The 113,209-nt window shown below is 72.9% G+C and carries 95 protein-coding genes and 3 pseudogenes; 63 read left to right on the plus strand and 35 right to left on the minus strand.

The window, feature by feature from the left end; all coding sequences use genetic code 11:
- Positions 1 to 237: 237 nt before the first annotated feature.
- The 10 genes and pseudogenes from AB0K80_RS28225 to AB0K80_RS28270 form a co-directional block, all read left to right on the plus strand.
- A pseudogene (locus AB0K80_RS28225) lies at positions 238 to 360 on the plus strand (Ku protein); the annotation flags it as partial.
- Between the two features lie 313 nt (positions 361 to 673).
- Positions 674 to 1,309 (plus strand): DUF998 domain-containing protein, encoded by a 636-nt coding sequence (locus AB0K80_RS28230; RefSeq protein ID WP_365674399.1) that lies wholly within the window; start codon positions 674 to 676, stop codon positions 1,307 to 1,309.
- 120 nt (positions 1,310 to 1,429) lie between these two features.
- Positions 1,430 to 2,335, plus strand: coding sequence for a Ku protein (locus AB0K80_RS28235; protein ID WP_365674402.1), 906 nt, complete (start codon positions 1,430 to 1,432; stop codon positions 2,333 to 2,335).
- Positions 2,336 to 2,472: 137 nt separating this feature from the next.
- Positions 2,473 to 2,940 carry a hypothetical protein gene (locus tag AB0K80_RS28240; protein ID WP_365674404.1) on the plus strand — a complete coding sequence of 156 codons (468 nt, stop codon included), beginning with the start codon at positions 2,473 to 2,475 and terminating at the stop codon, positions 2,938 to 2,940.
- Between the two features lie 270 nt (positions 2,941 to 3,210).
- Entirely contained in the window at positions 3,211 to 4,380 is a 1,170-nt protein-coding gene (locus tag AB0K80_RS28245; RefSeq protein ID WP_365674405.1) for an ROK family transcriptional regulator, read from the plus strand.
- A 206-nt stretch (positions 4,381 to 4,586) separates the two neighbouring features.
- Positions 4,587 to 5,882: a 4-carboxymuconolactone decarboxylase gene (pcaC, locus tag AB0K80_RS28250; protein WP_365674407.1), complete on the plus strand. Its 1,296-nt coding sequence runs from the start codon at positions 4,587 to 4,589 to the stop codon at positions 5,880 to 5,882.
- A 33-nt stretch (positions 5,883 to 5,915) separates the two neighbouring features.
- Positions 5,916 to 6,551: an MBL fold metallo-hydrolase gene (locus tag AB0K80_RS28255; RefSeq protein ID WP_365674409.1), complete on the plus strand. Its 636-nt coding sequence runs from the start codon at positions 5,916 to 5,918 to the stop codon at positions 6,549 to 6,551.
- 53 nt (positions 6,552 to 6,604) lie between these two features.
- A complete protein-coding gene (locus AB0K80_RS28260) occupies positions 6,605 to 7,384 on the plus strand; it encodes an exodeoxyribonuclease III (protein WP_365674411.1) in 780 nt (259 codons plus the stop codon).
- A gap of 91 nt (positions 7,385 to 7,475) precedes the next feature.
- On the plus strand, positions 7,476 to 7,883 hold the full coding sequence (locus AB0K80_RS28265; RefSeq protein ID WP_365674413.1) for a DUF6278 family protein: 408 nt from the start codon (positions 7,476 to 7,478) through the stop codon (positions 7,881 to 7,883).
- A 141-nt stretch (positions 7,884 to 8,024) separates the two neighbouring features.
- The gene (locus AB0K80_RS28270; protein WP_365674416.1) at positions 8,025 to 8,768 is read left to right on the plus strand and encodes an amino acid ABC transporter ATP-binding protein; all 744 of its coding nucleotides are present in this window, start codon (positions 8,025 to 8,027) and stop codon (positions 8,766 to 8,768) included.
- A gap of 154 nt (positions 8,769 to 8,922) precedes the next feature.
- Here AB0K80_RS28270 and AB0K80_RS28275 read toward each other — a convergent pair whose 3' ends face one another.
- Entirely contained in the window at positions 8,923 to 10,491 is a 1,569-nt protein-coding gene (locus AB0K80_RS28275; protein WP_365674419.1) for an alpha/beta fold hydrolase, read from the minus strand.
- Between the two features lie 116 nt (positions 10,492 to 10,607).
- Positions 10,608 to 11,363: a hypothetical protein gene (locus AB0K80_RS28280; protein WP_365674421.1), complete on the minus strand. Its 756-nt coding sequence runs from the start codon at positions 11,361 to 11,363 to the stop codon at positions 10,608 to 10,610.
- A 104-nt stretch (positions 11,364 to 11,467) separates the two neighbouring features.
- On the opposite strand from AB0K80_RS28280, the gene ggt reads away from it, so the two are divergent.
- The gene (gene ggt, locus AB0K80_RS28285) at positions 11,468 to 13,270 is read left to right on the plus strand and encodes a gamma-glutamyltransferase (protein WP_365674423.1); all 1,803 of its coding nucleotides are present in this window, start codon (positions 11,468 to 11,470) and stop codon (positions 13,268 to 13,270) included.
- A gap of 318 nt (positions 13,271 to 13,588) precedes the next feature.
- On the opposite strand, the gene AB0K80_RS28290 is transcribed toward ggt, so the two are convergent.
- On the minus strand, positions 13,589 to 16,120 hold the full coding sequence (locus AB0K80_RS28290) for an ATP-dependent Clp protease ATP-binding subunit (protein ID WP_365674425.1): 2,532 nt from the start codon (positions 16,118 to 16,120) through the stop codon (positions 13,589 to 13,591).
- 268 nt (positions 16,121 to 16,388) lie between these two features.
- Positions 16,389 to 17,165, minus strand: coding sequence for a type I methionyl aminopeptidase (gene map / locus AB0K80_RS28295; protein WP_365674427.1), 777 nt, complete (start codon positions 17,163 to 17,165; stop codon positions 16,389 to 16,391).
- A gap of 33 nt (positions 17,166 to 17,198) precedes the next feature.
- Here map and AB0K80_RS28300 point away from each other — a divergent pair, with 33 nt between their 5' ends.
- The 9 genes from AB0K80_RS28300 (at position 17,199) to AB0K80_RS28340 (ending at position 28,804) form a co-directional block, all read left to right on the plus strand.
- Positions 17,199 to 17,450: a helix-turn-helix transcriptional regulator gene (locus tag AB0K80_RS28300; protein ID WP_365674429.1), complete on the plus strand. Its 252-nt coding sequence runs from the start codon at positions 17,199 to 17,201 to the stop codon at positions 17,448 to 17,450.
- Positions 17,451 to 17,581: 131 nt separating this feature from the next.
- Positions 17,582 to 19,672, plus strand: coding sequence for a hypothetical protein (locus AB0K80_RS28305; protein WP_365674431.1), 2,091 nt, complete (start codon positions 17,582 to 17,584; stop codon positions 19,670 to 19,672).
- 206 nt (positions 19,673 to 19,878) lie between these two features.
- Positions 19,879 to 20,721, plus strand: a complete 843-nt coding sequence (locus tag AB0K80_RS28310; RefSeq protein WP_365674433.1) for a nitrilase-related carbon-nitrogen hydrolase — start codon at positions 19,879 to 19,881, stop codon at positions 20,719 to 20,721.
- The gene (locus AB0K80_RS28315) at positions 20,718 to 22,004 is read left to right on the plus strand and encodes an aspartate aminotransferase family protein (protein WP_365674435.1); all 1,287 of its coding nucleotides are present in this window, start codon (positions 20,718 to 20,720) and stop codon (positions 22,002 to 22,004) included. The genes AB0K80_RS28310 and AB0K80_RS28315 overlap by 4 nt, the downstream gene beginning before the upstream one ends.
- A 30-nt stretch (positions 22,005 to 22,034) precedes the next feature.
- Positions 22,035 to 23,600 (plus strand): PucR family transcriptional regulator ligand-binding domain-containing protein, encoded by a 1,566-nt coding sequence (locus tag AB0K80_RS28320; protein WP_365674437.1) that lies wholly within the window; start codon positions 22,035 to 22,037, stop codon positions 23,598 to 23,600.
- A 181-nt stretch (positions 23,601 to 23,781) separates the two neighbouring features.
- Positions 23,782 to 24,624 carry a nitrilase-related carbon-nitrogen hydrolase gene (locus AB0K80_RS28325; protein ID WP_365674440.1) on the plus strand — a complete coding sequence of 281 codons (843 nt, stop codon included), beginning with the start codon at positions 23,782 to 23,784 and terminating at the stop codon, positions 24,622 to 24,624.
- A gap of 76 nt (positions 24,625 to 24,700) precedes the next feature.
- Complete coding sequence (hydA, locus tag AB0K80_RS28330) at positions 24,701 to 26,104, plus strand: dihydropyrimidinase (protein WP_365674442.1); 1,404 nt, start codon at positions 24,701 to 24,703, stop codon at positions 26,102 to 26,104.
- A gap of 11 nt (positions 26,105 to 26,115) precedes the next feature.
- Complete coding sequence (locus AB0K80_RS28335) at positions 26,116 to 27,138, plus strand: TIGR03842 family LLM class F420-dependent oxidoreductase (protein WP_365674444.1); 1,023 nt, start codon at positions 26,116 to 26,118, stop codon at positions 27,136 to 27,138.
- Between the two features lie 139 nt (positions 27,139 to 27,277).
- A complete protein-coding gene (locus AB0K80_RS28340; RefSeq protein WP_365674446.1) occupies positions 27,278 to 28,804 on the plus strand; it encodes an NCS1 family nucleobase:cation symporter-1 in 1,527 nt (508 codons plus the stop codon).
- Between the two features lie 19 nt (positions 28,805 to 28,823).
- On the opposite strand, the gene AB0K80_RS28345 is transcribed toward AB0K80_RS28340, so the two are convergent.
- Positions 28,824 to 29,492 (minus strand): hypothetical protein, encoded by a 669-nt coding sequence (locus AB0K80_RS28345; RefSeq protein WP_365674448.1) that lies wholly within the window; start codon positions 29,490 to 29,492, stop codon positions 28,824 to 28,826.
- 249 nt (positions 29,493 to 29,741) lie between these two features.
- Here AB0K80_RS28345 and AB0K80_RS28350 point away from each other — a divergent pair, with 249 nt between their 5' ends.
- The 5 genes from AB0K80_RS28350 to AB0K80_RS28370 all read left to right on the plus strand — a co-directional run bounded on the left by AB0K80_RS28350 (position 29,742) and on the right by AB0K80_RS28370 (position 38,809).
- The gene (locus tag AB0K80_RS28350) at positions 29,742 to 31,553 is read left to right on the plus strand and encodes a gamma-glutamyltransferase (protein ID WP_365674450.1); all 1,812 of its coding nucleotides are present in this window, start codon (positions 29,742 to 29,744) and stop codon (positions 31,551 to 31,553) included.
- Positions 31,554 to 31,649: 96 nt separating this feature from the next.
- Positions 31,650 to 32,507 (plus strand): inositol monophosphatase family protein, encoded by an 858-nt coding sequence (locus AB0K80_RS28355; RefSeq protein ID WP_365674452.1) that lies wholly within the window; start codon positions 31,650 to 31,652, stop codon positions 32,505 to 32,507.
- Positions 32,508 to 32,632: 125 nt separating this feature from the next.
- Positions 32,633 to 34,042 (plus strand): NAD(P)/FAD-dependent oxidoreductase, encoded by a 1,410-nt coding sequence (locus AB0K80_RS28360; RefSeq protein WP_365674454.1) that lies wholly within the window; start codon positions 32,633 to 32,635, stop codon positions 34,040 to 34,042.
- A complete protein-coding gene (locus tag AB0K80_RS28365) occupies positions 34,039 to 34,554 on the plus strand; it encodes an O-acetyl-ADP-ribose deacetylase (RefSeq protein ID WP_365674456.1) in 516 nt (171 codons plus the stop codon). The genes AB0K80_RS28360 and AB0K80_RS28365 overlap by 4 nt, the downstream gene beginning before the upstream one ends.
- 328 nt (positions 34,555 to 34,882) lie before the next feature.
- Positions 34,883 to 38,809 carry a glycoside hydrolase family 2 TIM barrel-domain containing protein gene (locus tag AB0K80_RS28370; protein WP_365674458.1) on the plus strand — a complete coding sequence of 1,309 codons (3,927 nt, stop codon included), beginning with the start codon at positions 34,883 to 34,885 and terminating at the stop codon, positions 38,807 to 38,809.
- A gap of 50 nt (positions 38,810 to 38,859) precedes the next feature.
- Here the strand turns inward: AB0K80_RS28370 and AB0K80_RS28375 are convergent.
- Both AB0K80_RS28375 and AB0K80_RS28380 read right to left on the minus strand, forming a co-directional pair.
- Positions 38,860 to 40,007: pseudogene (locus AB0K80_RS28375) on the minus strand (MFS transporter).
- Between the two features lie 22 nt (positions 40,008 to 40,029).
- Positions 40,030 to 40,389: a metalloregulator ArsR/SmtB family transcription factor gene (locus tag AB0K80_RS28380; RefSeq protein ID WP_365674460.1), complete on the minus strand. Its 360-nt coding sequence runs from the start codon at positions 40,387 to 40,389 to the stop codon at positions 40,030 to 40,032.
- A gap of 56 nt (positions 40,390 to 40,445) precedes the next feature.
- On the opposite strand from AB0K80_RS28380, the gene AB0K80_RS28385 reads away from it, so the two are divergent.
- From AB0K80_RS28385 to AB0K80_RS28395, 3 genes and pseudogenes are all read left to right on the plus strand, one after another.
- Entirely contained in the window at positions 40,446 to 42,377 is a 1,932-nt protein-coding gene (locus AB0K80_RS28385; protein ID WP_365674592.1) for a heavy metal translocating P-type ATPase, read from the plus strand.
- Between the two features lie 67 nt (positions 42,378 to 42,444).
- A pseudogene (locus AB0K80_RS28390) lies at positions 42,445 to 43,915 on the plus strand (AlkA N-terminal domain-containing protein).
- 10 nt (positions 43,916 to 43,925) lie between these two features.
- Complete coding sequence (locus AB0K80_RS28395; protein WP_365674461.1) at positions 43,926 to 44,426, plus strand: methylated-DNA--[protein]-cysteine S-methyltransferase; 501 nt, start codon at positions 43,926 to 43,928, stop codon at positions 44,424 to 44,426.
- Positions 44,427 to 44,432: 6 nt separating this feature from the next.
- Here AB0K80_RS28395 and AB0K80_RS28400 read toward each other — a convergent pair whose 3' ends face one another.
- On the minus strand, positions 44,433 to 45,167 hold the full coding sequence (locus AB0K80_RS28400) for an NAD-dependent deacylase (RefSeq protein ID WP_365674462.1): 735 nt from the start codon (positions 45,165 to 45,167) through the stop codon (positions 44,433 to 44,435).
- 76 nt (positions 45,168 to 45,243) lie between these two features.
- On the opposite strand from AB0K80_RS28400, the gene AB0K80_RS28405 reads away from it, so the two are divergent.
- The gene (locus AB0K80_RS28405) at positions 45,244 to 45,444 is read left to right on the plus strand and encodes a type II toxin-antitoxin system VapB family antitoxin (protein ID WP_365674464.1); all 201 of its coding nucleotides are present in this window, start codon (positions 45,244 to 45,246) and stop codon (positions 45,442 to 45,444) included.
- A gap of 7 nt (positions 45,445 to 45,451) precedes the next feature.
- Here the strand turns inward: AB0K80_RS28405 and AB0K80_RS28410 are convergent, their stop codons facing one another.
- The 3 genes from AB0K80_RS28410 to AB0K80_RS28420 form a co-directional block, all read right to left on the minus strand.
- Positions 45,452 to 45,946 (minus strand): NUDIX hydrolase, encoded by a 495-nt coding sequence (locus AB0K80_RS28410; RefSeq protein WP_365674466.1) that lies wholly within the window; start codon positions 45,944 to 45,946, stop codon positions 45,452 to 45,454.
- A gap of 34 nt (positions 45,947 to 45,980) precedes the next feature.
- Positions 45,981 to 46,739 (minus strand): hypothetical protein, encoded by a 759-nt coding sequence (locus tag AB0K80_RS28415; protein WP_365674468.1) that lies wholly within the window; start codon positions 46,737 to 46,739, stop codon positions 45,981 to 45,983.
- Between the two features lie 73 nt (positions 46,740 to 46,812).
- A complete protein-coding gene (locus AB0K80_RS28420) occupies positions 46,813 to 47,886 on the minus strand; it encodes an ADP-ribosylglycohydrolase family protein (RefSeq protein WP_365674469.1) in 1,074 nt (357 codons plus the stop codon).
- Between the two features lie 174 nt (positions 47,887 to 48,060).
- On the opposite strand from AB0K80_RS28420, the gene AB0K80_RS28425 reads away from it, so the two are divergent.
- A complete protein-coding gene (locus AB0K80_RS28425; RefSeq protein ID WP_365674594.1) occupies positions 48,061 to 49,179 on the plus strand; it encodes a glycerate kinase in 1,119 nt (372 codons plus the stop codon).
- Positions 49,180 to 49,242: 63 nt separating this feature from the next.
- Here AB0K80_RS28425 and pssA read toward each other — a convergent pair whose 3' ends face one another.
- From pssA to AB0K80_RS28470, 9 genes are all read right to left on the minus strand, one after another.
- Positions 49,243 to 50,043, minus strand: coding sequence for a CDP-diacylglycerol--serine O-phosphatidyltransferase (pssA, locus tag AB0K80_RS28430; RefSeq protein WP_365674596.1), 801 nt, complete (start codon positions 50,041 to 50,043; stop codon positions 49,243 to 49,245).
- Positions 50,044 to 50,083: 40 nt separating this feature from the next.
- Entirely contained in the window at positions 50,084 to 50,740 is a 657-nt protein-coding gene (locus AB0K80_RS28435) for a phosphatidylserine decarboxylase (RefSeq protein WP_365674471.1), read from the minus strand.
- 170 nt (positions 50,741 to 50,910) lie between these two features.
- Positions 50,911 to 52,116 carry an acyl-CoA dehydrogenase family protein gene (locus AB0K80_RS28440; RefSeq protein ID WP_365674473.1) on the minus strand — a complete coding sequence of 402 codons (1,206 nt, stop codon included), beginning with the start codon at positions 52,114 to 52,116 and terminating at the stop codon, positions 50,911 to 50,913.
- Entirely contained in the window at positions 52,116 to 52,628 is a 513-nt protein-coding gene (locus AB0K80_RS28445; protein WP_365674475.1) for a MaoC family dehydratase, read from the minus strand. Before AB0K80_RS28445 ends, AB0K80_RS28440 begins: the two co-directional genes overlap by 1 nt.
- A gap of 5 nt (positions 52,629 to 52,633) precedes the next feature.
- Complete coding sequence (locus AB0K80_RS28450; RefSeq protein ID WP_365674476.1) at positions 52,634 to 53,596, minus strand: CoA ester lyase; 963 nt, start codon at positions 53,594 to 53,596, stop codon at positions 52,634 to 52,636.
- Positions 53,593 to 55,620: a protein meaA gene (locus AB0K80_RS28455; protein ID WP_365674479.1), complete on the minus strand. Its 2,028-nt coding sequence runs from the start codon at positions 55,618 to 55,620 to the stop codon at positions 53,593 to 53,595. Before AB0K80_RS28455 ends, AB0K80_RS28450 begins: the two co-directional genes overlap by 4 nt.
- An 11-nt stretch (positions 55,621 to 55,631) precedes the next feature.
- Entirely contained in the window at positions 55,632 to 56,969 is a 1,338-nt protein-coding gene (ccrA, locus tag AB0K80_RS28460) for a crotonyl-CoA carboxylase/reductase (protein WP_365674598.1), read from the minus strand.
- 401 nt (positions 56,970 to 57,370) lie between these two features.
- On the minus strand, positions 57,371 to 58,180 hold the full coding sequence (locus AB0K80_RS28465) for a TetR family transcriptional regulator (protein WP_365674481.1): 810 nt from the start codon (positions 58,178 to 58,180) through the stop codon (positions 57,371 to 57,373).
- 136 nt (positions 58,181 to 58,316) lie between these two features.
- Positions 58,317 to 60,122 (minus strand): 3-hydroxyacyl-CoA dehydrogenase family protein, encoded by a 1,806-nt coding sequence (locus AB0K80_RS28470; RefSeq protein WP_365674484.1) that lies wholly within the window; start codon positions 60,120 to 60,122, stop codon positions 58,317 to 58,319.
- Positions 60,123 to 60,551: 429 nt separating this feature from the next.
- Here AB0K80_RS28470 and AB0K80_RS28475 point away from each other — a divergent pair, with 429 nt between their 5' ends.
- A complete protein-coding gene (locus AB0K80_RS28475; protein WP_365674486.1) occupies positions 60,552 to 61,157 on the plus strand; it encodes an adenylosuccinate lyase in 606 nt (201 codons plus the stop codon).
- On the opposite strand, the gene AB0K80_RS28480 is transcribed toward AB0K80_RS28475, so the two are convergent.
- The 3 genes from AB0K80_RS28480 to AB0K80_RS28490 all read right to left on the minus strand — a co-directional run bounded on the left by AB0K80_RS28480 (position 61,133) and on the right by AB0K80_RS28490 (position 63,166).
- A complete protein-coding gene (locus tag AB0K80_RS28480; RefSeq protein WP_365674488.1) occupies positions 61,133 to 61,657 on the minus strand; it encodes a GNAT family N-acetyltransferase in 525 nt (174 codons plus the stop codon). The genes AB0K80_RS28475 and AB0K80_RS28480 overlap by 25 nt on opposite strands.
- Positions 61,654 to 62,052, minus strand: coding sequence for a RidA family protein (locus AB0K80_RS28485; RefSeq protein ID WP_365674490.1), 399 nt, complete (start codon positions 62,050 to 62,052; stop codon positions 61,654 to 61,656). Before AB0K80_RS28485 ends, AB0K80_RS28480 begins: the two co-directional genes overlap by 4 nt.
- A 76-nt stretch (positions 62,053 to 62,128) precedes the next feature.
- Positions 62,129 to 63,166, minus strand: coding sequence for an Rv2578c family radical SAM protein (locus AB0K80_RS28490; protein ID WP_365674491.1), 1,038 nt, complete (start codon positions 63,164 to 63,166; stop codon positions 62,129 to 62,131).
- Between the two features lie 157 nt (positions 63,167 to 63,323).
- Here AB0K80_RS28490 and AB0K80_RS28495 point away from each other — a divergent pair, with 157 nt between their 5' ends.
- The 8 genes from AB0K80_RS28495 (at position 63,324) to AB0K80_RS28530 (ending at position 74,946) form a co-directional block, all read left to right on the plus strand.
- Positions 63,324 to 63,767 (plus strand): SRPBCC family protein, encoded by a 444-nt coding sequence (locus AB0K80_RS28495; protein WP_365674599.1) that lies wholly within the window; start codon positions 63,324 to 63,326, stop codon positions 63,765 to 63,767.
- A gap of 155 nt (positions 63,768 to 63,922) precedes the next feature.
- Positions 63,923 to 66,307: an MFS transporter gene (locus AB0K80_RS28500; protein WP_365674494.1), complete on the plus strand. Its 2,385-nt coding sequence runs from the start codon at positions 63,923 to 63,925 to the stop codon at positions 66,305 to 66,307.
- Positions 66,308 to 66,445: 138 nt separating this feature from the next.
- Positions 66,446 to 68,881 carry a SpoIIE family protein phosphatase gene (locus AB0K80_RS28505; protein ID WP_365674497.1) on the plus strand — a complete coding sequence of 812 codons (2,436 nt, stop codon included), beginning with the start codon at positions 66,446 to 66,448 and terminating at the stop codon, positions 68,879 to 68,881.
- A gap of 95 nt (positions 68,882 to 68,976) precedes the next feature.
- Positions 68,977 to 69,810, plus strand: a complete 834-nt coding sequence (locus AB0K80_RS28510; protein ID WP_365674500.1) for a M55 family metallopeptidase — start codon at positions 68,977 to 68,979, stop codon at positions 69,808 to 69,810.
- Positions 69,803 to 71,116, plus strand: coding sequence for a M20/M25/M40 family metallo-hydrolase (locus AB0K80_RS28515; protein WP_365674502.1), 1,314 nt, complete (start codon positions 69,803 to 69,805; stop codon positions 71,114 to 71,116). The genes AB0K80_RS28510 and AB0K80_RS28515 overlap by 8 nt, the downstream gene beginning before the upstream one ends.
- A gap of 12 nt (positions 71,117 to 71,128) precedes the next feature.
- Positions 71,129 to 73,081 (plus strand): prolyl oligopeptidase family serine peptidase, encoded by a 1,953-nt coding sequence (locus AB0K80_RS28520; protein WP_365674505.1) that lies wholly within the window; start codon positions 71,129 to 71,131, stop codon positions 73,079 to 73,081.
- The gene (locus tag AB0K80_RS28525; RefSeq protein ID WP_365674507.1) at positions 73,078 to 74,010 is read left to right on the plus strand and encodes an LD-carboxypeptidase; all 933 of its coding nucleotides are present in this window, start codon (positions 73,078 to 73,080) and stop codon (positions 74,008 to 74,010) included. Before AB0K80_RS28520 ends, AB0K80_RS28525 begins: the two co-directional genes overlap by 4 nt.
- A gap of 357 nt (positions 74,011 to 74,367) precedes the next feature.
- Positions 74,368 to 74,946: a GNAT family protein gene (locus AB0K80_RS28530; RefSeq protein ID WP_365674509.1), complete on the plus strand. Its 579-nt coding sequence runs from the start codon at positions 74,368 to 74,370 to the stop codon at positions 74,944 to 74,946.
- A 1-nt stretch (position 74,947) separates the two neighbouring features.
- On the opposite strand, the gene AB0K80_RS28535 is transcribed toward AB0K80_RS28530, so the two are convergent.
- Positions 74,948 to 75,295 carry a VOC family protein gene (locus AB0K80_RS28535; RefSeq protein WP_365674512.1) on the minus strand — a complete coding sequence of 116 codons (348 nt, stop codon included), beginning with the start codon at positions 75,293 to 75,295 and terminating at the stop codon, positions 74,948 to 74,950.
- Positions 75,296 to 75,438: 143 nt separating this feature from the next.
- Between AB0K80_RS28535 and AB0K80_RS28540 the strand changes: the two genes are divergently transcribed.
- The gene (locus AB0K80_RS28540) at positions 75,439 to 75,915 is read left to right on the plus strand and encodes a phage holin family protein (protein ID WP_365674514.1); all 477 of its coding nucleotides are present in this window, start codon (positions 75,439 to 75,441) and stop codon (positions 75,913 to 75,915) included.
- Positions 75,916 to 75,926: 11 nt separating this feature from the next.
- Positions 75,927 to 76,958 (plus strand): SDR family oxidoreductase, encoded by a 1,032-nt coding sequence (locus AB0K80_RS28545; RefSeq protein ID WP_365674515.1) that lies wholly within the window; start codon positions 75,927 to 75,929, stop codon positions 76,956 to 76,958.
- Positions 76,959 to 77,039: 81 nt separating this feature from the next.
- On the opposite strand, the gene AB0K80_RS28550 is transcribed toward AB0K80_RS28545, so the two are convergent.
- The 3 genes from AB0K80_RS28550 to shiA all read right to left on the minus strand — a co-directional run bounded on the left by AB0K80_RS28550 (position 77,040) and on the right by shiA (position 81,309).
- A complete protein-coding gene (locus tag AB0K80_RS28550) occupies positions 77,040 to 78,806 on the minus strand; it encodes a TIM barrel protein (protein ID WP_365674518.1) in 1,767 nt (588 codons plus the stop codon).
- Positions 78,799 to 79,776 carry an alcohol dehydrogenase catalytic domain-containing protein gene (locus tag AB0K80_RS28555; protein ID WP_365674519.1) on the minus strand — a complete coding sequence of 326 codons (978 nt, stop codon included), beginning with the start codon at positions 79,774 to 79,776 and terminating at the stop codon, positions 78,799 to 78,801. The genes AB0K80_RS28550 and AB0K80_RS28555 overlap by 8 nt, the downstream gene beginning before the upstream one ends.
- A gap of 186 nt (positions 79,777 to 79,962) precedes the next feature.
- Positions 79,963 to 81,309: a shikimate transporter gene (gene shiA / locus AB0K80_RS28560; RefSeq protein ID WP_365674520.1), complete on the minus strand. Its 1,347-nt coding sequence runs from the start codon at positions 81,307 to 81,309 to the stop codon at positions 79,963 to 79,965.
- 361 nt (positions 81,310 to 81,670) lie between these two features.
- On the opposite strand from shiA, the gene AB0K80_RS28565 reads away from it, so the two are divergent.
- Complete coding sequence (locus AB0K80_RS28565; protein WP_365674522.1) at positions 81,671 to 82,483, plus strand: IclR family transcriptional regulator; 813 nt, start codon at positions 81,671 to 81,673, stop codon at positions 82,481 to 82,483.
- A gap of 97 nt (positions 82,484 to 82,580) precedes the next feature.
- Here AB0K80_RS28565 and AB0K80_RS28570 read toward each other — a convergent pair whose 3' ends face one another.
- Positions 82,581 to 83,543, minus strand: a complete 963-nt coding sequence (locus AB0K80_RS28570) for an LLM class F420-dependent oxidoreductase (protein WP_365674523.1) — start codon at positions 83,541 to 83,543, stop codon at positions 82,581 to 82,583.
- A gap of 158 nt (positions 83,544 to 83,701) precedes the next feature.
- On the opposite strand from AB0K80_RS28570, the gene AB0K80_RS28575 reads away from it, so the two are divergent.
- The 13 genes from AB0K80_RS28575 to AB0K80_RS28635 all read left to right on the plus strand — a co-directional run bounded on the left by AB0K80_RS28575 (position 83,702) and on the right by AB0K80_RS28635 (position 93,605).
- Complete coding sequence (locus tag AB0K80_RS28575; protein WP_365674526.1) at positions 83,702 to 85,243, plus strand: NAD(P)/FAD-dependent oxidoreductase; 1,542 nt, start codon at positions 83,702 to 83,704, stop codon at positions 85,241 to 85,243.
- 78 nt (positions 85,244 to 85,321) lie between these two features.
- Positions 85,322 to 87,169: a transketolase gene (locus AB0K80_RS28580; protein ID WP_365674528.1), complete on the plus strand. Its 1,848-nt coding sequence runs from the start codon at positions 85,322 to 85,324 to the stop codon at positions 87,167 to 87,169.
- Positions 87,166 to 88,092 (plus strand): non-homologous end-joining DNA ligase, encoded by a 927-nt coding sequence (ligD, locus tag AB0K80_RS28585; protein WP_365674530.1) that lies wholly within the window; start codon positions 87,166 to 87,168, stop codon positions 88,090 to 88,092. The genes AB0K80_RS28580 and ligD overlap by 4 nt, the downstream gene beginning before the upstream one ends.
- A 93-nt stretch (positions 88,093 to 88,185) precedes the next feature.
- Positions 88,186 to 88,545, plus strand: a complete 360-nt coding sequence (locus AB0K80_RS28590) for a gas vesicle protein (RefSeq protein WP_365674531.1) — start codon at positions 88,186 to 88,188, stop codon at positions 88,543 to 88,545.
- A gap of 47 nt (positions 88,546 to 88,592) precedes the next feature.
- Positions 88,593 to 89,024, plus strand: coding sequence for a gas vesicle structural protein GvpA (locus AB0K80_RS28595; RefSeq protein ID WP_365674533.1), 432 nt, complete (start codon positions 88,593 to 88,595; stop codon positions 89,022 to 89,024).
- A complete protein-coding gene (locus AB0K80_RS28600) occupies positions 89,021 to 89,797 on the plus strand; it encodes a GvpL/GvpF family gas vesicle protein (protein WP_365674535.1) in 777 nt (258 codons plus the stop codon). Before AB0K80_RS28595 ends, AB0K80_RS28600 begins: the two co-directional genes overlap by 4 nt.
- A 4-nt stretch (positions 89,798 to 89,801) precedes the next feature.
- Complete coding sequence (locus AB0K80_RS28605; protein ID WP_365674537.1) at positions 89,802 to 90,065, plus strand: gas vesicle protein GvpG; 264 nt, start codon at positions 89,802 to 89,804, stop codon at positions 90,063 to 90,065.
- The gene (locus AB0K80_RS28610; protein ID WP_365674538.1) at positions 90,062 to 90,739 is read left to right on the plus strand and encodes a DNA primase; all 678 of its coding nucleotides are present in this window, start codon (positions 90,062 to 90,064) and stop codon (positions 90,737 to 90,739) included. Before AB0K80_RS28605 ends, AB0K80_RS28610 begins: the two co-directional genes overlap by 4 nt.
- Positions 90,736 to 91,989, plus strand: a complete 1,254-nt coding sequence (locus AB0K80_RS28615) for an SRPBCC family protein (protein ID WP_365674540.1) — start codon at positions 90,736 to 90,738, stop codon at positions 91,987 to 91,989. The genes AB0K80_RS28610 and AB0K80_RS28615 overlap by 4 nt, the downstream gene beginning before the upstream one ends.
- Positions 91,986 to 92,324 (plus strand): gas vesicle protein, encoded by a 339-nt coding sequence (locus AB0K80_RS28620; protein ID WP_365674541.1) that lies wholly within the window; start codon positions 91,986 to 91,988, stop codon positions 92,322 to 92,324. The genes AB0K80_RS28615 and AB0K80_RS28620 overlap by 4 nt, the downstream gene beginning before the upstream one ends.
- Positions 92,321 to 93,139 carry a GvpL/GvpF family gas vesicle protein gene (locus AB0K80_RS28625; protein ID WP_365674543.1) on the plus strand — a complete coding sequence of 273 codons (819 nt, stop codon included), beginning with the start codon at positions 92,321 to 92,323 and terminating at the stop codon, positions 93,137 to 93,139. The genes AB0K80_RS28620 and AB0K80_RS28625 overlap by 4 nt, the downstream gene beginning before the upstream one ends.
- Complete coding sequence (locus AB0K80_RS28630) at positions 93,136 to 93,324, plus strand: gas vesicle protein (protein WP_365674545.1); 189 nt, start codon at positions 93,136 to 93,138, stop codon at positions 93,322 to 93,324. The genes AB0K80_RS28625 and AB0K80_RS28630 overlap by 4 nt, the downstream gene beginning before the upstream one ends.
- A complete protein-coding gene (locus AB0K80_RS28635) occupies positions 93,321 to 93,605 on the plus strand; it encodes a gas vesicle protein K (RefSeq protein WP_365674547.1) in 285 nt (94 codons plus the stop codon). The genes AB0K80_RS28630 and AB0K80_RS28635 overlap by 4 nt, the downstream gene beginning before the upstream one ends.
- 24 nt (positions 93,606 to 93,629) lie before the next feature.
- Here AB0K80_RS28635 and AB0K80_RS28640 read toward each other — a convergent pair whose 3' ends face one another.
- Both AB0K80_RS28640 and AB0K80_RS28645 read right to left on the minus strand, forming a co-directional pair.
- On the minus strand, positions 93,630 to 94,451 hold the full coding sequence (locus AB0K80_RS28640; RefSeq protein ID WP_365674549.1) for a methyltransferase domain-containing protein: 822 nt from the start codon (positions 94,449 to 94,451) through the stop codon (positions 93,630 to 93,632).
- 101 nt (positions 94,452 to 94,552) lie between these two features.
- Entirely contained in the window at positions 94,553 to 96,049 is a 1,497-nt protein-coding gene (locus AB0K80_RS28645) for a phosphatase PAP2 family protein (RefSeq protein WP_365674551.1), read from the minus strand.
- Positions 96,050 to 96,167: 118 nt separating this feature from the next.
- Between AB0K80_RS28645 and AB0K80_RS28650 the strand changes: the two genes are divergently transcribed.
- Complete coding sequence (locus AB0K80_RS28650) at positions 96,168 to 97,787, plus strand: ATP-binding cassette domain-containing protein (protein WP_365674553.1); 1,620 nt, start codon at positions 96,168 to 96,170, stop codon at positions 97,785 to 97,787.
- A 59-nt stretch (positions 97,788 to 97,846) separates the two neighbouring features.
- Here AB0K80_RS28650 and AB0K80_RS28655 read toward each other — a convergent pair whose 3' ends face one another.
- Positions 97,847 to 98,962, minus strand: coding sequence for a Vms1/Ankzf1 family peptidyl-tRNA hydrolase (locus AB0K80_RS28655; protein WP_365674555.1), 1,116 nt, complete (start codon positions 98,960 to 98,962; stop codon positions 97,847 to 97,849).
- Between the two features lie 64 nt (positions 98,963 to 99,026).
- Between AB0K80_RS28655 and AB0K80_RS28660 the strand changes: the two genes are divergently transcribed.
- Entirely contained in the window at positions 99,027 to 99,314 is a 288-nt protein-coding gene (locus tag AB0K80_RS28660) for a DUF6158 family protein (protein ID WP_365674557.1), read from the plus strand.
- A gap of 93 nt (positions 99,315 to 99,407) precedes the next feature.
- Here AB0K80_RS28660 and AB0K80_RS28665 read toward each other — a convergent pair whose 3' ends face one another.
- The 3 genes from AB0K80_RS28665 to AB0K80_RS28675 form a co-directional block, all read right to left on the minus strand.
- Positions 99,408 to 99,956, minus strand: a complete 549-nt coding sequence (locus AB0K80_RS28665; RefSeq protein ID WP_365674559.1) for a type 1 glutamine amidotransferase domain-containing protein — start codon at positions 99,954 to 99,956, stop codon at positions 99,408 to 99,410.
- Positions 99,957 to 100,021: 65 nt separating this feature from the next.
- On the minus strand, positions 100,022 to 100,453 hold the full coding sequence (locus AB0K80_RS28670) for a CBS domain-containing protein (RefSeq protein ID WP_365674561.1): 432 nt from the start codon (positions 100,451 to 100,453) through the stop codon (positions 100,022 to 100,024).
- 93 nt (positions 100,454 to 100,546) lie between these two features.
- A complete protein-coding gene (locus AB0K80_RS28675; protein ID WP_365674563.1) occupies positions 100,547 to 100,990 on the minus strand; it encodes a DUF2795 domain-containing protein in 444 nt (147 codons plus the stop codon).
- 167 nt (positions 100,991 to 101,157) lie between these two features.
- Between AB0K80_RS28675 and AB0K80_RS28680 the strand changes: the two genes are divergently transcribed.
- Together AB0K80_RS28680 and AB0K80_RS28685 are read left to right on the plus strand one after the other, a co-directional pair.
- Positions 101,158 to 102,039 (plus strand): hypothetical protein, encoded by an 882-nt coding sequence (locus AB0K80_RS28680; RefSeq protein ID WP_365674565.1) that lies wholly within the window; start codon positions 101,158 to 101,160, stop codon positions 102,037 to 102,039.
- 7 nt (positions 102,040 to 102,046) lie between these two features.
- Positions 102,047 to 106,462, plus strand: a complete 4,416-nt coding sequence (locus AB0K80_RS28685; protein ID WP_365674567.1) for a WD40 repeat domain-containing protein — start codon at positions 102,047 to 102,049, stop codon at positions 106,460 to 106,462.
- Between the two features lie 68 nt (positions 106,463 to 106,530).
- Here AB0K80_RS28685 and AB0K80_RS28690 read toward each other — a convergent pair whose 3' ends face one another.
- Entirely contained in the window at positions 106,531 to 108,324 is a 1,794-nt protein-coding gene (locus AB0K80_RS28690) for a thiamine pyrophosphate-requiring protein (protein ID WP_365674569.1), read from the minus strand.
- 236 nt (positions 108,325 to 108,560) lie between these two features.
- Between AB0K80_RS28690 and AB0K80_RS28695 the strand changes: the two genes are divergently transcribed.
- The 4 genes from AB0K80_RS28695 (at position 108,561) to AB0K80_RS28710 (ending at position 113,061) form a co-directional block, all read left to right on the plus strand.
- Positions 108,561 to 109,352, plus strand: coding sequence for an RNA polymerase sigma factor SigF (locus AB0K80_RS28695; RefSeq protein WP_365674571.1), 792 nt, complete (start codon positions 108,561 to 108,563; stop codon positions 109,350 to 109,352).
- Positions 109,353 to 109,675: 323 nt separating this feature from the next.
- Positions 109,676 to 110,554: a hypothetical protein gene (locus AB0K80_RS28700; protein ID WP_365674573.1), complete on the plus strand. Its 879-nt coding sequence runs from the start codon at positions 109,676 to 109,678 to the stop codon at positions 110,552 to 110,554.
- 204 nt (positions 110,555 to 110,758) lie between these two features.
- Positions 110,759 to 112,009 (plus strand): aminotransferase class I/II-fold pyridoxal phosphate-dependent enzyme, encoded by a 1,251-nt coding sequence (locus AB0K80_RS28705; protein ID WP_365674575.1) that lies wholly within the window; start codon positions 110,759 to 110,761, stop codon positions 112,007 to 112,009.
- Positions 112,006 to 113,061, plus strand: a complete 1,056-nt coding sequence (locus AB0K80_RS28710; RefSeq protein ID WP_365674577.1) for an MBL fold metallo-hydrolase — start codon at positions 112,006 to 112,008, stop codon at positions 113,059 to 113,061. The genes AB0K80_RS28705 and AB0K80_RS28710 overlap by 4 nt, the downstream gene beginning before the upstream one ends.
- Positions 113,062 to 113,209: the final 148 nt, after the last annotated feature.

The following is a 113,209-nucleotide window of genomic DNA, read 5'->3' on the forward strand; positions in this document are numbered from 1 at the left end:
TCCTCCAGGCCGGCGTGCTGCAAGAACACGGTCAGGTCTTGCAGCGAATAGGCGGTGCCCAGGATCTCGCCGCCGACGCGCACCCGCCGGCCGCCACCCTCGCTGGGTGGGTAGACGACGACGTGGACTGCCATGCCTCCAGGGTGCCCGCGCGGTCAAGGGCGCGCACGGTGTGGGTGCGCCAGCCGTATGCCGCTCGTAGGCTGGTGCTGCTCGGGGCACCACACGGAGGTCATCATGCCCCGAGCGATCTGGTCCGGCGCGATCTCGTTCGGCCTGGTCACGGTCCCGATTCAGGTGGCGTCCGCCACGGAGGACCACTCGATCCGGTTCCACCAGTACCACCTCGAGGACATGGGTTCTCGGGGGGTAACCGTGTGGCTCGAGGCGAGTGGAGACCACTTTGTGCAGCTCAGCGACGGTGCAGATGCCACTGTCGCGTGCAACACCTGTGGCGCTACTTGTGACGGGACTCGTTTGGTTAGAGTCCTGAGTTTCGTTCCGAGAACTCCTGTGCCCCGGCCGGGGTGGGGCCTTCCCCACCCCGTTCCTGGGGGCTGGTCGGAGTGCCTGAGTCCGGCGTCGCATGATCGGCTGTCCGCACGGGATTCGCGTGACGGAAGGTGGACAGGTGAGGGTCCGGATCGGGTATTCGGCTTGGATCGTGGGCGTAGTGCAGTTCTTCGTCATCCACGGGATTGCCGAGTCGGCTTGGGCGAGACCATATAGCTGGGCACGGAACAACATCAGCGACTTAGGAAACGCTCACTGCGCTCTGCAGTCAGAGCCTGAGCCGCGGTATATCTGCTCCCCCGAGCACAGCCTGATGAACGCCTCGTTCATCACTCTGGGAGCGCTGCTCGTTGTTGGCGCCGCCCTGACTGGTGGTGTCCTGTGGCGCAGAAGCCCGGCCGCTGCCGTAGCTCGTCTGCTGCTCGCCGGCGCCGGCGTGGGATTCGTGTTGGCCGGGCTGGCTCCCGCGGACGTCAACGAGAACCAGCACGTCTTGGGCGCCCTTCTCATCATGGCGATGGGCAACATCGGTCTTTTCCTGGCAGGGTTCGGCCTGGCAGAACACGTTCCTGCCCCGCTGCGGTGGGGCACCAGCGTGCTGGGCGTCACCGCGATCACAACTTTCGGGCTGTTCCTTTCCCACCACTACCTCGGTCTCGGCATGGGAGGCATGGAGCGAGTCGCCGCCCTTCCCCTCCTGTTCTGGGCGCTTGCTGTTGGCGTTCGTGGCCTCATCCGCCGGGCAGGTCTTGTGCAGGAGGCGGTGCTGGGAGAACGTCTCAGCCGCGCTGGTTGAGAGCTCTGGTCAGGTCCCGGTTGGCCTCCCTCGCGGCATCGAGATCGGACCGGGCCTCCGTGCGCACCCGCCGTGGCAGTCGTAGGCTGAAGGTGCTCGGGGCTCACACGGAGGTCTCTCGTGCCCCGAGCGATCTGGTCCGGCGCGATCTCGTTCGGCCTGGTCACGGTCCCGATTCAGGTGGCGTCCGCCACGGAGGACCACTCGATCCGGTTCCACCAGTACCACCTCGAGGACATGGGCCGCGTCCGGGTACGGAAGGTGTGCGAGCTCGAGGACCGGGAGGTTGCCCAGTCCGAGATCGGCAAGGGCTACCAGCTCACCAAGGAGCAGGTCATCCCCATCAGCGACGAGGAGCTCAGCAACCTGCCGCTCCCCACTGCGAAGGCCATCGAGATCGAAGCGTTCGTACCGCTGGAGAGCATCGACGCCATCCGGATCGGCGAGGGCTACTACCTCCAGCCCGCCCAGCCCGTCGCGGCCAAGCCCTACAAGCTGCTCGTCCAGGCGCTCGGCCGCTCGTCGAAGGTGGCCGTCGTGAAGTACGCCTGGTCCGGCCGCGAGCGCCTCGGCCTGCTGCGAGTCCGCGGCGACGTCCTCGTGCTGCACGCGATGCACTGGCCGGACGAGATCCGCGACCCCACCGAGCTGCTCCCGCCGCCGGTCAAGGTGAGCGACGAGGAGATCGACAGCGCGCTCGCCCTGATGGACACCATGACCGTCGACGACCTTGCAGAGCTCGGGGTGCGCGACGAGTACACCGAGGCCATGGCGCAGATCATCCAGGCCAAGCGGGAAGATCGGGAGCTGCCCGAGGCACCGGAGCCGGAGCAGCCCGCGAAGGTCGTCGACCTGATGGCTGCCCTGCAGGAGTCCGTGCAGAAGGCTCGGGCTGCCCGCGGCGAGGACGCCGAGGTGCACGAGATGCCGCAGCCGAAGAAGGCCGCGGAGAAGCAGCCGGCCAGAAAGACCGCCGCCAAGGAGACCACCAAGAAGACGACGGGACGCCGACCGCGCAGCGCCTAGACCGCAGGCTCACGTAGTGGTAGACCCAGACTGGCAGCACGTCCCAGAGCCCACACAGGCACCCCCTCCGCCGCCCGCAGGTGCCCCGCCCCCACCGCCCGCTCCCCTGACTGTGGTTCCTCGGTCAGGATTCGGCCATGGACCAGCCCGCCACCATCGCCTGGAAGTACGCGGTCAGCCTCATCCCCGTGGAAGACCTGCCCATGGTGGCGGCCCACCTACTGGCTGCCGGCCACGACTCTCCCTCACTGCGTGACCTGGCCGGCCGTTCCCGGCATGAGCACCCAGCAGAGATCCGCCAGCTCTTCGGGCACACCATGCAGGAGCTGGGGATCCAGATCCCAGACGACGAGACCGCTGAACGTTGCCTCCTGCATCACATGGCGACACAGTTGTCCGCCGGTGCCATGTCATCGAAGGAGGCCGCAGCTCGAGTCTGGCAGGGGATCGAGGCGGTGACAGATCCTGAGCGGAAGTTCGTGGCGGCCGTGGGCCTGGAGTACCACCTCGACTACATGTCACCCGAAGAGGTCCGGGCCTGGGAGAACGCTGTACGCCTCGCCGCAAAGACTCTGTCTGGAACAGCCTTCCCGCATACGCAGTGACCCCAGCGAAGGCCAATCCACCACTCCCTGGCAGCCAGCCCTCACTCGCCCCATAAGAAACGGCGTCTTAGGCTCCGGCCTGCGCGGCAAGGGGCACCGTCCACCGGTCCGGACCCTGGGGAGCGGTGTCGAGCCAGTAGGGGAACCTCATGTCGCTGCTCTCTTCCAGTTCCGACCTGAAACTCCCTCCTCCCCGCCCCGAAGCCCAGGACCATCACGCCCAAGCCACTCCCGGCCCGATCGGAGAGCCGGGCTCGCTATGGTCATCCCGTGACCACCAACCCGACCTCTCGCGACTACAACAAGGCGTCGGTCCTCGACGTCCTCCTCTCCCACGCGCCCCTGACACGCAACAAGCTCATCGAGCTGACGGGCCTGAGCAAGGCCACGGTGTCCCGGGCAGTGGAGGAGCTCCGAGCCGACGGCTTCGTCGTCGACGGCGGGGTCGACGAGGTCAGCGGCCGCGGCCGCCGGTCCACGTATCTCGACCTGCCCGGCACGACCGGGCACGTCGTCGGGATCAGCTTCGGCCTCCAGACGACCGGTGTCCTCGTGACCGACCTCAGGGGCCGCGAGATCGAGCACGTCACGGTTCCCACCGTCGACCATGAGGACGTCGGGGCCGCGGCCCGGTGGCTCGTCGATCTGGTCGAGCAGACCGCGGTGTCCGCGCAGGGCCCCCTGCGTCAACTGGTCGCCGCCGTGCCCGGCCGGGTCCGCGACGGCAGAGAGATCTTCGGCCCCGCGGAGTCGATGAGGATCTTCGCGGGCTCCGAACTCCACCGGGCCATCCAGGACCTGGTCGACGCCCCCGTGCTGCTCGACAGCGATGCCAACGCGTCCCTGCTCGGGATCCTCACCAACGACCCCAGCGTCACCAATGCCGCGCTCTTCAGCGTCAGCACCATACTCAACTTCGCCAGCTGCACCGATCACGAGCTCGCCCGCGGAAGCACGCCCACCTTCGGCGATATCGGAATGCTCTCCTCGGGGACCGGCGACGGCATCCTCGACGAGCTGCTCAGCACCAGAGGTCTCCTCCGCTTCGCCCGTAAGCAGGGACTCGACCTGGAGCGCATCGAGGATCTCTGGCAGGGGACGCACGACGAGGCAGCGCGCGCCCAGGTGCTCGAGGCGTTCACCACGGCGATCGTGACCGCCGTCAGCGTCGTCGCCGTGACGCTGGATCCGGAGTCCGTCTACTTCGTGGGCCGTCTGCGGCCGCTCGTCGAGGAGGTGCTGCCCGAGGCGCGCAGGCGACTGGACCGGACTCTTCCGGCGGTCCCCGAGATCAGGACGGTGCCGCACCTGATCGGCCTGTCGGCGGCACAAGGCGCGGTGTACGCGTGTCTCACGATGGCTCATGAACGGTTGCGCGACGCCGTAATCGGAGCACGGCGCCAGAGCCAGGCCACCGGGCAGTCCGCACCGGCCTTCTGAGCCGGCTGCCGGCAGGCGCAGGCCTGGCGGGCTCTCCGCCGGGCAGGCCCAGGGGCGGCCCTCACCAGGCCCTGGTGAGCGGGGACACCGCCCGCACTCCCGGTCCCGGCCGGAGCCGTCGCCGGACGTGCCGTGCCGCAAGGGTCAACCGCCGCCGGCTTCCCCCGGCCGTGAGGGACCGCGCGACCCGTGAGAGGGTCTGACCCGTGAGTCAGACACCGTCGAACACCCTGCAATACCGCTTTGACGGGCCGGAAGAGGCTCCCGTCCTGATCCTCGGTCCCTCACTGGGCACCACCTGGCACATGTGGGACCGCCAGGTCCCCGAGCTCGCCAAGCAGTGGCGGGTCTTCCGGTTCGATCTGCCGGGGCACGGCGGCGCCCCGGCGTACCCGGCGGGCTCGGTCGGTGACCTCACCGCACGGCTGCTCACCACCCTCGACGCGCTCGGCGTGCACCGCTTCGGCTACGCGGGCTGCGCGCTCGGCGGGGCCGTCGGCATCCAGCTGGCCCTGCGCCACCCCGAGCGGCTCGCCTCCCTCGCGCTGATCGCCGCCTCACCCCGGTTCGGCACGGCCGACGAGTTCCGGCAGAGAGGGGTGATCGTCCGGACGAACGGCCTCGACCCCATCGCCCGTACCGCCCCCGACCGCTGGTTCACCGGCGGGTTCGCCGCCGCGCAGCCCGCCATCACCGAGTGGGCCGTGCAGATGGTGCGCACCACCGACCCCGGCTGCTACATCGCCGCCTGCGAGGCACTGGCCTCCTTCGACGTCCGGGCCGAGCTGGCCCGTGTCGGCGTGCCCACGCTGGTGCTGGTCGGTTCGGACGACCAGGTCACCGGCCCCGCCGAGGCCCGCACCCTGGTCGCCGGGATACCCGACGCCCGCCTCGCCGTCGTCCCCGGCGCCTCCCACCTGGTGCCGGTCGAACAGCCCGCCGCGGTCACCGACCTGCTGGTCCGCCACTTCTCCACCGCCTGGCAGCCCGCCGCCGAGTACTCCACCGGCCAGACGGCCCTGCCCGCGGCCGCCGCCCCCGTCCCGGCCGTGGCGCCCCCGCCGCCCGGGCCGGTCGCCGAGATCGCCCCGGCCGCCGTACCGCCACAGGCGCAGGGGCGGCCCGACCCGTACGAGACCGGGATCAAGGTCCGCCGCGAAGTGCTCGGCGACGCGCACGTCGACCGGGCCCTGGCGCAGGCCGACGAGTTCTCCGGGGACTTCCAGCAGTTCATCACCCGCTACGCCTGGGGCGAGATCTGGGACCGGCCGGGTCTGGACCGGCGCACCCGCAGCTGCGTCACCCTCACCGCCCTGGTCGCCGGCGGCCACCTGGAGGAGCTCGCCTTCCACACCCGGGCCGCCCTGCGCAACGGCCTCACCCCGGGCGAGATCAAGGAAGTACTGCTCCAGACCGCCGTCTACTGCGGCGTACCGGCCGCGAACAGCGCGTTCAAGGTGGCCCAGCAGGTCATCCGTGAGGAGACCACCCCCCAGGAGTGAGCTCCACAGGGAGCCCGGAGGCAGGATGGAATCATGAAGCTCACGAAGAAGTCGCACGCCTGTGTCCGCCTCGAGAAGGACGGGCAGACGCTCGTCCTCGACCCCGGAGGCTTCAGCGAGGAGGACGCCGCGCTCGGCGCGGACGCGATCCTCGTCACCCACGAGCACCCCGACCACTTCGACGAGTTCCGGCTGCGCGCCGCGATGGAGAACAACCCCGCCGCGCGGATCTGGACCCTGAAGGCCGTCGCGGAGAAGATCTCGGCGGCGTTCCCGGGCCGGGTGCACACCGTCGGCCACGGCGACACCTTCACCGCCGCCGGCTTCGACGTCCAGGTGCACGGCGAGCTCCACGCGGTGATCCACCCGGACATCCCGCGCATCACCAACGTCGGCTACCTGATCGACGGCGGCACGGTCTTCCACCCCGGCGACGCCCTCACTGTCCCCGACCACCCGGTGCAGACGCTGATGCTGCCGGTGATGGCCCCCTGGAACAAGATCTCCGAGGTCATCGACTACGTCCGCGAGGTCCGGCCGCAGCGGGCGTACGACATCCACGACGCCCTCCTGACCGACCTCGCCCGGCCCATCTACGACCGTCAGATCGGGCAGCTCGGCGGCTCGGAGCACCTGCGTCTGACGCCGGGGGAGTCGGCGGAGGTCTGAGCCGGGGCGGCCGGGCGGGGGCGTTGTCACACCCGCCTTGTAGGTTGTGGGACATGCGCATCGCGACCTGGAACGTCAACTCGATCACCGCCCGTCTGCCGAGGCTGCTGGCCTGGCTGGAGAGCAGCGGCACGGACGTGCTGTGCCTCCAGGAGGCCAAGGTCGCCGAGGAGCAGTTCCCGTTCGCCGAGCTGCGCGAGCTCGGTTACGAGGCGGCCGTGCACGCCGACGGCCGGTGGAACGGCGTCGCGGTGCTCTCCCGCGTCGGCATCGAGGACGTCGTCAAGGGCCTGCCCGGCGACCCCGGCTTCGACGGCGTCGTGGAGCCCCGGGCCATCTCGGCGACCTGCGGCCCGGTCCGCGTCTGGTCGGTGTACGTGCCGAACGGGCGAGAGGTGGGCCACCCCCACTACGCGTATAAGCTCCAGTGGTTCGAGGCCCTCAAGGCGGCCGTCGCCGGTGACGCGGCCGGCAGCCGCCCCTTCGCGGTCCTGGGCGACTACAACGTGGCGCCGACCGACGACGACGTCTTCGACCCCGCCGCCTTCGAGGGCTCCACCCACGTCACCCCCGCCGAGCGCGCCGCCCTGGCGTCCCTGCGCGAGGCGGGCCTGAGCGACGTCGTCCCGCGCCCCCTGAAGTACGAGCACCCCTTCACGTACTGGGACTACCGCCAGCTCTGCTTCCCCAAGAACCGCGGCATGCGCATCGACCTGGTGTACGCCAACGAGCCGTTCACCCAGGCCGTCAAGGACGCCTACGTCGACCGTGAGGAACGCAAGGGCAAGGGCGCCTCCGACCACGCGCCGGTGGTGGTGGACCTGGACGTCTAGGGAGAACACGGACCGCGTGCAAGGCCGGTGGCGACCAACCGGCCGCGCGCGCCTGTGGTGCGTACGGCGGTACGAATGACACGCTGGACGTATGAACATCCCCTTCCTGGGCAACCGGCGCCAGAAGCTCGGGCTCCCCGACCCCGAGGGTCTCGCGGATCTCCTCGCCGAGTGTGAACTGCTGCGCTCCCAGGCGTCCCAGGCGGGCGTCCGGCTGGACGACTCCGCCGCCTCGCTGGAGGCGCTCGACCAGCTGCTGCCGCGCTGGCGGGACGACGAGGAGATGCTGCCCTGGCTCGGCAACGACGCCGGGCTGTACCTGGGCACCGTGATCGTGAAGACCGTACCGGGTGCCGCCTGGGAGATCTGGCCCGACGGCCAGCCCGTGGTGCGGCTGGCCTCCGGCCGGGAGTTCGACGTCGTCGCCTCCGGACTGGAGTGGGCCACCAACGGCGTCCCCGAGCTGTCCCAGCTGTACGCGGAGGTCGCCGAGTCCTGACACCCCCTGGGCCCACGCTCGCCTGTTCGATAAGCTCGCCGTAAATACGGCTTTTGCCCGGAAGGTGCGTGTCGCCGGTGTTGCGTGATCTTGCGTGGATACGTTGCGGCCACCACCACACAGCTGAGAGTAGGGCTGACCATGGCCGTCGATCCGCTGATCGAGCTGCGTGACGTCAACAAGTACTTCGGGGAGCTGCATGTCCTCAAGGACATCGATCTCAGCATCGGCCGCGGCGAGGTCGTCGTGGTCATCGGCCCCTCGGGGTCGGGCAAGTCGACCCTGTGCCGGGTGATCAACCGGCTCGAGACCATCCAGTCCGGCACGATCGTCGTCGACGGGCAGCCGTTGCCCGCCGAGGGCAAGGCCCTCGCGCGGCTCCGCGCGGACGTCGGCATGGTCTTCCAGTCCTTCAACCTCTTCGCCCACAAGACCGTCCTGGAGAACGTCTCACTGGGGCAGGTCAAGGTCCGCGGCCGCGGCAGGCAGGAGGCCGACCAGCGCTCCCGTGAACTGCTGGAGCGCGTCGGCGTCGCCGACCAGGCGGGCAAGTACCCGGCGCAGCTCTCCGGCGGCCAGCAGCAGCGGGTGGCCATCGCCCGCGCCCTGGCCATGGATCCGAAGGTCATGCTCTTCGACGAGCCGACCTCGGCCCTCGACCCGGAGATGATCAACGAGGTGCTGGAGGTCATGCGGCAGCTCGCCGGCGAGGGCATGACGATGATCGTGGTCACCCACGAGATGGGCTTCGCCCGGTCGGCAGCCAACCGCGTCGTCTTCATGGCCGACGGCCGCGTCGTCGAGGACCGCACGCCACACGAGTTCTTCACGGACCCGCACAGCGACCGGGCCAGGGACTTCCTCTCCAAGATCCTCCAGCACTGAAACGGGGCGCTGCCCGGGCGGCGCGGCCGCACCGGGCCTCGACTACCATGTGCCCTTCATCCCGTCGGCGGTGGTGACTTCGCCGCTCGGCCGGGAGGTGCGTACCGCTCGCCCGGTGCGCCATCGGCCAGGCCCGTCCGGCGGCAGCCGCCGATCACTGCTCGCGCAGCGGAACCGACACGTACGACGGGTCGTCCGCCGGCGAGGAGAAGGTCAGCTGCGCGCCGGACGGGTTGTGCTCGATGTAGAGCGGGTCGACGGTGTCGACGACCAGGGCGAGACGGTGCCCGGCCGGGACGTCGTACGCCGTGGAGTACAACTCCAGGTCCACGCCGAACGGTTGCCCGGGCGTGCGCCCGTGGAAGGTGTACGGCGCGGTGCTGACCAGCTTGCCGAGGCCGAGCGGCCCGACGTCGTAGAGGTAGGCGACGAGGGTGCCGCTGTCCTTCGTGGGCGTGAGGGTGGTGTGCAACCGCGCGGTGCCGCGCACGTGTTGGGCCGTCGCGTACTTCTCCGACTGCCACACGGCGGCCCAGCGGCGGGGGAGCAGGGGGATCGAGGCCATCGGGGGCAGGTGGGCCACCTGGTCGAGGACGCTGGAGAGGAAGACGATCCCGCCGTCCGCCCCGGAGTTGACGTTGGCCCGGATGGTGGTGGTGCCGGCCAGCGCGATCTTCCGGTGCGTCGCGCCGACCGACTTCCAGTCGGGGTAGGTCTCGTAGCCGCCCGACGAGCGGGACGCGAGCCACACGGCCGGCTCGCGGTCGACGCCGTTGGCCTCGCCCCTGAGGTAGTGGTCGAACCAGCGCGCGGTGTCCGTCCACACGTCGTTGGGCAGGCCGAACAGGCCCGTCAGTTCCGGGGTGGCGTGGTCGCCCGGGCGCAGTGCGAGTCTCTTGGGGCCGGTGAGCTTCTCGAAGAAGTCCGCGTACTGGTTGGGCGGGAAGACCGTGTCCCCCCAGGCGTTGGCGAGCAGCACCGCCGGGGCGTTCTCGTTGAGCTGGTCGACGTACGTCACAGCGGAACGTTTCTTCCCCCAGGCGAGCAGCTCCGGCTCTTTCGTCAGATCGGAGGCGTAGAAGTCGTCGAAGATCTGCCGGAGTTCGGCGCCCTGACGGCCCGTGACCACGCTCGCGCCGTCCAGTACGGCGGCTGCCTGCACGTGCTGGGTGCGGCCGGAGTAGATCGAGCCGGTGAGGTCCGCCCAGCCGCTGAGCGCGGCGACCGCGCGGATCCGCCGGTCGTGCGCGGCCGCGAGGAGACTGATGCCGGCCCCGTACGACACGCCCGCCATGCCGATGTGCCGTGCGTCGGAGGGGGTGTGGGCGAGCGCCCAGTCGATGACCTTCGAGGCGTCGGCGACGTCGGGCGGCCCGGCGACCTCGATCTCGCCGCCCGACTGCCAGAAGCCGCGCACGTTGTACGTCACCACGACGTACCCGGAGTCGGCGAGCCGCTGGGCCTGGGCGAGGTACTCCGCCTGGGGCAGGCCCCAGCTGGTGGGCAGGACGAGCAAGGGGTGGCGGCGGGTGGTGCCGGCGTCCTGCGGGGTGACGACGTTGGCTTTCAGGACGGTGCCGCCGTCGCCGGTGATGTCGACGAAGCGGACCGGGTGGGGCGACGCCTGGGCGGTGGGGGCGAGTCCGAGGGCGCTGCCGGCGACCAGGGTCGCCGAGACGGCGGCTACGGCAGTGGTGCGCAGGGCCTGAGGGTGGGGTCCCACGGGGCACTCCTCACTCGTGTCAATGAAAAGTGACCCGACGGTAACCGCAGTGCTGTACCACTGGTAACCCGTCGGTAAGTTACGTACCGGTAAAGGTTGTTGGCGTGTGCAGGAGTTCAGGAGGTCCCGTGCGGGCTCCGGGGAGCCGGATCCGGCAGCGGACTGCGCGCCGCCTGAGTCACGTCCGCGACGAGCTCCACCACATCCGGGCCGTAGGCCTGCGAGTTGATCACCTTCAGCAGCAGCACGAAGGGCTTGGTGCCGTACGTACGGGCCAGCCGCTCGTGGTTGCGGGCGAGGTAGCGCGTGGCGGCCTGGTTGGTGATGCCGCGCTGCCCGCAGAAGAGGAACACCGGCCGCTCGTCCCGCCGGCGGCCCGCGGTGAGCCGGGCGAGGAGGACGTACTCCTCCTTGCCCCGGTCCAGGCGGTAACGCTCACCGCCGATCAGGAAGGAGCCGCGGTCCGGCCCGGGTTCGGTGTCCACGTCGACCCGGACACCCGGCAGCAGGGACTCAAGATGCGCCGCCATACGGACGTTGGAGTACGGCCCGCCCACGCAGAACTCGGTGCGCTCCCCGAAGCCCTGGCGGGCCGTGTCGTGGCCGACGATCTGCGCGTTGGCGTGGCAGTCCTTGATGAGGGCGGACAGTTCGAGCAGGGCGAACACATCGTGCCGGGTCACCGAGTTCTCGCCGGCGCCCGCCTGACGGTTCACCACCAGCAGTGCCTCGGAGTGGTCCGGCAGTCCGAAGAAGGCCTGCTGGCGGCGGAGTCTGCGCCGCCACAGGTAGGTCCGGGCCACCCAGCCGAGCGCGGCGCTGATGCCGGTGGCCAGCACGCCGAGCACGATGTTGCGCACGTCGTCGTTCATGGGCGCGCATGGTAGCGGCCGCGACACGCACCCGTGTTCGAGATGCCTGACGGGGTCATGGCATTGGGCTAGGCTGCCCGGACGGTCCCTGACTGGAGGTGCGGATGCGTCGTCCCGTCGCACGCAAACTGTCGGTCCTGGCGGTCTCGGCCGCCGTGGTGTCGGTGGGGGCGACAGCGCCACCACCCGCCGCTCCCAGCACACCCCGGGCGAAGGTTCCCGTGGCCGTCGGGTACGGCGGCGCCGTCGCGAGCGTCGACGCGGACGCCTCCGCCGCCGGCATCGAGGTCCTGAAGAAGGGCGGCAACGCCGTCGACGCGGCCGTCGCCACCGCCGCCGCGCTCGGCGTCACCGAGCCCTACTCGGCCGGCATCGGCGGAGGCGGCTACTTCGTCTACTACGACGCCAAGTCCCGTACCGTGCACACCATCGACGGCCGCGAGACCGCGCCGCTCACCGCCGACCGCAACCTCTTCGTCGAGAACGGCAAGCCCCTGCCGTTCGCCGACGCCGTCAGCAGCGGGCTGAGCGTCGGCACCCCCGGCACGCCCGCCACCTGGCAGACGGCGCTGGACAAGTGGGGCACCCGCAGGCTCGGCCCGCTGCTCAAGCCCGCCGAGCGCCTGGCCCGCGACGGTTTCACCGTGGACTCCACCTTCCGCGCGCAGACCGCCGCCAACGAGACCCGGTTCCGCTACTTCCCCGACACCGCCGAGCTGTTCCTGCCCGGCGGGCAGCTCCCCGCCGTCGGCTCCACCTTCAAGAACCCCGACCTGGCCCGCACCTACGCGGAGCTGGGCAGGAAGGGCGTCGGCGCCCTGTACCGGGGTCAGCTCGGGCGGGACGTCGTCACCACCGTGAACAAGCCCCCGGTGGACCCGGACTCCGGCTGGAACGCCCGCCCCGGCGACCTGTCCGAGCAGGACCTGGCGGCCTACCGCGCCAAGGTCCAGGCCCCGACGAAGACCACCTACCGGGGTCTCGGCGTCTACTCCATCGCCCCGTCGTCCTCCGGCGGCACCACGGTCGGGGAGGCCCTGAACATCCTGGAGCGGACCGACCTGTCCAAGGCGAGCGAGATGCGGTACCTGCACCGCTTCATCGAGGCCAGCCGGATCGCCTTCGCGGACCGGGGCCGCTGGGTCGGCGACCCGGCCTTCGAGGACGTACCGGCCAGGGAACTGCTCTCCCAGCGGTACGCCGACTCGCGCGCGTGCCTCATCAAGGACGACGCGGTGCTCACCAGCCCGGTCCCGCCCGGCGACCCGCGCCACCCGGCGCCCTGCGCGGCGGGCGGCACGGCGGCCCCGACGACGTACGAGGGCGACAGCACCACGCACCTGACGGTCGCCGACCGGTGGGGCAACGTCGTCGCCTACACGCTCACCATCGAGCAGACCGGCGGCAGCGGCATCACCGTGCCCGGCCGCGGCTTCCTCCTCAACAACGAGCTGACCGACTTCTCCTTCGCCCCGGCCAACCCGGCCGTGCACGACCCGAACCTGCCCGGCCCCGGCAAGCGGCCGCGCTCGTCGATCGCGCCGACGATCGTGCTCGACCGGCACGCCCGGCCCGTCGTGGCGCTCGGCTCGCCCGGCGGCGCGACCATCATCACCACCGTGCTGCAGACCCTCACCGGGTTCCTCGACCGCGGCCTGCCGCTCGTCGACGCGATCGCCGCGCCGCGCGCCAGCCAGCGCAACGCCGCCCAGACGGAGCTGGAACCGGGCCTGTACGACAGTGACCTGAGGCAGCGGCTCGAAGCACTCGGGCACTCGTTCAAACCCAACCCGGAGATCGGCGCCGCCACCGCCGTCCAGCGCCTGCCGGGCGGCAAGTGGCTCGCCGCCGCCGAGAAGGTCCGGCGGGGCGGCGGCTCGGCGATGGTGGTGACGCCGGCTTCGTAGCGGTCCCTGGGCGGCGAGCAGCACCTGACCGGCCGTACGCCGCGGCGCGTAGGGCCGATTCGGGTGGCGCCCGCGCGGCGGTACCGACCGCCTGGGCGCCAAGGTCTCGCGCCATGCGCGACGGCCGGCGTGCGCCTCGGTGCCGGTGTCACGCCCCGTCCCGCGCGCTACGCGCCACAGCCGTGCGCCGCGGGCCGGGCCGGGCGCCCTCGCGCACCGCGCGCGTGATGGCCTCGGGCCGCGCACCCCAGCGAGGCGCCGTGCGCCACGGCCGGGCGGCGTGGCGTGTTCCGCCGTGGTGCAGTCGGCTGTGGTGTTTCACAGTTCCGGGGCCGGGGTCTCCTGCGTGCGGAAGGTCAGGCGTCCGTCCGTGACGTCCACCGTCACCCGGCCGCCCTCCTTGATCCGGCCGTCCAGCAGCAGCCGGGACAGCTCGTTTTCGACCTCCCGCTGGATGGTGCGGCGCAGCGGCCGGGCGCCGTACTCCGGCTCGTAGCCGCGCCGCGCCAGCCAGTCCACCGCACCGTCGGTGAAGTCGACCGTGATGCCCTGGGCCTGCGTCAGACGACGGGTGCGGCCCAGCAGCAGGTCGGTGATCTGCCGCAGCTGGTCCTCCGTCAGTTGGCGGAACACCACGATCTCGTCGATGCGGTTGAGGAACTCGGGCCGGAAGTGCTCCCGCAGCGGCCGCAGGATCTGCTCGCGCCGCGCCTCCTCGTCCGCGTCCGACCCGCCCGCCGCGAAACCGAGCGCGCCACCGCGCCGGGTGATGACGTCGGAACCGAGGTTGCTGGTCATCACGATGACGGTGTTGGTGAAGTCCACGGTCCGGCCCTGCGCGTCGGTGAGCCGGCCGTCGTCGAGGACCTGGAGCAGGATGTTGAAGACGTCCGGGTGCGCCTTCTCCACCTCGTCGAGCAGGAGCAGGGAGTACGGGTGCCGCCGGACGACCTCGGTGAGCTGCCCGGCCTCCTCGTGGCCGACGTAACCGGGCGGGGCGCCGACCAGCCGGGAGACGGTGTGCCGCTCCTGGTACTCGCTCATGTCGAGCCGGACCATCCGGTCCTCGCTGCCGAACAGCGCCTCGGCCAGCGCCCGGGCCAGCTCCGTCTTGCCGACACCCGTCGGCCCCAGGAACAGGAAGCTGCCGATCGGCCGGTCCGGGCTCGCCAGCCCGGCGCGCGAGCGCAGCACCGCGTCCGCGACCACGCGCACCGCCTCCTCCTGGCCGACCACCCGCTGGCGCAGGTGCGCCTCCAGGCCGAGCAGCCGGTCCTTCTCCTCCTCGGTCAGGCGGCTGACGGGAACGCCGGTCTGCCGGGACACCACCTCGGCGATCGCCTCGGCGTCGACCACCAGGTCCTGTCCCTCGTCGACCTCGCCGTCCCCGCCGGCCTGGGTGATGCGCCGCTTCAGCTCGACGATCCGGTCCCGCAGCTGGGTGGCCTGCTCGTACTGCTCGTCCGCGACCGCCTGGTCCTTGTCCCGGGTCAGCTGCTCCAGCTCGCGCTCCATGGACCGTACGTCCGAGCCCTTCGTGCGGGCCCGCAGCCGCACCCGGGCACCGGCCTGGTCGATGAGGTCGATCGCCTTGTCGGGCAGGCGGCGGTCGGTGAGGTAGCGGTCGGACAGCTCCACGGCCGCCACCAGCGCCTCGTCGGTGTAGCGGACCTGGTGGTGAGCCTCGTACCGGTCCTGCAGGCCGCGCAGGATCTCGATCGCGTCGGAGGGCGTGGGCTCCGGCACCATGATCGGCTGGAAGCGGCGGGCCAGAGCCGCGTCCTTCTCGATCCGGCGGTACTCCTCCATTGTGGTGGCGCCGACGATGTGCAGTTCGCCGCGGGCCAGCGCCGGTTTGAGGATGTTCCCGGCGTCCATGGATCCGCCGTCACCGCCGCCGCCCCCGGCACCCACGACGGTGTGCAGTTCGTCGATGAAGACGATCAGCTGGTCGGAGTGGCTGCGGATCTCCTCGACGATGTTGTTCATCCGCTCCTCGAAGTCGCCCCGGTAGCGGGTGCCGGCGACGACCCCCGTCAGGTCCAGGGCGACCACGCGCCGGCCGGTGAGCACGTCCGGCACGTCCCCGTCGGCGATGCGCTGCGCCAGCCCCTCGACGACGGCCGTCTTGCCGACACCCGCGTCACCGATCAGCACGGGGTTGTTCTTGCCGCGCCGGGAGAGCACCTCGACGGTCTGCTCGATCTCCTGCTCCCGCCCGATCACCGGGTCGATGCGGCCCTGCCGGGCCAGGTCGGTGAGGTCGCGGCCGTACTTGTCGAGGGTCGGCGTGTTCGTCGGCCGGGGCCGCTCGGCGTGCGGCGGCGCCGCCTCGGGGGTCTCCTGGGGCAGGTTCGCGGGTCCGAAACGGGCCGCGTTCAGGATGTGCCCGGCGGCCGAGTCCGGGTTGGCGGCCAGCGCGCTGAGCACATGCTCGGGGCCGATGTACCCGTACCCGCGGGCCCTGGCCAGCTCGTGCGCGTCCAGCAGGGCGCGCTTGGCGGCCGGGGTCAGCGACAGCGAGGTCGGCGGCGGCGTGGCGTCGGGGGCGTGCTGCGCCGGGCCCGACCGCTCGTCGATCGCCGAGGCCAGCGAGTCGGGGTCGGCGCCGGCCTTGCTGAGCAGGCTGCGGGTCGGCTCGGTGGACAGGGCGGCCCGCAGCAGATGCTGGGTGTCGAGGTCCCGGCTGCCGTGTTCGGCGGCGTACTGGGCGGCTCCGCGTACCAGCTCACGGGCCGGCTGGCTGAGCAGCCGGCCGATGTCCACCTGGCGGGGCCTGGGGCCGCCGAAGAAGCGGGCGAGGAAATCTGCGAAGGGGTCGCCCTCCGGGCCGATGAAACCGCTCGTCATCGTCATCCGTTCCTTCGCTGGGTCGACGTGCCCGGGGCGGGTAACCCGGTATCGGCTCGCTCATGCCACGATGACATGTTCTGCCGTTAGGGGCATGTGCGGACATGTCCGGCGCGGGCGGCGCCGCTGCCCTGGTGCTTCGTGAGGAAGCGAGTGCCGCTTCAGGAGGAAGCGAGTGCCCCGCGCGCGGCGCGATCCCGCGGGAGGAGCGGCCGGGGTGCACCGCAGGCCGCCGGCGCGCATCATCCGCCGTGGCGGGGCGCCGGGTTCACAGGCCGTCCCGCGCCGTGAGCACCCGCGGTCCGGCTTCGGTGATCGCCACCGTGTGCTCCACATGGGCCGCCCGGGAACCGTCGTCCGTACACAGGGTCCAGCCGTCGGGAGCCGCGTGGAAGCCGTCCGTGCCGCCGGCGATGAGCATGGGCTCGATCGCCAGGACCAGGCCGGGGCGCAGGGGCAGGCCGCGGCCCGGGCGGCCCTCGTTGGGCACGGACGGGTCCTCGTGCATGCGGCGGCCGATGCCGTGGCCGCCGAAGCCGTCCGGGATGCCGTAGCCCGCCGCGCGGCACACCGAGCCGATCGCGTGGGCGATGTCGCCGATGCGGTTGCCGACGACGGCGGCCTCGATGCCGGCCGCGAGGGCGCGCTCGGCGGTCTCGATCAACCGCACGTCGGCCGGGCGCGGGCGGCCCACGACGAAGCTGATCGCCGAGTCGCCGGCCCAGCCGCCCAGGTGGGCGCCGCAGTCGATGGAGACCAGGTCGCCGTCGCGCAGCCGGTACCCCGTGGGGATGCCGTGCACGATCGCGTCGTTGACGGAGGCGCAGATCACCGCCGGGAAGGGTGTGGGTGCGAAGGACGGCCGGTAGCCGAGGAACGGGGAGGCCGCGCCCGCCTCGCGCAGCACATCACGCGCCAGTTCGTCCAGTTCCCGCAGGGAGACGCCCACGTCCGCGGCCTTCCGTACGGCCGTCAGGGCGCGGGCCACCACCTGGCCCGCCTCGTGCATCGCGTCGATCGATGTGTTCGTCTTCAGCTCCACCATGCCAATTACTATACCGGTATTAGAATGGGCGGCATGGTGCGCACCCCCCTCACTCCGGAAGAGCGTGAACGCGGCGAGCGGCTCGGGCGGCTGCTGCGCGAGGCGCGCGGCGATCGCAGCATGACGGAGGTCGCTGCGAGCGCCGGGATCTCCGCCGAGACGCTGCGGAAGATCGAGACCGGGCGGGCGCCGACCCCGGCCTTCTTCACCGTCGCCGCGCTGGCCCGCGCTCTGGGACTGTCGATGGACGAGCTGGCCGGACAGTGCGTCTTTGCGCGCGCTTGAAAGTCGCCCGCCGCAGCGGCCCGGCCGGGCGGAGGCTCCTGCGTCCACTTCGAAAACTGGCCGTAGCCGCGTTGTAACACGCCTGGTGTTGCCTACGGACCGGAGTGATCCGGTCGGGCGGGAGCTGGGCGATGGCGGTGGAACAACTCCCGGCGAGACTCCGGGAGTTCACGGAGTACCTGAACGGCCTGCTGGCACGCCTCGATCCAGGCGGCGGCTGGTGCGCGGTGTTCTGGCAGCGTGACCCCGACGGGATGCGGGCCTGCCTCGACGGCCGCGAGGTGCCGCCCTGGGACGTGGTCGAGGCACTGCTGCAGGACCTCGCCGCCGCGCACGGACCCGGGGCCGCCGGGCCGGAGACGGAACGGGCCCGTGCCCTGCACACGGCCGCGCTCGCCGCGTACGACGCCCGGCCGGGCGGCCGGGACGCCCTCCGGCACCGGCTCGAGGCGATGCTGCGCGAGCAGAGGTACGCGGCCGAACGGCAGATCGAACTGGCCCGGCTGCTCGCCGGTGCCGCCGGACGGGAAGAAGCCGACGCCCTCCGGGTCGACCTGGCCTGGGCCCACGACGACCACGAACGCGCGACCGCGCGCTGCGCGGAGCTGCGGTCTCGCATCGCCGAGCTGGACCGGCGCGCCGAACGGGTCGCGGCGATGCGCCGCGAGCACGCCGGCCTGCGGGCCGACGGCTGGTTCCGCGCGGAGGGGTCCGCCGGGTCCGCCGGACCGGAGCAGCTGGGCGCAAGCGCGGAGCACGCACCGCAGAACGGTGCGGGTGCCGGTGCCGGTGCCGGGGCGGGTGTCGGTGCGGGTGCGGGTGCGGGTGCGGGTGCGGGTGCCGGTTCCGGTTCCGGTTCCGGTTCCGGTTCCGGGGACGGTGGCCCGGCCCGGTACGGCATGCGGGCGGACGGCATGCGGGCGGACGGCATCGGGGCGGACGGCATCCGCCGGGCGGACGGCACGCGGACCGACGGCATCTGGGCGGACGACGCGCGGACGGACGGCATCGGGGCGGACGGCATCCGCCGGGCGGACGACGCGCGGACGGACGGCATCGGGGCGGACAGCATCCGCCGGGCGGACGGCACGCGGACCGACGGCATCTGGGCGGACGGCACGCGGACCGACGGCATCGGGGCGGACGGCATCCGCCGGGCGGACGGCATCCAGACGGACGGCACGCGGGCGGACGGCATCTGGGCGGACGGCACGCGGACCGACGGCATCTGGGCGGACGGCACGCGGACTGACGGCGTACCGGCGGACGCGGACGGAGGCGGCGGTGCCACGCGCGGGGCCGGTGCCCGGTGGGTCACAGACCGCAGCGCCGCGCAGCCGGGGCACCCGGCTGCCGTGGCGTCCCCGTCCCTGTCCCCCCAACCCCCCGACATCCCCGCGCAGGCCACCGGCCCCCGGCCCGCCGCCCCTCACCCGGTTCAGGCGGAGCCCCCCTCCGCCGATTCCCGGCCGGGCCCCGCCCCCAAGCCGCGCAAGCGCCGTCGTGGCAGTGCCTGGTTCGCCGGGGCGGTCGAGGAGGAGGCCGTACCCGTCGTCGTACCTCCGGCCCCCGTGGTGAGCCCGCCCGCGCCCGCCACCCGGCGCATCCTGCGCGGTGCGCGGTTCGCCGGGGCGGCCGACCCCGGGGAACGCGGGGAGCGGCCGGCCGCGCCGTCCACCGGGACGGACGCCCCCGACGACCGGCGCGAGGTCACCCGCACCGTGGAGACGCTCGCCCGGCTGCGCGGCGAGGGACGCAGCGGGGAGGCACACGCCCTGCTGGTGGAGGTGGCGTACTGGCCCGCCGACCGGTTCCCGCTGCTCGCCACCGAGATGCGGCGCGCCGGGCTGGGCGCCGACTGGGCGACCCTGCTGTGGGAGGCCGCCTCACTGCCGGCCGACCGGCTGGTCGCGGCGGCCGACGCGCTCGCCGACGCGGGGCACGCCGAGGACGGGCAGCAGATCCTGCGGCAGGGCGTGCTGCGGCCCGCGCACGAGATAGGGCAGGCCGTCCTCGCCCTGGCCGCCGAGGGGCGCCGCCGTGAGGTGCGCGCGCTGCTCGACGCGTACGTCCGGGTCCGCACCCCGCAGGAGGCGGCCCGCAGCGCCGGGCCCGGTCCGCGGCAGCTCGTGCCGTTACTGCTGGAGGCGGCACGGGGTGTGTCGGACGAGCGGTACTGGGACCTGCTGCACGCGCTGCGAGTCGCCGGGTTCCCCGCCTGACCGGGCCGGCGGCCGGCCCGGTCCCGCCCGCCGGGAAGAACTCGTCCCACCCGCCGGAAAAGAACACGCACGCTTGGTTTCCGCGGCGCCCCGAAACGCGATTCACTCGAACGGAGAGGCGGGCAATCTTCCCGGCGGCGACTTTGCCCTCTACCGTCGGCGTACACGCGCGTAGACGCGCTGACGTCGCGTCGAAGGAGCAGCTCATGCCCAACGTCGTACGTGCCGCTCTGGTCCAGGCCACCTGGACCGGCGACACCGAGTCCATGGTGGCGAAACACGAGGAGCACGCCCGCGAGGCGGCCCGCCAGGGCGCGCGGATCATCGGGTTCCAGGAGGTCTTCAACAGCCCCTACTTCTGCCAGGTCGAGGAGCCGGAGCACTACCGCTGGGCCGAGCCGGTGCCCGACGGGCCCACCGTGCGCCGGATGCGGGAGGTCGCACGCGAGACCGGCCTGGTGATCGTCGCGCCGGTGTTCGAGGTGGACCAGCCGGGGTTCTACTACAACACCGCCGCCGTGATCGACGCCGACGGCACCTACCTCGGCAAGTACCGCAAGCACCACATCCCGCAGCTCAAGGGCTTCCGCGAGAAGTACTACTTCAAGCCCGGCAACCTCGGCTGGCCCGTCTTCGACACCGCAGCCGGCCGGGTCGGCGTCTACATCTGCTACGACCGCCACTTCCCGGAGGGCTGGCGCCAGCTCGGCCTGAACGGCGCCCAGCTCGTGTACAACCCCTCCGCCACCCACCGCAGCCTGTCGTCCCACCTGTGGCGGCTGGAGCAGCCCGCGGCGGCCGTCGCCAACGCGTACTACATCGCCGCGATCAACCGGGTGGGGCAGGAGGAGTACGGCGACAACGACTTCTACGGCACGAGCTACTTCGTCGACCCGCGCGGGCAGTTCGTGGGCGACGTCGCCAGCGACAGCAAGGAGGAACTCGTCGTCCGCGACCTCGACCTCGACCTCATCGAAGAAGTGCGGCAGCAGTGGGCCTTCTACCGCGACCGCCGCCCCGACGCCTACGAAGGACTGGTGCAGCCGTGACCAACGACCTGCTGGGCCGCCACCGTGCCGTGCTCCCCGACTGGCTCGCCCTCTACTACGAGGAGCCCATCGAGATCACCCACGGCGAAGGCCGCCACGTCTGGGACTTTGAGGGCAACCGGTACCTCGACTTCTTCGGCGGCATCCTCACCACCATGACCGCGCACGCCCTGCCCGAGGTCACCAAGGCGGTCAGCGAGCAGGCCGGGCGGATCATCCACTCCTCGACCCTCTACCTCAACCGGCCGATGGTCGAACTCGCCGAGCGCATCGCCCAGTTGAGCGGCATCCCGGACGCCCGGGTGTTCTTCACCACCTCCGGCACCGAAGCCAACGACACCGCCCTGCTGCTGGCGACCACCTACCGGCGCAGCAACACGGTCCTGGCGATGCGCAACAGCTACCACGGCCGCTCCTTCAGCTCGGTCGGCATCACCGGCAACCGCGGCTGGTCGCCGACCTCGCTGTCCCCGCTGCAGACGCTGTACGTGCACGGCGGCGTGCGCAGCCGGGGCCCCTACGCACAGCTGGACGACGCCGCCTTCATCGCGGCCTGCGTCGAGGACCTGAGGGACCTGCTCGGGCACACCCGGCCGCCCGCCGCGCTGATCGCCGAGCCGATCCAGGGCGTCGGCGGCTTCACCTCCCCGCCGGACGGCCTGTACGCGGCCTTCCGTGAGGTGCTGCACGAGCACGGCATCCTGTGGATCGCCGACGAGGTGCAGACCGGCTGGGGCCGCACCGGCGAGCACTTCTGGGGCTGGCAGGCGCACGGCCGCAACGGGCCGCCGGACATCATGACCTTCGCCAAGGGCATCGGCAACGGCATGTCCATCGGCGGGGTCGTGGCCCGCGCCGAGATCATGAACTGCCTCGACGCCAACAGCATCTCCACCTTCGGCGGCACCCAGATCACCATGGCCGCCGGACTCGCCAACCTCACCTACCTGCTGGAACACGATCTGCAGGGCAACGCCCGGCGGGTCGGCGGCATGCTCATCGAGCGGATCAGGTCCGCCGCCGCGCACGTCCCGCACGTACGGGAGGTCCGCGGGCGCGGGCTGATGATCGGCATCGAGCTGACCCGGCCGGGCACCGGCGAGGCCGACTGGCAGGCGGCGTCCGCCGTGCTGGAGGCGGCCCGCGCGGGCGGCCTGCTGATCGGCAAGGGCGGCGGCCACAACACCAGCGCCCTGCGCATCGCCCCGCCGCTGTCGCTCACCGTCGCGGAGGCCGAGGAAGGCGCCGAGATCCTCGAGAGCGCTCTGAGGAGCATCCAGTAGCAGCCGCCGTGTGAAGTAAGGGAAGCCGCCATGACCACCACCTCGGACGCATCGGAGCCCACCCTGTCGGTCCGGCAGGTCCTCACCCTGGAACGCGTGCTCGCCGGGGAGCCCGAGGTGGTGGCCGGGGCCGGTCACCTCGACCGGCCGGTGCGCTGGGTGCACGTCGCCGAGGCCGCCGACGTCGGGGTGATGCTCAGCGGCGGCGAGATGGTCCTCACCACCGGCGTGCTGCTCGCCGGGGACGAGGACAGACAGGCCGAGTACATCCGCTCCCTGCACCGCGCCGAGGCGGCGGCCGTCGTGCTCGGGCTCGGCCGGGCCTTCACCGATCCGCCCGACGCGATGCGGCGCATGGCCGAGCGGTGCGGGCTGCCCATGGTGGTGCTGCACCGGCCCTTCCCCTTCGCCCAGCTCACCGAGGAGGTGCAGTCGCGGCTGGTGCGGCGCAAGTTCGCCGCCGTCAGCCTCTCCGAGGCCGTCCGCACCGAGCTCACCGCCCTCATCACCGCCGGCGCCCCGCTGCAACGCCTCCTCGACGAGGTCGCCCGGCACAGCGGCTGCCCGGTCGTCGTGACCAACCTCGCCCACCGCGTCCTCGGCACGGCGGGGGAGCGGCCCGCCGTGGACGACGTGCTGCGCGACTGGGAACGCATCGCCCGGCAGGCCGGCGGCACCGAGGGCGACGGCTGGATCCGCGCCGAGCTCGGCGGGCGCGGGGAACGGTGGGGCCGGATCGTGCTGTGCGGCTACCGCGGCGACCGGGCGACCGGCCGGCTGCTCGCCGACCGCGCCGCCGAGGCCCTGGTCCTGCACCGCATGCTCGGCGGCAACGCCGCCTGCTCCTGGGAGGAGCAGTCCGCGCAGAGCCTGCTGACCGACCTGGTCAGCGGAGTCGTACCGGCCCGGCAGCTGCTGCCCCGGGCACGGGCGGCCGGGCTGCCGGTGGGCCGGCGCACCTTCGTGCCGCTGGTTGTCCGCGGCCGGGCCGGTGACCGGCTGGAGCGGGCGCTGCGCCTGCTGGGGCTGCCGGGGATCGTCGCGGAGCTCGCCGACGCGGCCGTCGCCGTGCTGCTCAGCCTCGCCCGCGACCAGGACGCCGAGGCGCTCACCGCCCACTTCGCGGCCCGGCTCCGGTCGGAGCCGGGGGCCGGCCGGACCGTGGTGGCCGCGGCCGACGCCCGTACCGCCTGGGAGGACGTGCCCGCCGGGCTGCGCGAGGCCCAGCACGTGGCGGACGCCGTGGCCGACTCCCCGGCCGCCCTCGACCTCCCGGCCGTGGTACGCCTGAAGGACGTCCACCTGCGCGGCCTGATCCGGCTGCTGCGGGACGACCCGCACGTGCAGTCGTTCGCGGAACGCGAGCTGGACGGGCTGCTGTGCGCGGCCGACGAGGATCTGCTGGCGGTGCTGCGGACGTATCTCGCCACCGGCCGCAACAAGTCCCGCACCGCCCAGCTCCACCACGTCTCGCGGCCCGCGCTCTACCGGCGCCTGGAGGCGATACAGGCCCGGCTCGGGGTGGACCTCGACGACTTCGAGCAGGCCGCCTCGGTGCACATCGCCCTCCTCGCGCACGACGCGCAGCAGGGCTGAGACGACACAGCGCGCAACAGCCGGGAAACACGTAACCACCTGGGGAAACGGCGGTGAAACATGAGCCCACGGCAGGGTGACACGGTGACACGCCACACGCCCGCAGACGTGACACAGTGCACCTCAAAGGGAACATCCGGACTTCCTAGGCTCGGCGCACACCGAGCGACCGGAGGTCCCGATGAGCCGAGTGATCCGTGCCGCCGTCTTCCAGACCGCCTGGACCGGCGACAAGGAATCGATGATCCAGGTACACGAGCAGGCGGTCCGCGACGCGGCCGCGCAGGGCGCCCAGGTCCTGTGCTTCCAGGAGCTGTTCTACGGACCGTACTTCTGCCAGGTCCAGGACCCCGCCTTCTACGAGTACGCCGAGAAGATCCCGGACGGCCCGACCGTCCGCCGCTTCCAGGCCCTCGCCCGGGAGCACGGCATCGTCCTGGTGCTGCCGATGTACGAGGAGGAGCAGCCCGGCGTCCTCTACAACACCGCCGCCGTGCTCGACGCGGACGGCTCCTACCTGGGCAAGTACCGCAAGACGCACATCCCGCAGGTGAAGGGGTTCTGGGAGAAGTTCTACTTCCGCCCGGGCAACTCCGGCTGGCCCGTCTTCGACACCGCGGTCGGCAGGATCGGCGTCTACATCTGCTACGACCGCCACTTCCCGGAGGGCTGGCGGGCCCTCGGCCTCGCGGGCGCCGAACTGGTCTTCAACCCCTCGGCGACCCACCGCGGGCTCTCCTCCTACCTGTGGCAGCTGGAGCAGCCGGCGGCGGCCGTCGCCAACGAGTACTTCGTCGGCGCGATCAACCGGGTCGGCGTGGAGGAGCTGGGCGACAACGACTTCTACGGCACCTCGTACTTCGTGGACCCCGAGGCCCAGTTCGTCGGCGAGGTGGCGAGCGACAAGGAGCCCGAACTGGTCGTGCGCGACCTGGACATGGCCAAGCTGCGCGAGGTCCGCGACCGCTGGCAGTTCTACCGGGACCGGGCCCCGGGCACGTACGGGCCCCTGACGGCACCGTAACGCCCGAGGGGCGCGGGGAACTGCGCGAGCAACCACCGACCACCGGCACCCTCCAGACCGTGAGGAGCGACCCAGCATGAGCAGCCGAACGGCAATCCGCGGTGGCCTCGTCATCACCGCGTCCGACGAGATCCACGCCGACGTCCTGATAGAGGACGGCCGCATCGCCGCCCTCGCCGCCACCGGCACCCCGGCCGCCGAGGCCTTCACCGCCGACCGGGTCATCGACGCCACCGGCAAGTACGTCATCCCGGGCGGCGTCGATGCCCACACCCACATGGAACTGCCCTTCGGCGGCACCTTCGCCTCCGACACCTTCGAGACCGGCACCCGCGCCGCCGCCTGGGGCGGCACCACCACGATCATCGACTTCGCGGTGCAGAGCGTCGGGCACGGCCTGCGCGAGGGCCTGGACGCCTGGCACGCCAAGGCCGAGGGCAACTGCGCCATCGACTACGGCTTCCACATGATCGTCTCCGATGTGAACGAGGAGACGCTCAAGGAGATGGACCTGCTGGTCGAGGAGGGCGTGACCTCGTTCAAGCAGTTCATGGCCTACCCCGGCGTCTTCTACTCCGACGACGGCCAGATCCTGCGCGCCATGCAGCGCTCCGCCGAGAACGGCGGACTGATCATGATGCACGCCGAGAACGGCATCGCGATCGACGTCCTGGTGGAGCAGGCCCTCGCCCGGGGCGAGACCGATCCGCGCTACCACGGGGAGGTCCGCAAGGCCCTGCTGGAGGCCGAGGCCACCCACCGCGCCATCCGGCTCGCGCAGGTCGCGGGGGCGCCCCTGTACGTCGTGCACGTCTCGGCGGCGGAGGCGGTCGCCGAGCTGGCCCGGGCCCGCGACGAGGGACTGAACGTCTTCGGCGAGACCTGCCCGCAGTACCTGTTCCTGTCCACCGACAACCTCGCCGAACCCGGATTCGAGGGCGCCAAGTACGTCTGCTCGACGCCCCTGCGCCCCAGGGAGCACCAGGCCCAGCTGTGGAAGGGGCTGCGCACCAACGACCTCCAGGTCGTCTCCACCGACCACTGCCCCTTCTGCTTCAAGGGGCAGAAGGAACTCGGCCGCGGCGACTTCTCCAAGATCCCCAACGGCCTGCCGGGCGTCGAGAACCGGATGGACCTGCTCCACCAGGCCGTCGTCGACGGGCACATCTCCCGCCGCCGCTGGATCGAGATCGCCTGCGCCACCCCGGCCCGGATGTTCGGCCTGTACCCGAAGAAGGGCACCATCGCCCCGGGCGCCGACGCCGACATCGTCCTCTACGACCCGCACGCCGAGCAGGTCCTGTCCGCCGAGACGCACCACATGAACGTCGACTACTCGGCGTACGAGGGCAAGCGCGTCACCGGCCGCGTCGAGACGGTGCTCTCGCGCGGCGAACTCGTGATCACCGAGCGGGAGTACACCGGACACAAGGGTCACGGCGTCTACACCCCGCGCTCCACCTGTCAGTACCTGAACTAGGAGTGGCGCCCATGGACTTCGGACTCGTCCTGCAGACCGACCCGCCGGCCTCGCGGGTGATCAGCCTCATGCAACGCGCCGAACACAACGGCTTCACCCACGGCTGGACCTTCGACTCCGCGGTGCTGTGGCAGGAGCCGTTCGTGATCTACAGCCAGATCCTGGCCGCCACCACGACCCTGAAGGTCGGGCCCATGGTGACCAATCCGGGCACCCGCACCTGGGAGGTCACCGCCTCCACCTTCGCCACCCTCAACGACATGTTCGGCAACCGCACCGTCTGCGGCATCGGACGCGGCGACTCCGCGATGCGGGTGGCCGGCCGCAAGCCCAACACCCTGGCCCGGATCAGCGAGGCCATGAAGGTCATCCGGGCCCTGGGCAGCGGACTGGAGGCCGACCTCGGCGGCGGCACGGTCGTCCGGTTCCCCTGGATCAAGCCGGACGCCCGCCTGCCCGTGTGGATGGCGGCGTACGGTCCCAAGGCCCTGAAGATGACCGGCGAGGAGGCCGACGGGTTCATCCTCCAGCTCGCCGACCCGTACCTGACCGAGTACATGGTCAGGGCCGTCAGGGACGCGGCCGCCGCGGCCGGCCGGGACCCCGGTGAGGTGACCGTGTGCGTCGCCGCCCCGGCCTATGTCACCGCCGACGACTCGCCCGAGGCGCTCGCCCACGCCCGCGACCAGTGCCGCTGGTTCGGCGGGATGGTCGGCAACCACGTCGCCGACCTGGTCGCCAAGTACGGCGCCGACGGCAGTGTCGTCCCGCACGAACTCACCGACTACATCAAGGCCCGGCAGGGCTACGACTACTCCCACCACGGGCGCAGCGGAAACCCGGACACGCGGTTCGTGCCGGACGAGATCGTCGACCGGTTCTGCGTCATCGGCCCGGTCGGGAAACACATCGAGAAGATGCGCGCGCTGCGCGCGCTCGGCGTGGACCAGTTCGCGGTCTACGACATGCACGACGCGCAGGAAGCCGTGATCGACGCGTACGGGGCCCAGGTGATCCCGGCCGTCAACGGTTGACATTTGCAGCCGGAAACCGCAGTTTATGGACTCCCCTTCCCGCCTGTCCCGGGAAGGGGCCCAGGACGCTCCCCACAGCGCACCCCCCTGGCCCACCCGCATGGCCTTTCCCGTCCCACCTCCCCTGATGGGCCTGCTCATGACCGACACCGCTCCCACGGCCATAGCGCCGACCACCCAAGTCACCCTCGCCGACGGCCGGGTGGAGATCGCCCCGGGCACCCCCGCGCCCAGCGGTCCCTACGCCAACGAGGACCTGCTGCCGGTCCCGGCCGCCAAGCGCACCTGGACCACGTACAACTTCTGCGCGCTGTGGGTCGGCATGGCCCACAACACCGCCTCCTGGACCCTGGCCTCCGGTCTGATCGCCGTCGGCATGGACTGGAGGCAGGCGGTGTTCACCATCGCCCTGGCCAACGTCATCGTGCTGATCCCGATGCTGCTGACCGGGCACGCGGGACCCCGCTACGGCATCCCCTTCCCGGTCTTCGCCCGCGCCTCCTTCGGTGTCCGCGGCGCCAACCTCCCGGCCGTCGTGCGGGCCCTGGTGGCGTGCGGCTGGTTCGGCATCCAGACCTGGATCGGCGGCGAGGCCATCTACTTCCTCGCCGGGAAACTCATCGGCGACAGCTGGTCGAACGCGGCGACGTTCGGCGGGTACGCCTGGACGATGTGGCTGTCCTTCGCGCTCTTCTGGGCGCTGCAGGTCGCGATCATCTACCGAGGGATGGAGACCCTGCGCCGGTTCGAGAACTGGGCGGCGCCCTTCGTGCTCGTCGGCGCGTTCGTGATGCTGTGGTGGATGAGCGTCAAGGCCGGCGGGTTCGGGCCGCTGTTCGACCAGCCGTCCAAGCTCGGCTGGGGCGCGGACTTCTGGAAGCTGTTCGCCCCGGCCCTCATGGGCATGATCGGCTTCTGGTCGACCCTGTCGCTGAACATCCCCGACTTCACCCGCTACGGCAGGAGCCAGAAGGCGCAGACCTGGGGCCAGGCGCTCGGCCTGCCCACCACCATGACCCTGTTCGCCTTCCTGTCGGTGATGGTCACCTCGGGCTCACAGGCGGTGTACGGCAAGGCCATCTGGGACCCGGTCCAGCTCGCCGCCAAGACGGACAGCACGGTCGGACTGCTGTACGCCCTGGTCACCGTCCTGGTCGCCACGCTGTCCGTCAACGTCGCCGCCAACCTGGTCTCCCCGGCGTTCGACTTCTCCAACATCGCGCCCCGGAAGATCAGTTTCCGGGCGGGCGCGCTGGCCACCTGCGTACTGGGTGTCCTCATCTTCCCGTGGAAGCTCTACTCCGACCCGCAGGGCTACATCTTCACCTGGCTCGGCCTGGTCGGCGGCCTGCTCGGCACCGTCGCCGGCATCCTCATCGCCGACTACTGGATCCTGCGCCGCACCCGCCTCGACCTGGTCGACCTGTACCGCACGGGCGGCCGCTACTGGTACGAGGGCGGCTGGAACTGGCGGGCCGTCGTCGCCTTCGCGGCCGGCGGTGTCCTCGCCGTCGGAGGCGCCAGCTTCAAACCGCTGATCGACGGCCGCCCGATCCCGGCGCTCGCGGGACTGGCCGACTACGGCTGGGCGGTGGGCCTGGGCACGTCGATGGTGGTGTACCTGGTGCTGATGGCGGCGCGCGGCCGGGACCGGGCCCCCGTGTGACGCCCGCGGGGGAGGGCGGTCACCCCTTCCGGCCGCCCTCCAGTGCCGCCACCGCCTCCTTGGCGGCCCGGATGGCGCCCTTGTTGATCTCGTCCGTGCCCGGCGCCTTCTTCGTCTCGAAGTCGCTGCCGTTGTAGGTGACCACCACCAGCGCGTTGGACACCCGGGCGAACACCACGCCCTCGCGGGTCTGCTGCTTGTCCTCGGTGGTGAGGTTCACGACGGAGTAGCCCGCGTCGCCGAGCCCCGGGACCGCGCCTCCGCCGCTGTTCTTCCCGGTGCGCTCCTGGTACGACTTCTGTGCCTCCTCGTCCGAGTCCAGGACCTCGAAGGACACGTCGAGCCAGCGGTAGTCGTAGCCCTTGAGCGCGTTCCAGGAGCAGGTGCGGCGCAGCCGGGAGTCCGTCGAGGGGATCTCCTTCCCGGCCGTCTTCGCACCCGGGACCAGCGAGGCGACGGTCTTCGCGGCCAGGGCGGCGCAGGGCGCGGGAGCCGCGGTGTACGTCCTGGACACCGCCTCGGTCGAGGGGGCGGACGCGGACCGGGTCCCGGTCTGCGCGGCCGGCTTGTGCTCGGCGGCCTGCGGCGCGGCGGGCGGACCGGACGACAGTGCCCAGCCCGCCGCGGCCAGCACGGCCACCGGGGACAGACGCGCGGTCAGAGCGAGCGGCAGGGGAAGATCACGCACGGCGCACTTCTCGTGGGGGACGGACGGTGCGGAAGAGGGTCCGCACTGCGGACGGGACGCCAGTGTCACATGAGTCCTTGTGGGGCGGAAGGGCGAACTCGCTCCGTGCAGGGGCGGTCACGGTGCCGTACCGGCGGCCCTTCCGGTTTGTGGCGCGGGGGTGTCGATCAAGACGGTGTCGCGCCTGAGCCGCGCGTACGCGCGCCCGCAGAGGCGTACCGCACGGGCACGCAGGGAACGACAGGCCGTATGTTCACCACCCGCCCCACCCTCCAGGGCACCTTCGGCATGGTCTCCTCCACCCACTGGCTCGCCTCCCAGTCGGCGATGGCCGTGCTGGAGGACGGCGGCAACGCCTACGACGCCGCCGTGGCGGGCGCCTTCGTGCTGCACGTCGTCGAACCGCACCTCAACGGCCCGGCCGGCGAGGTGCCGATCCTGCTCGCCCCGGCCGGTGGGGCGGTACGGGTGCTGTGCGGGCAGGGCGTGGCACCGGCCGGGGCGACGGTGGCCCACTACCGGAGCCTGGGGCTGGACCTCGTCCCCGGCACCGGGCCGCTCGCCGCGGCCGTCCCCGGCGCGTTCGACGCCTGGATGCTCCTGCTGCGCGATCACGGCACCAAGTCGCTCGACGACGTCCTGAAGTACGCCATCGGATACGCCGAACACGGGCACGCGCCCGTGGAGCGCGTCGGCGAGACCGTCGAGACCGTGCGCGAGCTGTTCGAGACGGAGTGGACCTCCTCGGCGCAGGTCTACCTGCCGGGCGGGAGGGCCCCGCGCCCGGGCACCCTCTTGCGCAACCCCGCGCTCGCCGCCACCTGGAAACGCCTGCTCGCCGAGACCGCCGGGGCCGGGGACCGGCAGGCGCGGATCGAGGCGGCGCGGGAGGTGTGGCGCGGCGGCTTCATCGCGGAGGCCCTGGTGCGGCAGGCCCGGCGCCCGACCCTGGACACCAGCGGACGGCACCACACCGGCACCCTGACCGCCGCCGACCTCGCCGCCTGGTCCGCGACGTACGACTGGAACGGCTGGACCGTGTGCAAGGCCGGCCCCTGGAGCCAGGGCCCCGTCTTCCTCCAGCAACTCGCGTTGCTGCCGCCCGAGTTGCCGCCGTACGGCTCAGCCGACTACGTCCACCTGCTGATCGAGGGCTGCAAGCTCGCCATGGCCGACCGGGAGGCCTGGTACGGCGACGCGGCCGAGGTGCCGGTCGGTGACCTGCTGTCGCCGGAGTACAACACGGCCCGCCGCGCCCTGGTCGGGGACAAGGCCTCCCACGAGCTGCGGCCCGGCAGTCCCGGGGGACGCTCCCCGGTGCTGCCCGCGCACGCGCGCGTGGCGGCCACCGCCGCCGGCCAGGACGCCGACGCGCTGGGCGTCGGCGAGCCGACCGTCGCCAGGAGCCCGGCCTCCCCGGTGCCCGGCGAACCCGAGGTCGCCGGTGACGGCACCACCCGGGGCGACACCTGCCACCTCGACGTCGTCGACCGCTGGGGCAACATGATCGCCGCCACCCCCAGCGGCGGCTGGCTGCAGTCCAACCCCGTCGTGCCCGAACTGGGCTTCCCGCTCGGCACCCGGCTGCAGATGACCTGGCTGGAGGACGGCCTGCCCAACTCCCTCACGCCGGGCCGCCGTCCCCGCACCACCCTCACACCCTCCCTCGCGCTGCGCGACGGACAGCCCGTGCTGGCCTTCGGCACGCCCGGCGGTGACCAGCAGGACCAGTGGCAGCTGCACTTCTTCCTGGCCCTCGCGCTGCGCGGCCAGGTCCGCGGCGGGCTCGACCTCCAGGGCGCCATCGACGCCCCGAACTGGCACAACGACAGCTTCCCGGGCTCGTTCTACCCCCGTGGCATGCGCCCGGGGAGCGTCACCGTCGAGTCGCGTACGGATCCGGCGGTCGTCGAGGAGCTGCGGCGCCGCGGCCACGACGTGACCGTCGGCGGCCCGTGGTCCGAGGGGCGGCTGTGCGCGGTCGCGCGGGATCCGCGGACGGGCGTCCTGTCGGCGGCGGCCAACCCGCGCGGCATGCAGGGCTACGCGGTGGGACGCTGACACCCCGCCCGGATCGGGGTGGCCGGGCGTGCCGGCTCCCGTCCGGGGTGCACGGGCCGGGTGGGGATTGTCAGTGGCGCGTGCTCTCATGGAGGCATGATCGAAGACAGCGGAACGATCGACGAGTTCCTCGCCCGGCACGCCTTCGACGTGGAGGAAGCCGTCCGTACGGCTGCCGCCCGGGAGATCATGCCGCGCTGGCGCCGGCTCGCCGCGCACCAGGTCGACCAGAAGGCCGGCCCGCACGACCTGGTGACCGACGCCGACCGCAAGGCGGAGCTGTACCTCACCGGCGCCCTCAGCGCCCTGCTGCCCGGCTCGGTCGTCGTCGGCGAGGAGGCGGTGCACGACAACCCGGCGTCGTACGAGGCGATACGGGGCGAGGCGCCGGTCTGGATCGTCGATCCCGTGGACGGGACACGGCCGTTCGTCCGCGGCGAGAGCGGGTTCTGCACGCTCGTCGCCCTGGCGCGAGGCGGTGTCCTGCTCGCCTCCTGGACGTTCGCACCGGCTCACGACCGGCTCGCCACGGCCGTCCGGGGCCGGGGCGCGTTCCTGGACGGGGAACGGCTGCACGCGGGCGCGCCGGAGCCCGGCCGGGACCTGCGCGTGGCCACCTCCCACCCGGACTACACGACGGACGAGCAAAAGCGCGCCCTGCTGGGCCTGCGCACCGAGGGCGTGGCGCCCCGCTTCTGCGGCTCGGCCGGCCTGGAGTACCTCGCCATCGCCCGCGGCGAACTCGACGCCACCGCGTTCTCCTGGGAAGCCGCCTGGGATCACGCGGCGGGCCTGCTCCTCGTCGAGGAGGCCGGCGGCGCCCACCTGACCCGCGACGGCGAGCCGTTTAGCATCACCGGCGGCAACGCCCTGCCGTTCACCGCGGCTCGTGACGCGGCCACGGCCCGCCGGGTGGCAGGACTGCTGGCGGCTTCGGCCCGGCCCGGCGACTGACCGGCCACGCCCGGCCAGTCCGCCGGCCCGCCACCGGGAACCCCCGTGACCTGAGGGTGTCAGCCCCCCGGCATATCCTGATCCCTGTGGCCGTCGGCTGACGAAGGGGTCCGAAGGTGCCGTCGATGCTCGATGCGGTCGTGGTGGGTGCGGGGCCGAACGGACTGACCGCTGCCGTGGAGCTGGCCCGCCGCGGCTGCTCCGTCGCGGTCTTCGAGGCGCGCGGCACCGTGGGCGGCGGAGCCCGCACGGAGGAGCTCACGCTGCCCGGCTTCCGGCACGACCCGTGCTCCGCGGCGCATCCGCTCGGCATCAACTCACCCGCCTTCCGCGCCCTGCCCCTGGACCGCTACGGACTGCAGTGGCTGCACGCCGACCTGCCCATGGCGCACCCGTTCCCGGACGGCACGGCGGCCGTACTGTCCCGGTCGGTCGGCGAGACCGCCGCCTCCTTCGGACCCCGGGACGCCGGCCCGTACCGCAGGCTCGTCGAGTCCTTCCTGCCCCGCTGGGACACCCTGGTGCGCGACTTCATGTCCCTGCCGCGCACCGCGCTGCCCCGCGACCCGGTCACCCTCGCCCGGTTCGGCCTGGCCGGTCTGCCCCCGTCGACGTGGCTGATGCGCCGCTTCCGCGACGAGAGGGCCAAGGCCCTGTTCGCCGGTCTCGTCGCGCACGTCATGGCGCCGCTCGGCGGCTTCGCCACCAGCGCGGTCGGCCTGGTCTTCGCGCTCGCCGCGCACGCCCGCGGCTGGCCCGTCGCCCGCGGCGGCTCCCAGGCCATCCCGGACGCCCTCGCCGCCTACCTGAAGGACCTCGGCGGCGCCGTCCACACCGACTACGAAGTCAAACGCCTGGACGACCTGCCGCCGGCCCGCGCGTACGTCTTCGACACCTCGCCCACCGCCCTGGCCCGCATCGCCGGCTTCGGCGGCTACTACGACCGCTACCGCTACGGTCCCGGCGTCTTCAAGATCGACTACGCGCTGGACGGCCCGGTGCCGTGGACGGCCGAGGAAGCCCGCGTCGCCGGCACGGTGCAGATCGGCGCGAGCCAGGCCGAGATCGGCACGGCGCTGCGCGCGGCGGCCCGCGAGGGGCGGGCGCCCGGCACACCGTTTTTGATCACCGTCCAGCCCAGTGTCGTGGACCCCAGCCGCGCCCCGGCCGGCAAGCACGTGTTCTGGGCCTACGGTCATGTCCCCAGCGGCTGGACCGGCGACCTCACCGACGCGATAGAACGGCAGCTGGAGCGCTTCGCGCCCGGCTTCCGCGACCTGGTCCTGGCCCGCGCCACCGCCGGCCCGCCCGAACTCGCCGCCCGCAACGCCAACTACGTCGGCGGTGACATCGCCTCCGGCGCGGTCACCGGACTGCAACTGCTGCTGCGGCCCCGCCTGTCCCTGTCCCCGTACGCTACTTTGCACCCGGCCGTCTTCATCTGCTCCTCGGCCACCCCGCCCGGCCCCGGCGTGCACGGCATGTCCGGGCACAACGCCGCCCGAGCTGTCTGGAGAAGGCTGAGATCGACATGACCGGACCACGGATCACCCTCGTCCAGGGCGACATCACCCGGCAGTGCGTCGACGCCGTCGTCAACGCGGCCAACTCCTCCCTGCTCGGCGGGGGAGGAGTCGACGGCGCGATCCACCGCCGCGGCGGTCCGGCGATCCTGGCGGAGTGCCGCATGCTGCGCGCCTCCCGGTACGGCAGGGGCCTGCCCACGGGCCAGGCCGTCGCCACCACCGCGGGCAACCTGGACGCCCGCTGGGTCATCCACACGGTCGGCCCCGTCCACAGCCGCGACGAGGACCGCTCCGACCTGCTCGCCTCCTGCTACCGGGAATCCCTGCGGGTCGCCGACGACCTGGGCGCCAAGACGGTGGCGTTCCCCGCCATCTCCACGGGCGTCTACCGCTGGCCGATGGACGACGCCGCGCGCATCGCGGTCCAGGCGGTGCGCGACACGGACACGGCGGTCGAGGAGGTCAGGTTCGTCCTCTTCGACGAGCGGGCCTACCAGGCGTTCGCCACCCACCTGAACTGACCCTGCCACCCGCCCGGCCGGCCACGCGGTTCGGCCCCACGCGCAGGCCGGCCCGCAGCACACCGACGAGATCCAGCCGTTGTGTCCCAACGCTCCGCGTATCCGCCGACGGCCGGCGAACCCATCAGGACCGCACAGAGTCCGACGGGATCATTGCTTCGATTGTGTTCGAGTCCTAGGGTGTGGGGCTGGCTCAGCAGTTGCCTCCGTCACCACCCGTTGTGCTCCGCCCCCACAGCAACACCCGTGCCGCGACGGTCTGTTGAAGACCTTTTCTGACGTGCCCTCAGTCCGTGCGGCGCCCCGTCGAACCGAGGAAGGCCACGGTATGCCGCACCCGCACGTGTCATCCCACGACCGGCCCGTCCGTCCCGAACGACCGGTCGTCAGCCGCCGCCGCCTGCTGGAGGGTTCGGCCGCCGTGCTCGGCGCGCTGGCCCTGTCCGCCTCGCCCGCCGGGGCGTACGCGACCGGCCGGCGGGCGGCGGCGGACGCCGCCCCGGAGTGGAACGGCAGCATCGCCACCTTCCGCGTCGGCACCGAGCCCCCGCACACCACCCTGATGCCGTACGCGGACGTCAGACAGGCGCTGGCCGCCGACCGCACCCGCTCGCCGTACCGGCTGAGCCTGGACGGGACATGGAAGTTCGCCTACGCCGACCGCCCCGACGACCGGGACGCCGACTTCTACCGCACCGACGTCGACGACTCCGGCTGGGACAGCATCCCCGTCCCCTCCGTGTGGCAGCTGCACGGCTACGACAAACCGATCTACGTCAACATCACCTACCCCTGGTGGGGCCCCAACGGCCTGGGCGAGGACGCCCAGCCGCCGGCCGCCCCCACCCGCCGCAACCCGGTCGGTCAGTACCGCCGTACCTTCACCGTCCCGCGCGACTGGCGGGGACGGCGGACCTTCCTGCACTTCGAGGGCGTCAAGTCCGCCCACTACGTATGGATCAACGGCGAGCTGGTGGGCTACAGCGAGGACTCCTACACGCCCGCCGAGTACGACATCACCGAGCACCTGAAGGCAGGCACCAACCAGATCGCGGTCGAGGTGTACCGCTACTCCGACGGCGACTGGCTCGAGGACCAGGACATGATCCGGCTGAGCGGCATCTTCCGCTCGGTCTACCTGTACTCCACCCCGTCCGTGCACCTGCGCGACTTCAAGCTGGACACCCCGCTCGGCGACGCATACACCTCGGCCGAGCTGAAGGTCACGGCCAGTGTGCGGGACTACGGCGGCGACGGCGGCCGGTACACCGTCGAGACGCTGCTGTACGACGCCGGCGGGCATCCCGTCTGGTCGCGCCCGCTCCAGCAGACCGCCGACCTCGGCTCGGCGAAGGCCGGCGAGGACGTGACCGTACAGGCCTCCCGGGCCGTGCCGGACCCACGGCTGTGGTCGGCCGAGCAGCCGTACCTGTACACCGCCGTGCTGCGGCTGCGCGACCCCGCCGGACGGGTCGTCGAGACACTGTCCCACCGGGTCGGCCTGCGCGAGTTCGCGCTGAAGGACGGCCTGATGCGCATCAACGGCAAGCCGGTCTCCTTCCGCGGCACGAACCGCCACGAGATGCACCCCGCCCACGGCTCGGCGCTCACCCGCGCGGACATGATCGAGGACATCACGGTCATCAAGCGCCTGAACATCAACTCGGTCCGCACCTCGCACTACCCCAACAACCCGCTCTGGCTGGAACTCGCCGACGAGTACGGGCTGTACCTCGTGGACGAGACCAACCTCGAGACCCACGGCATCCGCGGCGAGTACCCCGGCAACCACCCCGAGTGGACCGAGGCGTGCGTGGCCCGCGCCCAGAACATGGTGCACCGCGACAAGAACCACGCATCCGTGGTCATCTGGTCGCTCGGCAACGAGGCGGGCGGCGGCAGCACCTTCACCGCCATGTACGACTGGATCACGTCCTACGACCCCACCCGGGTCGTCCAGTACGAGGGCGACGACCGCCCGGGCATCAGCGACATCCGCTCCGAGATGTACGACAGCCCGCAGCGCGTCGAGGCCCGCGCCAAGGACACCGCCGACACCCGGCCGTACGTGATGATCGAGTACTCGCACGGCATGGGGAACTCCAACGGCAACTTCAAGAAGTACTGGGACATCGTCCGCCGCCACGACGTGCTCCAGGGCGGCTGGATCTGGGACTTCGCCGACCAGGCCCTGCGCTGGCCCACCCCGTCGCGCACGCTGCTGACCGAGTCCGGGCCCGGCGGGCTGCGCGGGGAGATCATCAACCCCAGCGGCCGCTTCACCCGGGCCGACGGCGTCTTCGGCGCCACCGTCTTCCCCCGCGACGAGCGCCTGGAACTGACGGGCTCGCTGACTTTGGAGGCGTGGGTCACCCCGCACGTGACGGGCTATCACCAGCCCATCCTCGCCAAGGGCGACACCCAGTACGCGCTCAAGCAGACCAACAGGACGCTGGAGTTCTTCATCCACGGCGGCGGTCAGTGGGTCACCGCGAGCTGGGCGCTGCCGGACGACTGGACCGGCCGCGAGCACCACATCGCGGGCGTCTTCGACGCCGACGCGGGCACGCTCACCCTGTACGTCGACGGGTCCGTGCGGGCCACCAGGACCACCACCCGCCGCCCCAGCGGCAACACCGCACCCCTGGCCCTGGCCACCGACGTCGACAACCCCACCCGGGAGTTCAGCGGCACGATCCGGCGGGCCCGGGTGTACGCCCGTGCCCTGAGCGCCGCCGAACTGGCCTTCGAGGGGCGGGGCCCGGGCGACGAGGGCGTGCGGTTCTGGTTCGACGCCGCCACCGTCGCACTCACCGAGAAGCGGCCCCGGGACAAGACCTTCCTCGCCTACGGCGGCGACTGGGGCGACAACCCCAACGACGGCGCCTTCTCGGGCGACGGCATCCTCCTCGCCGACCGGGGGCTCACCGGCAAGTCGGCGGAGGTCAAGCAGATCTACCAGGCGATCAACGCCGCCCCGGCCTCCGGCGACCGGGTCACCGCGTCCGGTCGGGTCACCCTCACCAACGAGTACCTGTTCACCAACCTGCGGGTCTTCGACGGGCGTTGGTCCCTGATCGCCGACGGCCGTGTCGTCCGGCGCGGCAGACTCACCCGGGACCAGCTGGACGTCCCCCCGCTGTCCAGCAAGGAGATCACCGTGCCGGTGCGGCTGCCGGAGCGCCCGGAGCCCGGCACGGAGTACTTCCTGCACCTGTCCTTCACCACCAGGGAACCCGCCCCCTGGGCGAAGCCCGGCTTCGAGGTCGCCAAGCAGCAACTCCCCGTCGACGCGGGCAGCCCCGCCGTCACCCCGGTACCGCTGGACACCGTCCCCGCCCTGCGCCACGAGGACGGCGAGACGGCCGTCGCCGTGCGGGGCAGAGACTTCTCGGTCACCGTGGACAAGCGCTCCGGAACCCTCACCTCGTACGAGTTCCGGGGGGTCCGTCTGATCACCTCGGGCCCCGTGCCGAACTTCTGGCGGGCGCCCACCGACAACGACCGGGGCAACGGCCACCACACCCGCAACCAGACGTGGCGGGACGCCGGAGCCCGCCGCACGGTGACGGACGTCCGGGTGCGCGCGCTGCGCGACGGCAGGGCCGTCGAGATCAAGGTCGCCGGCACGCTGCCCACGTCCGTCGAGTCGGCGTACACCACCACGTACACGGTGTTCGGCAACGGCGAGATCAAGGTCGACAACACCCTGCACCCGGGCGCGCCGAACCTGCCGTACATCCCCGAGGTCGGCACCCTGCTCTTCCTCCCGCGCCGCCTGGACCGGCTGCACTACTACGGCCGGGGCCCGGAGGAGAACATGTGGGACCGCAACAACGCCACCGACGTGGGCCTGTACTCCGGCACCGTCGCCGAGCAGTGGACGCCCTACCTCCGCCCGCAGGAGAACGGCAACAAGACCGAGGTCCGCTGGGCCGCCCTGACCGGCCGTGACGGTGTCGGCCTGCTGGTCTGCGGCGAACCGCTGCTGGAGATCAACGCCTCCCACGTCACCCCGGAGGACCTGTCGTCCGGGGTCCGGCACGACTACCAGATCACCGCCCGGGAGGAGGTCGTGCTGCGGGTGAACCACCGGCAGATGGGCGTGGGCGGCGACAACAGCTGGGGCGCGCACACCCACGACGAGTACAAGCTGTTCGCCGACCGCGACTACGCCTACACCTACCGGCTGCGTCCGCTGACCGACGTGAACCGCGCGACGGCGCTCTCGCGGCGGCCGACGGCCGTTCAGTAGGCGAGGCGCGTGCGGCCGGGGAGGGCACGGGCCCTCCCCGGCCGTTCCCGTCACACGGCGGTCGTGCCCCGCCGCCTCACGCCGGCCGCCCCGAGGACGGCCGATCCGGCCGCCAGCACCAGGGCGAGCACCCCGTACCCGTACGTCAGGGTCGCCGCCGCCGCGACCCCGGCGACCAGCAACGGCCCGCCCGCGTCGCCCAGTTCACGGCCCAGCTCGGCGGCGCCCATCGTCTGGCCCAGCCGCTCCCGCGGGGTGGCGGAGGCCAGGGCGGCGAAGCCGAGCGGGGTGATCAGGCCGGTGCCCGTGCCGGTCAGGGCCGCGGCGAGCAGGACGCCGGCCAGGCCGGGGAGCATCGCGCTGGCCAGCCCGGCCGCCGTGAGCAGCAGCCCGGCGGCGAGTCCGGCGCGCGCGGTGATCCGGCCCGCGTCCAGGGCCCGGCCGGCCCACGGCTGCGTGAGGGCCGCGCAGGCGGCCAGCACGGACACCGCGGCGCCGGTGGCCACCGTACCCAGCCCGGCCGCCGCACCCGACACGGGCAGGAAGCCGACCCCGGCGGAGAGCGCGGCCGTCGCCCCGGCGAGCGCCGCCGTCGGCACCAGGAACCCCGGGTCGGACAGCCGCCGCCCCAGGTCCAGCAGGGTCTGCCGGGCGCGGGGGAGGGGCGCTGCGGCCGGTCGGCGGCCAGGGCCCACAGGGCGACGCCCACGCCCAGCGCCGCCAGGACGGCGAACAGCAGCCGCAGCCCGCCCGCCCAGGTCAGCAGACCGCCGAGCAGCGGGCCCAGGGTGTAGCCGAGCGACTTGTAAAAGCCGTAACTGCCGAACGCCCGGCCGTGTGCCGCCGCCGGGTTGAGCCGGGCCACCAGCGCGGACGCGGCCGGGGAGAACGCCGAGGCAGCCGCGCCCTGCCCGAGCCGGGCCGCCCACAGCCAGCCGGGGGAACCGGCCAGGGCGTACAGCGCCGAGGCGGCGGCGAAGGCCAGCAGCCCGCCGAGCAGGACCGGGCGCGCCCCGACCCGGTCGGCGAGCGTCCCGAACACCGGCTTGAGCAGCACCTCCGCGCCGTCGTACAGGGCGAGCAGCCCGCCGAGCACGAGCAGGGAGGTGACCGCGTCCGCACCGGCCGCGCCGAGGTTCGCGGCGATGCCGTGTGCCCCGAAGGCGGTGGTGAAACCGGCCGCGTACAGGGGCCACATGCGGGCCCGGGCCGGGGCCGTATCAGTCGGTGGCGTCACTGATGCCGAGCCGCAGGTGTTCCACGTGGTAGACGGCCTGGTCGAGCAGTTCGGCGACATGGTGGTCGTGCAGCGCGTAGACGACGGAGCGGCCGCGTCGCTCGCCGACCACCAGGCCCAGGTTCCGCAGCAGCCGCAGCTGGTGCGAGCACGCCGACTGCTCCATGCCCACCTCGGCGGCCAACTCCGTGGCCGGGAGCGGGCCTTCGCGCAGCCGCGCCAGGATCAGCAGCCGGGAGGGGGTGGACAGGGCCTGGAGCGTGGTGGCGACCTTCGCGACGTTGCCCGCGTCCAGGCGTACGCGTGCGGCGTCCTGCGCGGGGATGACGGCTCCATGACCCATGGGCCCATCCTACCGGTCACCTATGAACGCATGAATGAGTCTTCATGTGTTCCTGTATGGTGGGCCGGGTGTCCGTGACTTACGCCCCCGCACCCGTCCCTGCCCGCGAGCGGCCGGCGCCGCGCCGCCGTACCCGCCTCCTCGCCCTGCCCGAGGCCCGCTGGGCGCTGGCCTCGCTGCTGGCGTTCCTGCTCGGCCTCGCCCTCGACCTCGGCGGCGCACCGGCCTGGGCGTACGGCGTCCCGTACGCGGTCGCCTACGCCACCGGCGGCTGGGAGCCCGCCCTCGAAGGACTGCGGGCGCTGCGCGAGAAGACCCTCGACGTGGACCTGCTGATGATCGTCGCGGCCCTCGGCGCGGCCGCCATCGGCCAGGTCCTCGACGGCGCCCTGCTCATCGTCATCTTCGCCACCTCCGGCGCCCTGGAGGCCCTGGCCACCGCCCACACCGCCGACTCCGTACGCGGCCTGCTCGACCTCGCGCCCAGCACGGCGACCCGGCTGACCGGCGACGGCGAGGAGACCGTCCCCACCGCCGAACTGGCCGTGGGGGACGTGCTGCTGGTGCGCCCCGGTGAGCGCGTCGGCGCCGACGGAGTGGTGCTGGACGGGGTGAGCGAGGCCGACCAGGCCACCATCACCGGGGAGCCCCTGCCGGTTGTCAAGCGCCCCGGCGACGAGGTCTTCGCGGGCACCCTCAACGGCACCGGCGCGCTGCGTGTGCGCGTCGAGCGCGACCCGGCCGACTCGGTGATCGCCCGGATCGTCGCTCTGGTCGAGGAGGCCTCCCGCACCAAGGCGCCGACCCAGCTGTTCATCGAGAAGGTCGAACAGCGCTACTCGATCGGCGTGGTGGCCGCCACCCTCGCCGTCTTCGGCATCCCGCTCGCCTTCGGCGAGGACCTCACGGACGCGCTGCTGCGGGCCATGACCTTCATGATCGTCGCCTCGCCCTGCGCTGTCGTCCTGGCGACCATGCCGCCCCTGCTGTCCGCCATCGCCAACGCCGGCCGGCACGGCGTCCTGGTCAAGTCGGCCGTCGCCATGGAACGCCTCGGGGAGACCGACACCACCGCCCTCGACAAGACCGGCACCCTCACCGAGGGAGAGCCCGAGGTCACCGCCGTACGCCCGCGGCCCGGCTCCGGCCTGGACGGCGACGCCCTCCTGACGCTGGCCGCGTCCGCCGAACACCCCAGCGAGCACCCGCTGGCCCGCGCCGTCGTCGCCGCCGCCCGCGCCCGCGACCTGCCCCTCGCCCCCGCCGAGGACTTCACCGCCGAGCCCGGCCGGGGCGTCACCGCCACCGTCGGCGGGCACCTGATCACCGTCGGCCGGGCGGAGGGTGCCGAGGCCGGCGGCGGCGAGACCGTCGTCCGCGTCACCCGGGACGGCACCTGCGTCGGCACCCTCGCCCTCACCGACCGCGTCCGCACCGACGCGGCGGCGGCCACCGCCGCCCTGACCGCCCTCACCGGCAGCGCCCCCGTCCTGCTCACCGGCGACACCGCGTCCGCCGCCGCCCGCGTCGCCACCGCCACCGGCATCACCGACGTCCGCGCCGGCCTGCTCCCCGAGGACAAGGTGACCGCCGTACGGGACATCCAGCGGGCGGGCGGCAAGGTGCTGTTCGTCGGCGACGGCGTCAACGACGCCCCCGCCCTGGCCGCCGCGCACTCCGGCATCGCGATGGGCCGGGCGGGCTCCGACCTGGCACTGGAGACCGCCGACGCGGTGATCGTGCGCGACGAACTGGTGGCCGTACCGGCCGTGGTACGCCTGTCCCGGGCGGCCCGGCGGCTGGTCGTGCAGAACCTCGTCATCGCCGGGGCGGTCATCACCGGCCTGGTCCTGTGGGACCTGATCGGCCACCTGCCGCTGCCGCTCGGGGTCGCCGGGCACGAGGGCTCCACCGTGCTGGTCGGCCTCAACGGCCTGCGGCTGCTGCGCGAGAAGGCCTGGCGATCCGGGACCGGCCAGGACGCGTGACGTCGATGTCGGATTCCCGCCAGACCCGGCGCGGCCGGTGGCCGATGCTGGACGCATGCAGAGGGCGATGCACACCGACACCGAGCGCTGCGTACGGGCCGTCCAGTCCAAGGACGCGCGGTTCGACGGATGGTTCTACACGGCCGTCCTGACGACCCGCATCTACTGCCGGCCGAGCTGCCCGGTCGTGCCGCCGAAGCCGGAGAACATGGTGTTCTACCCGAGCGCGGCGGCCTGCCAGCAGGCGGGCTTCCGGGCCTGCAAGCGTTGCCGCCCCGACACCAGCCCCGGCTCCCCCGAGTGGAACCGGCGCGCCGACCTCGTGGCCCGTGCCATGCGGCTGATCGCCGATGGCGTGGTGGACCGCGAGGGCGTGCCCGGGCTCGCCGCCCGGCTCGGCTACAGCACCCGGCAGGTCGAACGCCAGCTGCTCGCCGAGCTGGGCGCGGGCCCCCTCGCCCTGGCCCGCGCCCAGCGCGCCCAGACCGCGCGGCTGCTCATCGAGACCACGGACCTGCCGATGGCCCGGATCGCCTTCGCCGCGGGCTTCTCCTCGATCCGCACCTTCAACGACACCGTCCGGGAGGTCTTCGCCCTCGCCCCGAGCGACCTGCGGGCCCGGGCGCCGAAGAACACCGCCACCAGCACCCCGGGCGCCCTGACCCTCCGCCTGCCCTTCCGCGCCCCCCTCAACCCCGACAACCTCTTCGGCCACCTCGCGGCCACCGCCGTACCCGGCGTGGAGGAGTGGCGGGACGGCTCCTACCGCCGCACGCTGCGTCTGCCGTACGGCCACGGCATCGTGGCCCTCACCCCGCGCCCCGACCACATCGGCTGCCGTCTCACCCTCAGTGACCTGCGTGATCTGCCCGTCGCCATCAGCCGCTGCCGCCGTCTGCTCGACCTGGACGCCGACCCGGTCGCGGTGGACGACCAGCTGCGCGCGGACCCCGTCCTCGCCCCCCCTGGTCGACAAGACGCCGGGCCGGCGTGTCCCGCGCACGGTCGACGAGGCGGAGTTCGCGCTGCGGGCCGTGCTCGGCCAGCAGGTCTCCACGGCCGCCGCCCGCACCCACGCGGCCCGCCTGGTGATCGCGCACGGCGACCCCGTCGACGACCCCGAGGGCGGCCTCACCCACCTCTTCCCGGCCGTCGAGGCGCTCGCGTCCGTCGATCCCGGCACCCTCGCGATGCCCCGCGCCCGCCGCACCACCCTCACCACCCTCGTGCGTCACCTGGCGGACGGCTCCCTCCACCTGGGTGTGGAAAGCGACTGGCCCGAGACCCGCGTCCGGCTCCTCTCCCTCCCGGGCTTCGGCCCCTGGACCGCCGACGTCATCGCCATGCGCGCCCTCGGCGACCCCGACGCCTTCCTCCCCACCGACCTCGGCATCCGCCGCGCCGCACAGGAGCTGGGCCTGCCGTCCACACCGGCCGCGCTCACCGCAGGCGCCGCGGCCTGGCGCCCCTGGCGGGCGTACGCCGTCCAGTACCTGTGGGCGACGGACAGCCACCCGATCAACTTCCTTCCGGTATGAGGACGTTCCCGTGAAACAGCACACCGTGACCGACAGCCCCTACGGCCCGCTCACCCTGGTCGCCGACGACGGCGTCCTGTGCGGCCTCTACATGGCCGGCCAGCGCCACCGCCCGCCGCAGGAGACCTTCGGCGACCGCGACGACACGCCCTTCGCCCAGGCCGTCGAACAGCTGGAGGCCTACTTCGCGGGCGAACTGAAGGAGTTCACCCTCGAGCTGCGCCTGACCGGCACCCCGTTCCAGCGCCGCGTCTGGGAGCACCTGCGCCGCATCCCCTACGGCGAGACCCGCTCGTACGGACAACTCGCCGACGCCCTCGGCAGCCCGGGCGCCTCCCGCGCGGTGGGTCTGGCCAACGGCCGCAACCCGATCGGCATCATCGTCCCCTGCCACCGCGTCATCGGCGCGAACGGCGGCCTCACCGGCTACGGCGGCGGCCTGGACCGCAAGCGGCGCCTGCTGGACTTCGAACGGGGAGCCGCCCCCGCCGTGCCGGCCGCGCTCTTCTGAGCCGGTTCAGATGCCGCTCTCCCGCAGGCGGCGCAGCAGGGCGGGCAGGGCCGTGCCGATGGGGTCGCGGACGACCTCGTCGGCACGGTCGTCGTACGGTGTCGGCTCGGCGTTGACGATGATCAGGCGGGCGCCGTGGTCGGCGGCCACACCGGCGAGGCCCGCCGCGGGCTGCACCTGGAGACTGGTGCCCACCGCGACGAACACCTGGCACGCCTTGCTGACGGCGAGCGCCTGGCCGAGGACCTCCGGGTCGAGCCGCTCACCGAACATCACGGTCGCCGACTTCAGGATGCCGCCGCACCGCAGGCACGGCGGGTCCTCCTCACCGGCCTCGACCCGTGCGAGCGCCTCCTCCATCGAGCTGCGCGCATGGCACTTGGTGCACACCACACCGTGGGCGGTGCCGTGCAGTTCGAGCACCTTGCGGGCGGGCATCCCGGCGCGCTGGTGCAGTCCGTCCACGTTCTGCGTGATCACGCGCACCGGCACCCCGGAGCGCTCCAGCTCGGCCACCGCCCGGTGCGCCGCGTTGGGCTCGGCTCCGAGGGCGCCGCTGTCGCGCCGCATCCGCCACGAGCGGCGGCGGATCTCCGGATCGCTCATGTAGTAGGCGTACGTCACCAGCTTCTCGGCCTCGGGGTCCCGCCGCCACAGCCCGTTGGGCCCGCGGTAGTCGGGGATGCCGGAGTCGGTGGAGATACCGGCTCCGCTGAGGAGGGCGACGAGGGGCTTGCTCATGGGCCGAGAGTAGGCCGGGGCGGCTCGTGGCCGCGAACGGATATCGCACGCCCGTACCCGCTGCTAGGGTCCGGTCATGGCCAAGGTCACCGTGTCGCTCGATGCCGAACTCGTCGTGGAAGCCATGGTGCTGGCGGGCGTCAGCAGCCCCCAGGACGCCGTCGAGCTCGTCGTGCGCGACTACATCGAGCGCGGCCACCGGACCGAGGCCCGGGTGGCCGCACGCGACGAGGCGCTGCGCGAGGTCGACAGCACGCCGCGGGACACCCAGGGCTGAACCCCGCTCACGCCACGCGGTGGCCGTTCTCCAGCTCGACCGTGCCCGAGCCGTCCGCCAGCACGTCCAGGGCGGCCAGGACACGGCGGCCCAGGGCGCCGGGCAGGTACTCGGTCAGCTCCTCGCGCGGCACGAGCCGCCAGGACAGCAGCTCCTCCTCCTGCAGCCGGATCGCCTTGAAGTCGTCCTCGCCGAGCACCCCGCCGTCGTACAGGTACGCCACCAGCGGCGGACGGCCCGTGCCGTGCACCCAGTCCACCGCGAGCAGCCGGCCCAGCCGCCGGTCCAGGCCGATCTCCTCGGCCGTCTCGCGCCGGGCGCCCTGCCGGGGGGTCTCGCCGTCGTCGGACTCGATCGTGCCGCCGGGCAGCGCCCAGCCCTCCCGGTAGTTCGGCTCCACGAGCAGCACCCGGCCCTCGGCGTCCCGGAAGAGGGCGGCGGCACCGGCGAGGACCCGGGGGAGCCCGGCGATGTACGTGGCGTAGTCCGCAGTGGAGGTCATTGAGGAAGGGTAACCAGCGTGCGGCCGGGTCGGCTCAACAGGTCGCCACCGGGACGGCGGTGACCGAACGCCCGGTGCCGGCGTCGCCGAGGTCCCGGGTGAGGCGGTAGCACTGCCATGTCGCCGCCGGGGGCGGGGCGGCGTGGACCAGGACGGTGGCGGTGATCGTCCGCCTGGTACGGGCGGTGCTCCGCACGTCGAGGAGACCGGGCCGTCCGGCGGGTTCGAGGGCCCGCCGCACCGCGGCGCGGTCCGCGTCGGAGGACAGGTTCTCCAGACCTATCCGGGCCAGGACGACCTCGTTGCGGATGCGGTCGCTCGGCGCGCAGGCCTCGTCGGCACGTGCGGTCACCCTGGCACTCCAGGGCGCCCCGGGGCGGCGGGTGAAGGTGAACCGGAAACAGCGGTCCAGCTTGACGGGGCCCGCGCCCAACAGGAGGGGCTCTTCCTCGTACACGGCCGACCGGGACGCCGTGGCGGTGAAGGTGCGGCGCGCCGCGTCGTAGGTGATCACCGGTGCCTCGGTGTGCCGCCAGATGACGTCGGTGAGCGCGTCGGCGCCGGCGGCACGGTGCGCGGCCATCGCCCGGGCGGTGTCCCGCGCCGCCCGCTGGGCCTGCTCGGCGATCGAGGCCAAGGCCCGCTGCTCGCGCCGGTCGTTCTCCCTCCCGGTCTGCCACACGTCGTACCAGAAGGCGGCCACTAGGCCGGCCGGGACGAGCAGCAGGACCAGGCAGCAGGTGGCCGCGCGGCGGCTGACCGGGCCCGGGGTACTGCCGGCTGCGCGGGCCATCAGGCGTCCGCGGGGCGGGTGTCGTACGGCGTCCGGTGCACCGGCCGAGCCTATCCGGGCAGGCGTCCGCCGGTCAGACGTTCGCCTCCGCGAGCCGAAGGGTCCGCTCCGCCAGTTCGCTGATCCGTACGCCGTCGAAGCCGAACACCGCGCTGCGTACGGTGTCCTCCAGCGGGTCCTTCCACTGGCCGGGGATCGCCGTCGCCCCGGTGAGGACGCCCGCCACCGAGCCCGCGGTCGCGCCGTTGGAGTCGGTGTCCAGGCCGCCGCGGACGGTCAGGGCGATGGTGCGGGTGAAGTCGCCGTCGCCGTACAGCAGTCCGGCGGTGAGGACGGCGGCGTTCGGAACGGTGTGGATCCAGCCGAGCCCGGCGGTCTCCCCGGCGACCGTGGTCAGGGTGTCCTCCCAGGTCATCCGGGTGTCGTGCAGGGAGACCACCCGGCGCACGGTACGGGCGAGGCGGCTGCTCGCCGGGATCACGGTCAGGGCCACCTCGAGTGCCTGCCGGACGGTCGGGGCCGTGAACGCGGCGGAGATCAGCGCCGCCGCCCACATCGCGCCGTACACCCCGTTGCCGGTGTGCGACAGCACCGCGTCCCGGCGGGCCAGCGAGGCGGCCCGGCGCGGCAGGCCGGGAGACGTCCAGCCGTAGATGTCGGCGCGGATCAGCGCGCCGATCCACTCCTGGTAGGGGTTGTCGTACGTCGCCGTCAGCGGCGGCTTCAGCCCGTTGGCGAGGTTCCGGTAGGCGGCGCGTTCGGCGGTGAACGTCTGCAGGTACGGCAGCCGCAGCAGCCACAGGTCGCCGACCTGCTCGGTGCCGAAGCCGAAGCCGTACGTCTCCAGCAGGTCCAGGCCGAGGATGGCGTAGTCCACGTCGTCGTCGCGGCAGCTGCCGTGCACCCGGCCGCGGACGCACTCGCGCCACTCGGGGCGCAGGGCGAGCCCCTCCTCCTCGGTGGGCGGCTCGGGAAAGTAGTCGGTGAGGGGGAGGGCGGCGGCCCGGCGCAGGTAGCGGTCGATGCGGTCACGGGTCCACACCTCGCCCTGCTCGACCGGTTTGCCGAGCATGTTGCCCGCGATCCGGCCCAGCCAGCCCCCGAGGATGCGGTCGGCGAGTGCCACGTCGGTGGCCACAGCGGTCATGGTTCCGGTCTACCCCGGGTGAGCTCCGCCGGCACGTGACCGTGGTCCCCGTGCGGGTGCACGGGCCGGGCGGGTCATGGCGGCGGGGACGTCCTGCGGTTAAGGTCACAGCGGCGCGACTGGCCTTGACATGCGAGAGGCCCGGAGAGCAAGGGGACATCAGTGACACAGCGCGTGCTCATCGCCGCGGACAAGTTCAAGGGCTCGCTGACGGCCGTCCAGGTCGCCGAGCGGGTGACGGCCGGGCTGCGCCGGGTCGTGCCGGACCTTGAGGTCCAGGCGCTGCCCGTGGCCGACGGCGGTGACGGGACGGTGGCCGCGGCGGTCGCGGCCGGGTTCGAACGGCGCCGGGTACGGGTCGCCGGGCCGCTCGGCGACGAGGTGACGGCCTCGTTCGCGCTGCGCGAGGGCACCGCGGTCGTGGAGATGGCCGAGGCGAGCGGGCTGCAACGGCTCCCGGCCGGCGTCTTCGCCCCGCTGACGGCCTCCACGTACGGCTCCGGGGAACTGCTGCGCGCCGCGCTGGACGCGGGGGCCCGCACGATCGTGTTCGGCGTCGGCGGCAGCGCGACCACGGACGGCGGCGCCGGAATGCTCTGCGCGCTGGGCGCGCGCTTCCTCGACGCCGGCGGAGAGCCGGTGCCCCCGGGCGGCGGCGGCCTCGCCGCGCTGGCCTCGGCGGATCTGTCGGATCTGGACCCGCGCCTGGCCGCGGTCGAACTGATCCTCGCGAGCGATGTCGACAACCCGCTGACCGGCCCGGCGGGCGCGGCGGCCGTGTACGGCCCGCAGAAGGGGGCCTCCCCGGACGACGTGGCCGCCCTGGACGCGGCCCTGGCGCACTACGCCAAGGTGCTGGAGGAGGCGGCCGGCCCGAAGGCCGCCGCGTACGCGGCAGCGCCGGGCGCGGGCGCGGCGGGCGGCATCGGGTACGGCGCGCTGCTGCTCGGCGCCCGGTTCCGCCCCGGCATCGAGGTGATGCTCGACGTCCTGGGCTTCGCCCCGGCCCTGGAGTGGGCCGACCTCGTGATCACCGGTGAGGGCTCCCTCGACGAGCAGACCCTGCACGGCAAGGCCCCGGCGGGCGTCGCGGCCGCGGCCCGGGCGGCGGACAAGGAGGTCATCGCGGTCTGCGGCCGCCTCGCCCTCCCGCCGCAGGCCCTGGGCCGGGCCGGAATCCGCCGCGCCTACCCGCTGACGGACGCCGAGCCGGACCTCGCCACCTGCATCGCTCAGGCCGGGCCGATCCTGGAGCGGGTGGCGGAGCGTATCGGGCGTGACTTCCTGACCTGACCAAACGGGTGTGGCCCGGGCCGTGGAGGCCCGGGCCACACCCGAAGGTCGGCGAGGTGCGGGTCAGGGCAGCTGTGCCGCCCGTGCCTCGCGACGGTTGTCCCGGAAGTTGTTCACGCGGCGCGCCGTCGCGAACAGCGGGATGACCGCGCCCATGACCAGCTGGAGCGCGCAGCCGGTCTGCAGCAGGAGCTGGCCGCTGGGGGCGCCGAAGGCCCAGGCCGCCAGGAGGCCCATCGACAGGACGATCCAGGACAGCATCGCCACGGCGAGACGGCCCCGCGGCTTGGGGTACTCGACGCGGCTCACCATCAGCCACGCGGTGCCCAGGATCGCCATGAGCGTCGCCGCGAACGGCAGCTCCAGCAGGACGATCGCGACCACCGTCAGCGCGCCGAACGGTGAGGGCATGCCCTGGAACACGCCGTCCTTCATCGTCACGCAGGAGAACCTCGCCAGGCGCAGCACCACCGCCAGCAGCACCACGATCGCGCCGACCGCCGCCACCCGCTGGTGCGCGTCGTCGGCGACCATGCCGTAGACCAGGACGAAGTACGCCGGTGCCAGGCCGAAGCTGATCAGGTCGGAGAGGTTGTCCAGCTCGGCGCCCATGGGGGAGGAGCGCAGCTTGCGCGCCACCAGGCCGTCGAACAGGTCGAAGATCGCCGCGCAGAGCATCAGGATGACCGCCGTGGCCGCGCTGTGGCGGGCCATGCCGGTCTCCTGGCTGCCGGTGAGGTGCGGGATCAGGATGCCGGTGGTGGTGAAGTACACCGCCATGAAGCCGCACGTGGCGTTGCCGAGGGTGAGGGTGTCCGCTATCGACAGGCGCAGCGACAGCGGCATCTCCTCCTCTTCGTCCATCTCGTCGGCCTCCGGGACCCAGCCGGTCTTGGTGTCCGGATCAATCACGGTCAATGCGAGTCACCCCAGCCACGGTCTTCTGGCCGACCTCGACCGCGACCTCGACGCCCTCGGGGAGGTAGAGGTCCACGCGCGAGCCGAAGCGGATCAGGCCGATGCGCTCACCCTGCTCGACCTTGGTGCCCTGCGGCACGTACGGGACGATGCGGCGGGCCACCGCGCCGGCGATCTGGATCATCTCGATGTCGCCGAGCTCGGTGTCGAAGTGCCACACGACCCGCTCGTTGTTCTCGCTCTCCTTGTTGAACGCGGGAACGAAGCCGCCGGGGATGTGCTCGACCGACGTCACCGTGCCGGCCAGCGGCGCCCGGTTGACGTGGACGTTGAGCGGGCTCATGAAGATCGCGACGCGGGTGCGGCCGTCCTTCCACGGCATGATGCTCTGCACCACACCGTCGGCAGGCGAGATGACCCGGCCCTGGGCGATCTCGCGCTCGGGGTCGCGGAAGAACCACAGCATCCCCGCCGCGAGAGCGGTGGCGGGAACGGCGACGGCCTTGGCGGCACCCGAGCGGCGGGCGCGGAGCAGGCTGACGGCTGCGGTGGCGACGGTCGGCAGGAGCCACGGCGATGCTCCGCGCGCGAGGCGTACGCCGGCTCGGCTGTCGCGAGGTGCAGAGGTTTGGCTGTGGGGCATGGATGACCTTCGTAGCGGATGATGCCGCGCTTCGGCGGGGGACGGCGGCTTTCCGGCGATCGTAGCGGCTCGGAGCCATAACTGGGTAAGCCAGGAAGCCGAGTCGGCGGCCGAAGAGTGCTGACGGGGTGTGATCTTGTTCTCCAAGAAAACACCCCGTATCCGGACATCTAGCCCTGGAATCGATACTCTTCGAGCAGTCTCCGGCCGATGATCATTTTCTGGATCTCGGCGGTACCTTCACCGATCAGCAGCATCGGAGCCTCGCGGTAGAGGCGCTCGATCTCGTACTCCTTGGAGAAGCCGTAGCCGCCGTGGATCCGGAAGGCGTCCTCCACGACCTCCTTGCAGTACTCGGAGGCCAGGTACTTCGCCATACCGGCCTCCAGGTCGTTTCGTTCCCCGGAGTCCTTTTTGCGTGCTGCGTTGACCATCATCGCATGAGCGGCCTCGACCTTGGTAGCCATCTCCGCCAGCTTGAACTGGATGGCCTGGTGCTGGGCGATCGGTTTGCCGAAGGTGTGGCGCTGCTGCGCGTACTGGACCCCCAGTTCGAACGCACGCTGAGCGACGCCGCAGCCACGCGCCGCCACGTTGACGCGGCCGACCTCGACGCCGTCCATCATCTGGTAGAAGCCCCGGCCGGTGACCCCGCCGAGCACCCGGTCGGCGGGAATCCGCAGGCCATCCATGATGAGCTCGGTGGTGTCGACGCCCTTGTAGCCCATCTTCTCGATCTTGCCCGGGATGGTGAGGCCGGGGCGGACCTCGCCGAAGCCGGGCTCCTTCTCGACCAGGAAGGTGGTCATGGACTTGTGGGGCGCGGTGCCCTCCGGGTGACCTTCCTCACTCTTGACCAGGACGGCCACGAGGGAGGACGTTCCGCCGTTCGTCAGCCACATCTTCTGGCCGGTCAGGACGTACTCGTCGCCGTCCCTGACCGCCTTCGACGTGATGGCCGACACGTCGGAGCCCAGACCCGGCTCCGACATGGAGAAGGCGCCCCGGATGTCGCCGGCGGCCATCTTCGGCAGGAAGTAGTCCTTCTGCTCCTGCGTGCCGTGCTGCTTGAGCATGTACGCGACGATGAAGTGGGTGTTGATGATGCCGGACACCGACATCCACCCGCGGGCGATCTCCTCCACGCACAGCGCGTACGTCAGCAGGGACTCGCCCAGACCCCCGTACTCCTCGGGGATCATCAGACCGAACAGGCCCAGCTCCTTCAGGCCGTCCACGATCGCTTGCGGGTACTCGTCGCGGTGCTCCAGCTCGGTCGCGACGGGGATGATCTCCTTGTCCACGAAGTCCCGGACGGTGGAGAGGATCTCCTGCTGGACGTCGGTGAGGCCGTGGGTCTGGGCGAGGCGTCCCATCACTTCTCCTGCTGCTTCGGCTCGGGGCGGCCCGGCTGCTCGCCGCCGCGCTCCTTGATGTACGTCTCGGTCGGCACCATGACCTTGCGGCGGAACACGCACACCAGCGTGCCGTCCTGCTTGTAGCCCCTGGTCTCGACGTGGACGATGCCCCGGTCGTTCTTCGACTTCGACGGCCACTTGTCCAGCACGGTCGTCTCGCCGTAGATCGTGTCGCCGTGGAAGGTCGGCGCCACGTGCCTGAGCGACTCGATCTCCAGGTTGGCGATCGCCTTGCCGGAGATGTCCGGCACGGACATGCCGAGCAGCAGGGAGTAGACGTAGTTCCCGACGACGACGTTCTTGCCGAAGTCCGTCGTGTTCTCCGCATAGTGCGCGTCCATGTGGAGCGGGTGGTGGTTCATGGTGAGGAGACAGAACAGGTGGTCGTCGTACTCCGTGACCGTCTTGCCCGGCCAGTGCTTGTACGTCGCCCCGACCTCGAACTCCTCGTAGGTGCGTCCGAACTGCATGGCGCTCAGGCCTCCGGGATCTCGAACGTGCTGGTGCGCCGCATGCCGGCGGCACGGCCCTTGCCCGCGATGACCAGGGCCATCTTGCGGCTGGCCTCGTCGATCATCTCGTCGCCGAGCATCGCGGAGCCCTTCTTGCCGCCCGCCTCGGACGTGTAGTACTCGTACGCGTCCAGGATGAGCTCGGCGTGGTCGTAGTCCTCCTGGGAGGGCGAGAAGACCTCGTTGGCGGCGTCGACCTGGCCGGGGTGCAGCACCCACTTGCCGTCGAAGCCGAGCGCGGCGGCGCGGCCGGCGACCTCGCGGAAGCCGTCGACGTTGCGGATCTGCAGGTAGGGGCCGTCGATCGCCTGGAGGTCGTTGGCGCGGGCGGCCATCAGGATCTTCATCAGGATGTAGTGGTAGGCGTCCGCCGGGTAGCCCGGCGGCTGCTCGCCCACGACCAGCGACTTCATGTTGATGGAGGCCATGAAGTCGGCCGGGCCGAAGATGATCGTCTCGATGCGCGGGGAGGCCTGCGCGATCTCGTTGACGTTGTTCAGGCCCTGCGCGTTCTCGATCTGTGCCTCGATGCCGATACGCCCGACCTCGAAGCCCATCGTCTTCTCGATCTGGGTGAGCAGCAGGTCGAGGGCGACGATCTGCTGGGCGTTCTGGACCTTGGGCAGCATGATGCAGTCCAGGTTCGGGCCCGCGCCCTCGACGACCGTGACGACGTCGCGGTAGGTCCACTCGGTCGTCCAGTCGTTGACGCGCACCACCCGGGTCTTGCCCGTCCAGTCGCCCTCGTTGAGGAACTTGACGATGGTGTGCCGCGCCTCGGGCTTGGCGAGCGGCGCGCACGCGTCCTCCAGGTCGAGGAAGACCTGGTCCGCCGGGAGGCCCTGCGCCTTCTCCAGAAAGCGCGGGTTCGAGCCCGGTACGGCCAGGCAGGAGCGCCGCGGGCGAAGGCGGTTGACGGTGGTCATGCGGGGACCTCCAGGGGGTCGAGCTTGTTCGCGTGCCGGATCTCGTCGACGATGCGGCCGATGATTCCGGTGATGTCGAAGTCCTTCGGGGTGAAGACCGCGGCCACGCCCGCGGCCCGGAGCTGTTCGGCGTCGCCGCTGGGGATGATGCCACCTGCGATCACCGGTATATCTGTGGCACCGGCCACACGGAGGCGCTCCAGCACGTCCGGGACCAGCTGGGCGTGCGAGCCGGACAGGATCGACAGGCCGACCGCGTGCACGTCCTCGGCGAGGGCCGCGTCCACGATCTGTTCGGGCGTCAGGCGTATGCCCTGATAGACCACCTCGAAGCCGGCGTCACGCGCGCGTACGGCGATCTGCTCCGCGCCGTTGGAGTGGCCGTCCAGGCCCGGCTTGCCGACCAGGAAGCGCAGCTTGCCGACCCCGAGGTCCTTCGCGGTCAGGTCCACCTTCCGGCGCACCTCGGCGAGCTTGGAGCCCTCCTCGGCGGCGACGGCGACCGGGGCGGACGAGACTCCCGTGGGCGCCCGGAACTCGCCGAACACCTCGCGCAGGGCCCCGGCCCACTCGCCGGTCGTGACGCCGGCGCGGGCGCACTCCAAGGTGGCCTCCATGAGGTTCTCGGTGCCCCGGGCGGCCTCCTTCAGCCTCTCCAGCGCCTTGCAGGGGCGCGGGTGGTTGAAGGGCGGCTGGTAGCGGGTGTCGCGCCAGTGCTGGAGGGCGGCGATGACCCGGGCCTCGACCGCCGGGTCGACCGTCTGGATCGCGGTGTCCAGGTCGGCCGTCAGCGGGTTCGGCTCGGTCGACTCGAAGATGTTGACACCGACGATCTTCTCCTCGCCGGACTCGATCCGGGCCCGGCGCTCGGCGTGCGAGGCGACCAGCTGCGCCTTGAGGTAGCCGGACTCCACGGCGGCCATCGCGCCGCCCATCTCCTGGATGCGCTCGATCTCGGCGAGCGAGTCCTCGACGAGCTGGGAGACCTTCTCCTCGATGACCTTCGAGCCCTCGAAGATGTCCTCGTACTCCAGCAGGTCGCTCTCGTAGGCCAGCACCTGCTGGATGCGCAGGCTCCACTGCTGGTCCCAGGGGCGGGGCAGACCGAGGGCCTCGTTCCAGGCCGGCAGCTGCACGGCACGCGCGCGGGCGTCCTTGGAGAGGGTCACGGCCAGCATCTCCAGCACGATCCGCTGGACGTTGTTCTCCGGCTGCGCCTCGGTCAGGCCGAGGGAGTTGACCTGGACGCCGTAGCGGAAGCGACGGTGCTTGGGGTTCTCGATGCCGTACCGCTCCCGCGTGATCCGGTCCCAGATGCGGCCGAAGGCGCGCATCTTGCACATCTCCTCGATGAAGCGGACGCCCGCGTTCACGAAGAAGGAGATCCGGCCGACGACGTCGCCCATGCGCTCCTGCGGCACCTGGCCGGAGTCGCGCACGGCGTCGAGGACCGCGATGGCCGTGGACATCGCGTACGCGATCTCCTGGACCGGCGTGGCGCCCGCCTCCTGCAGGTGGTAGCTGCAGATGTTGATCGGGTTCCACTTCGGCATGTGGGAGACCGTGTACGCGATCATGTCCGTCGTCAGGCGGAGGGAGGGCCCCGGGGGGAACACATGGGTCCCCCGGGACAGGTACTCCTTGACGATGTCGTTCTGGGTCGTGCCCTGGAGCTTGGTGATGTCGGCGCCCTGCTCCTCCGCGACGACCTGGTAGAGCGCCAGCAGCCACATGGCCGTGGCGTTGATCGTCATCGAGGTGTTCATCTGCTCCAGGGGGATGTCCTGGAACAGCCGGCGCATGTCACCGAGGTGCGCGATGGGCACCCCGACCCGGCCGACCTCGCCGCGGGCGAGGATGTGGTCCGGGTCGTAGCCGGTCTGCGTCGGCAGGTCGAACGCCACCGACAGACCCGTCTGGCCCTTGGCGAGGTTGCGCCGGTACAGCTCGTTGGACGCCTCGGCCGTGGAGTGACCGGCGTACGTGCGCATCAGCCACGGCCGGTCCTTCTGACGCTCACTCATGCAGGCGCTCCTCAGATGTTCCGGAAGCGGTTGATGGCGTCGATGTGCTGGGCGCGCATCTCCTCGTCGCGCACGCCCAGGCCCTCCTCGGGGGCCAGGCACAGCACGCCGACCTTGCCCTGGTGGAGGTTGCGGTGCACGTCGTAGGCGGCCTGGCCGGTGTCCTCCAGGCTGTACGTCTTCGACAGCGTGGGGTGGATCCTGCCCTTGGCGATCAGGCGGTTGGCCTCGTAGGCCTCGCGGTAGTTGGCGAAGTGCGAGCCGATGATCCGCTTCAGGGACATCCACAGGTAGCGGTTGTCGTACTCGTGCATGTAGCCCGAGGTCGAGGCGCAGGTGGTGATGGTGCCGCCCTTGCGGGTGACGTACACGCTCGCGCCGAACGTCTCACGGCCGGGGTGCTCGAAGACGATGTCGATGTCCTCGCCGCCGGTGAGCTCGCGGATGCGCTTGCCGAAGCGCTTCCACTCCTTGGGGTCCTGGGTGTGCTCGTCCTTCCAGAACCGGTAGTCCTCGGCGGCGCGGTCGATGATCAGCTCGGCGCCCATCTTCCGGCAGATCTCCGCCTTCTGCGGCGAGGAGACGACACAGATCGGGGTGGCGCCGCCGGCGAGGGCGAACTGGGTGGCGTAGGAGCCGAGGCCGCCGCTCGCGCCCCAGATAAGGACGTTGTCGCCCTGCTTCATCGCCGCGCCGTTGCGGGAGACCAGCTGCCGGTAGGCGGTGGAGTTGACCAGGCCCGGCGCGGCGGCCTCCTCCCAGGTGAGGTGCTTGGGCTTCGGCATCAGCTGGTTGGTCTTCACCAGCGCGATCTCCGCCAGGCCGCCGAAGTTGGTCTCGAAGCCCCAGATGCGCTGCTCGGGGTCGAGCATGGTGTCGTCGTGGCCGTCGGGGGACTCCAGCTCGACGCTCAGGCAGTGCGCGACGACCTCGTCACCGGGCTGCCAGGCGTTGACGCCGGGGCCGGTGCGCAGGACGACGCCGGCCAGGTCGGAGCCGATGATGTGGTACGGCAGGTCGTGCCGCTTGGTGAGCGGGGAGAGCTTGCCGTAGCGCTCCAGGAAGGCGAACGTCGACACCGGCTCGAAGATCGAGGTCCACACCGAGTTGTAGTTGACCGAGGAGGCCATGACGGCCACCAGGGCCTCGCCCGGGCCCAGTTCGGGCACCGGGACCTCGTCCAGGTGGATCGACTTGCGGGGGTCCTTGTCGCGGGTCTCGAGGCCCGCGAACATCTCCGTCTCGTCCTTGTGCACGGTGATCGCGCGGTACGACTCGGGGAGCGGCAGGTTGGCGAAGTCGGCCGGGGTGGAGTCGGGCGACTGGATCGCGGCCAGGATGTCCTTCACGGTCACGGTGTTGCCTCCGGCGATGAGCGCCCTGAGGGAGGGGCGCTGAGGGTTACGTCGGTGCTGCTGAGGGTTCGCTGCTGGGTTCGGGATGTGCCGTCGGTTCGGCGGTGGTGCTTGTTCGGCAGCGCTTTGTGGCGCGGGAGGGTGCCTGTGACGCAGGCGTCCGGGACGCGCAGGCGGTGGGCTTGCTGGGACAACCGCCCGGACTCCCTCAACGTATGACACCCCGTGTCAGCTGGCAAGGCACTGAGTGCCAGAACTTGCTCTCAGATGAAATCTTTACGTAACAAATGAGCGATGATCGATCGAACAGGCGCGGAAATCTCCCAGAAAACGGCCCCTGACATGCCAAAACGGCCACCCGGGGCGGGTGGCCGTCGTCACAGAGAAGGGTGAGGTCAACGCTCCTTGAGGGCCTGTTCGATCGTGCGCATGACCTCGTCCAGCGGGGCGTCGGTGCGGGCGACGGTCACCAGTACCTCACCCTGCGCGGAGGCCGACGCCGCGGGCGGCCTTGGGGCCGCGGTGCGGCCGGCCATGATGCCCGTGCCGAAGGTCTTGCGGACGATGGCGAAGGCGTGGTCCAGCTGCGCCTCCACGTCCCCCTGGCCGCCGGCCCGCAGCCAGCGCCGCAGGACGTGGTTGTGGGCGGTGACCACGGCGGACGCGGCGACCTCCGCCAGCAGCGGGTCGTCGTTGGCGTCGTCGGCGTGTGCGTGCTCGTCGAAGTGGCCGAGCAGGTAGCGGGTGAACAGGCGCTCGTAGCGGGCCACCGACGCGATCTCCGCCTCCCGCAGGGCGGGGACCTCACGGGTGAGCTTGTAGCGGGCGACCGAGATCTCCGGCCGGGCCGCGTACATCTTCATGACTTCCTTGATGCCGCGGCACACCGTGTCGAGCGGATGCTCGTGTGCGGGCGCGGCGTTGAGCACCGCCTCGGCGCGGACCAGGGTGTCGTCGTGGTCGGGGAAGATCGCCTCTTCCTTGGAGCGGAAGTGGCGGAAGAAGGTGCGGCGGGCGACCCCGGCCGCCGCCGCGATCTCGTCGACGGTGGTCGCCTCGTACCCCTTGGTCGCGAACAGTTCCATCGCGGCGGCCGCCAGTTCACGGCGCATCTTGAGCCGCTGGGCGGCGGCGCGAGAGCCGGCGGCACTCTCCGGCGCGTCGGCCGAAACTGGTGTACGTGAGGACTTGGCGGGCTGGGACATGCCCCGAACGTACTGCATGTGCGCAGCTCGATGCGCATGCACCGGGTTTCCCCCGCCCTCAGAGGGCGGGGGAGGGGCGGCGGGGTCCAGCAGTCCGCCCCAGTCCTCGCGGACCTGGAACCGGTCGCCGGGGCGCTCAGCGCTTGGCATATTCGCGGAAGCCGCGGCCGGTCTTACGGCCGAGGCAGCCCGCGGCCACCAGGTGCTCCAGCAGCGGAGCCGGGGCCAGCCCCGGGTCGCGGAACTCGCGGTGCAGCACCTTCTCGATGGCCAGCGACACATCCAGCCCGACGACGTCCAGCAGCTCGAAGGGGCCCATCGGGTAGCCGCCGCCCAGCTTCATCGCCGCGTCGATGTCGTCCAGGGTCGCGTAGTGCTCCTGGACCATCTTGACGGCGTTGTTGAGGTAGGGGAACAGCAGCGCGTTCACGATGAATCCGGCCCGGTCGCCGCAGTCGACGGCGTGCTTCCTGATCTTGAGGCAGACCTCGCGGACGGTGGCGTGGACGTCGTCGGCGGTGAGCACCGTACGGACCACCTCGACCAGCTTCATGGCCGGCGCCGGGTTGAAGAAGTGCATGCCGATCACGTCCTGCGGCCGCGAGGTGGCGCGGGCGCAGGCGACGACCGGGAGGGAGGAGGTGGTGGTGGCCAGCACCGCGCCCGGCTTGCAGACCTTGTCCAGCGTGGCGAACAGCTGCCGCTTGACCTCCAGGTCCTCGGCGACGGCCTCCACGGCCAGGTCCACGTCGGCGAAGTCGTCGTACGTCCCCGTCGGCGTGATCCGGTCCAGGGTCTGCGCGGCGGCCTCGGCGGTCAGCCGGCCCTTGTCGACCGAGCGGGCCAGGGACGTGCCGATGCGGGCCTTGGCGGTCTGGGCCTTCTCCGCGCTGCGGGCGGCGAGGACGACGTCGTAGCCGGCCTTGGCGAAGACCTCGGCGATGCCCGAGGCCATGGTGCCGGAGCCCGCGACACCGACCGACCGGACCGGGCGCCCCGGGACCAGGCCGCCGCCCTCCAGCGGGGTGAGCGCGTCCCGCACGACGGTGCCGCTGCCCGGCGCCTCGTACGTGTAGAAGCCGCGCCCGGCCTTGCGGCCCGTCAGACCCGCCTCGCTGAGCTGCCTGAGGACCGGGGCCGGGGCGTGCAGCCGGTCGCCGGAGGCGGCGTACATGGCCTCCAGCACCGTGCGGGCGGTGTCGATGCCGATCAGGTCCAGCAGGGCCAGCGGGCCCATCGGCAGGCCGCAGCCCAGCCGCATCGCGGCGTCGATGTCCTCGCGGGAGGCGTACTTGGCCTCGTACATCGCGGCGGCCTGGTTGAGGTAGCCGAACAGCAGCCCGTCGGCGACGAAGCCGGGCCGGTCGCCGACCGCGACGGGCTCCTTGCCGAGGTCCAGGGCGAGGTCGGTGACGGCGGTGACGGCCGCCGGGGCCGTCAGCACCGAGGAGACGATCTCGACCAGCCGCATCTTCGGGGCCGGGTTGAAGAAGTGCATCCCCAGCACCCGCTCCGGGCGGGCCGAGTCGGCGGCCAGGCGGGTCACGGACAGGGCGTTGGTGCCGGTCGCCAGGATCGTCCCGGGCCGCACGATGCCGTCCAGTTCCCGGAAGATCTGGTGCTTGATCTCGTACGACTCCGGCGCCACCTCGATGACGAGGTCCGCGTCGGCCGCGGCCCGCAGGTCGGTGGAGGTGCGCACCCGGGCGAGGGCGTCCGCGCGCTCCCGCTCGGTGAGCCGGCCGCGCTCCACGGCGCGGGCGGTGGAGGCCTCCAGGGCGGCGACGCACTTCGCGGCCTGGGCCTCGCTGATGTCGATGCCGACGACGTCGCGGCCGGCCGTGGCCAGGACCTCGGCGATGCCGGTGCCCATCGTGCCGAGGCCGACGACGGCGATGGTCTGCAGCGGGGACAGGGACGTGTCGGACTGGGGAGTGGCCATCGCGGGACTCCAGGGATGAGGGTGGGTGACGACGGGGAACGCGCCCGGTGCGCCGGAGAGTTCGGCGGTGCCGAAGCCAGGGCGCACCGGGGTGCGTGCTCAAGTGCGGGTGTGAGCCGGGCTGCGAGCGCACACGCCCGGTGCCGTCCCTGCACCCCCCGCCCGGCGCGGCCGGGCGACAGGGGAGGGCGCACACGCCCTTCGGGAACGGCGGGGTCCGACCGGCCCTGTCCCGGGGCCGAGCCGTACTGCGGTACCTGCTGTACCGAACCGACTGCTCTCACGGCGGCCGCGTCACCAGACCACCGCGAGGGGAAGCGAGTGGGTAACTCGCTCGTCTGAGCTTAACCCGCGGGTAACGAGCGCGCCAGACCCCGGTGTTTGTGATGTACGTCCCGGGCGGGCGGCGCCGCCTCTAATCTCGGTGTCATGGACGAAGAGTTGCGATCACTCACGGAGCGCTTACGGGCGGAGGCGGGGGGAGGCCCGGAGTTCGACCGTCTCGCGGCGACCGAGGACCCGGACGCCCTGGCGGCGGTGCTCACGGAGCCCGGACAGCCGCTGTGGGCCCGGGAGCTGGCCGCGTTCCGGCTGGGAGTCGCGGGGGACCGGCGGGCCTTCGAGTCGCTGGTCCTGCTGCTGAACCACCGCGATCCACCGCGCTGCGCCTCCGCCGCCCACGCCCTGGCCCGGCTCGGCGACCCGCGCACCGCCCGGGCGGCCGCCGCCCTCGCCACGAACGAACTGCGGGTCGCCTACGCCCTGCACCCGGTGCGCCTCCTGGTGGAGCTGCGCGCCCCGGAGTCCGTACCCGCGCTGATCACCACGCTGGAGCGGCGGCTGCGCCCGCACGACCCGTACCGCCGCGTGGCCCTGGCCTGTGTGGAGGGGCTCGGCGCGCTGGGGGACGCCCGGGCCAGGCCCGTCCTGACGCAGGCCCTGGCCCATCCGGCGCTGGCGCAGGCGGCGGTGCGCGCGCTGGGGCGGATTCCCGGGCAGCAGGGACGCGGTCAGCCCGACAGCTCCCGCACGTAACGGACTTCCGGCACCCTCGCGCCCCCGGCCTCGAACGACTCCTCACGGCCGTCCGCGCGGAAGCCGGACCGCTCGTAGAAGCGGCGGGCCCGGGTGTTGCCCTGGAGCACCCACAGGAACACGCGGTCATGGCCGGCGGCGGCACACCGCCGCACGGACTCCTGGAGCAGCAGCCGTCCGGTGCCGCCGCCGCAGCGCGCCGGGTGGACGTAGAGCGCGTACAACTCGGCGTGCTCGGTGGGGGTCTCGCCGTCCCGGTAGGGGCCGTACGCCGCCCAGCCGACGACCTCGCCGTCCTTCTCTGCCACCAGATTCACCACGCTGCCGTCGCCCTCGGCGAGCAGCGCGCGGCGCTGCTCGGCGTCCTCGGCCACGCTGAGGTCGTCGAGGCAGGGCTGCGGTATCAGCCCCCGGTAGGCGCTCTGCCAGCCGCGGACGCGGATCTCGGCGACCCGGTCGCAGTCGGCGAGCGTCATCTCCCGCACCCGAAGCCCCGTCATGCCGGCACCACCGCGAACGCCTCGATCTCCATCAGGAACTCCGGCCGCACCAGCCCGGCGACCTGCACCGCCGAGGCGGCCGGCAGGCGGTCCTCGGGCAGGTGCGCGGCGCGGGCCGCGCGGATGGCGGGCAGGTGGGCCATGTCCGTGACGAAGTAGGTGAGCTTGACGACGTCGTCGAAGGTGGCCCCGGCGGCCGCCAGGCAGCGCCGGAGGTTCTCGAAGACCTGACGGGCCTGCGCCGCCGGGTCGCCCGCCCCGACGAGCCGGCCGTCCTCGTCCAGGGCGAGCTGGCCGGAGACGGCGACGAAACGGCCGGTGCCCAGCACGACGTGGCTGTACTGGGTGGCGGGGGCGACGCCCTCGGGCGCGGGAATCCTGGTCAGCTCGCTCATGCGCCCATGATGGACCACGGGTGTGACAACGCCCGCCTCGCACAGGCTCGTTCGGGTCCGCTGCTCGCTCGGTCCGCTACAGGAGCGAGAGCTGGGTCGGTCCGGGCGCCGGGGGTTCCACCGGGTCCGGCGCCGGCGTCCGGTGCGGCATGGCGGTGCGCTTCGGGCCGATGCCGTACTCCTGGGCCAGGTCGTGGACCTGGCGGGTGATGCGGCGCTGGTACCACTTCGGGGCGTAGGCGCCCGCCGCGTACAGCCGCTCGTACCGCGGCACCAGGTGCGGATGGTGCTGCCGGAGCCAGGCCATGAACCACTCGCGGGCCCCGGGCCGCAGATGCAGGACCAGCGGGGTGACGGACGTGGCGCCCGAGGCGGCGATCGCCCGTACGGTGTCCCGCAGGTGGGCCGGGTCGTCGCTGAGGAACGGGATCACCGGCGCCATCAGCACACCGCAGCCGATGCCGTGCTCGGCGAAGGCGCGCACCACCTCCAGGCGGCGCTCCGGCGCCGGCGTGCCCGGCTCGACGGTGCGCCACAGCCCGGGGTCGGTGAAGCCGACCGAGACGGCGATGCCGACGTCGGTGACCTCGGCGGCCTGCCGGATCAGGTCCAGGTCGCGCAGGATCAGCGTGCCCTTGGTGAGGATGGAGAAGGGGTTCGCGTGGTCGCGCAGCGCCGCGATGATGCCGGGCATCAGCCGGTAGCGGCCCTCCGCGCGCTGGTAGCAGTCCACGTTGGTGCCCATGGCGATGTGCTCGCCGCGCCAGCGGTGTGAGGCGAGCTGCCGGCGCAGCAGCTCGGGGGCGTTCACCTTGACGACGATCTGGGTGTCGAAGCCGATCCCCGTGTCGAGGTCGAGGTAGCTGTGCGTCTTGCGGGCGAAGCAGTACACACACGCGTGCGTGCACCCCCGGTAGGGGTTGACCGTCCACTCGAACGGCATGTGCGAGGCGCCCGGCACCCGGTTGACGATCGACCGGGCGTGCACCTCGTGGAACGTGATCCCGCGGAACTCCGGCGTGTCGAACGTCCGGGTGACGACCGTCTCCGCGCCGAACAGCGCGGGGTCGGCCCGGCCGTCGCCGGAGTCCAGAGTGAGGTTGTCCCAGCGCATGACGCCTCCTCGGTAGCACTGACCGCATAATAGAACACCTGTTCCCTTGATCGCGCGTGCGCGTTCCTGATCGGTTCGGGCCCCCCAATTTGGGACGCCGGGGACTGGGGTGGTTGGCTTTTCCCCACCCTGAGAACCCATGTCCTGGAGGAACCCGATGGCGCAGGTCGAGGCCACTACGGAGCGGATCGTCGCGGCGGACGCGGAGACGGTGTTCGACGCCCTTGCCGACTACAGCGGCACGCGCCCGAAGCTGCTGCCCGAGCACTTCAGCGAGTACGAGGTGCGCGAGGGCGGCGACGGCGAGGGCACCCTCGTCCACTGGAAGCTCCAGGCCACCAGCAAGCGCGTGCGCGACTGCCTGATGGAGGTCAGCGAGCCCACCGACGGCGAACTCGTCGAGAAGGACCGCAACTCCTCCATGGTGACCACCTGGCGGGTCACCCCGGCCGGGGACGGCAGGAGCCGGGTCGTGGTCACCACCACGTGGAAGGGCGCAGGCGGCATCGGCGGTTTCTTCGAGAAGACCTTCGCACCCAAGGGCCTCGGCCGGATCTACGACGCGATGCTCGCCAGGCTGGCCGCCGAGGTCGAGAAGTAACCCCCCAGGCGGCAGGGCCCGTTGACCGCCTCACCGGTTCGGGTGATCCCTTAGTGCCGCCGCCGCGTGCCGTAACTCGTCGCGCTTGCTCGTAGTTGTCGCTTTACGCAGGTTTGCGTGTCAGGCGTGCGGCGGCGCGACGAGGGGAGCGGTACGTGGGCGGGATCACTCTGGTGCACGACGAACCGGCCGAGGCGCCCCCGCAGCACCCCGCCCCGGCAGCCGGGCCGGCCGCCGGACCGAGCCCGCGCCGCGTCCGGTGGGTCGTCCTCGGACTGATGCCGGCGCTGCTGCTCGCCGCCCTCGAGCAGATGATCGTCGCCACCGCGCTGCCGAAGATCGTCGGCGAGCTGCACGGCCTGGACCGGATGTCCTGGGCGATCACCGCCTACCTGCTCACCTCCACCGTCGCCCTGCCGGTCTACGGCAAGCTCGGCGACCTGCTCGGCCGCAAGGGCGTCTTCCAGTTCGCGATGGTCGTCTTCGTCGCCGGCTCCGCCCTGGCCGGCCGGGCGCAGACCATGGACCAGCTCATCGCCTGCCGCGCCCTGCAGGGCGTCGGCGCCGGCGGCCTGCTGATCGGCGTCCAGACGATCATCGCGGACCTCGTGCCGGCCCGGCGGCGGGGACGGTACATGGGGCTGATCGGCGCCGCGTTCGGCCTGGCCTCCGTGGCCGGTCCGCTGCTCGGCGGCTTCTTCACCGACCACCTGTCCTGGCGCTGGTGCTTCTACGTCAACGTCCCGTTCGGCCTGCTCAGCCTCGCCGTCGTCGCCGTCGTGCTGGAACTGCCGAAGCCGGCGGCGAAGCCGCGTTTCGACGTCCTCGGCTCGCTGCTGCTCGCCGCAGCCTCCACCTGCCTGGTCCTGCTGACCAGCTGGGGCGGCACCGCGTACGCCTGGGACTCGCGCGTCGTCCTGGGACTCGGCGCCGGCGCGGCGCTCGCCACCGTCCTCTTCCTCCTCGCCGAGCGCTTCGCCGCCGAACCCCTCATCCCGCTCCGGCTGTTCAAGGACCCGGTCTTCGTCGTCACCGGCCTGGTGGGCCTGGTCACCGGCGTCGCCCTGTTCGGCGCCGCCAGCTACCTGCCGACCTACCTGCAGATGGCCGACGGGGCCTCCGCCACCGAGTCGGGGCTGCTCATGCTCCCGATGATGGGCGGCATCGTCGGCGCCTCCGTCCTCTCCGGACAGCTCATCAGCCACACCGGCCGCTACAAGCTGCACCCCATCCTCGGCGCGGCGCTGTCCGTCCTCGGCATGTGGCTGCTGTCCCGCCTGGAACCCGGCACGCCCCGGCTGCACTCCGGGATCTGGATGGCCGTCCTCGGCGCGGGCATCGGCCTGGTGATGCCGGTCCTCGTCCTCGCCGTGCAGAACTCCGTACGCCCCGCCGACCTCGGCACCGCCACCAGCGCCGGCAACTACTTCCGGCAGATCGGCGGCAGCGTCGGCGCGGCCCTCTTCGGCGCCCTCCTCGCCGACCGGCTCGCCCGCGCCCTGCCCGAGCACCTCCCCCAGGGCGCGGGGGCGGCGCCGCCCGACCTCGCGTCGATCACCCCGCAGAGGCTGCACGCCCTGCCGCCCGCCCTGCGCGACGGCTACATCCAGGCCTACGCCGACGTGATGCCCCGCATCTTCCTCGCCCTGGTGCCGGTGCTGGCCCTGGGCCTGCTCCTGGCCTTCTTCCTCAAGGAGAAACCCCTGGTGCCCCACCCCGCCGCCACCGCCGGCGCCGTCCCCGAGACCGCGCCGATGCCGCAGGGCGGTACACCCCCCACCGACGGGGCGCCCCTACGGGGCACGGTGCGGCACCCCGACGACACCGCCGTCCCCGGCGCCGCCCTCACGCTCATCGACGTCACCGGCCGGCAGCTCGGGCGGAGTGCGAGCGGCCAGGACGGCCGGTACACGCTGGCGACGCCCGGGGCGGGGGCGTACGTCCTGATCGCCGCGGCGGGCGGCCACCAGCCGCAGGCGGTCTCCGTGACCGTCGGCGAGCGGCCCGTCGAGCTGGACATCGTCCTCGGCGGCGCGGGACACCTGACGGGCACCGTGGTCACCGCCGGCCGCGGTCCCGTGCGGGACGCCACCGTCACCCTCACCGACATCCGCGGCGAGGTGGTCGCCACCACCCGCACCGGCCGGGACGGCGACTACGCCCTCACCGGCCTGGTGGCCGGCGAGTACACCCTCGCCGCCGGCGCGCCCGCCTTCCGCCCGGCCGCGCTCCCCGTCACCCTCCAGGCCGGCCGGGAGACCCGGCAGGACATCGAGCTGTCGGTCGGCGCCGTGCTGCGCGGCACCGTTCGGACGGGTGGCGGACGGCCCGTGGAGGACGCGCGCGTGACCCTGCTCGACATCGGCGGCAACGTCGTCGACACGCTCACCACCGGGCCCGACGGCACGTTCCGCTTCGCCGACCTGGCCTGCGGCGAGTACACCGTCATCGCCGCGGGGTACCCGCCCGTCGCCACCGTGCTCCAGGTCACCGGGGGCGCGCGCACCGAGCGGGACCTCCGGCTCGGGCACGAGGACTGAGACGGCGCGTGCGCACCGCACCGACGCTGCCGTGCCCCGGCAGTTCCCGCGTTGCCGCACATCACGAGCGGCGCCGGCCGTACCGTGGTGACGGCGGCACAGATCTTGCCCAGCCGTGCGGAGAAAGGGCCTGACGCCATGAACCGTGGCACCGACAGGGACGTTCTTCCGAGCCGCGGAGCGGGGGACGGCACGGCGACCGGACCCGCCGGACGCATTCCGCTGGCCGTGGTCGTGGTGGACCGTCAGGGCCTGATCTCCCACTGGAGCAGCGGCGCACGGCGGCTGTTCGGCGTCGCCAGGCAGGAGGCGATCGGCCGGCCCGCCGTCGACCTGCTGCCCGTCACCGGGATGCTGCCCGAGGACACCGGCCCGGAGGCGGCGTACGACGGGCCCGGGCCCGACCTGGAGGCGTCGCTCGACGCGGGGCTGTCCTACCCGGCCGCGGGCCGGGCCCGCCTCGCGGCCGCCGGACGGGACCGCGTGGACGTGCTGTGGTGGGCCTACCCGCTGCTCGGCCCGGGCCCGAAGCGGCTGCTCGTCCTGGCCGCCGACGCCCACGCGCTGCACGGCGGGCAGGAACCGGCCGCCGAGCGCATCACACCCGGCTTCGCCCCGCACACCGACTTCCCCGGCGCCGACGCCCTCGCCCGCGCACTGCCCGAGATCCTGCCCCACATGAGCGTCGGGGAGAGCACCGGCATCGTCACGCAGGTCCTCGAACTGGGCTACCCGGTCCTGGAGTGCAGCCGGCACGACCGGGTGCCCGTCACCCCCGACTGGGGCGTGCCCCGGCGCGCCGAGCGGCAGGCCCGCCGGGACCGCATCGCCCGGGCACGGGCGGCCGGCGAACCCCTGCCGGAGGAACTCGGCGACGACGAGGGCGAGGACCTCGAGCACGCCGCCGTCCGCGAACGCCTGGAGTTCCTCAACGAGGTCAGCTCGAAGATCGGCACCTCGCTGGACCTGGCGCAGACCATCACCGAGGTCAGCAGGGCCGTCGTCCCGCGCTTCACCGACGTGGCCTGCACCTACCTGCGCGAACAGGTCGTCGCCGGGGAGGAGTTCCGCGACGGCGTGCCGGACACCACCACCCTGTGGCACCGCGTCGCCCTGGAACACACCGACGAACCGGGCCGCTGGGAGGACGTCGTGCCGGTCGGGGAGGCCATGCCGTTCCCGGCGGACACGCCGTTCTTCCAGTGCATGAGCACCGGCGAGCCCGTCGTCGTCCCGCGCGTCACCGAGGAGATGGGGCACGCCATCGCCGCGCAGTTCGACAAGCGCGACATCCGGCCCCTGATCACCCACCGCTCCCTGCTGATCGTGCCGTTGAAGGCGCGCAACGTGGTGCTCGGCTTCATGGCCCTGATGCGCCACCCCGAACGCCCCGAGTTCAACGACATGGACCGGGTCACCGGCGCCGAACTCGCCGCCCGCGCGGGCCTCGTGCTCGACAACGCGCGCATGTACACCTACCAGGAGAACGTCGCCGAGACGCTCCAGGACAGCATGCTGCCGCGGATCCCGGCCCGCAGGGCGGGCTGCGACATCGCCACCCGCTACCTGCCGGGCACCCGGCGGGGCCGGGTCGGCGGCGACTGGTTCGACTCGGTGAAACTGCCCGGCGCCCGCACCGCTCTCGTCGTCGGCGACGTGATGGGCCACGGCCTCAACTCCGCCGCCATGATGGGCCAGCTGCGCACCGCCGTGCAGACCATGGCCGCCCTCGACCTGCCGCCCGCGCAACTGCTGCGCACCCTCGACGACCTCGCCCAGCGGCTCGGCGACACCTACCTCGCGACCTGCCTGTACGCCGTGTACGACCCCATCGCGGGCGACCTCCGCCTCGCCAACGCCGGGCACATCCCGCCCGTCCTGGTGCGTGCCGAGGACGGCCGCAGCGAGCTGCTCGACCTGCCCACGGGTGCGCCCGTCGGCGTCGGGGGAGTGCCGTTCGAGGCGGTACGCGTGCCGGTGCGGCCCGGCGACCGGCTGGTGATGTGCACCGACGGGCTGGTGGAGGTGCGCGGTGAGGACATCGGCGTCGGCCTCGCCACCCTGTGCGCGTCGGCCGCCCATCCGGCCGCGTCCATGGACGACGCCTGCGACACGATCATCCGTGCCCTGGCCGCCCGGGGCGGCCGCAAGGACGACGTGGCCCTGCTGATGGCCCGCCTGAACGGCATCGCGCCCGGCGACGTCGCCGAGTGGCACCTCGGCCTGAGTCCCGCCGAGGCCGGCCGGGCCCGCGCGCTGGTCAGCGAGCAGGTGCGGGCCTGGGGGCTGGACACGCTGGCGCCGAGCGCCGAGCTGCTGGTCAGCGAACTGGTCACCAACGCCGTACGGCACTCCCACAGCCGCCCTGTGGCCCTGCGGCTGGTGCGCGGCGACACCCTGCTGTGCGAGGTGGAGGACGACGAGCACGAGCTGCCGACGCTGCGGAGCGCGGGCCCGGCGGACGAGGCCGGACGCGGGCTGCTGGTGGTCAGCACCCTCGCCCAGGCGTGGGGAACCAGCCGGACGAAGGCGGGCAAGAGCGTCTGGTGCGAACTGGCCCTGCCGCGGCGCTGACCGCGGGGGCCGCCGCCCGAGGCCGGGACCGCGGCCCGGCCGCCGCAGGGTGTCCGCCGGACAGCGGCCGCTGTCGGCGCGTACCGTGAGACGGCATGAAGATTCTCATCAGCGCCGACATGGAGGGCGCCACCGGCGTCACCTGGCCGGCCGACGTGCTGCCGGGGACACCGCAGTGGGAGCGCTGCCGGGGGATGTTCACCTCGGACGTCGACGCGGCCGTGCTGGGCTTCCTCGACGGCGGCGCCGACGAGATCCTCGTCAACGAGGCGCACTCGACCATGCGCAACCTGCTGCTGGAGCGGCTGGACGAACGGGCGCAGATGCTCACCGGACGGCACAAGGCGCTGTCCATGGTGGAGGGCGTGCAGCACGGCGACGTGGACGGTGTCGCCTTCGTCGGCTACCACGCGGGCGCCGGCATGGAGGGCGTCCTCGCGCACACCTACCTCGCGAACTCCATCACCGGAGTGTGGCTGAACGACGTACGGGCGAGCGAGGGGCTGCTCAACGCGCGCGTGGCCGCCGAGTTCGGGGTGCCCGTCGTGCTCGTCACCGGCGACGACGTGGCCTGCGAGGACGCGCTCGGGTACGCGCCCGAGGCGCTGAAGGTCGCGGTCAAGGACCATGTGTCGCGGTACGCCGCCGTGTGCCGGACGCCCGCCCGGACCGCCGCCGAGATCCGCGCGGCGGCGAAGCAGGCCGCCGCCCTGGCGGTACGGCACGAGGCCGTCGCCGCGGGGCCGTTCACCGTCGCCGTGGAGTTCGACGCCGAGCATCTGGCCCTGGCCGCCACCGTCGTGCCGGGTGTGGAGCGGATCGGGGAGCGGAAGGTGTCGTACACGACCGGCACCATGTACGAGGGCATCCGCACCTTCAAGGCGGTCACGACGATCGTCTCGGCCGCGGTGGAGGAGGAGTATGGCTGAGCAGCTGGACGAGCGGGCACGGGAGGAGGTGGTGAGGTTCACCTCCGACCTGATCCGCATCGACACCACGAACCGGGGCGGCGGCGACTGCCGGGAGCGGCCCGCCGCCGAGTACGCCGCCGCTCGGCTCGCCGAGGCGGGGCTCGAGCCGGTGCTGCTGGAGCGCACCCCGGGGCGGACCAACGTCGTCGCCCGCGTCGAGGGCAGTGACCCCTCGGCCGACGCGCTGCTGCTGCACGGCCACCTGGACGTCGTGCCCGCCGAGGCCGCGGACTGGAGCGTGCACCCGTTCTCCGGGGAGGTCCGCGACGGGGTGGTGTGGGGGCGCGGCGCCGTCGACATGAAGAACATGGACGCGATGATCCTCGCCGTGGTGCGGGCCTGGCGGCGCCTCGGCCTGAAGCCGCGTCGGGACGTCGTCGTCGCCTTCACCGCCGACGAGGAGGCCAGCGCCGAGGACGGCTCCGGCTTCCTCGCCGACACCCACCCCGAGCTGTTCGAGGGCTGCACCGAGGGCGTCAGCGAGTCCGGCGCCTTCACCTTCCACGACGGCGAGGGACGGCAGATCTACCCGATCGCCGCGGGCGAGCGCGGCACCGCCTGGCTGAAGCTCACCGCGCGCGGACGGGCCGGGCACGGCTCCAAGGTGAACCGGGACAACGCCGTGACCCGGCTCGCGGCGGCCGTCACCCGGATCGGCGAGCACGAGTGGCCGCTGCGGCTCACCCCGACCGTACGAGCCGCCCTGACCGCACTCGCCGCCCTGTACGGCATCGACACCGACCTGGCCGACACCGACGCGCTGCTGGACAAGCTCGGCCCGGCCGCGCGGCTCGTCGAGGCCACCGTCCGCAACAGCGCCAACCCCACCGTGCTGGACGCCGGTTACAAGATCAACGTGATCCCGGGGGAGGCGGTGGCCTACGTCGACGGGCGGTACCTGCCCGGCTGCGAGGACGAGTTCCGCGCCACCCTCGACCGGCTCACCGGGCCGGACGTCACGTGGGAGTTCCAGCACCGCGAGGTGGCCCTGCAGGCACCGGTGGACTCGCCGACGTTCGCGCGAATGCGGGCGGCCGTCGAGGAGTTCGCGCCCGAGGGACACGTGGTGCCGTACTGCATGTCCGGCGGCACCGACGCCAAGCAGTTCTCGCGGCTCGGCATCACCGGCTACGGCTTCACACCGCTGAAGCTGCCGGAGGGCTTCGACTACGGAGCCCTCTTCCACGGCGTCGACGAGCGCGTGCCCGTTCAGGCGCTGCACTTCGGCGTCCAGGTGCTCGACCGGTTCCTGCGGACGGCGTAGAGGAGGGGACAGGTGCGAACCCTGCCGTACGGTGCGTGGCCCTCGCCCATCGACGCGGCCCTGGCCGCCTCCCGCGACGGGGCCCCGGAGTTCGTGGGCTTCGTCGGCGACGAGGTGTGGTGGACCGAGGCCCGGCCCGCCGAGGACGGCCGGCGCACCCTCGTGCGGCGCCGCGCCGACGGCACCGAGGAGACCGTGCTGCCCGCGCCGTGGAACGTGCGCAGCCGGGTCATCGAGTACGGCGGGCAGCCCTGGGCCGGGACCGTCGTGGACGGCGCACCGCTGGTGGTGTTCACGCACTTCGCCGACCAGCGGCTGTACCGGTGGCAGCCGGGGGGCGAGCCGCGCCCGCTCACCCCGCTGTCCCCGGTGGGCGGCGGCCTGCGCTGGGCCGAGCCGCTGCTGCGCCCGGAGCGCGGCGAGGTGTGGTGCGTGCTGGAGGAGTTCACCGGCGACGGCCCCTGCGACGTGCGCCGCGTCCTGGCCGCCGTACCGCTGGACGGCTCCGCCGCCCAGGACCGGGACGCCGTACGTGAACTCACCGACGCCCGGCACCGGTTCGTCACCGGCCCCCGGCTCTCCCCGGACGGCCTCCGCGCCGCCTGGCTCGCCTGGGACCATCCGCGCATGCCCTGGGACGGCACAGAGCTGGTCGTCGCCGACGTGGGCGAGGACGGCACCCTGCGCGGGGCGCGCACGGTGGCCGGCGGACCCGAGGAGTCCCTCGCCCAGGCCGACTGGTCGGCGGACGGCCGTCTGCTGTACGTGAGCGACCGTACGGGCTGGTGGAACCTCTACCGCGACGGCGACCTCCTGTGCGGCCGGGAGGAGGAGTTCGGCGGGCCGCTGTGGCAGCTCGGCCTGCGCTGGTTCGCGCCGCTGGACAGCGGACTGGTCGCCGTCGTGCACGGCCGGGGGACGACCCTCCTGGGCATCCTGGACCCCGAGACCGGCGAGGTCGTCGACGCGGCCGGGCCCTGGACCGAGTTCGCGCCCACCCTCGCGGCGCACGGCGACCGGGTGGCCGCCGTGGGCGCCAGCCCGCGCAGCGCGTACGAGGTGGTCGAACTCGACGCCCGGACCGGCCACGCCCGGGTGATCGGCGCCGAGCACGACGACGTCGTGGACCCCGCGTACTACCCCGAACCGCAGATCCGCACCTTCACGGGCCCCGACGGCCGCGAGATCCACGCCCACCTCTACCCGCCGCACCACCCCGCGTGCGTCGCCCCCGGCGACGAGCTGCCGCCGTACGTCGTCCGGGCGCACGGCGGGCCCACCGGCCGGGCGCCGCTCGTGCTCGACCTGGAGATCGCCTACTTCACCTCCCGCGGCATCGGCGTGGCCGAGGTCGACTACGGCGGCTCCACCGGGTACGGCCGGGAGTACCGCGACCGGCTGCGCGAACAGTGGGGCGTGGTCGACGTCGAGGACTGCGCCGCCGTCGCCCGCGCCCTGGCCGACGAGGGCACCGCCGACCCGGCCCGGCTCGCCGTGCGGGGCGGCAGCGCGGGCGGCTGGACTGCCGCCGCCTCCCTCGTCACCACCGACGTCTACGTCTGCGGCATCATCAAGTACCCCGTCCTCGACCTCACCGGCTGGGCGTCGGGGGAGACCCACGACTTCGAGTCGCACTACCTGGAGAGCCTCATCGGGCCGCTCGCCGAGGTGCCCGCCCGCTACACCGAGCGCTCGCCCCTCACCCACGCCGACCGGCTGACCAGACCCTTCCTGCTGCTGCAGGGCCTGGACGACGTGATCTGCCCGCCCGCCCAGTGCGAGCGGTTCCTGGCCCGGCTCGCGGGCCGGCGGGTGCCGCACGCCTACCTGACCTTCGCGGGGGAGGGGCACGGGTTCCGGCGGGCCGCGACCATGGTGCGCGCCCTGGAGGCCGAACTCTCCCTGTACGCCCAGGTGTTCGGGCTCAATCCGCCGGGCGTGCCCACTTTGGAGCTGACGAAGTGAGACCTCTCGTCCGGCCGTCCCGGCTCGCCCCCGGCGCCCGGGTGGCCGTCGTCGCGCCCAGCGGTCCGGTGCCCGAGGAGCGGCTCGAGGCCGGGCTCGACGTGCTGCGCGGCTGGGACCTGGACCCGGTGGTGGGACGCCACGTACGGGACCGGCACCCGCAGCTGGGCTATCTGGCGGGCACGGACGCCGACCGGGCCGCCGACCTGCAGAACGCCTGGTGCGACCCGTCCGTCGACGCGGTGTGGTGCGCCCGGGGCGGATACGGGGCGCAGCGGATCGTCGACCTGCTCGACTGGGCGGCGATGCGGGCGGCGGGGCCGAAGGTGTTCGTGGGCTTCAGCGACATCACCGTCCTGCACCAGGCCTTCGCCACCCGGCTGGGCCTGGTCACGCTGCACGGGCCCGCCGCCGCGGGCGTCGACTTCGTCAAGAACGCGCGGACGCAGGACCATGTGCGGGCCACCCTGTTCGCGCCGGAGTCGGTACGGACCCTCACCGCCGTCCCGCCGGGCGGCACCGCCCTGGTGCCGGGACGTGCCCGGGGCGTCACGCTGGGCGGCTGCCTGAGCCTGCTCGCCACCGACCTCGGCACGCCGCACGCCCGCCCGAGCGCCCGGGGCGGGCTGCTGCTGATGGAGGACGTCGGCGAGAGCGCGTACCGCGTGGACCGGTACCTGACCCACCTGCTGCGCACCGGCTGGCTGGACGGGGTCGCCGGGATCGCGCTCGGGTCGTGGCAGGGCTGCGGGCCGTACGAGCAGGTGCGCGCGGTGTTCGCCGACCGGCTCGGCGGTCTCGGCGTGCCGGTGGTGGAGCAGTTCGGCTTCGGGCACTGCGACGGCGCGTCGACCGTGCCGTTCGGCGTGGCGGCCGAACTGGACGCCGGCACCGGCACGTTGACGCTGGACGAGCCGGCCCTGCGCTGAGCCGGCCGCGCGGGAGGCGCATGGACCACCGCGTCGACGCGATGGTGCCGATGATCACCTGGCACGATCTGGCGTACTCCCTCGCCCCCGACAACGCCTCCGGCGCCCGCACCGTCCCCGACCGCGCCTACGCCACCGCCGGCCACCTGCCCGGGCCCGGCCGCCGGCTGTACCTGTCCGGCGACGGCACCCTATTCGCCGGCCGCATGCCTGCTTCAGCTACCGGGGACCAAGCCGGTGACGGTGGTGAGCACACCGGCGGACACCGGGTGCTCCGGCTGCCGGTCACCGGCGGGCGAGTCACCCGGAAGGACCAGCCGGCCAGGGCGGGCGGCGGGCGCGTCGTAGGGTGGCGGGGTGCCCGACAACGCTTCCCGCTACCTGGCCGAAGGTCCCCGGGTCGGCATACGCCACTTCACCTACGAGGACGGTGCCGAGTTCACCGCCCGCGCCCGGGAGAGCAAGGATCTGCACCACCCGTGGCTGTTCCCGCCCGACACCGCCCCGGCCTACATGGCCTACGCGGGCCGGCTGATCGAGGACCCCGCCAAGGCCGGGTTCCTGGTCTGCGAGAGACACGACGGCTCGATCGCCGGGTTCATCAACATCAACAACATCGTCGAGGGCGCCTTCCAGTGCGGCACGCTGGGCTACGGCGCCTTCGCGCACGCGGCCGGGCGCGGACTGATGCGCGAGGGCCTCGGCCTCGTCGTGCGGTACGCCTTCGGGCCGATGCGGCTGCACCGGCTGGAGATCAACGTGCAGCCGACGAACCACGCCTCGATCGCGCTGGCCCGCGGCTGCGGGTTCCGCCTGGAGGGCTACTCGCCCGACATGCTCTTCATCGACGGGGCGTGGCGCGACCACGAGCGCTGGGCGCTCACCGTCGAGATGCTCCGCGACGCCCCCGGGCCGGCCGCGCCACGGCCCCGTTGACTCACGCGCCCCGGTCCACGTACTCGTACACCGTGCCGTCCGGGTGCCGGGCGATCAGGTTGCGGCCCACCTGGGTCGGCAGCGGGCCCGCGATGATGTCGGCGCCCAGCTCGGTGAGGACCCGGTGGGTCTCCTCGACGTCCTTGACCGCGATCGTCGCCGCGACCTTGCGCAACAGCTCCAGCGCCGCCGCCGGGCCGCTCATCAGCAGGAAGCAGCCGACCGCGGCCACCTGGACGCCGCCGCGTTCGAACCGCAGGGCCGTGCCGCCCGCCAGCCGCTCGTAGAAGGGGATCGCGGCTTCGAGGTCGTCGACGCAGACGCGCAGTGTGGCACCGAGAATCTCCATGCGGGCGAGCCTAGTTGCGCGGGCCCCGGGGACGCGGACCGCTCCACATGATCTCGGCAGGTTCTTCGCCGCCGTGTTCGTGCCCGGGCGCCGCCGGGCCGGCACCGGCGTTACGCGGCAGGGGCGCCGGGTACCCGGCGGCCATGGAGCGCTTGGATCACCTGGAGCATCTGGACAGGCATCTGGTCGACGAACTGGCGCAGGTGGCGCGCGAGACCGTACGGGACGAGCTGCGCGAGCAGACCCGCAAGCAGCGCCGCAGGGCCACGCTGTACGCCGCCTCGGGCGCACTCGCCCTGTACGCCGGAGCCGCCCTCGCGCTCGCGGTCGGTCTGGCGCTGGCGCTCGCCCTGCCGGACTGGGCCGCCGCGCTGATCACCGCCGCGATCCTGGGCCTCGCCGCCTACGCGCTGCGCGGTGCGGCCCGGCCGTCCGCCTCCCGGACGAGCCCCGAGCACCAGGCCGGGCGAGCCGGGACCCACCAGGGCGGCATGCCGTACCCGCCGGTGCCGCCCGCTCCTCCCGGCGCCCCCGCCACCGGAGCGGCCGGCGCGCCCGCCCCGGGCACCGTGCCGCCGCGCCCGGACACCGACCCCGACGTCCCGCACCACAGGGCGTGATGCAGGTGCGCATGTCTCCCAGGGCACCGCACGGCAGGGTCGTAGTGGTCACCGGAGCCAGCGGCGGGGTGGGACGGGCCACCGCCCGGGCCTTCGCCGAGCGCGGCGACAAGGTGGCCCTGCTGGCCCGGGGACGCGAGGGCCTGGCCGCGGCGGCCGACGAGGTGGAACGGGCCGGCGGCGAGGCGCTCGTCGTCCCCGTGGACATCGCCGACGCCAAGGCCGTCGAGGACGCCGCCCAGCAGGTCGTCGACACCTTCGGGCACCTGGACGTGTGGGTCAACAACGCCTTCGCCGGGGTGTTCGCGCCGTTCACGGAGGTCACCCCGGACGAGTTCCGCCGCGTGACCGAAGTGACGTACCTGGGCTACGTGTTCGGCACCCGGGCCGCGCTGCGCCACATGCTGCCGCGCGACAAGGGCACCATCGTGCAGGTCGGCTCCGCGCTCGCCTACCGGGGCATCCCGCTGCAGTCCGCCTACTGCGGGGCCAAGCACGCCATCCAGGGCTTCAACGAGTCGCTGCGCTGCGAGCTGCTGCACGCCCGCAGCGGTGTCCGCACGACGATGGTGCAGCTTCCGGCGGTCAACACCCCGCAGTTCGACTGGGTGCTGAGCCGCATGCCGGGGCGGGCCCGGCCGGTCGCGCCGGTGTACCAGCCGGAGGTGGCGGCCCGGGCCGTCGTGCACGCGGCCGGGCACGCGCGGCGCCGGGAGTACTGGGTCGGCGGCTCCACGGTCGCCACACTGCTCGCCAACGCGGTCGTCCCCGGGCTGCTGGACCGGTACCTGGCCCGGACGGGGTTCGACTCCCAGCAGGACCAGGGCGAGGACGCCTCCACCGGCGCGGGCAACCTCTGGGCCCCGGCCGACGGCCCGCACGGCCACGACCACGGGGCGCACGGCCGCTTCGACGACGAGGCCCTCGACAGCAGCGCACAGCACCGGGTGTCGCGGAACCGGACCCGGGTGGGCGCGGCCCTGACGGTCGGCGCGGGCGCACTGGCGGCCCGCACACTGACCCGGCGCCTGACGCGGCGGTGACCGGGTGCGGAGGTGCCGACCGCGGCACCCGCGCGCGGCCGCCCGCCTGCCGTGCGCAGCGCCGCGGGACGGACCTCGATGTCATCGCGCGGTGCGGCACTCCCGCTGGGCGGCGAGGCGGATGTGTGCGTTGGCGGCACCGTAGCCCCGGTAGCCGCCGGTGCGCTGGACCACCTCGAAGAAGACGCGCCCGACGGCCGGGGTGTAGAAGTGGCGGAACTCGCCGCCGTGTTCGTCGCGGTCATAGAGGATGCCCAGGTGCCGGTAGGCGTCCAGTTCGGCCGCGTCGAGATCGTGGTGGGCCGCGAGGTGGTCGTAGTAGTTGGCGGGGATGGCCAGGGGACCGGCGCCCGCGGCGCGCAGTCGGCGCGCCGCCGTGACGATGTCGTCGGTGGCCAGGGCGATGTGCTGGTCCGGGCGGCTCTGCGGATCCCAGGCGGGTGCGTCGTTGAGGACCAGTCGCGTGTCCGCGTGGGACAGGGCCCTGCTGTGCAGCAGGCCGTGGGGATCGGCCAGGTCCACACTGTCCTCGGGGCACAACCCCAGTACGGCGCGGTGGAAGAGGACCGCTTCGTCGAACCGGTGCCGGGGCTGGGTGAGCGCCACATGGTCGATGTGGGTGAGCGCCCCGGCGGCGCGCGCGGGCGCCGGGGTGGCCGTACGGCCGGAGCCGGCGGTCAGCAGCAGGCGGGTGCCGTCCGGTGCGACGACCGCCTTCGAGGCGAGCCCCGGCGCGCCGGGCTGCCGGTGCTCCACGGGTGCGAGGAGGGCTTCTGCGCGGTCGAGGACTGCGCGGGGGTCGGGGGTGCCCAGTCCGATGCCGGTCAGGGTGGTGCCCTCCTGCCGGGTGGCGGCCCGGCCGGCGACCAGCAGGCGCGCCCCGTTCTGCCGCCACTCCTGTGGCCGCCCGCCCTCGGCCCCTGCTTCGGCCCGCACGAATCCCAGGGCCTCCAGCAGGCCGGTGAGAGGGCGCGGGCCGGGGGTGGACAGTTCGGCCAGGGCGATGCCGGACGGCACGACCGGGTCCGTCCCCGCGTACAGGCCGGCGCGCTCCTCCAGCGCGATCAGGGAGCGCATGGCGTCGACGGCGGTGCGGCCGGCGTCGGCCTGACGGAAGACGTCGTTGAAGACCTCCAGGGACAGCGGGCCTTCGTAGCCGGCGCGGGCCACGTGCCGCAGCAGGCGTGCCACGTCCAGACCGCCCTGGCCGGGGAAGCAGCGGTGGTGGCGGCTCCAGTGCAGGACATCCATGGCCGGCAGGGGGGCGTCCGCGAGCTGGAGGAAGAAGATCTTCTCGGCGGGGATGTGCTCGATGCCGGCGGGATCGGACCCGCGGGAGAGGATGTGGAAGCTGTCCAGGCACACCCCGAGCGCCGGATGATCGGCCTGCTCGACGATGCGCCAGGCGTGGTCGTAGGTACGCACGTGCCGTCCCCAGGCGAGAGCCTCGTACGCGACCCTGATGCCGTGGGCCGCAGCGCGCTCGGCCAGGGTGCGCAACTGCCGGGCGGCGAGCGCGTCGTCGTCCGCCGCGTCCGCTGAGACGTTCGAGCACACCAGCAGCATGCCGGTGCCCAGGCGCCGCATCACCTGGAACGTGTGCTCGGCGCGGCGCAGACTGCGCGCGAACCGCTCCTGCGGTGCGGCTTCGACGTCGCGCAGCGGCTGGTACAGGTCGATGGTCAGTCCGAGGGCGGCCGCGCGTGCGCGGACGTCTTCGGGGCTGAGGGAGCCGGCGAGCAGATCGTTCTCGAAGAGCTCGACACCGTCGAAGCCGGCGCGCGCCGCGGCGGTGAGCTTCTCCCCGAGTGTGCCGCTCAGACAGACGGTGGCGATCGTCCTACGCATCCGGGTCCCCGATGCTGATCCAGGTCTTGCCGGCCCGGGCCGCGGCCCCCTCGAAGGCCTGCTGGGCCTCTTCCAGGCGGTAGCACGAGTCGATGACGGTCCCTGGCCGTGCCCGGCCGAGTTCCGCCAGCGCTTCGGTGAAGTCACGGGGATGGTCGTAGATCATGGACCCCCTGATCGTCAGCTGGCGGCGCACGAGCTCGTCCGTGGACAGGGGCAGCGCGTCGGTGTTGAGGCCGATCAGCATCACGGTGGCGCCGGGTGCGGCCCGGTCCAGGGCGGGCCGCAGGGCGGCGGCGTGGCCGGATGTCTCGAACACGCAGGTGAATCCGGTGCGGCCGTCGTCCGCCAGGGCGCCGAGCTGCCTGGCCCGGGCCGCCCGCAGCGGATGCGGTTCGGTGACCACCGGCCGCACGCCCAGCCGGACCAGGATGAGGCAGACCAGCAGCCCCTGTGCCCCTGCCCCGACGACCAGGCAGTCGTCCGCGGTGGTGACACCGCTGCGCCGGATGGCGGACCGGGCGACCGTGTAGGGCTCGGCGCCGGCGAGGTCGGGGCCCGGCAGGCCGTCCGGGACGGGGTGGGCGAACCGCGCGGGGACCGCGACGCGTTCGGCGAGGACCCCCGGCGCGTTGAGGCCCACGATGGTGCGGTGGGGGCAGGCCGAAGTGAGGCCCCTGAGGCAGTCGGCGCACTTCAGGCAGGCGTAGTTGGGCTCGATGACCACCCGTGGGCCCGTGCGGTCCTCCCGCAGCGCGTCCCCGGTGGTGACGACGCGGCCGAAGCCCTCGTGACCCATGATCCAGGGCCATGCGGGGGGCTGCCGCTTGCCGTGGAAGACGGCGAGGTCGCTGCCGCACAACCCGACCCCCTCCATCTCGACGATGACGTCGTCGGGCCCGCAGACGGGCTCGGGCCAGTCCTCCACGATCTCCACCCGGCCCGTTCCCGTCAGAACAGCTGCTCTCATCAGACCCCTCCTGTGGACCACTGAATGGACCATATGGACCGTTACATGGACCATAAGGTCCGCTGTGGGGATTTTCAAGCGCGGGAAGACCCGCATCGGACCGGCGGTGCGCGGCCGTCCGCGCACGGCGAGCCGCCGTACGCCCTCGGTCGGCGTACGGCGGCTGATGACTCGTCAGATCTGCCGTCAGGCGGTGGTGCTGACGGATTCCGCCGGAGCCGGCGCGGTGCCCGCCCGGCGCTCGCCGCGCAGGCGCAGGGCCACCACCAGGGAGATCAGGCAGCCGAGGGTGAAGTAGCCGGCGACCAGGTACCAGCCCCCTCCCGCCCACAGGACCAGGGAGCTCAGGACGAACGGGGTGAAGCCGCCGCCCACCACGCTGGCGAGCTGGTAACCGACCCCGGCGCCGCTGTAGCGGTACTCGGGTCCGAACATCTCGGTGAACAGGGACTGCTGGACGGCGACGGCCATGTCGTGCGCGCCGTTCACCAGCAGCACCGCGAAGACGATGATCAGGACCATGGAGCCCGACTCCAGGGCCCAGAAGAACGGGACGGAGCACAGCGCGCCGAGCAGGGCGCCCCCGACGTACACCGGGCGGCGGCCGTAGCGGTCGGCGAGGTAGGCGAAGGCCGGAATGGTGACGATCGCCAGCGCGCCCACCGCCAGGTTGATGTCGAGCAGAGCGCCGCGGTCCAGGCCGAACTCGGCGGTGCCGTAACCCAGCGCGAAGTTGGTCACGCCGTAGAACGTGAGCAGCTCCACCAGCCGCAGGGCGATGATGGCGAAGAAGCCCTGCGGGTTGGACCTCACGGCGGCGATCAGAGGCATGCGGGGCTTGTCGCCCTCGCCGCGCGTGGCGACCTGCCGGGTGAAGACCTCGGACTCCTCCACCTTGGCCCGGACGACCAGGCCGGCGATCACGATGACCGCGCTGATCAGGAAGGGCACGCGCCACCCCCAGGACCGGAAGGCCGCGTCCGACATCGAGCCGGAGGAGATCTTCGTGAAGAAGGTGGCGAGCAGCAGGCCGACCGAAGCGCCGACCTGGACCCCGCTGCTGTAGAGCGACCGCCACTTCGGCGGCGCGTTCTCCACCGCCATCAGGGCGGCGCCGCCCCACTCCCCGCCGACGGCGAAGCCCTGCGCGGCCCGCAGCACCACCAGCAGGACCGGAGCCCAGATGCCGGCCTGGGCGTGGGTGGGCAGCACGCCGATCAGCGTGCTGGCCAGCCCCATGATCAGCATGGTGAGGACCAGCATCCTCTTGCGGCCCAGGCGGTCACCGAAGTGGCCGAAGACGATGCCTCCCAGCGGCCGGAAGAGGAACCCGACCCCGAAGGTGGCCCAGGCCGCCAGGGTGCCTATGGCGGGGCTGACCTCGGGGAAGAACAGCTCGTTGAAGAGCAGGCCGGCGATGATGCCGTAGAGGAAGAAGTCGTACCAGTCGACCACGGCTCCCAGGAAACTCGCGATCGCCGCTCGTCTGGCCGCGCCCGTTCCGGCCGCTGCCGGGCTTTGCACACTGCTCACGTTCACACACTCCATTGGATGCTGCGCTTCACCGGCCGGCCGCGCCCAGTACGGCGCTCGGACCGGAGGACGGATGGCTGCGGGAAGAGGGGGCAGGGCAACCGCGCTCCGGGTGTGGGGAGCCGGTCGCCGAGGCGGGGGCGCGCCCTCGGTTCGGGCGGCGCCTCGATGTCGTGGTCCAAAGAGCGGATCGATTGGACCGAGTAGCGGAAAGATACGATGGGTGCTTCCGGCCGACAAGAGTTGCCGCGGGATTTCCTCGGCGCTACAGGTGCCGCGGGTCCGCACAACGGACTAACGTCAAGGTCAACGGGTGGCGGGCAGCGCCGCCCAGCGGAGACGAACAGGGGAGGCCTCGAGCGTGGACGGCGGCGGAGCTGCACGGACCGGTACGGAGCGCGACGCGCAGAGCGGCGGCGTGCGCAGCGTGCGGCGGGCTTTCGACATCCTCGGTCTGCTGAGCGAGGACCGGCCGGTCATCACGCTGCGGGAGATCACCGAGGCCACGGGGCTGCCGAAGACCACCGTGCTGCGCCTGGTCCAGACGCTCGAGGAGATGGGCCTGCTGTGGTCGGACGGGGGCGGCTTCATCGCCGGCCCCGGCCTGTGGCGGTGGGCCTACCTCGCCCGCAGCCAGTGGGAGATCCCGCGCGAGACGCGCAAGGTCATGCGGGACCTCGCCGACCGGCTGGGGGAGACGGTGAACATCTTCGTGGCCCGTGACATCCACCGGATCTGCGTCGCCCACGAGGACAGCCCGCACCCCCTGCGCCACGTGGTCGACGTCGGCGACGAACAGCCGCTGTGGGCGGGCGCCTCCTCCAAGATCCTGCTGCGGGACGCCCCCGACGCCCTGCTGCGCCGTGTCGCCCAGGCGTCGCCGAAGGGCGAGACGTACATGACGCAGCTGCGCACCATGGCGCAGGAGGCCGCCCGCCGGGGCTACGCGGTGAGCAGCAGCGAATGGGACGAGGGGCTCACCGCTGTCGCCGTCCCCCTCACCGGTCCGCAAGGCGCGGTCACGGCCTCCCTCTCCGTCAGCGGCCCCGATCACCGCTTCCCCTACGAGGCCATCGAGCGCTTCGCCGCCGACCTGGCGGAAGCGGCCCGGCTCATCTCCGCCCAGGGATTCAGGCATCCGCTCAGCCGCACCCACCGCGGCGACGAGGTCTGAGGGCGTACCGCCCGGCCTGCAGGACGGCTCGCCGGACCGGACCCGGAGATCCGCTGAGCGGAAGCCGGGCGCAGCCCCCTGTGCGCCCGGCCCCCCGTCACGCGCCCTGCTGGAGCTGCGGCAGCACCTTCGTGCGGTAGAAGTCGAAGAAGCCGCGCATGTCCGGGCCGATCTGGTTGACGTAGACCATGTCGAAGCCCGCGTCGGCGAACTTCCTCAGCTCGGCCACGTGCTCGTCCACGTCGTCGCCGCACACCCGGTTCTGCCGGACCATGTCCTCGGTGACCAGCTGCTGGGCCTGCTCGAAGTGCTTCGGTGAGGGCAGCACCTGGCCGAGTTCGCCGGGCAGCTGCTCGTTCGCCCAGAGCCGGTGCACGGTGCGCACGCACTCGTCCTTGTCCGTGCCGTAGCACACCTTGGTGCCGCCGCTGACCAGCTTGGCGCCGCCCCCGCCCTTGCGGTACTGCTCCACCATCGACGCGTCCGGCATGACCGTGATGTAGCCGTCGCCGACCCGGGAGGCCAGCTGGGTCGCCGCCGGGCCGAAACCGGAGATGTCGATCGGCACCGGCTCGTCGGGCACGGTGTACAGGCGGGCGTTCTCCACCGTGTAGTGCGGGCCGTGGTGGTTGACCTCCTCGCCGGTGAACAGCCGGCGCATCACCTGGATGGCCTCCTCCAGCATCTCCAGGCGGACGTGGGCCGGCGGCCAGTGGTCGCCGAGGATGTGCTCGTTCAGCGCCTCCCCGGAGCCCACGCCGAGGCGGAAGCGGCCGCCCGTCATCACGGCGCTGGTCGCCGCGGCCTGCGCCACCACCGCCGGGTGCATCCGCACGGTCGGGCAGGTCACCGCCGTCTCGATCGGCAGCGAGACCGCCTCCGACAGCGCGCCGATCACGGACCACACGAACGGGCTCTGCCCCTGCTCGTCGTTCCACGGGTGGTAGTGGTCCGAGATCCACAGCGCCTGGAATCCGGCCTGCTCGGCCATCCGCGCCTGCTCGATCAGCTCGGCGGGCCCGTACTGCTCGCACGAGAGGAAGTAGCCGTACTGGGGCATGGGGGGTGTGCCTCCGTGACGTGGGTGTTCGTGTCCGGGGACGGGTACCCGGGGGACCGGCCGGAAACCGGCGGCCGGAGCCCCGCCCGGGTTTGGCCGCCCTGCCCAGGGGGACGCGGAAGCTTTCCGAGGTACGTGAACTGCGCCGGAGGCGAACCGTGAGTCGACCCCGCATCGTGATCGTCGGAGCCGGCTTCGCCGGGTACCGGACGGCCCGCACCCTGTCCAAGCTGACCCGCGGCCAGGCCGACATCACCCTGCTCAACCCGACCGACTACTTCCTCTACCTGCCCCTGCTGCCCCAGGTCGCCGCCGGCATCCTGGAGCCCCGCCGGGTCACCGTGTCCCTGTCGGACACCCTGCCGCACGTACGGCTGGTGCTCGGCGAGGCCGACCGCGTCGACCTGGACGGCCGTACGGTGCACTACACCGGCCCCGAGGGCGACGAGGGGACGCTCACCTACGACCGGCTGGTGCTCGCCGCCGGCAGCGTCAACAAGCTGCTGCCCATCCCCGGCGTCGCCGAGCACGCGCACGGCTTCAGGGGCCTGCCCGAGGCGCTGTACCTGCGCGACCACGTCACCCGGCAGGTGGAGCTGGCGGCCGCCGACGACGACCCGGTCAGCTGCGAGGCCCGCTGCACCTTCGTGGTGGTCGGCGCCGGCTACACCGGTACGGAGGTCGCCGCGCACGGGCAGCTGTTCACCGACGCCCAGGTCCGCAGGCACCCGCTGCGGCAGGGCATGCGGCCGCGCTGGATGCTGCTGGACATCGCGCCGCGCGTGCTGCCCGAGATGGACGAGAAGCTCTCCGCCACCGCCGACCGTGTCCTGCGGCAGCGGGGCGTCGACGTGCGGATGGGCACCTCCGTGAAGGAGGCCACGCACGACGGGGTCCTGCTCACCGACGGCGAGTTCGTCGAGACCCGCACCCTGGTGTGGTGCGTGGGGGTACGGCCCGACCCGCTCGCCGAGTCGCTCGGACTGCCGATGGAACGCGGCCGGCTGCTGGTCGATCCGCACCTGCAGGTCCCGGGCCGCCCCGAGGTCTTCGCGTGCGGCGACGCGGCGGCCGTGCCCGACCTGGAGAACCCGGGCGGCTACACGCCGATGACCGCGCAGCACGCCTGGCGGCAGGGCAAGGTGTGCGGGCAGAACGTCTACGCCTCGCTGGTCCGGGGCGGGCAGCGCCGGGCCTACCGCCACCGCGACCTCGGCTTCGTCGTGGACCTGGGCGGAGTGAAGGCCGCCGCGAACCCGCTCGGGGTTCCGCTGTCCGGGGCGGCGGCGGGTGCCGTCACCCGGGGCTACCACCTGGCCGCGATGCCGGGCAACCGCGTGCGGGTCGCTGCCGACTGGCTGCTGGACGCGGTCCTGCCGCGCCAGGCCGTGCAGTTGGGGCTCGTCCGGTCCTGGTCGGTGCCGCTGGAGTCCGCCTCGCCGGAGGTGGCGCGGGTGCCGGGCGGGCCCGGGCGGCCCGGCGGCGCCCCGGGGCAGAGCGGGCAGGACGGCCGGGAACTGGGCCAGGTGGTGGCCGGGCCGCAGGCCCGGCGGCAGGCGGGCAGCCGCTCGGGACCGGGAGCCGGGACCCGGCCGGGCGGCGAAGCCGCGAAGAAGCAGCCGGGCGGTGAACCGGCGAAGAACCAGCCGGGCGGCGAGCCCGCGAAGAACCAGCCGGGCGGTGGAGGTGCCAGGAAGTAGCCCGGCTCCGGGACATCCCCCGGGCTCCGGCGCCGCCGGCCCCTCCAAGCGACCCGACGACCCCGCCGAAGGAGACTCATGAACACCGGTGAACTCGTCGAGCTCGGCCAGCAGTTGCGCGTGGACAGCGTCCGCGCCTCCGCCGCCGCGGGCTCCGGGCACCCGACCTCGTCGATGTCCGCCGCGGACCTGATGGCCGTACTTCTCGCGCACCACCTCCGCTACGACTTCGACCGCCCCGCGCACCCCGCCAACGACCGCTTCGTGCTGTCCAAGGGGCACGCCTCGCCCCTGCTGTACGCCGCGTACAAGGCGGCCGGCGCCCTCGACGACGAGGAGCTGCTGACCTTCCGCACGCTCGGCAGCCGCCTCGAGGGGCATCCGACGCCGCAGCGGCTGCCGTGGGTCGAGACCGCCACCGGGTCGCTCGGGCAGGGCCTGCCCGTCGCGGTCGGCATCGCCCTGGCCGGGAAGCGGCTGGAGCGCACCGGCTACCGCGTGTGGGTGCTGTGCGGCGACAGCGAACTGGCCGAGGGCTCGATCTGGGAGGCCGCCGAGCACGCCGGGTACGAGCACCTGGACAACCTCACCGTGATCGTCGACGTCAACCGGCTCGGCCAGCGCGGCCCGACCCGGCACGGCCACGACCTCGACGCCTACGCCCGGCGCTTCCAGGCGTTCGGCTGGCACACCGTCGAGATCGACGGCCACGACGTCGACGCCATCGACCGCGCCTACGGCGAGGCGGTCTCCACCAAGGGCCAGCCGACCGCGATCCTCGCCCGCACCCTGAAGGGCAAGGGCGTCGAGGACGTCGAGGACCGCGAGGGCCTGCACGGCAAGCCGCTGAAGAACGCCGACGAGGCGATCGCCGAACTCGGCGGCCCGCGCGACATCCGCGTCCAGGTGCACGAGCCGCCCGCCGCCCGCATGCTGCACGCGGTGCGGACCGGGCCCTTCGAACTGCCCCGGTGGGACAAGGGCGAGGACGTCGCCACCCGCAACGCCTTCGGGCAGGCGCTGGCCGCGCTCGGCACCGGACGCGGCGACATCGTCGCCCTCGACGGCGAGGTCGGTGACTCCACGCGCACCGAGTTCTTCGCCAAGGAACACCCCGACCGCGCCTTCGAGTGCTACATCGCCGAGCAGGAACTGGTGGCCACGGCGGTCGGGCTCGCCACGCGCGGCTGGGTGCCGTACGCCGCCACGTTCGCGGCCTTCCTCACCCGCGCGTACGACTTCGTGCGCATGGCGTCCATCAGCGGCGCCGGCATCAACCTGGTCGGCTCGCACGCCGGCGTCGCGATCGGGCAGGACGGGCCCAGCCAGATGGGCCTGGAGGACCTCGCCATGATGCGGGCGGTGCACGGCTCGACCGTGCTGTACCCGTGCGACGCCAACCAGACCGCGCAGCTGGTCGGCGCGATGGCGGGCCTGGAGGGCATCCGGTACCTGCGCACCTCGCGCGGCGAGAGCCCGGTCATCTACGGCCCCGACGAGGACTTCCCCGTCGGCGGCAGCAAGGTGCTGCGCTCCTCCGACCGGGACCGGCTCACCCTCGTCGCGGCGGGCGTCACCGTGCACGAGGCGCTGGCCGCCGCCGACGCGCTGGAGCGGGAGGGCATCGCCGTGCGGGTGATCGACCTGTACTCGGTCAAGCCCGTGGACCGGCTCACCCTGCGCAAGGCCGCCGAGGACACCGGCTGCCTGGTCACCGTGGAGGACCACCACCCCGAGGGCGGTCTCGGCGACGCGGTCCTCGACGCCTTCACCGACGGGCGTCCCGTACCGCGCCTGGCGCGGCTCGCGGTCCGCATGATGCCGGGGTCCGCGTCCCCGGCCGAGCAGCTGCACGCGGCGGGCATCGACGCGGAGTCGATCGCGGCGGCCGGGCGGCTGCTGGTCGAGGAGGCGGTCGTGCCGTGAGCGGCGAGGGGACACGGACGGTGCGTGCGGGCCGGCGCACCGTCCAGGTGCACCGGCCGGACAAGGTGCTCTTCCCCGGCGGCGCGGACGCCAAGGAGTACACCAAGGGCGATCTCGTCGACTACCACCGGGCGATCGCCCCGTTCATGCTGCCGCACCTGCGGGGCCGCCCGCTGATGCTCCAGCGGCACCCGGACGGCCTGGACGGGCCGCGGTTCATGCAGAAGAACACCCCGGACGGCTACCCGGAGTGGATCAGTCGCGTCGAGCTGCCGAAGGAGGGCGGCACCGTCTGCCACACCGTGTGCGACGACACCGCGACCCTCCTCTATCTCGTCGACCAGGCCAGTATCAGCGTGCACCGGTGGCTGTCCCGCGCCGGCCGTCCGCACCGCCCCGACCGGATGGTGTTCGACCTGGACCCCTCCGGCGACGACTTCGAGGCCGTACGGGAGGCGGCCCGGCTGCTCGCGGAGCTGCTGGACCAGCTGAACCTGCCGTCGGCGCTGATGACCACCGGGTCACGCGGACTGCACGTGATCGTCCCGCTCGACGGCCGCGCCGACTTCGACGAGGTCCGCGCCTTCGCCCGGGACGTCGCCGACACCCTCGCCGCCGCCCACCCCGACCGGCTCACCACCGCCGCCCGCAAGAAGGACCGCGGCGACCGCCTGTACCTGGACATCCAGCGCAACGGGTACGCGCAGACCGCGGTCGCGCCCTACACCGTCCGCGCCCTGCCCGGCGCCCCGGTCGCCACGCCCGTCTCCTGGGACCAGCTGGACGATCCGGGGCTGCACGCCCGCCGCTGGACCGTCGCCGACGCCGTGGAGCAGGCCCGCACCGACCCGTGGGCGGGCCTGCTCGGCCGCGGCAGGGCGCTGGGGCCGGCCAGGCGGCGGCTGACCGCCCTGCGCGGCTGAGCCGAGGGGGGCGCTGAGCAGGGGAGCGTCAGATGCATCTCCCCGTACAGGTTTGGCGAACACGCCTGCGGCCACACGGAGGGGGAGGTGGCCATGTCGAACACACACAACACGCAACAGACACAGAGTTCACAGGAATCCCGGAATTCTCAGAAGTCGAACCATCGCCCGGCGGAGAACCGGCCGAGCCCCATGGAGGTGCTGCGCAACGCGCGCAGTCAGCTCGAGGAGCTCACCGGCATGGCCGCCGAGTCCGTGTCGTCCTTCGAGCAGACGGAGGAGGGCTGGTCGCTGGAGGTCGAGGTCCTCGAACTCGAGCGTGTGCCCGACACGATGAGCCTGATGGCCAGCTACCAGGTGGAGCTCGATCCGCAGGGTCAGCTCGCCGGCTACCGGCGGGTCCGCCGCTACGAGCGGGGACGGGCCGACGGGCGCAGGTCCGGCGGCCACTAGGCCGCCCGAAGCGCATCCACACCCAAACACGAGGAGGTTTTGCCGGAATGACTGTCGTACCGGCACAGCAGACCGGCGGCGGAGGCGGCAGCAGCGGCCTCTACGACGTGCTCGAACTCGTTCTTGACAGGGGGCTGGTCATCGACGCGTTCGTGCGCGTGTCCCTGGTCGGCATCGAGATCCTGAAGATAGACGTCCGCGTCGTCGTCGCCAGCGTCGACACCTACCTGCGCTTCGCCGAGGCGTGCAACCGCCTCGACCTGGAGGCGGGACCGCGCAAGAGCCCGGGTCTGCCCGAGATCGTCGGGGAGGTCACCGAGTCCGGTGCCCGCGGCAAGTCCAAGGGGGCGCTGTCCGGCGCCGCCCAGACCATCTCCGACGCCTTCAAGCAGGCCCGCGAGGACGGCGAGCGCGAGACCGAGTCCCGTCCGCGTACCCGCAAGGCCACGTCGGCGCGCCGTAAGGAGGAGCAGGAGTGAGCACGTACGTCTACGGCATCGCGGCGAGCTCCCACCCCGGGCTCCCCGAGGGCATGGGCGGCGTCGGTGAGCCGCCGTGCCCGGTGCGCATCCTGCGCGCGGGCGAGCTGGCGGCCGTCGTCAGTGACTCGCCCGAGGGTCTGCGGCCCAAGCGCAGGGACCTGCTCGCCCACCAGAACGTGCTCAGCGAGGCCGGTGCGGGCGGCTGCGTGCTGCCCATGCGGTTCGGCAGTGTCGCCCCGGACGACGACACCGTCACCGGGGTCCTCACCGAGCGCGCCGAGCACTACAAGGAGCGGCTGCGGGCGCTGGACGGCCGGGTCGAGTACAACATCAAGGCCAACCACGTCGAAGAGGCCGTGCTCCACCAGGTGATGGCCGAGAACGCCGAGATCCGCGCCCAGGCGGAGGCCAACCGGCAGGCCGGCGGCGGCAGTTACGACGACAAGCTGCGCCTGGGCGAGATGGTCGCCGCCGCCGTCAAGGCCAAGGAGGCCGACGACGCCGCCGCCCTGGAGCGGGCTCTGACACGGGCCGCCGACGCCGTGAGCGTGGGCCCCGAGTCCACGGGCTGGCTGGCCAACATCTCCTTCCTGGTGGACCGCGGCCAGGCCGAGGACTTCCTCGCCGCCGTCGAGCAGGCCCGCAAGGACATGCCGCACCTCGAGGTGCGGATCAACGGCCCGCTGCCGCCGTACAGCTTCGTCGAGCCCGGCCCGGCCGAGCCGGCGGGCACCGCGGCCGGCGGGGGCGCGGACACCGGAGCGGGGTGAGGACGTGGGCCTGATCTCGGAGGTGCTGCTGCTGCCGTTCGCCCCGGTGCGCGGCAGCGCCTGGGCCATCAGACAGGTGCTCAACGAGGCCGAGCGGATCTACTACGACCCCGCCACGGTCCGGGCCGAACTGTCCCGGCTGGAGGAGCAGCTGGAGGCCGGAGAGATCACCGAGGAGGAGTTCGACCGGCGTGAGGACGAACTCCTCGACCGGCTGGAGAACGCTTCGCGCAACAGCGCGGGAACGGGCAACGGGACGGCACGATGAACCGAATGGGACTGGGCCTCGCCATTGGGGCCGGATACCTTCTCGGACGGACGAAGAAGCTGAAGGCGGCGCTCGCCGTCGGCAGCTTTGTCGCCGGGAAGAAGATGAACCTGACTCCGAAGGGAGTCGCGGACCTGGTGTCCCAGCAGCTGCGGAACAACCCGCAGTTCAAGGAGATCGGGGATCAGCTGCGCCAGGACCTGCGCGGTGTCGGCAAGGCCGCCTCCGGCGCCATGGTCGAGCGGCAGATCGACGCCCTCGCCGACCGGCTGCACGGCCGTACCGCCCAGGTGCGCGAACGGCTGTCGGGCGCGGCGGGCGTGGGCTCACGCGATTCCGAAGACGCCGGGGACGAGGAGCCGGAGGACCGGGAGCCCCAGGACGCCGAGGGCGAGGCGGCCGACGCCGACGAGTCCGAGGAGTCGGGGGAGTCCGGCAAGGAGACGGCCCAGGCCCGGAAGGCTCCGGGTAAGGACACCGCCGAGAAGGCCGCTTCGAAGACCGCCAAGAAGGCGCCCGCCAAGAAGGCGGCGAAGAAGGCCCCCGCCAAGAAGGCCGCCCCGGCCGGAAAGGCGGCCAAGAAGACGGCGGCCGGTAAGGCCCCCGGAAAGAAGGCGACCGCGGCCGCGGGCGGCGCCCGCGACCGGCAGCCGAAGGGAGGCGGTGAGCGATGACCGACACCCTCGGATCCGCGAACTCCGCCGCACGCGGAGCGACGAAGAACCCACTCGCCGACGTGGCCCACAGCGAGGCCGCGGGCCGGCTCAAGGCCGAAGTGCAGGAATACCTCACCGCGCAGGCCACGCGCATGCTCACCGGTGTGGGCCGCAAGCTCGGCGAGACCACGGTGAAACTGAACGACATCGCCGAGGGCAACAGCCCGGGATTCGGCCGGCTCGCCCTGAACACGGGACGCAAGCTGACCGAGGGCAAGGGGCCCCTGCGCTCCGTCCTGGAGTCCGGCGCCTCGCATGCCAAGGACAGTGTGATGGGCGCGTTGAAGAACCTGGGCGGCGGCGGCAAGAGCAAGAAGAAGCGCGGGGCGGGCGCCAAGCCCACCGTCATCATCGAGCACATCGACGTGGGTGTGCCGCTGCGCACCGCGTACGACCAGTGGACCCAGTACCAGGACTTCAGCACCTTCGCCAAGGGCGTCAAGAGCGCGAGCCGCGGCGACGACACGCACTCCGACTGGCAGGCGAAGGTGTGGTGGTCCAACCGCAGCTGGAAGGCGACGACGACCGAGCAGGTCCCCGACGACCGCATCGCCTGGACGTCCGAGGGGGCCAAGGGCACCACGAAGGGCGTCGTCTCCTTCCACCGCCTCGCCGACAACCTCACCCGCGTCCTGCTCGTCATCGAGTACTACCCCTCGGGCTTCTTCGAGAAGACCGGCAACATCTGGCGCGCCCAGGGCCGCCGGGCCCGGCTCGACCTGAAGAACTTCGCCCGCTTCATCACCCTCAAGGGCGAGGCGGAGGACGGCTGGAGGGGCGAGATCCGCGACGGCGAGGTCGTCCGCAGCCACGAGGACGCGCTCGCCGAGGAGGAGCAGGCCGAGGAGAACGACGAGCCGCAGGGCGAGGGCGAGGAAGAGGCCGAGGAAGAGCCCGAGGACTCCCAGCAGGACGAGGAGCCCGAGGAGGAAGAGGAGGACGAGGAGGAGCCGGAAGGCGAGTACGAGGAGTACCAGGAGCGGGACGAGCCGGCGGACGAGGACGAGGAAGAACCCGAGGGCGAGTACGAGCCCGAGGAGGAAGAGGAGTACGAGGGCGAGGAAGAGGGCGAGGAAGAGGCCGAGGGCGAGTACGAGCCGGAGGACGAGGCCGAGGGCGAGGCCGAGGACGAGGCCGAAGAGCCGGAAGACGCTGAGGAGGCCGAGGAGGCCGAGGAGGAGTACGCCGAAGGAGGGAGCCGGCGATGACGATGTCCGGCCGGCTCCCCGAGCCCTACGGGCAGAGCAGCGGTGCCAACCTCGCCGACATCCTCGAACGCGTCCTCGACAAAGGTGTCGTCATCGCGGGCGACATCCGCATCAACCTGCTCGACATCGAGCTGCTGACCATCAAGCTGCGTCTGATCGTCGCCTCGGTCGACAAGGCGAAGGAGATGGGCATCGACTGGTGGGAGAGCGACCCGGCGTTGTCCTCGAAGGCCCGCCGTGACGAACTGGCCCGGGAGAACGCCGAGTTGCGCGAGAGACTGGCACGGCTGGAGGAACTGGAGACCGGCCGCCGCGTCCAGGAGGAGGCACCATGAGCGGACTGCGGTACGTCTACGCCGTCTGCCGCCCCTTCGGCACGCCGCTCCAGGCGCAGCTGACCGGGGTGGCGGGCGATCCGCCCAGAGTGCTCACGCACCACGGCCTCGTCGCCGTGGTCAGCCATGTGCCGGAGCGGGACTTCGCGGAGGAACCGCTCCGCGCCCATCTGGAGGACCTCGACTGGCTGACCGCGACCGCCCGCGCCCACCAGGGCGTGATCGACGCGCTCACCACGGTCACCACGCCGCTGCCGCTGCGGCTCGGCACCGTCTTCCGCGACGACAGCGGCGTGCGCAGCATGATCGAGGCACGCGAGGACGACTTCCGGCGCACCCTGGAGCGGCTGGAGGGCCGGGTGGAGTGGGGCGTCAAGGTGTACGTCGACGAGCCGCCGCAGGAGGCCGCCCGGCCCGCGCAGAAGCCCGCGTCGGGCCGGGACTACCTGCGTCAGCGGCGCATGCAGACCAGGTCGCACGAGGAGATGTGGCAGAAGGCCGAGGAATTCGCCGGCCGTCTGCACGACACGCTGTCCACGTTCGCCGAGGACGCCCGGCTGCACGCGCCGCAGAACCCGGCGCTTTCCGGTGCCGCCGGGCGCAACGTGCTCAATGCCGCCTATCTCGTGCCGCGGGCCCGCTCGGAGGAATTCGTGGAGCTGGTGGACCGGACCAAGGGGGAGGTGCCCGGCATGCGCGTGGAGCTCACCGGCCCGTGGGCGGCCTATTCGTTCGCCGGCGAGACGGTGCAGGAGACGGCTGAGGAGACGGCGAACGAGACGGCGGAGGCCGGCGAGGGGGGCAACAGCCAGTGACCGTCGTGGAACGCCGTGAGGTCGCCCTGGTGGACCTGCTGGACCGGCTGCTGGCCGGAGGTGTCGTCATCACGGGGGACATCACGCTGCGCATCGCGGACGTCGACCTCGTCCGCATCGACCTCAACGCGCTCATCAGCTCGGTGAACGCGAACGTGCCGTCGCCCTTCGGAGACCTGTCGTGACCTCGCCCCGCAAGCGGCTCGACCTCGAGCCGGACACCGTAGAGCGCGATCTCGTGAAGCTGGTGCTGACCGTCGTCGAGCTGCTGCGCCAGCTCATGGAGCGCCAGGCGCTGCGCCGCTTCGACGCGGGGGACCTGACCGAGGAGCAGGAGGAGCGCATCGGGCTCACCCTGATGCTCCTGGAGGAGCGGATGACGGAACTGCGGGAGCGCTACGGCCTGCGGCCCGAGGACCTGAACCTGGACCTCGGGCCGCTCGGGCCCCTGCTTCCCCGGGACTGATCCGTCCACCCCGGACGCGGCGGATCAGGCCTTCTTGCGGCACAGAATCTCTCCGTGCAGCACGCTGAACCAGCCGTCCTCGTGCCGGCCCCACTCCCGCCAGGCCCCCTCGATCGCCCGCAGCCGCTCCTCGGTCGCGTGGCCGCCCTCCACGGCGAGCCGCGCGTACTGCGACGCCACGGTGCGCTCCGCCCACAGCCCGCTCCACCACGCCCGTTCCTCAGGGGTGGAGAACGTCCAGGTGCCGGAAGTGGCGGTGATGTCCGTGAACCCGGCCCGCAGCGCCCACGACTTCAGCCGGCGCCCGGCGTCCGGCTCGCCGCCGTTGGCCCGGGCCACCCGCCGGTACAGGTCCAGCCAGCCGTCCATCCCCTCGGACGCCGGATACCAGGTCATGGCGGCGTAGTCGGAGTCACGCACGGCGACGAACCCGCCGGGCCGGGTCACCCGCCTCATCTCGCGCAGGGCCTGGACGGGGTCGCCGACGTGCTGCAGCACCTGGTGGGCGTGGACCACGCAGAACGTGTCGTCGGGGAAGTCCAGGGCGTGCACGTCGGCGACCGCGAAGTCGACGTTGGTGAGCCCGCGGGCATCGGCGACGGCCCGGGCCTGCGCCAGGACCCCCGGCGCCCGGTCGGCCCCCGTGACGTGCCCGTCGGGGACGAGTTCGGCCAGGTCGGCCGTGATGGTCCCCGGCCCGCATCCCAGGTCCAGGATCCTCATGTGGGGCTTCAGCGCGCCCAGGAGGTACGCGGCCGAGTTGGCGGCGGTCCGCCAGGTGTGCGAGCGCAGCACCGACTCATGGTGCCCGTGCGTGTAGACGGCGGTCTCCTGCGGTTTCGGCATGGCTGGCGCCCACCCTTCTGTCCGGCTCGGGATGGACATCACCGTACGCTGCGCCGACCACATCGCGAGACCCCAGTATCGCCATACGGACTGACGGTATGTCAGGAAGCGGCCAGCGGCCGGTACACCGTCAATGCCTCGGGCAGCTTCTCCAGCGTCACCGGCCCCGCCACCTCGGTGACTTCACCGTCGTAGGCGAGCAGCGTGCCCGGCGGGACCTGGTCCAGTCGCAGCCGTGTCACCTGGACCGCCGCGTGCAGCGGGGAGCGGGTCAGCGGACCGGCCAGGGCCGCCGCGAGCAGCCGCACCGCCGGACGGCGGCCGCCGTGCACCACCCGCACGTCCAGCCGCCCGTCGGCCAGATCCACCCGGCGCCCGGGCGCCAGCCCCATGCGGTGGTACATGCCGTTGCCGGCGAACAACAGCCACAGCGGGTGCCTGCGCCCCCGGAACCCTGCCTCCAGCGGGTGCCGGTCGGCGCGCAGCACGCGCAGCGCCGCGAGCACCCCGGCGGGCCAGCCGCCGATCCGGTGCGACCAGCGCTCCCGCTCGCGCACCAGCTCCGGGTACACGCCCAGGCTGCACGTGTTCAGGAAGATCCCCTCCTGCGCACCGCTGCGGAACCGGCCCACGTCCACGCGCACGGCGTCGCCCCGCTCCAGCGCCCGCACCAGGTCCCGTACGTCCTCCACGCCCAGGTCGTAGGCGAAGTGGTTGAGGGTGCCGCCGGGCAGTACCGCGAGGGGCAGGCCGTGCCGCAGGGCGATGCGGGCGGCGGCGTTCACCGTGCCGTCGCCGCCGCACACCCCGAGGACCTGGGCCCGGGCCGCGGCCTTCTCCAACCCCGCGGGAACCTCGCCGGGTTCGCACTCGACGACCTCGGCGTGCGGCAGCGCGGACCGTACCGCCCGGACCCGGTCGGCGCTGCCCGCGGCGGTGTTGGCCACGAGCACCAGGCCCGCGCCGTCCGGCAGCGCGGGCACGTCGGCGGGGGGCTTGGCCGGCGGTTCGGCCCCCGACCGCGGCGGCACCAGGCCCCGCACGGCGAACGCGGCACCCACCCCCAGCGCCGCGCCCGCCAGCACGTCGCTCGGGAAGTGGACGCCGGTGGAGACGCGGGAGAGGGCGACCGCGCCGGCCACCGGCGCGACGGCCGCGCCCCAGCCCGGCGACTCCAGGGCGACCCCGGCCGCGAACGCGGCGGCGGAGGCGGAGTGCCCGGAGGGGAACGACGTGGTGACCGGCTGCCGCCTCAACTGCCGCACGAGCGGGACCGCGTCCAGCGCCGGGCGGGGGCGCCGGACCGTGCGCTTGCCGAGGGTGTTGACGGTCAGCGAGGCCAGCCCGAGGGAGACCAGGCCGCGGGCCGCGGCCCAGCGGCTCCTGGGCGTACGGGCCGCGGCCATCACCGCGGCCGTGGCGAACCACAGCCCGCCGTGGTTCGCGCCGCGGCTCAGCCGGGGCAGGAGGGCGCCGGCCCCCGGCCACTGCCGGGCGGCGACGGCCTCGAACAGACGGCGGTCCAGGGTGAGGAGCCGGTCACGCAGGGGGTGGGGCCCCGGGGCCGGGGCGGCGAGGTCCACATCGGGGGTCGTCATGTCGTGCGGGTACCCGGCGGGGGCATTTTCCTGCGGCCTCACAGGTGGGCCGGCCTGGGCGGCGGTGCGGCCAAAAGCGTTTGCCCCGGCCCGGGCCCGGCCCGCAGAATCGCTCCCCATGGGTCACCTCGAAGCCGCGCATCTGGAGTACTGCCTTCCCGACGGGAGGGCGCTGCTCGGCGATGTGTCCTTCCGGGTGGGGGAGGGGGCCGTGACGGCCCTGGTCGGACCCAACGGGGCGGGGAAGACCACCCTGCTGCGGCTGCTCGCCGGGGAGCTGAAACCGCACGGCGGGTCCGTCACCGTCAGCGGCGGGCTCGGGGTGATGCGGCAGTTCGTGGGCTCCGTACGGGACGAGACGACCGTACGCGACCTGCTGGTCTCCGTCGCACCGCCCCGGATCCGCGAGGCGGCCCGGGCCGTCGACCGGGCCGAGCACGCCGTCATGACCGTCGACGACGAGAAGGCCCAGCTCGAGTACGCCCAGGCCCTCGCCGACTGGGCGGAGGCGCGCGGCTACGAGGCCGAGACGCTGTGGGACATGTGCACCACGGCCGCGCTCGGCATCCCGTACGACAGGGCGCAGTGGCGGCAGGTGCGCACCCTCTCCGGCGGCGAGCAGAAACGCCTCGTGCTGGAGGCGCTGCTGCGCGGCACGGACGAGGTGCTGCTGCTCGACGAGCCCGACAACTACCTCGACGTGCCGGGCAAGCGCTGGCTGGAGGAACGGCTCGCCGAGACCCGCAAGACGGTGCTGTTCGTCTCCCACGACCGCGAGCTGCTGGCCCGTTCCGCCCAGCGCATCGTCTCCCTGGAGCCCGGCCCCGCCGGTGCCGACGCCTGGGTGCACGGCGGCGGCTTCGCCACCTACCACGAGGCCCGCCGCGAACGCTTCGCCCGTTTCGAGGAGTTGCGCAGACGCTGGGACGAGAAGCACGCCCAGCTGAAGAAGCTGGTGCTGACACTGCGTCAGGCAGCCTCCGTGAGCCCGGACATGGCCTCGCGCTACCAGGCGGCCCAGACCCGCCTGCGCAAGTTCGAGGAGGCCGGTCCGCCCCCGGAGCCGCCGCGCGAGCAGGACATCCGGATGCGGCTCAAGGGCGGCCGTACCGGGGTACGGGCGATCACCTGCGAGCGGCTCGAACTCACCGGCCTGATGAAACCGTTCGACCTGGAGGTCTTCTACGGCGAACGCGTCGCCGTGCTCGGCTCCAACGGCTCGGGCAAGTCGCACTTCCTGCGCCTGCTCGCCGGCGACGACGTCGCCCACACGGGGAGGTGGAAGCTGGGCGCCCGGGTGGTGCCCGGCCACTTCGCGCAGACGCACGCCCACCCGGAACTCCAGGGCCGCACGCTGCTGGACATCCTGTGGACCGAGCACTCCCAGGACCGCGGCGCCGCCATGTCCCGGCTGCGCCGCTACGAGCTGACCCAGCAGGCCGAGCAGACCTTCGACCGCCTCTCCGGCGGCCAGCAGGCCCGCTTCCAGATCCTTCTGCTGGAGCTCCAGGGCGCCACCGCCCTGCTGCTCGACGAGCCCACCGACAACCTCGACCTGGAGTCCGCCGAGGCCCTCCAGGAGGGTCTGGAGGCGTTCGACGGCACGGTCCTGGCGGTCACCCACGACCGCTGGTTCGCCCGCTCCTTCGACCGTTTCCTGGTCTTCGGCGCCGACGGCCGGGTCCGGGAGACCCCGGACCCGGTCTGGGACGAACGCCGGGTGGAGCGGGCCCGATAGAGTCCGCTCCACCCGGTGTGAGAAGGCCTGCTTTCCGTGTAGGCCAGCTTCTTGCAGGCCTACTTCCAGCGCAGCAGCGCTCCCAGGCCGCCCACCGGCGCCTCCTGTGCGGGCGCGGGGGCGGCGGTCACCGACAGCGCCGGGGCGTCCGTGGCCACCGCCGACCGGATCAGCGCGTCGTCCGCCCGGGCGGGCCAGCTGTGCTGCTCACCGAGGACCTTCAGGTCGGTGCGCCGCACCGCCAGCTGGTCGGGGTCCTCGCCGATCCACACCTCGCGGTGCGCGTCGGGGCCGTCGGGCCGGATGAGCAGCTCGTCGATGCGGTGCTCGCGCGCCGCCTCCACGAGCGCGGGCACGCCCTCCACGGCCGCGGCGCGGCCCTCCTCGTCCGGGGTGCGGGCGGCGAGGAACCGCTCCAGCTCGGCGGCCGCCCGGCGCCGCACGTGCTCGGCGCGGGCCTTGTCCACGTCGTCGTCGAGCAGCCGGCTGCCGGTGCCGTGCGCGGCCTCCACCACCAGGTCGTGCAGCCGCTTGGGCAGCCGTTCGTGCACCGACCGCACCTCACGGTCGTCGCCGACCAGGATCAGCAGGTCGGCGCGGGTCTCCTCCTGGCACACGGCGAGCGCGTCGGCGATCTCCGCGGCGTTGTGCTCCCAGGTGTTCTCCACCCGCAGCTGGAAGTGCCGCTCGGACCAGTCGACCGAGCTCGTGCGGTGGATCGGCCACTGGCGGCCGGTGACGCCGCCGGCGTCCTCGCGGCCCAGCGCGCTGCGCAGCTCGAAGTCGGCGCCCTTGCGGTCGATGTACGCCACGACGCACACCGGGTCCTCGCCCATCAGCTCCAGCAGCGGTGTCACCCGGGGCAGCGGCGCCCACTGCGCCCAGTCACCGCCCTGCGGGGCACGGGCCAGCGGCGGGTCGAGGACGACCTCGCCGCCGTGGGCGAACAGGGCCCGGCCGTGCGGTTCGGAGGAGTGCCGCAGATCTTCGATCGCGCTCTGCACCGCCCGGCAGGTCGCCTCGTCCGCGCCCTGCTCGGCCAGTTGCCCGGCCATCGCCCGGGCCGTCAGGTGCCGCTCGTGCGGGGTGTCCTCCGTGTGCCGGGAGGTGTCGACGTACACGGAGGCCCAGGGCCCCGGACGCTCGTACAGGGGCTGCAGAAAAGCAAGATCCATGGCTCCCTCCCGGAATGCCGCTCGGGGTAGTGCTCAGTGTTCTCGGGGCGGGTACCCGGACCACATGAACGAACACGACGATCAGGGCAGGACCGCGACCGGTGTCGACCCGGGCCACCTGGACGACCAGCAGCTCATGAAGGAACTGGAGACCATCCACCGCACCCGTCACGACACGCTGCTGTACGGCTCGAACGACGCGCTGCGGGCCCACAACGAGCGCATGGCGCAGCTCGAGGGCGAGTACCTGCGGCGCAATCCCCGGCGTCCGGTGGCGGCGGGGCGCACGCGCGAAGGGGCCCGGGAGCGGACCGGCTCGGACTCCGCGACGCCCGCGGGCCCGGGCACCTGAGCACAGCGAAAGGCCGCGCAGAGGGCACTCCGCGCGGCCGTCGGCCCTGCACCGGGTGGCAGGGGTCTTTCCCGCCGCCCGGGAGGATCCGCCTCAGCTGGTCCTGCCGCTGTCGGCGAACACCTCCAGAAACGCCTCGCAGAACGCCTTCAGGTCGTCCGGCTTACGGCTGGTGACCAGCGTGTTGGGCCCGTCGTCGCAGACCTTGACCTGCTCGTCGACCCAGGTGCCGCCCGCGTTGCGGATGTCGGTCCGCAGGCTCGGCCACGAGGTCAGCACCCGGCCGCGTACCACGTCCGCCTCGACGAGCGTCCACGGCGCGTGGCAGATCGCGGCGACCGGCCGGCCCTGCGCGAAGAAGTCCCGGACGAAGGCGACGGCCCGGTCGTCCATGCGCAGGAAGTCCGGGTTGGCGACACCGCCCGGCAGCACCAGGGCGCCGAAGGAGTCGGCGGAGGTCTCGCCGACGACCTCGTCCACGGGGAAGGTGTCCGCCTTGTCCAGGTGGTGGAACGCCTGGATCTCGCCGGGCTCCGTCGACACGAGCACCGGCTCGTGGCCCGCGTCCTTCGCCGCCTGCCACGGATCGGTGAGCTCGACCTGCTCGACGCCCTCGGGTGCGGTCAGAAACGCGATGCGCATGATGGTTCAGCGTCCTTTCGTTGCTTCTCGTCGCGGCTTCCCCGGCCGTGCCGGGCCGGTCCGGCTCATCCACCGCTTCGGGTGTCCGGCTCCGCGCGGCTGATGTCGGCCAGGGCCGAATCGGGGTCCTCGGCCTCGGCCAGGTCGCCGAGGCTGACCATGCCGACCGGGAGCCCGTTCTCCACCACCGGCAGCCGCCGTACGGCGTGCGCCCGCATCAGCTCCACCGCCGCCGACACCGGGTCGCGCGGCGCGACCGTCACCGGATCCGGGGTGCACACCGTGCGGGCGCTCACCGTCAGCGGATCCAGGCCCTCGGCGACGGCCCGTACCGCGATGTCACGGTCGGTGAGCACGCCGACGACCTCCTGCCCGTCGGCCACCACCACGTCGCCGATGTTCTGCGCGCGCATCAGCTGCGCCGCCTCCACCAGGGAGGCGTCCGGACGGACGGCGACCACGCCCGGAGTCATGACGTCCTTGACGAACTCAGCCATCACTGTGTGGCCCTTCCTGCGTCGCCCGGTCCGTGCGGGGCACCACGCCGGGACGGCATCCCGCCGCCCCCGGTACCCCCCGGAGCCGGGTCCCTATGCGCGGCTCTGCCGCCCTGACCGCCCGCCGGTGTCCGCCCGTACGGTCTCCTCGGGCCGGTTCTCCCGGTCCCGGGTGAGGGCCTCGGCCACCTCCTGGACGTTGCCGTAGCGGGCCTGGTGGGGCAGCCGCTCCACCGCCTCGACCAGCGCGTCGGGCGCCTGGTGGCGGCGCAGCGCACGGGCCAGCTCCCGCCCGTTCGCGGGGAACGCCTTACGGCCCAGGATCCGGGCCAGCTCCAGCCGGATCGCCTCCAGTGACGAAGGCCCACGGCTCGGCGTCACCGGGCCGTAGGCGACCTCCGGGTCGTCCTCGGCGGCCGGCTCCGGGTCGTGCCATTCCTCGCTGCGGGTGGGGTGCCCGGACCGGAGCAGACCCTGTAGTTCGTGCTTCATCTCGTCGTCACGGTGACGGCTCAGCCGGTCGCTGCCTCGCTGCATGTCTCCCTCCAGACCTTCGCGGTCCGCTCCGCGTACCCGCGCACCGGGGGACGACACCGCCTGGCGGGCCGGAGGGCGGCGCCGGAGTCCGCCGGGCCGATGGCCGCCGGGTCCGGGGGCGGTCTAGGCTCGGGGCAGTCGAGAGCTTGGGGGGGCATGTGGCGCGCGTGGTGCTGGTGCACGGCATCGGAAAGCAGTACCTGGGCCGCCTGTCCCTGCACGGGGCCCTGGCGGCGGCCGTGGTCGACGGCGTCGAGAGGGCCGGGGGCGAGGGGCTGCTGACCCCGCAGGACATCGACATCGCCTTCTACGGTGACGTGTTCAGGAAGCGCGCCCGGGGCGTGCGGGGCGAGGACGAGCCGCGACGGGTCGCCGACCTCGACGACCCGTTCGAACAGCGGCTGCTGCTCGACCTGTGGCGGGCGGCGGCGGTGGCCGAACCGGACCGGGTGGCCGCGCCGGCGGCCGAGGGGACGCGCGCCCCGACCCCGGTCACGGCGCAGCGAGCCATGAACGCGCTGCTGAGATCACGGTGTATGCCGGGGGCCGTGGCGGAGCGGTTCCTGCTGGGCACGCTGCGCCAGGTCCGCAGGTACCTCAACGACCCCGCGATCCGCCAGTACGCGCGAGAAGCCGTCACCGTCCGCCTCACGCCGGACACGGCGGTGGTCATCGGGCACTCGCTGGGCTCGGTGGTGGCGTACGAAGCGCTGTGCGCGGAGCCGGGGAGCGCCGGGGCACTGGTCACGCTGGGGTCGCCGCTGGGGATGCCGAAGGTGGTCTTCGACCGTCTGGAGCCGGCCCCCCTCGACGGCAGAGGCGCATGGCCGCACTGCATCCGCTCCTGGTCCAACCTGTGCGACCGGCACGACGTGGTGGCGTCGGTGAAGCGCCTCGGCCCGCTGTTCGACGTACCGGGAGGCCGGCGCAGGGTGGACGACCACGTGCTGGACAACGGCTGGAAGGTGCACGACCTGGGACGTCACCTGACCGACGAGGCGACGGGGCGGGCCGTCCTCGCCGCCCTGCGTGCCACGCCCGGCCTCTGAGCGGCCGATGAGCGGGTCCGGCCCCGGTGCGGGCGCGTCCGACCGGGCCGGCGCCCGGCATGTCTTCGCCGTCGGCGTGGCCACGTACCAGGACCCTTCCTGGGCCCCGCTGCCGCAGGTCCGCCCGGACGTCGCGGCGGTGATCCGGTCCCTGGCCGCCCTCGGGTACGCACCCGCCTGCACCGCGCCCACGGGACTGATCGACCCGGAGGAGTCCCGCGACGTCGAAAAGCCGCTCCTGGAGTGGCTGCGCGGTCACTTCGGCTTCGGCGACGACACGCTCGTCATCTACCACGCCGGTCACGGGGTCGCGGAACACGACCACTACCTCGTCTGCTCCGCGACGGAGTTCGACACCGCGGCCCTGAAGGTGACCGCCCTGCCGACCGCGCGCCTGGTCGAACTGGCCGGTGATGCGGGCGTGCAACGGCTGCTCGTCATCGTCGACGCGTGCTACGCGGGAGACGGCGCGGCCGACGTGCTCGCGCAGACCGCCAAGAGCCACCTCGTCGCGGCGGCCGCGGCCAGGGGTGACCAGCGCCGGCACTGGAAGTCGCTCGCCGTGCTGTGCGCCGCGCGCAGTGGCGAGGAAGCGGACGACGGAGCCTTCGCGCGGACCCTGTCGGCCGTACTGGCGAGCGCGACCGGTCAGGACCGTCTTCTGGCCGGTGAACGCCCGGAGTTCATCCACCTGTCCGATGTCGTGCGGGAGATCAACCGGGAGCTCGCCGGCCAGGGCCTTCCGCAGCGCGCCGATCTCGCCGTCATCCACGACGACGGGACGGGATTCCTGCCCAACCCCCGGCACGTGGCCGGCCTGAGTGACGACCTGGACCTCGCCGAACAGCGCGTCGCCTCCGAGCAGCACAGGCTGCGTCAGAGGGAGTTGGCCGAACACTTCGGGCCGCGGGGGGCGGGTGCGCACGGCCCCGAGGAGACCGGGCACTACTTCACCGGCCGTACCGCGGTCCTGACCCGCCTCGCGCGGTGGCTGCGGGGCGAGTCCGAACGCGACGTCCGCCTCTTCCAGGTCACCGGCGGCCCGGGAACAGGAAAGTCCTCCGTGCTGGGCCGTCTTGTCACCCGGTCCGATCCCACCGCACGCCACACGATCCCCGACGAGACCGTCGTCGTCTCCACCGACGTGCCGCCGGGCACGATCGATCTCGCGGTCCACGCGGCCGGCAAGCGGCTGCCCGACGTGCTGTCGGCGCTCGGCGACGCCCTGGGCGTACCGGCCGGCGGTCCGACCGACGTGGTGACGGGCCTGAAGAGCCTCGGGCGCTCGTTCACCCTGGTGATCGACGCGCTCGACGAGGCGTCCACCAACGTCAGGGCGTACGAGGCCGAGTCCATCGCGGCGTTCCTGCAGCAGGCCACCGCTCAGGCGCCCCGGTTCCGGGTCCTGCTCGGGGCACGCCCGGAGGTCCTCCCGGACGACGACGCCCAGGACACCGTCGCCCGCGTCGACCTGGACGACCCGCGGTGGATCTCCCGCTGGGACATCGTGGACTACGCGGCCCGGCTGCTGTCCGCACCGCACGGGCCGGGAAGTTCCTCCGGTCTGCCGGGCGAACCAGTGGAGCGCGCCGCTTGGGAGATCGGCCGGGTCACCTTTCCCAACTACCTGGTGACCCGCATCATCGCGCGGGCGCTGGCCGACCCGGGCCGTACCTTCTGGGCGGCGGACCCGGCCGAGTGGGCCTCGTTGCTCCCCGCCCCTGTCGGGGAACAGGGACCGACGCAGCGGCACCGCCGCGCCTATCGGGGCATCGGGCCCGCTTTCCTGTGGGCCAGGAACGTGCAGCTCAGTCCCGAGCGGATCCCTCTGTACCGCGCCGTGCTGACGGCTCTCGCCTACCGGCAGGGGGCCGGTCTTCCGCTGGCAGGCGTGTGGACCGCTGTCGCCGGCGCTCTGTACGGCGAACCGGTCAGCGAGAAACAGATCACGGAGATCCTCGCCACCGACGCCGCGGCCGCGTATGTGACCGAGACGATGGACGGTCACGGCCGCTCCGTCTACCGCCTCTACCACCAGGCCCTGGTGGACAACCTGCGCAGCGGCCACGAGAACGGGGTGACGGAGTACCTGGCCGCGCAGCCCGGCTACTGGGGCGTGGTGCACAGCAGGCAGGTACGGCGGATCATCGCGTCAGGCGTCTACGAGGCGCTCGCCGGCAGCGTGTGCCGGACCTCGCAGGGAGCCCGCGACTGGCACGACGCCGATCCCTACCTCCTCGACCACCTGATGGCCCACGCCGCCGCCGCGGGCCGGGCCGACGAGCTCCTCGTCGACGCCGGGTTCCTGGTCCACGCCAGGGCCGACGCAGTGGCACCCTTCCTGCAGCGGGCGGGTTCACCGGACGCGGTGCGCGCCGCCCGGGTGTACCGCGCTTCCCTGGGCCGGCATCGCGACGCGGACCCGGACACCCGGCGCTTCCTCCTCGCGCTGGACGCCACGCGCCTCGAGGACCACGAACTCGCCGACCGGCTGCGGCGGCCGACGCCCTCGCCGCTGCCCTGGCCCGTGTGGAACACCGCCTCGCCACGGCCGGGTCTCCTGCGGTCCATCGACGCCGGCGCCCGCGCACTGACGGTGCTTCCCGGGCTGCCCCTCGCCGCGGTGGCCGACGCGGAAGGCATGGTCCGGTGCTGGAACCTCGACGACGGCCAACCGCTCGTGGAGCTCGCTCCCTGTGAGAGCGGGGCCGTCACGGCCCTGGCCGCCACCCTGCACCAGGAACGTGTCGTGCTGATCACCGGGCACGGCAACGGAGACGTCAGGGTGTGGGACCTCTCCGACGACGTACCGCGCAGCAAACTCCTGCTCGGCGACCCTCCGGCGACGAGCGGCCCGGTCGCCTCGGTGGGCTGTGCCGTCGCCGAGGGCCGCGTCGTCGCCCTCGGCACCGCAGCGGACGGTGTCACCCGGATCTGGGACACGCGGACGCGGGAGCAGGTAGCGGTTCTTCCCGCCGGAGCGGACGGCGGCCCACCGACCGTCGTACATCCCTACGGGTCACCCACGGCGGCGACAGCGCGCGACGGCGGCGGCTTCGCGCTGTGGCACCTGCCCGGCGGGGAGCCCGTCGAACTCGACGACGACTGCTCCGCCGCGCCGGGACCGGTCACCGCACTGGCGGAGGCCACCTTCGGTGCACGTGCCGCGGTGATCACCGGTAACGCCCGCGGTGAACTGCACCGGTGGTTCGTCTCCAGCTCCCGCTTCGTATCGGCGGGGTTGCCCGGTTCCACCGCCCGTCGCGGCGCGGTCCCGGGCGACCCCGTCCTCGCGGTGGCCACGGTGCCCCTCGACGACACGGTCATCGCCGTCACCGGTCACCAGTCGGGGCACGTGGCGCTCTGGGACCTGGACGGCGGGCGCCCCTTGGTGCTGCCGGGGCACCATGCGCCGGTGCACACTGTCGCGACGGCCGAGCTGGACACCGGGCTCGCCGCCGTCACGGCGGACGACACCGGGTCGGTCAGCCTCTGGGATCTCCAGGACGTCTCGGCCGCGCTGCCCGGCGAACTCGGCGTCCGCGCACTGACCTGCGTGCGTCTGGACCGCCGCACGGTCACGGTCACCGGTCACCGGGACGGCCACCTCAGACTCTGGGACACGGCGGGTGGCCTCTGCCTGAGCCGGCACGCCGCGCCGACGGCCGAGCCGGGAGGGGTGACGGCGCTCGGCTGCGTACGACTGGGCGAGCGGACCCTCGCGGCGACGGCCTACGCGGGGAACCTGCTGCGCTTCTGGGATCTCGCCGACCCGGCCGACAGGGGCTGTCTGGTGCCCGTCGACGCTGCCGTGGCCGCCCTGGACTGCACGCGGGCCGACCATCTCGCCGTGGCCGTCACCGGGCACGCGGACGGCAGCGTCCGGCTGTGGGACCTCGCCGCCCGGACCGGCTTGGGCACGCTGCTCCCGCCAGGAGGGTCACCGGTCACGTCGGTCGCGTGCGGTCACCACGGCCCGGCGAGGGCCATCAGCGGTCACCTGGACGGTTCCTGCCGGAGTTGGGACCTGGAACGCCGTGTCCAGCTGAGCGAGTGGGCGCCCGCCGTGTCCGCTCCCGTCGAAGCGGTGGCCATGTCCCTGGGCGAGGACGGCGTCATCGCGGTGGTGGGGCACAGCGACGGCGGTGTCGTCCTGCGGGACGCGGCCGGCGGCCGCCTCCTGGGGGCGGCCATGCGGGGGGAAGGCGCGGCCCTGGCCTCCCTGACCTGCACGGAGCGGGACGACCAGTCCCTCGTCCTGGCGGGCCACCGGGACGGAACGCTCGACCTGTTCGACCTCGCCACCAGGACCCACCTGCGCAGCGTCCCTCTCCTGGTGGGCATCGACGCGCTGGCGTGGGCGGAGGAGGGCCTGCTGGCCGTGGCGGCGGGGGCGGAGCTGTACGTGCTGGACGGGATCTGACCGGCACCGCTCGACACGCGGCCGGCCGATTCAGTCCCCGTCCCGGAAGTCAGGCGTCCAAGCGCCCGTCACTTCCCGCCCCGCCCCGGCAGGAACTCCTGCATCTTCGCCTTGAAGCCCTGCCGGACCATCGACCCCCGGTCGGCGTCGCCCTTGAGGATCGACGACGCCGTCGCCTCCATCTGCTCCCAGGTGGCGTGCGGCGGGACCGGCGGCACGGCCGGGTCGGTGAGGAACTCGATGACCGCGGGGCCGTCCGCCTCCAGGCCGGCGCGCCAGGCCGCCTCGACGTCCTCGGGCTTCTCGACGCGGATGCCGGTCAGGCCGAGCGAGCGGGCGAACGCGGCGTACTGCACGTCGGGAAGCTGCTGCGAGGGCAGGAAGGACGGGGCGCCCTCCATGGCCCGCATCTCCCACGTGACCTGGTTGAGGTCATGGTTGTTCCACACGCCCACCACCAGGCGCGGGTCGTCCCACTGGTGGCGGTACTTCGCCGCCGTGATCAGCTCCGCCATGCCGTTCATCTGCATCGCGCCGTCGCCGACCAGGGCGATCGCGGGCCGGTCCGGGTGCGCGAACTTCGCGCCGATCACGTACGGCACACCGCAGCCCATCGTGGCGAGCGTCCCGGAGAGCGAGCCGCGCATGCCGGGCCGCATCGTCAGGTGCCGGGCGTACCAGTTCGCCGTGGAGCCCGAGTCGGAGGTGACGATCGCGTTGTCCGGCAGCAGCGGATCCAGCGCGCGGGCCACGTACTCCGGGTTGATCGGGTCGGCGCTCAGGGCGGCCCGCCGTTCCAGCACCTCGCGCCAGTGCCGCACGTTGTCGCACACCGTGTCGAACCACTCGCGGCCGCGGCCCCCCTCGATCAGCGGGATCAGCCGCTCCAGCGTGGCCTTGGCGTCGCCGACGAGGTTCACCTCGTACGGGTAGCGCATGCCGACCATGTGCGGGTCGATGTCGATCTGGATGCCGCGTGCCGTGCCGAACTCCGGCAGGAACTGGCTGTACGGGAACGAGGAGCCGATGGTGAGCAGGGTGTCGCAGTCACGCATCAACTCGTACGAGGGGCGCGTGCCCAGCAGACCGATCGAGCCGGTGACGTACGGCAGTTCGTCGCTGAGGACGTCCTTGCCCAGCAGCGCCTTGGCGACACCGGCGCCGAGCAGCTCGGCGAGGCGCTCGACCTCGGCGCGCGCCCCGGCCGCGCCCTGACCGACCAGGATCGCCACCTTGTCACCGGCGTTGAGGATCTCCGCCGCGCGGCGCACCGCATCGTCGGAGGGCACCGCCGTCCACGAGCTGCGGTCCAGGCTGGACGGCACCATCTTGAACTCGTGCGTGGGCGGGGAGTAGTCGAGCTCCTGCACGTCGCCCGGGATGATGATCGCGGTCGGGCAGCGGCGCGCGTACGCCGTGCGGATGGCCCGGTCCAGCACGTTCGGCAGCTGCTCGGGCACCGTCACCGTCTCCACGAAGTCGGAGGCGACGTCCTTGAACAGCGTGTGCAGGTCGACTTCCTGCTGGTAGGAGCCGCCCATCGCGGTGCGGTGGGTCTGGCCGACGATCGCGAGCACCGGGACGTGGTCGAGCTTGGCGTCGTACAGGCCGTTGAGCAGGTGGATCGCGCCGGGCCCCGACGTGGCCGCGCACACCCCGAGACGGCCGCTGAACTTGGCGTAGCCCACCGCCTGGAGCGCGGACATCTCCTCGTGCCGCGACTGGATGAAGCGGGGTTCGTTCTCCGCCCGGCCCCAGGCGGCGAGCAGGCCGTTGATGCCGTCGCCGGGATAGCCGAAGACGTGCTCCACACCCCACTCGCGCAGCCGCTGCAGGACGTGGTCGGCGACCTTGGTGCTCATGAACGACCTCCCGGGCGTCGGGGAAAAGGGCCAGCCGTACGAGTCACCCCGCGCGCCACCGGAAAACCTGCCGGGGTTTGGGACCGGAGACCGGGGGCAGGCGCGCCCCAGTGCTTCGGACCGGAGGCACGTCCGTGGGAGCGGCGCGACGCCGCACCGGACGCGCCCGTCCCACAGCGCGGTGCGCTCCCCACGGTGACCGTCCACGAGCACCTGCAAGGGAGTTGCGACGCATCATGCCGACCCATGTCAGCACGAGGCACCCGCACGACGACGCCCCCGACACGGCCGACGCCTTCCGCCGGCTCGCCGCCCTGCCCCCGGGACCGGAGCGCGACGCGCTGCGCGACGAGATCGTGGAGGCCTGGCTGCCCATGGCCGACCGGCTGGCCGGACGCTTCCGCAGCCGCGGCGAGAGCATGGAGGACCTGCGCCAGGTCGCGGCGCTCGGCCTGGTCAAGGCCGTCGACCGGTACGACCCGGAGCGCGGCAAGGCGTTCGAGAGCTACGCGGTGCCCACCATCACCGGCGAGATCAAGCGGCACTTCCGCGACCACATGTGGACCCTGCACGTGCCCCGCCGTGTCCAGGACCTGCGCAACCGGGTCCGCGTCGCAGGCCAGGACCTGTCCCAGACGATCCCCGGGCGCCGGCCCACCGTCGCCGAGATCGCCGAGCACGCCAACCTCAGTGAGGAGGACGTCCAGGTCGGCCTGGAGGCCCTGGAGAGCTTCACCGCGCTGTCCCTGGACGCCGAGCTGCCCGGCAGCGAGGACGGCTACTCGCTCGGCGACGCGCTCGGCTCGCCCGACCCGGCGCTGGACACGGTCGTCGACCGCGAGGCGGTCAGGGAGCGGCTGGCCGCCCTGCCCGAGCGCGAGCGGGCGATCCTCTACATGCGGTTCTTCGGCGACATGACCCAGAGCCGTATCGCCGAGCAGCTGGGGATCTCGCAGATGCACGTGTCCCGGCTGATCAGCCGGTGCTGCGGGCGGGTGCGCGCGCAGGTGCTGCGCGACGCGCCGTGAGCGGGTCCGTCACCCGCTCGGGCGTGCCGCGTCCCGCGAATGGGGCCCGGCCGCGCGCGGACGGGTGACGGACGGGCTGTGATGGCGGGGAGCCGTCATCGATCCGATGGCCGGCAGCCGTCATCGATCCGCTGGCGGGCCTGCCGTCACCGGGTCCGGTGGCCGGCCCGTCGCTGATCGGATGGCGGACCGGCCGTCGCTGATCGGATGGCGGACCGGCCGTCGCTGATCGGATGGCGGACCGACCGTCGCCGATCCGATGGCCGGCCGGCCGTCGCCGATCGGATGGCGGACCAGCCGTCGCCGCTCGAAGGAGCCCGTCCATGCGCCGCACCGCCCGTGCCCTGTCCGCCACCGTCCTGGCCGGCGCCGCCCTGGGCGTCCTCGCGCCGGCCGCCTCGGCGGAACCGTCCGCGGACGTCAGCCCGAGCGCTGCCGCGGCGGGCTCCCGCGTGACCGTCGCGGTCTCCTGCGACCCCGCGGGCGGCACGCCGCCCGCCACCATCGACGCCGCCTCCCAGGCCTTCGAGGAGGGCACCGTCGAGCTGAAGCGGGCCGCCGGCCACACCGGGGCGGCAGCCGCTCCCGTCTACCGGGGCACGGCGACCCTCGCCCCCGCCGAGAACCTCGAGGGCGACCCGGACGCGGCGGGGGAGCGCTCCGAGTGGACCGTCGACGGCACCTGCCCGGCGGACGGCGGAGCCGAGGGCACGCCCTGGAGCGCCCCGCTGACGGTGTCCCGCGCCGGCAGCCCCGGCTCCGCCCAGTCGCTGTCCACGTCCACCGACTGGTGCGCGGAGGCGGACGCCGCCGCGTGCGAGGAGGGCGAGGAGGCCGAGGAGGACTCCCACGCCACGGAGCCGTGCGCCGAGCCGGACGCCGCCTCCTGCGAGGAGGCCGAGGAGGACTTCCACGCCACCGACCCGTGCGCCGAACCGGACGCCGCCTCCTGCGAGGAGGACTCCGGCTCTCACCCCACGTCCCGCCCGGCGCTTCCCTCCTCCGGTCCGAGCCACTGGTGTGCCGACCCGCACGCCACCCCCTGCGGCGGCGCCGCCGTGCAGCACGGGGTGCGGGCCGGACAGGGCGGTGCCTTCACGGACTCGGTGCCCGCCCTGGTCGCCGGCGGGCTCCTGATCGCCGGCGCGGCCGGCGCGGCGGCGCACCGGCTGCGGCACCGGAACACCGGCGGCCACGGCTGACCAGCCGGCCCTTCCCCGCCGCGCGCCACCCATGCTGTGACCGTCACGACTCCGGGGGCAGCCCATGGAGCGGCGGCGCGCGGGGTACTCACTGGCCGAGGGCACGAGCCGCACCGTACGCACCGCTCGGCGGGGCACGGCACAGGAGCACGCGCCGAGGACGCGCCGAGAGGACACGGCATCAGCGACAGCGCGGAGGTACGCATGCGGCGGACGGACCCGGAAGGCCACGGCCCCGTCCGGTTCGGGCCACCGCCTCCCGAGGACGGGCTGCCCGTGCTGCCCGAGCTGTCGGCCGTGCTCGCCGCCGCGGCCTCCCGGGCGGAGGCCGAACCGGTCGGCGGCGGTCCCGCCCTGAAGGAGGCCGCCTGCGGCTACTGGGACCGGCGCGGCCTGCCGGCCCGCCCCGGCCGGGTGGCCGCCGCCCCGGGCGCGCCCGCGCTGCTGGTCGCGCTGACGGCCGCGCTCGGCGGCGACGTCCTCGTGCCTCGGCCCTGCGCCGCCTGGTGGGCCCCGTACGCGCGCCTGCTGGGCAGACCCGTCTTCCACGTGCCGACACCCGCCGAGAACGGCGGTGTCCCCGACCCGTACGCCCTGCTGGAGACCGTGCGCCGGCTCCGTGCCGAGGGCGGCGATCCGCGCCTGCTCGTCCTGTCCGTCGCCGACGACCCCACCGCGACCGTCGCCCCGCCCGAACTGCTGCACGAAACCGTCGAGGCCGCCGCGGGCGAGGGCCTGCACCTGGTGAGCGACGAGACCTGGCGCGACACCCTGCACGACCCGCACGGCACGGTGCTGCTCAGCCCCGCCGAGATGCTGCCCGAACGGGTCACGGTCGTCAGCGACCTGTCCGGCGCCCTGCTGCCCGCCGGCTGGCCCGCGGCCGTCGCCCGTCTCCCGGTGGACGGCACCGGGGACGGCCTGCACGCGCGTGTGCTCGACGTCCTGACCGCGCTCGACGCCCGCGTCGCCGCCCCCGTCGCCGCCGCGGCCGGATACGCCCTCACCGAGCCGGAGCCGGTCACCGCACGCATCCGTGCCGCGGTGCGCCTGCACGCGCGCGTGGCCGCCGCCGTGTACGCCACCGTCGTCGCCGCGGGCGCCCTGTCCCGCCCCCCGCAGGCCGGCCGCCACCTGTACGTCGACCTGGAACCCCTGCGCCCCGCCCTGGCCGCGCACGGCATCGGCGACGCGCAGGAACTGGAGGACTTCCTCACCGCCCGGCTCGGCATGCCCGCGCCGGGCGGCCACCGCTTCGGCGACGACCTCGCGGCACCGCGCGTCCGCCTGTCCACCGGTGCCCTCCTGGCAGGCGGCTCGCCGGAGGCGCGCGCGGCATGCCTCACCTCGCCCTCACCCTTGGAACTACCACACGTGCAACGCGCGTTGACCCTTGTGAAGTCGGTCTTCGACGACCTCCGCGACGACGCTCAGCGATGGGAGCCTCCTCGATGACGCAGCAGTCCGAGTCGACCACCACGGCCACGACCAGCCCAGAATCTGACGTTCCGGCGGACCCGTCCCCCCTAGCGACCCCGTTCCCGCCCCTGGCCGACCCGCTGCCGCTGGCACAGCGGCGGGTGTGGCCGCGGACGTTCCACGACCGGCTGACCGCACCGCTGCCCGGCCTGAAGGCCATGGCCCGGTTCGCCCGCGAGGGCGCCGTACGTCCCGGCAAGGAGGGCCTCGCCGACATCCCCCGGCTGCCCTACGCCCCGCAGCCCCTGCCCCGTGTCGACGCCCGCACCGTCGCTGTCTCCTGGGCGGGACACGCCAGTTGGGTCGTGCGGATCGGCGGCCTGACCGTCCTCACCGACCCGGTCTGGTCCCGCCGCATCCTCGGCACCCCGGCCCGGATCACTCCCGTGGGCATCCCCTGGGACGCCCTGCCGCGCGTGGACGCGGTCGTCATCAGCCACAACCACTACGACCACCTCGACGCCCCCACCCTGCGCCGACTCCCGCGCGACACACCGGTGTTCGTCCCGGCCGGGCTCGGCCGCTGGTTCCACCGCCGCCGGTTCACCCACGTCACCGAACTCGACTGGTGGGAGGCGGCCGAACTGGGCGGCGTGCGCTTCGACTTCGTCCCGTCCCACCACTGGTCCAAGCGCACCCTCACCGACACCTGCCGCACCCTGTGGGGCGGCTGGGTCCTCACCGACCCCGACGGGCAGCGCGTCTACTTCGCCGGCGACACCGGCTACGGCCACTGGTTCGCCCGGATAGGCCGGCGCTACCCCGGCATCGACCTCGCCCTGATGCCCATCGGCGCCTACGACCCCCGCTGGTGGCTCAGCGACGTCCACTGCGACCCGGAGGAGGCGGTGCAGGCCACCCAGGACCTCGGCGCCCGCCGTATGGCCCCCATGCACTGGGCCACCTTCGTGCTGTCGGCGGAGCCGGTCCTGGAGCCCCTCACACGCGTGCGTGCGGCCTGGGAGAAGGCGGGCCTGCCCCGGGAAGACCTGTGGGACATCCCGGTGGGAGGCTCGCGGGTCCTGTAGGAGAAGCGGTTACCGCCGCACCCGCCGCACCACACTGGGCGTGGGGGGGGGCCCCCCCGGCCCCGCGCCCCCCCCCGCCCCCCCCCCCCCCCCCGCCCCCGACCACCACACCCCCCCAAACCCCACACACAACAACGAGAACCACCAC

The sequence above is a fragment of the Streptomyces sp. NPDC052682 genome (assembly GCF_040678435.1).
Taxonomy (GTDB): domain Bacteria; phylum Actinomycetota; class Actinomycetes; order Streptomycetales; family Streptomycetaceae; genus Streptomyces.

Excerpts from the sequence above, each read along its gene's own strand:
- AB0K80_RS28240 (WP_365674404.1), top strand. The coding sequence starts at position 2,473 with ATGGACCAGCCCGCCACCATCGCCTGGAAGTACGCGGTCAGCCTCATC.
- AB0K80_RS28255 (WP_365674409.1), top strand. The coding sequence starts at position 5,916 with ATGAAGCTCACGAAGAAGTCGCACGCCTGTGTCCGCCTCGAGAAGGAC.
- AB0K80_RS28260 (WP_365674411.1), top strand. The coding sequence starts at position 6,605 with ATGCGCATCGCGACCTGGAACGTCAACTCGATCACCGCCCGTCTGCCG.
- AB0K80_RS28265 (WP_365674413.1), top strand. The coding sequence starts at position 7,476 with ATGAACATCCCCTTCCTGGGCAACCGGCGCCAGAAGCTCGGGCTCCCC.
- AB0K80_RS28270 (WP_365674416.1), top strand. The coding sequence starts at position 8,025 with ATGGCCGTCGATCCGCTGATCGAGCTGCGTGACGTCAACAAGTACTTC.
- AB0K80_RS28280 (WP_365674421.1), bottom strand. The coding sequence starts at position 11,363 with ATGAACGACGACGTGCGCAACATCGTGCTCGGCGTGCTGGCCACCGGC.
- ggt (WP_365674423.1), top strand. The coding sequence starts at position 11,468 with ATGCGTCGTCCCGTCGCACGCAAACTGTCGGTCCTGGCGGTCTCGGCC.
- AB0K80_RS28290 (WP_365674425.1), bottom strand. The coding sequence starts at position 16,120 with ATGACGAGCGGTTTCATCGGCCCGGAGGGCGACCCCTTCGCAGATTTC.
- map (WP_365674427.1), bottom strand. The coding sequence starts at position 17,165 with ATGGTGGAGCTGAAGACGAACACATCGATCGACGCGATGCACGAGGCG.
- AB0K80_RS28300 (WP_365674429.1), top strand. The coding sequence starts at position 17,199 with ATGGTGCGCACCCCCCTCACTCCGGAAGAGCGTGAACGCGGCGAGCGG.
- AB0K80_RS28305 (WP_365674431.1), top strand. The coding sequence starts at position 17,582 with ATGGCGGTGGAACAACTCCCGGCGAGACTCCGGGAGTTCACGGAGTAC.
- AB0K80_RS28310 (WP_365674433.1), top strand. The coding sequence starts at position 19,879 with ATGCCCAACGTCGTACGTGCCGCTCTGGTCCAGGCCACCTGGACCGGC.
- AB0K80_RS28320 (WP_365674437.1), top strand. The coding sequence starts at position 22,035 with ATGACCACCACCTCGGACGCATCGGAGCCCACCCTGTCGGTCCGGCAG.
- AB0K80_RS28325 (WP_365674440.1), top strand. The coding sequence starts at position 23,782 with ATGAGCCGAGTGATCCGTGCCGCCGTCTTCCAGACCGCCTGGACCGGC.
- hydA (WP_365674442.1), top strand. The coding sequence starts at position 24,701 with ATGAGCAGCCGAACGGCAATCCGCGGTGGCCTCGTCATCACCGCGTCC.
- AB0K80_RS28335 (WP_365674444.1), top strand. The coding sequence starts at position 26,116 with ATGGACTTCGGACTCGTCCTGCAGACCGACCCGCCGGCCTCGCGGGTG.
- AB0K80_RS28340 (WP_365674446.1), top strand. The coding sequence starts at position 27,278 with ATGACCGACACCGCTCCCACGGCCATAGCGCCGACCACCCAAGTCACC.
- AB0K80_RS28350 (WP_365674450.1), top strand. The coding sequence starts at position 29,742 with ATGTTCACCACCCGCCCCACCCTCCAGGGCACCTTCGGCATGGTCTCC.
- AB0K80_RS28355 (WP_365674452.1), top strand. The coding sequence starts at position 31,650 with ATGATCGAAGACAGCGGAACGATCGACGAGTTCCTCGCCCGGCACGCC.
- AB0K80_RS28360 (WP_365674454.1), top strand. The coding sequence starts at position 32,633 with ATGCTCGATGCGGTCGTGGTGGGTGCGGGGCCGAACGGACTGACCGCT.
- AB0K80_RS28365 (WP_365674456.1), top strand. The coding sequence starts at position 34,039 with ATGACCGGACCACGGATCACCCTCGTCCAGGGCGACATCACCCGGCAG.
- AB0K80_RS28370 (WP_365674458.1), top strand. The coding sequence starts at position 34,883 with ATGCCGCACCCGCACGTGTCATCCCACGACCGGCCCGTCCGTCCCGAA.
- AB0K80_RS28380 (WP_365674460.1), bottom strand. The coding sequence starts at position 40,389 with ATGGGTCATGGAGCCGTCATCCCCGCGCAGGACGCCGCACGCGTACGC.
- AB0K80_RS28385 (WP_365674592.1), top strand. The coding sequence starts at position 40,446 with ATGGTGGGCCGGGTGTCCGTGACTTACGCCCCCGCACCCGTCCCTGCC.
- AB0K80_RS28400 (WP_365674462.1), bottom strand. The coding sequence starts at position 45,167 with ATGAGCAAGCCCCTCGTCGCCCTCCTCAGCGGAGCCGGTATCTCCACC.
- AB0K80_RS28405 (WP_365674464.1), top strand. The coding sequence starts at position 45,244 with ATGGCCAAGGTCACCGTGTCGCTCGATGCCGAACTCGTCGTGGAAGCC.
- AB0K80_RS28410 (WP_365674466.1), bottom strand. The coding sequence starts at position 45,946 with ATGACCTCCACTGCGGACTACGCCACGTACATCGCCGGGCTCCCCCGG.
- AB0K80_RS28415 (WP_365674468.1), bottom strand. The coding sequence starts at position 46,739 with ATGGCCCGCGCAGCCGGCAGTACCCCGGGCCCGGTCAGCCGCCGCGCG.
- AB0K80_RS28420 (WP_365674469.1), bottom strand. The coding sequence starts at position 47,886 with ATGACCGCTGTGGCCACCGACGTGGCACTCGCCGACCGCATCCTCGGG.
- pssA (WP_365674596.1), bottom strand. The coding sequence starts at position 50,043 with ATGGACGAAGAGGAGGAGATGCCGCTGTCGCTGCGCCTGTCGATAGCG.
- AB0K80_RS28435 (WP_365674471.1), bottom strand. The coding sequence starts at position 50,740 with ATGCCCCACAGCCAAACCTCTGCACCTCGCGACAGCCGAGCCGGCGTA.
- AB0K80_RS28440 (WP_365674473.1), bottom strand. The coding sequence starts at position 52,116 with ATGGGACGCCTCGCCCAGACCCACGGCCTCACCGACGTCCAGCAGGAG.
- AB0K80_RS28445 (WP_365674475.1), bottom strand. The coding sequence starts at position 52,628 with ATGCAGTTCGGACGCACCTACGAGGAGTTCGAGGTCGGGGCGACGTAC.
- AB0K80_RS28450 (WP_365674476.1), bottom strand. The coding sequence starts at position 53,596 with ATGACCACCGTCAACCGCCTTCGCCCGCGGCGCTCCTGCCTGGCCGTA.
- AB0K80_RS28455 (WP_365674479.1), bottom strand. The coding sequence starts at position 55,620 with ATGAGTGAGCGTCAGAAGGACCGGCCGTGGCTGATGCGCACGTACGCC.
- AB0K80_RS28465 (WP_365674481.1), bottom strand. The coding sequence starts at position 58,180 with ATGTCCCAGCCCGCCAAGTCCTCACGTACACCAGTTTCGGCCGACGCG.
- AB0K80_RS28470 (WP_365674484.1), bottom strand. The coding sequence starts at position 60,122 with ATGGCCACTCCCCAGTCCGACACGTCCCTGTCCCCGCTGCAGACCATC.
- AB0K80_RS28475 (WP_365674486.1), top strand. The coding sequence starts at position 60,552 with ATGGACGAAGAGTTGCGATCACTCACGGAGCGCTTACGGGCGGAGGCG.
- AB0K80_RS28480 (WP_365674488.1), bottom strand. The coding sequence starts at position 61,657 with ATGACGGGGCTTCGGGTGCGGGAGATGACGCTCGCCGACTGCGACCGG.
- AB0K80_RS28485 (WP_365674490.1), bottom strand. The coding sequence starts at position 62,052 with ATGAGCGAGCTGACCAGGATTCCCGCGCCCGAGGGCGTCGCCCCCGCC.
- AB0K80_RS28490 (WP_365674491.1), bottom strand. The coding sequence starts at position 63,166 with ATGCGCTGGGACAACCTCACTCTGGACTCCGGCGACGGCCGGGCCGAC.
- AB0K80_RS28495 (WP_365674599.1), top strand. The coding sequence starts at position 63,324 with ATGGCGCAGGTCGAGGCCACTACGGAGCGGATCGTCGCGGCGGACGCG.
- AB0K80_RS28505 (WP_365674497.1), top strand. The coding sequence starts at position 66,446 with ATGAACCGTGGCACCGACAGGGACGTTCTTCCGAGCCGCGGAGCGGGG.
- AB0K80_RS28510 (WP_365674500.1), top strand. The coding sequence starts at position 68,977 with ATGAAGATTCTCATCAGCGCCGACATGGAGGGCGCCACCGGCGTCACC.
- AB0K80_RS28515 (WP_365674502.1), top strand. The coding sequence starts at position 69,803 with ATGGCTGAGCAGCTGGACGAGCGGGCACGGGAGGAGGTGGTGAGGTTC.
- AB0K80_RS28535 (WP_365674512.1), bottom strand. The coding sequence starts at position 75,295 with ATGGAGATTCTCGGTGCCACACTGCGCGTCTGCGTCGACGACCTCGAA.
- AB0K80_RS28540 (WP_365674514.1), top strand. The coding sequence starts at position 75,439 with ATGGAGCGCTTGGATCACCTGGAGCATCTGGACAGGCATCTGGTCGAC.
- AB0K80_RS28545 (WP_365674515.1), top strand. The coding sequence starts at position 75,927 with ATGTCTCCCAGGGCACCGCACGGCAGGGTCGTAGTGGTCACCGGAGCC.
- AB0K80_RS28550 (WP_365674518.1), bottom strand. The coding sequence starts at position 78,806 with ATGCGTAGGACGATCGCCACCGTCTGTCTGAGCGGCACACTCGGGGAG.
- AB0K80_RS28555 (WP_365674519.1), bottom strand. The coding sequence starts at position 79,776 with ATGAGAGCAGCTGTTCTGACGGGAACGGGCCGGGTGGAGATCGTGGAG.
- AB0K80_RS28570 (WP_365674523.1), bottom strand. The coding sequence starts at position 83,543 with ATGCCCCAGTACGGCTACTTCCTCTCGTGCGAGCAGTACGGGCCCGCC.
- AB0K80_RS28580 (WP_365674528.1), top strand. The coding sequence starts at position 85,322 with ATGAACACCGGTGAACTCGTCGAGCTCGGCCAGCAGTTGCGCGTGGAC.
- AB0K80_RS28590 (WP_365674531.1), top strand. The coding sequence starts at position 88,186 with ATGTCGAACACACACAACACGCAACAGACACAGAGTTCACAGGAATCC.
- AB0K80_RS28595 (WP_365674533.1), top strand. The coding sequence starts at position 88,593 with ATGACTGTCGTACCGGCACAGCAGACCGGCGGCGGAGGCGGCAGCAGC.
- AB0K80_RS28610 (WP_365674538.1), top strand. The coding sequence starts at position 90,062 with ATGAACCGAATGGGACTGGGCCTCGCCATTGGGGCCGGATACCTTCTC.
- AB0K80_RS28615 (WP_365674540.1), top strand. The coding sequence starts at position 90,736 with ATGACCGACACCCTCGGATCCGCGAACTCCGCCGCACGCGGAGCGACG.
- AB0K80_RS28620 (WP_365674541.1), top strand. The coding sequence starts at position 91,986 with ATGACGATGTCCGGCCGGCTCCCCGAGCCCTACGGGCAGAGCAGCGGT.
- AB0K80_RS28625 (WP_365674543.1), top strand. The coding sequence starts at position 92,321 with ATGAGCGGACTGCGGTACGTCTACGCCGTCTGCCGCCCCTTCGGCACG.
- AB0K80_RS28640 (WP_365674549.1), bottom strand. The coding sequence starts at position 94,451 with ATGCCGAAACCGCAGGAGACCGCCGTCTACACGCACGGGCACCATGAG.
- AB0K80_RS28645 (WP_365674551.1), bottom strand. The coding sequence starts at position 96,049 with ATGACGACCCCCGATGTGGACCTCGCCGCCCCGGCCCCGGGGCCCCAC.
- AB0K80_RS28650 (WP_365674553.1), top strand. The coding sequence starts at position 96,168 with ATGGGTCACCTCGAAGCCGCGCATCTGGAGTACTGCCTTCCCGACGGG.
- AB0K80_RS28655 (WP_365674555.1), bottom strand. The coding sequence starts at position 98,962 with ATGGATCTTGCTTTTCTGCAGCCCCTGTACGAGCGTCCGGGGCCCTGG.
- AB0K80_RS28660 (WP_365674557.1), top strand. The coding sequence starts at position 99,027 with ATGAACGAACACGACGATCAGGGCAGGACCGCGACCGGTGTCGACCCG.
- AB0K80_RS28665 (WP_365674559.1), bottom strand. The coding sequence starts at position 99,956 with ATGCGCATCGCGTTTCTGACCGCACCCGAGGGCGTCGAGCAGGTCGAG.
- AB0K80_RS28670 (WP_365674561.1), bottom strand. The coding sequence starts at position 100,453 with ATGGCTGAGTTCGTCAAGGACGTCATGACTCCGGGCGTGGTCGCCGTC.
- AB0K80_RS28675 (WP_365674563.1), bottom strand. The coding sequence starts at position 100,990 with ATGCAGCGAGGCAGCGACCGGCTGAGCCGTCACCGTGACGACGAGATG.
- AB0K80_RS28685 (WP_365674567.1), top strand. The coding sequence starts at position 102,047 with ATGAGCGGGTCCGGCCCCGGTGCGGGCGCGTCCGACCGGGCCGGCGCC.
- AB0K80_RS28690 (WP_365674569.1), bottom strand. The coding sequence starts at position 108,324 with ATGAGCACCAAGGTCGCCGACCACGTCCTGCAGCGGCTGCGCGAGTGG.
- AB0K80_RS28695 (WP_365674571.1), top strand. The coding sequence starts at position 108,561 with ATGCCGACCCATGTCAGCACGAGGCACCCGCACGACGACGCCCCCGAC.
- AB0K80_RS28700 (WP_365674573.1), top strand. The coding sequence starts at position 109,676 with ATGCGCCGCACCGCCCGTGCCCTGTCCGCCACCGTCCTGGCCGGCGCC.
- AB0K80_RS28705 (WP_365674575.1), top strand. The coding sequence starts at position 110,759 with ATGCGGCGGACGGACCCGGAAGGCCACGGCCCCGTCCGGTTCGGGCCA.
- AB0K80_RS28710 (WP_365674577.1), top strand. The coding sequence starts at position 112,006 with ATGACGCAGCAGTCCGAGTCGACCACCACGGCCACGACCAGCCCAGAA.